The organism is Streptomyces sp. NPDC006733 (assembly GCF_040636125.1).
Lineage (GTDB): Bacteria > Actinomycetota > Actinomycetes > Streptomycetales > Streptomycetaceae > Actinacidiphila.
In genome coordinates this window covers 1-110,679 of the sequence record NZ_JBEYJD010000012.1, presented here as the reverse complement: position 1 = coordinate 110,679, position 110,679 = coordinate 1, and the positions used below count along the sequence as shown (strand labels likewise).

Annotated in this window: 117 protein-coding genes and 4 tRNA genes (1 of these 121 only partly in view); 93 read left to right on the top strand and 28 right to left on the bottom strand. The window is 69.8% G+C overall.

The features are described from left to right. Window positions 1-758, bottom strand: partial view of an AraC family transcriptional regulator gene (locus ABZ721_RS13420; RefSeq protein ID WP_358788741.1) — the 5' portion only. 37 nt of this gene lie to the left of the window's left edge; the window shows 758 of its 795 coding nt (coding positions 1-758); the start codon lies at window positions 756-758; its stop codon lies beyond the left edge, outside the window. Between the two features lie 76 nt (window positions 759-834). Between ABZ721_RS13420 and ABZ721_RS13415 the strand changes: the two genes are divergently transcribed. Beyond that, window positions 835-1,224 (top strand): cupin domain-containing protein, encoded by a 390-nt coding sequence (locus ABZ721_RS13415; protein WP_358788740.1) that lies wholly within the window; start codon window positions 835-837, stop codon window positions 1,222-1,224. Between the two features lie 5 nt (window positions 1,225-1,229). Here the strand turns inward: ABZ721_RS13415 and ABZ721_RS13410 are convergent, their stop codons facing one another. Both ABZ721_RS13410 and ABZ721_RS13405 read right to left on the bottom strand, forming a co-directional pair. Next, the gene (locus ABZ721_RS13410; RefSeq protein WP_358788739.1) at window positions 1,230-1,733 is read right to left on the bottom strand and encodes a peptidylprolyl isomerase; all 504 of its coding nucleotides are present in this window, start codon (window positions 1,731-1,733) and stop codon (window positions 1,230-1,232) included. 82 nt (window positions 1,734-1,815) lie between these two features. Continuing rightward, the gene (locus ABZ721_RS13405; protein WP_358788738.1) at window positions 1,816-2,217 is read right to left on the bottom strand and encodes an ATP-binding protein; all 402 of its coding nucleotides are present in this window, start codon (window positions 2,215-2,217) and stop codon (window positions 1,816-1,818) included. A 231-nt stretch (window positions 2,218-2,448) separates the two neighbouring features. Between ABZ721_RS13405 and ABZ721_RS13400 the strand changes: the two genes are divergently transcribed. Together ABZ721_RS13400 and ABZ721_RS13395 are read left to right on the top strand one after the other, a co-directional pair. Further along, window positions 2,449-3,339: a helix-turn-helix transcriptional regulator gene (locus tag ABZ721_RS13400; RefSeq protein ID WP_358788737.1), complete on the top strand. Its 891-nt coding sequence runs from the start codon at window positions 2,449-2,451 to the stop codon at window positions 3,337-3,339. Window positions 3,340-3,350: 11 nt separating this feature from the next. Beyond that, window positions 3,351-3,548 carry a DUF397 domain-containing protein gene (locus ABZ721_RS13395; RefSeq protein ID WP_358788736.1) on the top strand — a complete coding sequence of 66 codons (198 nt, stop codon included), beginning with the start codon at window positions 3,351-3,353 and terminating at the stop codon, window positions 3,546-3,548. A gap of 489 nt (window positions 3,549-4,037) precedes the next feature. Here ABZ721_RS13395 and ABZ721_RS13390 read toward each other — a convergent pair whose 3' ends face one another. Beyond that, on the bottom strand, window positions 4,038-4,922 hold the full coding sequence (locus tag ABZ721_RS13390) for a C40 family peptidase (RefSeq protein WP_358788735.1): 885 nt from the start codon (window positions 4,920-4,922) through the stop codon (window positions 4,038-4,040). A 616-nt stretch (window positions 4,923-5,538) separates the two neighbouring features. Here ABZ721_RS13390 and ABZ721_RS13385 point away from each other — a divergent pair. The 15 genes from ABZ721_RS13385 to ABZ721_RS13315 all read left to right on the top strand — a co-directional run bounded on the left by ABZ721_RS13385 (window position 5,539) and on the right by ABZ721_RS13315 (window position 22,772). Then, window positions 5,539-5,898 (top strand): NADH-quinone oxidoreductase subunit A, encoded by a 360-nt coding sequence (locus ABZ721_RS13385; RefSeq protein WP_164296559.1) that lies wholly within the window; start codon window positions 5,539-5,541, stop codon window positions 5,896-5,898. Window positions 5,899-5,916: 18 nt separating this feature from the next. Further along, the gene (locus ABZ721_RS13380) at window positions 5,917-6,471 is read left to right on the top strand and encodes an NADH-quinone oxidoreductase subunit B (RefSeq protein ID WP_138357562.1); all 555 of its coding nucleotides are present in this window, start codon (window positions 5,917-5,919) and stop codon (window positions 6,469-6,471) included. Beyond that, complete coding sequence (locus ABZ721_RS13375; RefSeq protein WP_358788734.1) at window positions 6,468-7,202, top strand: NADH-quinone oxidoreductase subunit C; 735 nt, start codon at window positions 6,468-6,470, stop codon at window positions 7,200-7,202. Before ABZ721_RS13380 ends, ABZ721_RS13375 begins: the two co-directional genes overlap by 4 nt. After that, window positions 7,202-8,536, top strand: coding sequence for an NADH-quinone oxidoreductase subunit D (locus ABZ721_RS13370; RefSeq protein WP_358788733.1), 1,335 nt, complete (start codon window positions 7,202-7,204; stop codon window positions 8,534-8,536). The genes ABZ721_RS13375 and ABZ721_RS13370 overlap by 1 nt, the downstream gene beginning before the upstream one ends. A 17-nt stretch (window positions 8,537-8,553) precedes the next feature. Then, on the top strand, window positions 8,554-9,399 hold the full coding sequence (nuoE, locus tag ABZ721_RS13365) for an NADH-quinone oxidoreductase subunit NuoE (protein WP_358788803.1): 846 nt from the start codon (window positions 8,554-8,556) through the stop codon (window positions 9,397-9,399). Next, the gene (gene nuoF / locus ABZ721_RS13360) at window positions 9,399-10,739 is read left to right on the top strand and encodes an NADH-quinone oxidoreductase subunit NuoF (RefSeq protein WP_358788802.1); all 1,341 of its coding nucleotides are present in this window, start codon (window positions 9,399-9,401) and stop codon (window positions 10,737-10,739) included. The genes nuoE and nuoF overlap by 1 nt, the downstream gene beginning before the upstream one ends. Next, window positions 10,736-13,225: an NADH-quinone oxidoreductase subunit G gene (locus tag ABZ721_RS13355; RefSeq protein WP_358788732.1), complete on the top strand. Its 2,490-nt coding sequence runs from the start codon at window positions 10,736-10,738 to the stop codon at window positions 13,223-13,225. Before nuoF ends, ABZ721_RS13355 begins: the two co-directional genes overlap by 4 nt. Window positions 13,226-13,251: 26 nt before the next feature. Beyond that, window positions 13,252-14,592: an NADH-quinone oxidoreductase subunit NuoH gene (gene nuoH, locus ABZ721_RS13350; protein WP_358788801.1), complete on the top strand. Its 1,341-nt coding sequence runs from the start codon at window positions 13,252-13,254 to the stop codon at window positions 14,590-14,592. Beyond that, complete coding sequence (nuoI, locus tag ABZ721_RS13345) at window positions 14,585-15,214, top strand: NADH-quinone oxidoreductase subunit NuoI (protein ID WP_358788731.1); 630 nt, start codon at window positions 14,585-14,587, stop codon at window positions 15,212-15,214. The genes nuoH (ABZ721_RS13350) and nuoI overlap by 8 nt, the downstream gene beginning before the upstream one ends. Beyond that, a complete protein-coding gene (locus tag ABZ721_RS13340) occupies window positions 15,214-16,041 on the top strand; it encodes an NADH-quinone oxidoreductase subunit J (protein ID WP_358788800.1) in 828 nt (275 codons plus the stop codon). The genes nuoI and ABZ721_RS13340 overlap by 1 nt, the downstream gene beginning before the upstream one ends. Continuing rightward, complete coding sequence (gene nuoK, locus ABZ721_RS13335) at window positions 16,038-16,337, top strand: NADH-quinone oxidoreductase subunit NuoK (protein WP_138357554.1); 300 nt, start codon at window positions 16,038-16,040, stop codon at window positions 16,335-16,337. Before ABZ721_RS13340 ends, nuoK (ABZ721_RS13335) begins: the two co-directional genes overlap by 4 nt. Window positions 16,338-16,349: 12 nt before the next feature. After that, window positions 16,350-18,245, top strand: coding sequence for an NADH-quinone oxidoreductase subunit L (nuoL, locus tag ABZ721_RS13330; RefSeq protein WP_358788730.1), 1,896 nt, complete (start codon window positions 16,350-16,352; stop codon window positions 18,243-18,245). Window positions 18,246-18,251: 6 nt separating this feature from the next. After that, window positions 18,252-19,847: an NADH-quinone oxidoreductase subunit M gene (locus tag ABZ721_RS13325; protein ID WP_358788729.1), complete on the top strand. Its 1,596-nt coding sequence runs from the start codon at window positions 18,252-18,254 to the stop codon at window positions 19,845-19,847. Continuing rightward, complete coding sequence (gene nuoN, locus ABZ721_RS13320; protein WP_358788728.1) at window positions 19,844-21,490, top strand: NADH-quinone oxidoreductase subunit NuoN; 1,647 nt, start codon at window positions 19,844-19,846, stop codon at window positions 21,488-21,490. Before ABZ721_RS13325 ends, nuoN begins: the two co-directional genes overlap by 4 nt. Before the next feature lie 262 nt (window positions 21,491-21,752). Next, complete coding sequence (locus ABZ721_RS13315; RefSeq protein WP_358788727.1) at window positions 21,753-22,772, top strand: polyprenyl synthetase family protein; 1,020 nt, start codon at window positions 21,753-21,755, stop codon at window positions 22,770-22,772. A 64-nt stretch (window positions 22,773-22,836) separates the two neighbouring features. Here the strand turns inward: ABZ721_RS13315 and ABZ721_RS13310 are convergent, their stop codons facing one another. Beyond that, on the bottom strand, window positions 22,837-23,601 hold the full coding sequence (locus ABZ721_RS13310; protein WP_358788726.1) for a zf-HC2 domain-containing protein: 765 nt from the start codon (window positions 23,599-23,601) through the stop codon (window positions 22,837-22,839). Then, window positions 23,598-24,116, bottom strand: coding sequence for a sigma-70 family RNA polymerase sigma factor (locus ABZ721_RS13305; RefSeq protein ID WP_358788725.1), 519 nt, complete (start codon window positions 24,114-24,116; stop codon window positions 23,598-23,600). The genes ABZ721_RS13310 and ABZ721_RS13305 overlap by 4 nt, the downstream gene beginning before the upstream one ends. Before the next feature lie 325 nt (window positions 24,117-24,441). On the opposite strand from ABZ721_RS13305, the gene ABZ721_RS13300 reads away from it, so the two are divergent. The 4 genes from ABZ721_RS13300 to ABZ721_RS13285 all read left to right on the top strand — a co-directional run bounded on the left by ABZ721_RS13300 (window position 24,442) and on the right by ABZ721_RS13285 (window position 29,156). Beyond that, window positions 24,442-25,491 carry a CHRD domain-containing protein gene (locus tag ABZ721_RS13300; protein ID WP_358788724.1) on the top strand — a complete coding sequence of 350 codons (1,050 nt, stop codon included), beginning with the start codon at window positions 24,442-24,444 and terminating at the stop codon, window positions 25,489-25,491. A gap of 463 nt (window positions 25,492-25,954) precedes the next feature. Beyond that, complete coding sequence (locus ABZ721_RS13295) at window positions 25,955-27,157, top strand: DUF2092 domain-containing protein (RefSeq protein ID WP_358788799.1); 1,203 nt, start codon at window positions 25,955-25,957, stop codon at window positions 27,155-27,157. 111 nt (window positions 27,158-27,268) lie between these two features. Next, complete coding sequence (locus ABZ721_RS13290) at window positions 27,269-28,276, top strand: ABC transporter ATP-binding protein (protein ID WP_358788723.1); 1,008 nt, start codon at window positions 27,269-27,271, stop codon at window positions 28,274-28,276. Next, complete coding sequence (locus tag ABZ721_RS13285; RefSeq protein ID WP_358788722.1) at window positions 28,263-29,156, top strand: ABC transporter permease; 894 nt, start codon at window positions 28,263-28,265, stop codon at window positions 29,154-29,156. The genes ABZ721_RS13290 and ABZ721_RS13285 overlap by 14 nt, the downstream gene beginning before the upstream one ends. A gap of 57 nt (window positions 29,157-29,213) precedes the next feature. On the opposite strand, the gene ABZ721_RS13280 is transcribed toward ABZ721_RS13285, so the two are convergent. The 8 genes from ABZ721_RS13280 to ABZ721_RS13245 form a co-directional block, all read right to left on the bottom strand. Beyond that, entirely contained in the window at window positions 29,214-29,771 is a 558-nt protein-coding gene (locus ABZ721_RS13280; protein WP_358788721.1) for an NAD(P)H-dependent oxidoreductase, read from the bottom strand. Between the two features lie 375 nt (window positions 29,772-30,146). Further along, on the bottom strand, window positions 30,147-31,190 hold the full coding sequence (locus ABZ721_RS13275; protein ID WP_358788720.1) for a serine hydrolase domain-containing protein: 1,044 nt from the start codon (window positions 31,188-31,190) through the stop codon (window positions 30,147-30,149). Next, entirely contained in the window at window positions 31,187-32,215 is a 1,029-nt protein-coding gene (locus tag ABZ721_RS13270) for a hypothetical protein (protein ID WP_358788719.1), read from the bottom strand. Before ABZ721_RS13270 ends, ABZ721_RS13275 begins: the two co-directional genes overlap by 4 nt. Beyond that, window positions 32,212-33,009, bottom strand: coding sequence for a hypothetical protein (locus tag ABZ721_RS13265; RefSeq protein WP_358788718.1), 798 nt, complete (start codon window positions 33,007-33,009; stop codon window positions 32,212-32,214). Before ABZ721_RS13265 ends, ABZ721_RS13270 begins: the two co-directional genes overlap by 4 nt. Further along, window positions 33,006-33,194: a hypothetical protein gene (locus ABZ721_RS13260; protein ID WP_358788717.1), complete on the bottom strand. Its 189-nt coding sequence runs from the start codon at window positions 33,192-33,194 to the stop codon at window positions 33,006-33,008. The genes ABZ721_RS13265 and ABZ721_RS13260 overlap by 4 nt, the downstream gene beginning before the upstream one ends. Window positions 33,195-33,357: 163 nt before the next feature. Further along, window positions 33,358-34,113, bottom strand: a complete 756-nt coding sequence (locus ABZ721_RS13255) for a class I SAM-dependent methyltransferase (RefSeq protein WP_358788716.1) — start codon at window positions 34,111-34,113, stop codon at window positions 33,358-33,360. A 61-nt stretch (window positions 34,114-34,174) separates the two neighbouring features. Further along, window positions 34,175-35,137, bottom strand: a complete 963-nt coding sequence (gene rarD, locus ABZ721_RS13250; RefSeq protein WP_358788715.1) for an EamA family transporter RarD — start codon at window positions 35,135-35,137, stop codon at window positions 34,175-34,177. A 119-nt stretch (window positions 35,138-35,256) separates the two neighbouring features. After that, complete coding sequence (locus ABZ721_RS13245; protein ID WP_358788714.1) at window positions 35,257-36,114, bottom strand: SDR family oxidoreductase; 858 nt, start codon at window positions 36,112-36,114, stop codon at window positions 35,257-35,259. Between the two features lie 110 nt (window positions 36,115-36,224). Between ABZ721_RS13245 and ABZ721_RS13240 the strand changes: the two genes are divergently transcribed. Beyond that, window positions 36,225-36,659, top strand: coding sequence for a helix-turn-helix domain-containing protein (locus tag ABZ721_RS13240; RefSeq protein WP_358788713.1), 435 nt, complete (start codon window positions 36,225-36,227; stop codon window positions 36,657-36,659). An 89-nt stretch (window positions 36,660-36,748) separates the two neighbouring features. Here ABZ721_RS13240 and ABZ721_RS13235 read toward each other — a convergent pair whose 3' ends face one another. From ABZ721_RS13235 to ABZ721_RS13215, 5 genes are all read right to left on the bottom strand, one after another. After that, entirely contained in the window at window positions 36,749-37,849 is a 1,101-nt protein-coding gene (locus ABZ721_RS13235) for a 2-oxoacid:ferredoxin oxidoreductase subunit beta (protein WP_358788712.1), read from the bottom strand. Continuing rightward, entirely contained in the window at window positions 37,842-39,779 is a 1,938-nt protein-coding gene (locus ABZ721_RS13230) for a 2-oxoacid:acceptor oxidoreductase subunit alpha (protein WP_358788711.1), read from the bottom strand. The genes ABZ721_RS13235 and ABZ721_RS13230 overlap by 8 nt, the downstream gene beginning before the upstream one ends. Window positions 39,780-40,146: 367 nt before the next feature. Further along, a complete protein-coding gene (locus ABZ721_RS13225) occupies window positions 40,147-40,806 on the bottom strand; it encodes a response regulator transcription factor (protein ID WP_358788798.1) in 660 nt (219 codons plus the stop codon). Window positions 40,807-41,036: 230 nt separating this feature from the next. After that, window positions 41,037-42,350, bottom strand: a complete 1,314-nt coding sequence (locus tag ABZ721_RS13220) for a sensor domain-containing protein (RefSeq protein WP_358788710.1) — start codon at window positions 42,348-42,350, stop codon at window positions 41,037-41,039. A 267-nt stretch (window positions 42,351-42,617) separates the two neighbouring features. Then, on the bottom strand, window positions 42,618-43,838 hold the full coding sequence (locus ABZ721_RS13215) for a sensor domain-containing protein (RefSeq protein ID WP_358788709.1): 1,221 nt from the start codon (window positions 43,836-43,838) through the stop codon (window positions 42,618-42,620). 190 nt (window positions 43,839-44,028) lie between these two features. On the opposite strand from ABZ721_RS13215, the gene ABZ721_RS13210 reads away from it, so the two are divergent. The 12 genes from ABZ721_RS13210 to ABZ721_RS13155 all read left to right on the top strand — a co-directional run bounded on the left by ABZ721_RS13210 (window position 44,029) and on the right by ABZ721_RS13155 (window position 55,195). Continuing rightward, the gene (locus ABZ721_RS13210; protein ID WP_269273398.1) at window positions 44,029-44,397 is read left to right on the top strand and encodes an NADH-quinone oxidoreductase subunit A; all 369 of its coding nucleotides are present in this window, start codon (window positions 44,029-44,031) and stop codon (window positions 44,395-44,397) included. Beyond that, window positions 44,388-45,035: an NADH-quinone oxidoreductase subunit B family protein gene (locus ABZ721_RS13205; protein ID WP_358788708.1), complete on the top strand. Its 648-nt coding sequence runs from the start codon at window positions 44,388-44,390 to the stop codon at window positions 45,033-45,035. Before ABZ721_RS13210 ends, ABZ721_RS13205 begins: the two co-directional genes overlap by 10 nt. Continuing rightward, on the top strand, window positions 45,032-46,060 hold the full coding sequence (locus tag ABZ721_RS13200) for an NADH-quinone oxidoreductase subunit C (protein WP_358788707.1): 1,029 nt from the start codon (window positions 45,032-45,034) through the stop codon (window positions 46,058-46,060). The genes ABZ721_RS13205 and ABZ721_RS13200 overlap by 4 nt, the downstream gene beginning before the upstream one ends. Next, window positions 46,057-47,019 carry an NADH-quinone oxidoreductase subunit NuoH gene (gene nuoH, locus ABZ721_RS13195; protein WP_358788706.1) on the top strand — a complete coding sequence of 321 codons (963 nt, stop codon included), beginning with the start codon at window positions 46,057-46,059 and terminating at the stop codon, window positions 47,017-47,019. The genes ABZ721_RS13200 and nuoH (ABZ721_RS13195) overlap by 4 nt, the downstream gene beginning before the upstream one ends. A gap of 108 nt (window positions 47,020-47,127) precedes the next feature. After that, window positions 47,128-47,640 (top strand): 4Fe-4S binding protein, encoded by a 513-nt coding sequence (locus ABZ721_RS13190; RefSeq protein WP_358788797.1) that lies wholly within the window; start codon window positions 47,128-47,130, stop codon window positions 47,638-47,640. Further along, window positions 47,640-48,266: an NADH-quinone oxidoreductase subunit J gene (locus ABZ721_RS13185; protein ID WP_358788796.1), complete on the top strand. Its 627-nt coding sequence runs from the start codon at window positions 47,640-47,642 to the stop codon at window positions 48,264-48,266. Before ABZ721_RS13190 ends, ABZ721_RS13185 begins: the two co-directional genes overlap by 1 nt. Continuing rightward, on the top strand, window positions 48,266-48,643 hold the full coding sequence (gene nuoK / locus ABZ721_RS13180) for an NADH-quinone oxidoreductase subunit NuoK (RefSeq protein WP_358788705.1): 378 nt from the start codon (window positions 48,266-48,268) through the stop codon (window positions 48,641-48,643). The genes ABZ721_RS13185 and nuoK (ABZ721_RS13180) overlap by 1 nt, the downstream gene beginning before the upstream one ends. Beyond that, window positions 48,640-50,637, top strand: a complete 1,998-nt coding sequence (locus ABZ721_RS13175) for an NADH-quinone oxidoreductase subunit L (protein ID WP_358788704.1) — start codon at window positions 48,640-48,642, stop codon at window positions 50,635-50,637. Before nuoK (ABZ721_RS13180) ends, ABZ721_RS13175 begins: the two co-directional genes overlap by 4 nt. 3 nt (window positions 50,638-50,640) lie before the next feature. Further along, entirely contained in the window at window positions 50,641-52,209 is a 1,569-nt protein-coding gene (locus ABZ721_RS13170; RefSeq protein WP_358788703.1) for an NADH-quinone oxidoreductase subunit M, read from the top strand. Then, window positions 52,209-53,828 (top strand): NADH-quinone oxidoreductase subunit N, encoded by a 1,620-nt coding sequence (locus ABZ721_RS13165; RefSeq protein ID WP_358788702.1) that lies wholly within the window; start codon window positions 52,209-52,211, stop codon window positions 53,826-53,828. The genes ABZ721_RS13170 and ABZ721_RS13165 overlap by 1 nt, the downstream gene beginning before the upstream one ends. Window positions 53,829-53,945: 117 nt before the next feature. Beyond that, window positions 53,946-54,806 (top strand): zinc metalloprotease HtpX, encoded by an 861-nt coding sequence (htpX, locus tag ABZ721_RS13160; RefSeq protein WP_358788701.1) that lies wholly within the window; start codon window positions 53,946-53,948, stop codon window positions 54,804-54,806. Beyond that, window positions 54,803-55,195 carry a YccF domain-containing protein gene (locus tag ABZ721_RS13155; protein WP_358788700.1) on the top strand — a complete coding sequence of 131 codons (393 nt, stop codon included), beginning with the start codon at window positions 54,803-54,805 and terminating at the stop codon, window positions 55,193-55,195. The genes htpX and ABZ721_RS13155 overlap by 4 nt, the downstream gene beginning before the upstream one ends. Window positions 55,196-55,207: 12 nt before the next feature. On the opposite strand, the gene ABZ721_RS13150 is transcribed toward ABZ721_RS13155, so the two are convergent. Together ABZ721_RS13150 and ABZ721_RS13145 are read right to left on the bottom strand one after the other, a co-directional pair. Then, complete coding sequence (locus ABZ721_RS13150; RefSeq protein ID WP_358788699.1) at window positions 55,208-55,513, bottom strand: hypothetical protein; 306 nt, start codon at window positions 55,511-55,513, stop codon at window positions 55,208-55,210. Next, entirely contained in the window at window positions 55,510-56,340 is an 831-nt protein-coding gene (locus ABZ721_RS13145) for a phytanoyl-CoA dioxygenase family protein (protein ID WP_358788698.1), read from the bottom strand. Before ABZ721_RS13145 ends, ABZ721_RS13150 begins: the two co-directional genes overlap by 4 nt. 70 nt (window positions 56,341-56,410) lie before the next feature. Here ABZ721_RS13145 and ABZ721_RS13140 point away from each other — a divergent pair, with 70 nt between their 5' ends. Continuing rightward, window positions 56,411-57,187 carry an AraC family transcriptional regulator gene (locus tag ABZ721_RS13140; RefSeq protein ID WP_358788697.1) on the top strand — a complete coding sequence of 259 codons (777 nt, stop codon included), beginning with the start codon at window positions 56,411-56,413 and terminating at the stop codon, window positions 57,185-57,187. Window positions 57,188-57,244: 57 nt separating this feature from the next. On the opposite strand, the gene ABZ721_RS13135 is transcribed toward ABZ721_RS13140, so the two are convergent. Then, window positions 57,245-57,733 carry a YajQ family cyclic di-GMP-binding protein gene (locus ABZ721_RS13135; RefSeq protein ID WP_358788696.1) on the bottom strand — a complete coding sequence of 163 codons (489 nt, stop codon included), beginning with the start codon at window positions 57,731-57,733 and terminating at the stop codon, window positions 57,245-57,247. A gap of 185 nt (window positions 57,734-57,918) precedes the next feature. Between ABZ721_RS13135 and ABZ721_RS13130 the strand changes: the two genes are divergently transcribed. Next, a tRNA-Tyr gene (locus ABZ721_RS13130) sits at window positions 57,919-58,000 on the top strand. 64 nt (window positions 58,001-58,064) lie between these two features. Here ABZ721_RS13130 and ABZ721_RS13125 read toward each other — a convergent pair. Next, window positions 58,065-58,727 carry an NAD(P)H-binding protein gene (locus ABZ721_RS13125; protein ID WP_358788695.1) on the bottom strand — a complete coding sequence of 221 codons (663 nt, stop codon included), beginning with the start codon at window positions 58,725-58,727 and terminating at the stop codon, window positions 58,065-58,067. A gap of 111 nt (window positions 58,728-58,838) precedes the next feature. Further along, window positions 58,839-60,110, bottom strand: a complete 1,272-nt coding sequence (locus tag ABZ721_RS13120; protein WP_358788694.1) for an amidohydrolase family protein — start codon at window positions 60,108-60,110, stop codon at window positions 58,839-58,841. A gap of 305 nt (window positions 60,111-60,415) precedes the next feature. Here ABZ721_RS13120 and ABZ721_RS13115 point away from each other — a divergent pair. The 8 genes from ABZ721_RS13115 (at window position 60,416) to ABZ721_RS13080 (ending at window position 65,447) form a co-directional block, all read left to right on the top strand. Then, window positions 60,416-60,488 (top strand) — tRNA-Thr (locus tag ABZ721_RS13115). Window positions 60,489-60,533: 45 nt separating this feature from the next. Next, window positions 60,534-60,606: transfer RNA gene (locus ABZ721_RS13110), tRNA-Met, on the top strand. A gap of 93 nt (window positions 60,607-60,699) precedes the next feature. Beyond that, the gene (gene rpmG / locus ABZ721_RS13105) at window positions 60,700-60,864 is read left to right on the top strand and encodes a 50S ribosomal protein L33 (RefSeq protein WP_004571794.1); all 165 of its coding nucleotides are present in this window, start codon (window positions 60,700-60,702) and stop codon (window positions 60,862-60,864) included. Between the two features lie 266 nt (window positions 60,865-61,130). Beyond that, entirely contained in the window at window positions 61,131-61,583 is a 453-nt protein-coding gene (locus ABZ721_RS13100) for a MaoC family dehydratase N-terminal domain-containing protein (protein WP_138352873.1), read from the top strand. Between the two features lie 5 nt (window positions 61,584-61,588). Next, on the top strand, window positions 61,589-62,023 hold the full coding sequence (locus tag ABZ721_RS13095; RefSeq protein ID WP_358788795.1) for a MaoC family dehydratase: 435 nt from the start codon (window positions 61,589-61,591) through the stop codon (window positions 62,021-62,023). A gap of 99 nt (window positions 62,024-62,122) precedes the next feature. Then, a complete protein-coding gene (locus tag ABZ721_RS13090) occupies window positions 62,123-62,737 on the top strand; it encodes a TetR/AcrR family transcriptional regulator (RefSeq protein ID WP_358788693.1) in 615 nt (204 codons plus the stop codon). Window positions 62,738-62,863: 126 nt separating this feature from the next. Further along, window positions 62,864-64,318: an MFS transporter gene (locus ABZ721_RS13085; protein ID WP_358788692.1), complete on the top strand. Its 1,455-nt coding sequence runs from the start codon at window positions 62,864-62,866 to the stop codon at window positions 64,316-64,318. Window positions 64,319-64,391: 73 nt separating this feature from the next. After that, window positions 64,392-65,447 carry a UDP-N-acetylmuramate dehydrogenase gene (locus tag ABZ721_RS13080; RefSeq protein ID WP_358788691.1) on the top strand — a complete coding sequence of 352 codons (1,056 nt, stop codon included), beginning with the start codon at window positions 64,392-64,394 and terminating at the stop codon, window positions 65,445-65,447. A gap of 109 nt (window positions 65,448-65,556) precedes the next feature. On the opposite strand, the gene ABZ721_RS13075 is transcribed toward ABZ721_RS13080, so the two are convergent. Next, window positions 65,557-66,576 carry an adenosine deaminase gene (locus ABZ721_RS13075; RefSeq protein WP_358788690.1) on the bottom strand — a complete coding sequence of 340 codons (1,020 nt, stop codon included), beginning with the start codon at window positions 66,574-66,576 and terminating at the stop codon, window positions 65,557-65,559. Between the two features lie 116 nt (window positions 66,577-66,692). Beyond that, window positions 66,693-67,931, bottom strand: coding sequence for a pyridoxal phosphate-dependent aminotransferase (locus ABZ721_RS13070; RefSeq protein WP_358788689.1), 1,239 nt, complete (start codon window positions 67,929-67,931; stop codon window positions 66,693-66,695). Between the two features lie 192 nt (window positions 67,932-68,123). On the opposite strand from ABZ721_RS13070, the gene ABZ721_RS13065 reads away from it, so the two are divergent. The 14 genes from ABZ721_RS13065 to tuf all read left to right on the top strand — a co-directional run bounded on the left by ABZ721_RS13065 (window position 68,124) and on the right by tuf (window position 85,770). Continuing rightward, a tRNA-Trp gene (locus tag ABZ721_RS13065) sits at window positions 68,124-68,196 on the top strand. A 97-nt stretch (window positions 68,197-68,293) separates the two neighbouring features. Then, the gene (gene secE, locus ABZ721_RS13060) at window positions 68,294-68,572 is read left to right on the top strand and encodes a preprotein translocase subunit SecE (protein WP_277439618.1); all 279 of its coding nucleotides are present in this window, start codon (window positions 68,294-68,296) and stop codon (window positions 68,570-68,572) included. Between the two features lie 71 nt (window positions 68,573-68,643). Next, window positions 68,644-69,552 carry a transcription termination/antitermination protein NusG gene (gene nusG / locus ABZ721_RS13055; RefSeq protein ID WP_358788688.1) on the top strand — a complete coding sequence of 303 codons (909 nt, stop codon included), beginning with the start codon at window positions 68,644-68,646 and terminating at the stop codon, window positions 69,550-69,552. Window positions 69,553-69,697: 145 nt separating this feature from the next. Further along, window positions 69,698-70,132 carry a 50S ribosomal protein L11 gene (rplK, locus tag ABZ721_RS13050; RefSeq protein ID WP_250977262.1) on the top strand — a complete coding sequence of 145 codons (435 nt, stop codon included), beginning with the start codon at window positions 69,698-69,700 and terminating at the stop codon, window positions 70,130-70,132. 77 nt (window positions 70,133-70,209) lie between these two features. Beyond that, the gene (gene rplA / locus ABZ721_RS13045) at window positions 70,210-70,932 is read left to right on the top strand and encodes a 50S ribosomal protein L1 (protein WP_277439621.1); all 723 of its coding nucleotides are present in this window, start codon (window positions 70,210-70,212) and stop codon (window positions 70,930-70,932) included. A 374-nt stretch (window positions 70,933-71,306) separates the two neighbouring features. Further along, window positions 71,307-71,867 (top strand): 50S ribosomal protein L10, encoded by a 561-nt coding sequence (gene rplJ / locus ABZ721_RS13040; protein ID WP_277439622.1) that lies wholly within the window; start codon window positions 71,307-71,309, stop codon window positions 71,865-71,867. An 85-nt stretch (window positions 71,868-71,952) separates the two neighbouring features. Next, window positions 71,953-72,333 carry a 50S ribosomal protein L7/L12 gene (gene rplL / locus ABZ721_RS13035; RefSeq protein ID WP_358788687.1) on the top strand — a complete coding sequence of 127 codons (381 nt, stop codon included), beginning with the start codon at window positions 71,953-71,955 and terminating at the stop codon, window positions 72,331-72,333. A 535-nt stretch (window positions 72,334-72,868) separates the two neighbouring features. After that, window positions 72,869-76,354: a DNA-directed RNA polymerase subunit beta gene (gene rpoB / locus ABZ721_RS13030; protein WP_358788686.1), complete on the top strand. Its 3,486-nt coding sequence runs from the start codon at window positions 72,869-72,871 to the stop codon at window positions 76,352-76,354. A gap of 157 nt (window positions 76,355-76,511) precedes the next feature. Further along, the gene (locus ABZ721_RS13025) at window positions 76,512-80,411 is read left to right on the top strand and encodes a DNA-directed RNA polymerase subunit beta' (RefSeq protein ID WP_277439624.1); all 3,900 of its coding nucleotides are present in this window, start codon (window positions 76,512-76,514) and stop codon (window positions 80,409-80,411) included. A 197-nt stretch (window positions 80,412-80,608) separates the two neighbouring features. Beyond that, on the top strand, window positions 80,609-81,088 hold the full coding sequence (locus ABZ721_RS13020) for a DUF1707 and DUF4190 domain-containing protein (RefSeq protein WP_358788794.1): 480 nt from the start codon (window positions 80,609-80,611) through the stop codon (window positions 81,086-81,088). Between the two features lie 288 nt (window positions 81,089-81,376). Continuing rightward, window positions 81,377-81,748: a 30S ribosomal protein S12 gene (gene rpsL, locus ABZ721_RS13015; RefSeq protein ID WP_138352888.1), complete on the top strand. Its 372-nt coding sequence runs from the start codon at window positions 81,377-81,379 to the stop codon at window positions 81,746-81,748. Between the two features lie 2 nt (window positions 81,749-81,750). Beyond that, window positions 81,751-82,221, top strand: coding sequence for a 30S ribosomal protein S7 (rpsG, locus tag ABZ721_RS13010; RefSeq protein ID WP_138352889.1), 471 nt, complete (start codon window positions 81,751-81,753; stop codon window positions 82,219-82,221). A 38-nt stretch (window positions 82,222-82,259) separates the two neighbouring features. Beyond that, on the top strand, window positions 82,260-84,395 hold the full coding sequence (gene fusA / locus ABZ721_RS13005) for an elongation factor G (RefSeq protein ID WP_358788685.1): 2,136 nt from the start codon (window positions 82,260-82,262) through the stop codon (window positions 84,393-84,395). A gap of 181 nt (window positions 84,396-84,576) precedes the next feature. Next, a complete protein-coding gene (gene tuf, locus ABZ721_RS13000) occupies window positions 84,577-85,770 on the top strand; it encodes an elongation factor Tu (RefSeq protein ID WP_277439626.1) in 1,194 nt (397 codons plus the stop codon). A gap of 108 nt (window positions 85,771-85,878) precedes the next feature. Here tuf and ABZ721_RS12995 read toward each other — a convergent pair whose 3' ends face one another. Continuing rightward, entirely contained in the window at window positions 85,879-87,930 is a 2,052-nt protein-coding gene (locus ABZ721_RS12995; RefSeq protein ID WP_358788684.1) for a PIG-L family deacetylase, read from the bottom strand. Between the two features lie 162 nt (window positions 87,931-88,092). Between ABZ721_RS12995 and ABZ721_RS12990 the strand changes: the two genes are divergently transcribed. Together ABZ721_RS12990 and ABZ721_RS12985 are read left to right on the top strand one after the other, a co-directional pair. Beyond that, window positions 88,093-89,394 (top strand): MFS transporter, encoded by a 1,302-nt coding sequence (locus ABZ721_RS12990; protein WP_358788683.1) that lies wholly within the window; start codon window positions 88,093-88,095, stop codon window positions 89,392-89,394. After that, window positions 89,391-90,410, top strand: a complete 1,020-nt coding sequence (locus ABZ721_RS12985; protein WP_358788682.1) for a hypothetical protein — start codon at window positions 89,391-89,393, stop codon at window positions 90,408-90,410. Before ABZ721_RS12990 ends, ABZ721_RS12985 begins: the two co-directional genes overlap by 4 nt. 25 nt (window positions 90,411-90,435) lie before the next feature. Here the strand turns inward: ABZ721_RS12985 and ABZ721_RS12980 are convergent, their stop codons facing one another. Next, window positions 90,436-92,019 (bottom strand): N,N-dimethylformamidase beta subunit family domain-containing protein, encoded by a 1,584-nt coding sequence (locus tag ABZ721_RS12980; protein ID WP_358788681.1) that lies wholly within the window; start codon window positions 92,017-92,019, stop codon window positions 90,436-90,438. A gap of 487 nt (window positions 92,020-92,506) precedes the next feature. Between ABZ721_RS12980 and rpsJ the strand changes: the two genes are divergently transcribed. The 32 genes from rpsJ to truA all read left to right on the top strand — a co-directional run bounded on the left by rpsJ (window position 92,507) and on the right by truA (window position 110,536). Continuing rightward, complete coding sequence (rpsJ, locus tag ABZ721_RS12975) at window positions 92,507-92,815, top strand: 30S ribosomal protein S10 (RefSeq protein ID WP_138352895.1); 309 nt, start codon at window positions 92,507-92,509, stop codon at window positions 92,813-92,815. Between the two features lie 13 nt (window positions 92,816-92,828). Then, window positions 92,829-93,473 (top strand): 50S ribosomal protein L3, encoded by a 645-nt coding sequence (rplC, locus tag ABZ721_RS12970; protein ID WP_138352896.1) that lies wholly within the window; start codon window positions 92,829-92,831, stop codon window positions 93,471-93,473. A 4-nt stretch (window positions 93,474-93,477) separates the two neighbouring features. Continuing rightward, window positions 93,478-94,155 carry a 50S ribosomal protein L4 gene (gene rplD / locus ABZ721_RS12965; protein ID WP_277439632.1) on the top strand — a complete coding sequence of 226 codons (678 nt, stop codon included), beginning with the start codon at window positions 93,478-93,480 and terminating at the stop codon, window positions 94,153-94,155. After that, window positions 94,155-94,490 (top strand): 50S ribosomal protein L23, encoded by a 336-nt coding sequence (rplW, locus tag ABZ721_RS12960; protein WP_138352898.1) that lies wholly within the window; start codon window positions 94,155-94,157, stop codon window positions 94,488-94,490. Before rplD ends, rplW begins: the two co-directional genes overlap by 1 nt. 39 nt (window positions 94,491-94,529) lie before the next feature. Next, a complete protein-coding gene (rplB, locus tag ABZ721_RS12955) occupies window positions 94,530-95,366 on the top strand; it encodes a 50S ribosomal protein L2 (RefSeq protein WP_138352899.1) in 837 nt (278 codons plus the stop codon). A gap of 12 nt (window positions 95,367-95,378) precedes the next feature. After that, complete coding sequence (gene rpsS / locus ABZ721_RS12950; RefSeq protein WP_138352900.1) at window positions 95,379-95,660, top strand: 30S ribosomal protein S19; 282 nt, start codon at window positions 95,379-95,381, stop codon at window positions 95,658-95,660. Between the two features lie 43 nt (window positions 95,661-95,703). After that, window positions 95,704-96,051, top strand: coding sequence for a 50S ribosomal protein L22 (gene rplV / locus ABZ721_RS12945; RefSeq protein ID WP_138352992.1), 348 nt, complete (start codon window positions 95,704-95,706; stop codon window positions 96,049-96,051). Then, a complete protein-coding gene (gene rpsC / locus ABZ721_RS12940) occupies window positions 96,051-96,890 on the top strand; it encodes a 30S ribosomal protein S3 (RefSeq protein ID WP_358788680.1) in 840 nt (279 codons plus the stop codon). Before rplV ends, rpsC begins: the two co-directional genes overlap by 1 nt. A 4-nt stretch (window positions 96,891-96,894) precedes the next feature. Then, a complete protein-coding gene (rplP, locus tag ABZ721_RS12935; RefSeq protein WP_138352902.1) occupies window positions 96,895-97,314 on the top strand; it encodes a 50S ribosomal protein L16 in 420 nt (139 codons plus the stop codon). Then, on the top strand, window positions 97,314-97,541 hold the full coding sequence (gene rpmC, locus ABZ721_RS12930) for a 50S ribosomal protein L29 (RefSeq protein ID WP_138352903.1): 228 nt from the start codon (window positions 97,314-97,316) through the stop codon (window positions 97,539-97,541). Before rplP ends, rpmC begins: the two co-directional genes overlap by 1 nt. Further along, window positions 97,541-97,825: a 30S ribosomal protein S17 gene (rpsQ, locus tag ABZ721_RS12925; RefSeq protein ID WP_138352904.1), complete on the top strand. Its 285-nt coding sequence runs from the start codon at window positions 97,541-97,543 to the stop codon at window positions 97,823-97,825. The genes rpmC and rpsQ overlap by 1 nt, the downstream gene beginning before the upstream one ends. 97 nt (window positions 97,826-97,922) lie before the next feature. After that, a complete protein-coding gene (rplN, locus tag ABZ721_RS12920; protein WP_269276314.1) occupies window positions 97,923-98,291 on the top strand; it encodes a 50S ribosomal protein L14 in 369 nt (122 codons plus the stop codon). 3 nt (window positions 98,292-98,294) lie between these two features. Continuing rightward, window positions 98,295-98,618 carry a 50S ribosomal protein L24 gene (rplX, locus tag ABZ721_RS12915; protein ID WP_138352905.1) on the top strand — a complete coding sequence of 108 codons (324 nt, stop codon included), beginning with the start codon at window positions 98,295-98,297 and terminating at the stop codon, window positions 98,616-98,618. Further along, a complete protein-coding gene (gene rplE, locus ABZ721_RS12910) occupies window positions 98,618-99,175 on the top strand; it encodes a 50S ribosomal protein L5 (protein ID WP_138352906.1) in 558 nt (185 codons plus the stop codon). The genes rplX and rplE overlap by 1 nt, the downstream gene beginning before the upstream one ends. A gap of 2 nt (window positions 99,176-99,177) precedes the next feature. After that, window positions 99,178-99,363: a type Z 30S ribosomal protein S14 gene (locus ABZ721_RS12905; protein WP_073492416.1), complete on the top strand. Its 186-nt coding sequence runs from the start codon at window positions 99,178-99,180 to the stop codon at window positions 99,361-99,363. A 219-nt stretch (window positions 99,364-99,582) separates the two neighbouring features. Further along, window positions 99,583-99,981, top strand: coding sequence for a 30S ribosomal protein S8 (gene rpsH / locus ABZ721_RS12900; RefSeq protein ID WP_138352907.1), 399 nt, complete (start codon window positions 99,583-99,585; stop codon window positions 99,979-99,981). A gap of 21 nt (window positions 99,982-100,002) precedes the next feature. Continuing rightward, a complete protein-coding gene (gene rplF, locus ABZ721_RS12895; protein ID WP_277439634.1) occupies window positions 100,003-100,542 on the top strand; it encodes a 50S ribosomal protein L6 in 540 nt (179 codons plus the stop codon). 2 nt (window positions 100,543-100,544) lie between these two features. Then, window positions 100,545-100,928, top strand: coding sequence for a 50S ribosomal protein L18 (gene rplR, locus ABZ721_RS12890; protein ID WP_138352909.1), 384 nt, complete (start codon window positions 100,545-100,547; stop codon window positions 100,926-100,928). Between the two features lie 43 nt (window positions 100,929-100,971). Continuing rightward, window positions 100,972-101,574 carry a 30S ribosomal protein S5 gene (gene rpsE / locus ABZ721_RS12885; protein WP_138352910.1) on the top strand — a complete coding sequence of 201 codons (603 nt, stop codon included), beginning with the start codon at window positions 100,972-100,974 and terminating at the stop codon, window positions 101,572-101,574. Next, window positions 101,574-101,756, top strand: coding sequence for a 50S ribosomal protein L30 (rpmD, locus tag ABZ721_RS12880; protein ID WP_138352911.1), 183 nt, complete (start codon window positions 101,574-101,576; stop codon window positions 101,754-101,756). Before rpsE ends, rpmD begins: the two co-directional genes overlap by 1 nt. Before the next feature lies 1 nt (window position 101,757). Beyond that, on the top strand, window positions 101,758-102,222 hold the full coding sequence (rplO, locus tag ABZ721_RS12875) for a 50S ribosomal protein L15 (protein WP_358788679.1): 465 nt from the start codon (window positions 101,758-101,760) through the stop codon (window positions 102,220-102,222). Window positions 102,223-102,539: 317 nt separating this feature from the next. Beyond that, on the top strand, window positions 102,540-103,853 hold the full coding sequence (gene secY, locus ABZ721_RS12870) for a preprotein translocase subunit SecY (protein WP_358788678.1): 1,314 nt from the start codon (window positions 102,540-102,542) through the stop codon (window positions 103,851-103,853). After that, window positions 103,853-104,512 carry an adenylate kinase gene (locus ABZ721_RS12865; RefSeq protein ID WP_358788677.1) on the top strand — a complete coding sequence of 220 codons (660 nt, stop codon included), beginning with the start codon at window positions 103,853-103,855 and terminating at the stop codon, window positions 104,510-104,512. The genes secY and ABZ721_RS12865 overlap by 1 nt, the downstream gene beginning before the upstream one ends. Before the next feature lie 91 nt (window positions 104,513-104,603). Continuing rightward, window positions 104,604-105,440: a type I methionyl aminopeptidase gene (map, locus tag ABZ721_RS12860; RefSeq protein ID WP_358788676.1), complete on the top strand. Its 837-nt coding sequence runs from the start codon at window positions 104,604-104,606 to the stop codon at window positions 105,438-105,440. A 171-nt stretch (window positions 105,441-105,611) separates the two neighbouring features. Continuing rightward, window positions 105,612-105,833, top strand: a complete 222-nt coding sequence (infA, locus tag ABZ721_RS12855; protein WP_014047798.1) for a translation initiation factor IF-1 — start codon at window positions 105,612-105,614, stop codon at window positions 105,831-105,833. A 59-nt stretch (window positions 105,834-105,892) separates the two neighbouring features. After that, window positions 105,893-106,006 (top strand): 50S ribosomal protein L36, encoded by a 114-nt coding sequence (gene rpmJ / locus ABZ721_RS12850; RefSeq protein ID WP_003956441.1) that lies wholly within the window; start codon window positions 105,893-105,895, stop codon window positions 106,004-106,006. A gap of 172 nt (window positions 106,007-106,178) precedes the next feature. Further along, window positions 106,179-106,559 (top strand): 30S ribosomal protein S13, encoded by a 381-nt coding sequence (gene rpsM, locus ABZ721_RS12845; RefSeq protein ID WP_269276299.1) that lies wholly within the window; start codon window positions 106,179-106,181, stop codon window positions 106,557-106,559. 96 nt (window positions 106,560-106,655) lie between these two features. Then, window positions 106,656-107,060: a 30S ribosomal protein S11 gene (gene rpsK / locus ABZ721_RS12840; protein ID WP_138352917.1), complete on the top strand. Its 405-nt coding sequence runs from the start codon at window positions 106,656-106,658 to the stop codon at window positions 107,058-107,060. Window positions 107,061-107,086: 26 nt separating this feature from the next. Beyond that, window positions 107,087-107,713: a 30S ribosomal protein S4 gene (gene rpsD / locus ABZ721_RS12835; protein WP_138352918.1), complete on the top strand. Its 627-nt coding sequence runs from the start codon at window positions 107,087-107,089 to the stop codon at window positions 107,711-107,713. 161 nt (window positions 107,714-107,874) lie between these two features. Then, window positions 107,875-108,897, top strand: a complete 1,023-nt coding sequence (locus tag ABZ721_RS12830; protein ID WP_358788675.1) for a DNA-directed RNA polymerase subunit alpha — start codon at window positions 107,875-107,877, stop codon at window positions 108,895-108,897. Window positions 108,898-109,049: 152 nt separating this feature from the next. After that, window positions 109,050-109,565, top strand: a complete 516-nt coding sequence (rplQ, locus tag ABZ721_RS12825; protein ID WP_358788674.1) for a 50S ribosomal protein L17 — start codon at window positions 109,050-109,052, stop codon at window positions 109,563-109,565. Window positions 109,566-109,690: 125 nt separating this feature from the next. Beyond that, window positions 109,691-110,536 (top strand): tRNA pseudouridine(38-40) synthase TruA, encoded by an 846-nt coding sequence (gene truA, locus ABZ721_RS12820; RefSeq protein ID WP_358788673.1) that lies wholly within the window; start codon window positions 109,691-109,693, stop codon window positions 110,534-110,536. Window positions 110,537-110,679: the final 143 nt, after the last annotated feature.

Here is a 110,679-nt window from a genome sequence, read left to right as displayed (position 1 = left end):
GTGCCCACGTGGCGCCGGAAGTGCCGGTTCAGGTGCGCCTGGTCGTAGAACCCCACCTCGGTGGCGACGTCGGCCGGGCGCCCGCCCGCGAGCAGCAACCGGCGCGCGCGGTCGATGCGCAGCCCGGTCAGGTAGACGTGCGGCGGCAGGCCGTACGTCTGCTTGAAGCAGCGGATCAGGTGCGTGGGGTGCGAGCGCAGCACCGCGCTCGCCTCGTGCAGGGTGACGCCCTCCGTGACCCGGGCGTCGAGCAGTTCGCGCAGCGCCACCGCGAGCCGAGCCGCCTCCGGGCCGGGCCGGCGGGTCCGGCCGGCGGCGAGGTGGACGCTGAGCCGCTCCCGGACGAAGGCCAGCCGCGATGCGCCCTCGAAGGCGTCCCCCACGTGCCCGAGGGAGTCGTGCAGCTGGCCGATGCGCCGGCGCAGCAGCCCGTCGACGAGGACGGGACGGTCGACGGCGGTCCCGATCAGGGACTCGGGCAGCACGCTCCGGTCGAGGTACAGCACCCGTTTGCGGAAACCGGCGGGCGTCGCCGTCCGGCCGTCGTGGAAGACGTCGGGCGGCAGCAGCGCCACCGAGTCGGTCCCCCAGGCGCCGTGCCGGTGCCGGTCGAGGCCGAAGTCCACCGACCCGTCGTCGACGATCATCAGCGTCCAGGTGCCATGGGTGTGCGCCGGATAGGCGTGGTCGGTGAAGTGGGCGTGGAAGATCTCGCTGATGCCCCGGACCGCGGGCCGCCAGGCGGTGATGTCACCCATGCGAGGAACGTACAAGACCGCGCGGGGCGGGGGGCGGGAAGCTCGGGGGGCCACCTACGCAGAGAGGCTCCACCCCATGACCGTCTCCGAGACCGCCGTACCGCCCGTCGTGAACATCGCCGACGCGCTGGGCCGCTTCACCGAGCAGTGGGCGCAGCGCCGCATCGGCGGCGTCAACGACTACGACGTCAAGGTCGCCAAGGTGCAGGGCGAGTTCGTCTGGCACACCCACGACGACACCGACGAGCTGCTGCTCGTCATCAGCGGCCGGCTCACCGTCCGCTTCAGGGCGGGGGACGTCGAGCTCGCCCCGGGCGAGTTCGTGGTCGTGCCGCGCGGCGTGGAGCACTGCACGGCCGCGGAGGAGGAGACGTCCATCCTCCTGCTGGAGCCGACCGGGGTCGTCAACACCGGCAACGCGGGCGGCCCGATGACGAAGGCCGCCCGCGCGCTGGAATCCAGCTGAAACGATCAGGCGTCGACGGCGCCGGAGGCGGCGATGGTGACCTTGGCGGAGGTGCGGCCGCTCTGCGAGCCGTAGCCCTCGATCTTCGTCACCAGGTCCATGCTGGCCTGGTCGGCGACCTCGCCGAAGACGACGTGCTTGCCGTCGAGGTGGGGCGTCGGCACGGTGGTGATGAAGAACTGCGAGCCGTTGGTGTTCGGCCCGGCGTTCGCCATCGAGAGCAGACCCGGCTTGGAGTGCTTGGCCTTGAAGTTCTCGTCGGCGAACTTCTCGCCGTAGATGCTCTTGCCGCCCGTGCCGTTGCCGCGGGTGAAGTCGCCGCCCTGGAGCATGAAGCCCGGGATGACCCGGTGGAACGAGGACCCCGCGTAACCGAAGCCCTTCTCGCCGGTGGCGAGGGCGCGGAAGTTCTCCACGGTCTTGGGCGCCACGTCGTCGTACAGGTTGAAGGTGATGCGCCCGGCGGGGGCGTCGTCGATGGTGATGTCGAAGTACACGCTGATGGTCATGCCCCCCATCCTGACACCCCGACCCCCCAGCAGCCGATTCCCGGCCCCCCGGCACGCCCCTCGACCCCTCTGACCTGCACTTCTACAGCGTGAACCAAACCGACTTCCCAGGCCCCGCATCCGTGGCCCGCACCCCCCAGTCGGTGGCGCAGTCCCCGATGAGCGCCAGCCCCCGCCCCGACTCGTCACCCCCCTCGGCGGCCCGCCCGGCGGGCAGCCCGGGCGCGGAGTCGTGCACGAGGACGCGCAGCGTCTCGGCGGCGTCGGCCCGGTGCCACTCGGCGGACAGCGTGACCGGTATCGAGCACCCGCTCCGGTGACACGCGTTGACCGCGTTCGTCACGGCCTCGGACGTCAGCAGCAACGCGGTATCGGTGAGATCGTCCCGCCGCGCACTCCGCAACAGCGCACGAACAGCCTCACGAGCGGACCGCACCCAGACGGGGTCGGGCGGGAAGACGAGAGAAAAGTCGGGTCCTGGCATGACGCGATGCCTCCGGGTGTCCGGTTGCCCTCAATGTAGGGACACGGGGTCAACTCGCCCTGGAGTAGCGGTGTGGCTGCTCCGGCTGCTCCGCAAGGGGAGGGCGAGACATTCTTGACGTTAGGGAGCGATGTGTAGCGATTGCAACCGAATCTCCAGATGTGCTCCGAACGAGTGGACCGCGCCCCCGACCGGCGGGCAGACTGCCCGTGATCCGTCGAGGAGGTACTGATGGGCCTGAGGTCCAACCCGTCGCAGCGGCAGCGCCGCTTGGGTGCGGAACTACGCAGGCTTCGCGAGCTGAGCGGTATGTCCGCCACCGACGCAGGGGCCCTCGCTGGGCTGGGGCGGGCGCACATGAGCCACATCGAAATGGGACGTACCGCCATCCCGGAAGAGAAACTCCGCGTGCTGGCGCACGCCTACGGTTGCAACAGTCGGACCTTGATCGAGGCGCTGGTCGCGATGGGGCGTGCGACGGGCAAGGGTTGGTGGACGCCGTATCAGGATTCGCGCTCTGCTTCGGTGCTCGATCTGGCCGAATTGGAGGCGAGCAGCACCGCGCTCCGGAGCTTTGAGTGGGTGTACGTGCATGGCCTGCTGCAGACACCCGAGTACATGCGTGCGCTGTTCGAGATCGGCAACCTCGACGCCAGTCCCGACGAGCTGGACCGTGCCGTCGAGTTCCGGCTCCGGCGCCAGCAGATCCTCGAAGGGGACACACCACTGGCCCTGCACCTGGTGATCCACGAAGCCGCGCTGCACATGCAGTTCGTCGGCGCCGAGATCATGCGCCGCCAGATCGAGCATCTCGTGGAGCTGTCGCGGCTGCCGCATATCGTCATCCAGATCCTGCCCTTCACCGCCCAGACCTTCCCGGCGGGCTTCGGCACCCCCTTCGCCCTGTTCGATTCATCCGCTCCCGAGTTGGGCACCGTGCATGTGGAGCACCCCGTGAACCCGCTCTTTCTCGGCGAGCCGTCCCATCTGACCCGGTTCACGGAGGCGTTCGAACAACTGAGTACGGTGGCCCTGCCCCCGCTCGACCCCGAACCCGAGTCCCAGTTCCACGCACGGAAGGACTCCCTGGGGCTGGTGCAGCACCTGCTCTACCGCATGTGAAAGGGAGAACGATGACGGATCGGATATGGCAGAAGTCGAGCTTCAGCGGCACCGGGATGTCCGACAGCTGTCTCGAAGTAGCGCTCGCCCCCGCCGGCCGCGTCCTCTTCCGCGAGGGCGACCGCCCCGGCGAGGTTCTCGCCACCACCCCCGCCCACTGGGCGGCGTTCCTCCGCGCGATAAAGGCCGACGAGGCCGGCCGGTCGTAGCCCGCGGCGGTGCGGTGGCTGAGGCCAGAGCAGCACGGAGTGCTCTTCTGCGGCGCTGCGCGCCTTGACCGCGCGGAGGGGGAGGGCCCCGGCGCTGCGCGCCTGGCAGTGTCTCCGGCCCGCTGCGCGGTCCGGCGGCGCAGCGAGCGCGGTCCGCTGCGCTTCCCTTCGCCGGGCGGGCGTTGGTTTGCCGTCTTTGCGACGAAGTGGGGCTTGTGTAACAGGGGACGGTCTGCGGGTCTCAGGGGGCGGCTTTGCGTCGGGTGGGGATCACTGAGGACGCTCTCAGGTCCGTTGGGCGACGCTCCGGGCGTCCGAGCTGATCGTTCGGGCGGGAACCGGCCGCGTTTGCGCGGGCCCGTGGCGCCCGCGTCCCCCCGCGTCCCCCTCCGGTGAACGCCTCCGGCGCTGTGCGCCTCCCCCGCCCGTGCGAAAGGGCCGTCACCCCGAGCGGTGGGGTGACGGCCCTTTCGGGGGGTGGGGGATCCGTCAGGCGACGCGGGTGGCGAAGTCCGGGGTGGACCAGCTCATGTCGTGGACGCCGATGCCCGTCTCCGGGTTGGCGGCGTCGAGGTACTGGTCGCCGCCGATGTAGACGCCGACGTGGTAGGCGCTGCCCTGGCCGCCCCAGAAGACCAGGTCGCCGACCTGGAGGGAGCCGATGGACACCGGGGTGCCGGTGTTCGACTGCTCCTGGGAGGTGCGCGGGAGGTCCACACCGATCGTCCTGAACGCCGCCTGGGTCAGGCCCGAGCAGTCGTACGAGGACGGGCCGGTGCCGCCCATGACGTACGCCTTGCCGACCTGCGCCCGCAGGAAGCTGATGACGCTCGCGATGCTGCCGCTCGCCGTGGAGGCGGTGGTGGACGCCTTCGTGGAGGACGAGGACGACGAGGCGCCGGAGGACGTCACCGAGAGCTTGGTGCGCTCCGAGGAGCGCGACGCGGCCTGGGTGGCGGCCTGGCGCTCGGCAGCGGCCTCGGCGGCGGCTTCCTCGGCGTCGGCGGCCTTCTTCAGCTCGGCCTTCTTGGTCGCGGCAGCGGCCTTCTTCGCCTCGGCGGTCGCGGTCACCTCGGCGGCCTGCAGCTTCAGCTGGACGACCGTCTGGTCGAGCGCGGCCGCGGCCTGCGCCGCGGAGGCGCTGGTGCTGAGGGCGGGGGTCTGCTCGGCGGTCGTCGTGGTGTCGGCCGGCGCGGGCGGGGTGCTGCGGTGTTCGGCCATGGCCGGAGCGGCCGCGCCACTGAGCGCGAGCGCACTGACGACGCCGCCGACGATCCCGGCCCGGCGGACCCAGTTCGGGTTACCGGGAGCGGCGTGCCGTCGGCGGCGTATATGCGATGCGGACGTGGTCGTCCGGTTCAGGTTTGGGGACATGTGGTCCTGGCTATCAGGATGCGCCGGTTCCGTTCAACAAAGGTGGGATGCGACACAGTTGTCGTGTGCACGGCCTATTGTCCTTATTTGGATCTTGCTCACCGGAACCATATGTCCGACTCGTTCCCCCGGCCCCACCCCGGCCGGGCCGCGCGCTCGTGAGTCGGTTCACGTACGTCAGCGGGACCTTCGTCCCGTTCACCCTCCGGGGGGCGACCGGCGCTATCACGCCATTCGGTCCAGGGCGAATTTGCGTCGCGCGAGGGGCCCTTGATAATGCGCGCGCCGCCGTGACCAGGGGTAACGCGAGTGAATGTAACGTCAAGTGATTGTTTGTGCCGCATGCGGTGCAAGGTCACCGCTCATCAGCCTTCATGATCATTCGTCAGGTGGTGGAGATCACAAAGCCGTTGGGCGACCCCGTGTCGCAGATCACAGGACGCCGGGCATAAGATGCAGGCGGCTTGGGCTTGTGAACTGCCTCACATAGGCGCGATCTTCAGATGAACGTCGTCTGGGAGCGATCTTCGTGAGCCGGACGCGACCCGGGCCGACGGTCCCTCCCCGGCGGGGGGACTCCCACGCAGTCATTGGCGACTGGAAGGAGCGGGGGACGGTGAACGCCTACGCGCCCATCCTCGTGTTGGGCGGCCTCGGGGCCGGCTTCGCGATCTTCTCCGTGATCACGGCCTCGATCGTCGGACCAAAACGGTACAACCGGGCCAAACTGGAAGCCTATGAGTGCGGCATCGAGCCCACTCCGCAGCCGATCGGCGGCGGGCGCTTCCCCATCAAGTACTACCTGACGGCGATGCTCTTCATCGTCTTCGACATCGAGATCGTCTTCCTCTATCCCTGGGCCGTCACGTTCGACTCCCTGGGGATTTTCGGGCTCGTGGAGATGCTCCTCTTCGTGCTCACCGTCTTCGTCGCCTACGCATACGTGTGGCGGCGCGGCGGCCTGGAATGGGACTAGGGGACAAGGGGCCAACGCATGGGTATCGAAGAAAAACTGCCGAGTGGATTCCTGCTGACCACGGTGGAGTCCGCCGCGGGCTGGGTGCGTAAGGCGTCGGTCTTCCCGGCCACCTTCGGCCTCGCCTGCTGTGCCATCGAGATGATGACCACCGGGGCCGGGCGCTACGACCTGGCCCGTTTCGGTATGGAGGTCTTCCGCGGCTCACCGCGGCAGGCGGACCTGATGATCGTGGCCGGCCGGGTCAGCCAGAAGATGGCGCCGGTGCTGCGGCAGGTCTACGACCAGATGCCGAACCCCAAGTGGGTCATCTCCATGGGGGTTTGTGCCTCTTCGGGGGGGATGTTCAACAATTACGCCATTGTGCAGGGTGTTGACCACATTGTCCCCGTTGATATCTATCTGCCCGGCTGCCCGCCCCGGCCCGAGATGCTCATGGACGCCATCCTCAAGCTCCACCAGAAGATCCAGGGCGAGAAGCTCGGCGTGAACCGTGAGGAGGCGGCCCGCGAAGCGGAGTCCGCCGCCCTCAACGCGCTCCCGCTGATCGAGATGAAGGGGCTGCTGCGGTGACAGACGCCAACGGCACCAACCCCGAGCGCGACTTGCAGGCCGACAACCTCCCCGGCCAGCGCGGTGCGGGCGGCGAGGTCATCGGCCACCGGAAGGGCATGTTCGGCGCCAACAACGGCGGCGACACCTCCGGCTACGGCGGCCTCGTCAGGACCGTCCGGCTGCCCGGCCCGGCCCACCGCCCCTACGGCGGCTGGTTCGACGAGGTGGCCGACGAGCTGGAGGGCGCGCTGGAGGAGCAGGGACTGCTCCCCGCCAACGCCATCGACCGCACGGTCATCGACCGCGACGAGCTGACGTTCCACATCGCCCGCGAGCACCTCGTGCAGGTCGCGCGGACCTGCCGCGACGATCCGGCGCTGCGCTTCGAGCTCTGTACGGGCGTGAGCGGGGTGAACTACCCCGAGGACAAGGGCCGCGAGCTGCACGCCGTCTACCACCTGCGCTCGATCACCCACAACCGGCTGATCCGGCTGGAGGTGAGCGCCCCCGACAGCGACCCGCACATCCCGTCGATCGTCGCGGTGTACCCGACGAACGACTGGCACGAGCGTGAGGCGTACGACTTCTTCGGCATCGTCTTCGACGGCCACCCCGCCCTCACGCGGATCATGATGCCGGACGACTGGCCCGGCCACCCGCAGCGCAAGGACTACCCGCTCGGCGGCATCCCCGTCGAGTACAAGGGCGCCCAGATCCCGGCTCCCGACCAGCGGAGGTCGTACTCCTGATGAGCACCCACCACGCACCCGCCCAGGCGGAGGAACGCGACACCACCGAGGGCCGGGTCTTCACGGTCACCGGCGGCGACTGGGACGAGCTGGCCGAGACCGTCGGGGCGTCCGACGACGAGCGCATCATCGTCAACATGGGGCCGCAGCACCCGTCCACCCACGGAGTGCTCCGGCTGATCCTGGAGATCGACGGCGAGACGGTCACCGAGGCCCGGTCGGGCATCGGCTACCTGCACACCGGCATCGAGAAGAACATGGAGTACCGGACGTGGACCCAGGGGTCCACGTTCGTGACGCGCATGGACTACCTCACGCCGTTCTTCAACGAGACGGCGTACTGCCTCGCGGTGGAGAAGCTGCTCGGCGTCACCGAGCAGGTGCCGGACCGCGCCAGCGTCATCCGCGTGCTGCTGATGGAGCTGAACCGGCTCTCCTCGCACCTGGTCTGCATCGCCACCGGCGGCATGGAGCTCGGCGCCACGACGATCATGATCTACGGGTTCCGCGACCGTGAACTGATCCTGGACGTCTTCGAGCTCATCACCGGGCTGCGGATGAACCACGCGTACATCCGCCCCGGCGGCCTCGCGCAGGACCTGCCGCCGGGCGCCGTGGACCAGATCCGCGAGCTCGTGAAGAAGATGCGCAAGAACCTTCCCGAGTACGACAAGCTCGCCACCGGCAACCCGATCTTCAAGGCCCGGATGGAAGAGGTCGGCTACCTGGACCTGGCCGGCTGCATGGCGCTCGGCGCCACCGGGCCGATCCTGCGCGCCGCGGGCCTGCCGCACGACCTGCGCAAGTCGCAGCCGTACTGCGGCTACGAGGGGTACGACTTCGAGGTCCCGACGGCCGACACCGCCGACTCCTACGGCCGCTTCCTGGTCCGCCTGGAGGAGATGCGGCAGTCGCTGCGCATCGTCGAGCAGGCGCTGGACAAGCTGGCGCCGGGACCGGTGATGGTCGAGGACAAGAAGATCGCCTGGCCCGCGCAGCTCGCGCTGGGCCCGGACGGCCTCGGCAACTCGCTCGACCACATCAAGAAGATCATGGGCACCTCGATGGAGTCCCTGATCCACCACTTCAAGCTGGTGACCGAGGGCTTCCGGGTCCCGGCGGGCCAGGCCTACACCGCGGTGGAGTCGCCCAAGGGCGAGCTGGGCGTGCACGTCGTCAGCGACGGCGGCACCCGCCCCTTCCGGGTCCACTTCCGGGACCCGTCGTTCACCAACCTGCAGTCCATGGCGGCGATGTGCGAGGGCGGCCAGGTCGCCGACGTCATCGTGGCCGTGGCGTCCATCGACCCCGTGATGGGAGGCGTCGACCGATGACCGACGTCAGTTTGGGGATGCCACAGCTTCCCGCCGCCGACTACCCGGCCGACGTGCGCGCCAGGCTGGAGGCGGACGCGAAGGAGATCATCGCCCGCTACCCCGGCAGCCGCAGCGCGCTGCTGCCGCTGCTGCACCTGACGCAGTCCGTGGACGGGTACGTGACCCGCACCGGCGTCCGGTTCTGCGCGGAGCAGCTGGAGCTGACCACCGCCGAGGTCACCGCCGTCGCGACGTTCTACTCGATGTACCGCCGCAAGCCCAGCGGTGACTACCAGGTCGGGGTCTGCACCAACACGCTCTGCGCGGTGATGGGCGGCGACGCCATCTTCGACGAGCTCAAGGAGCACCTCGGGGTCGGCAACAACGAGACCACCGACGACGGCAAGGTCACGCTGGAGCACATCGAGTGCAACGCGGCCTGCGACTTCGCGCCGGTGGTGATGGTGAACTGGGAGTTCTTCGACAACCAGACGCCGGACTCGGCCAAGCAGCTCGTCGACGACCTCATCGCCGGCCGCGAGGTGCGGCCGACCCGGGGCGCGCCGCTGTGCACGTACAAGGAGACCGCCCGCATCCTCGCCGGCTTCCCCGACCAGCGCCCCGGCGCCGTCGAGGCCACCGGCGGAGCCGGGCCCGCCTCCCTCGCGGGGCTGCGGCTGTCGCGCGGCGAGGCACTGGCCGGCGCGGGCAGCGGGCAGCCGGCCCGCCGCCCGTCGGTACCCCAGCAGGGCGAGACGCCGGTCGCGCCGTCGGGCACCCCCGGCCCCGCCGAGCACGCCAGCTCGCACGACGCACCGCAGGAGACCGCCGTGTCGGACCCCGCCAACCCGGCAGGACCTGAGAGCGAGGAGGGCAAATGATGACGGTGGACTCGCCCGAGAAGCTGCTCACCCCCGTCCTGTCGGCGTTCTGGGACGACGCGCAGTCGTGGACGCTCGACACCTACCGCCGCCACGAGGGCTACGAGGGCCTGCGCAAGGCCCTCGCCATGCCGCCGGACGACGTCATCGCGTACGTGAAGGACGCGGGGCTGCGCGGCCGCGGCGGCGCCGGCTTCCCGACCGGCATGAAGTGGCAGTTCATCCCGCAGGGTGACGGCAAGCCGCACTACCTCGTCGTCAACGCGGACGAGTCGGAGCCGGGCACCTGCAAGGACATCCCGCTGCTCTTCGCCAACCCGCACTCGCTGATCGAGGGCATGGTCATCGCCTGCCACGCGATCCGCTCCAACCACGCCTTCATCTACCTGCGCGGCGAGGTCGTCCCGGTGCTGCGCCGGCTGCACGAGGCGGTGCGCGAGGCGTACGAGGCCGGCTACCTCGGCAAGAACATCCAGGGCAGCGGCTTCGACCTGGAGCTGACCGTGCACGCCGGGGCCGGCGCGTACATCTGCGGCGAGGAGACGGCGCTGCTGGACTCGCTCGAAGGCCGCCGCGGCCAGCCCCGGCTGCGCCCGCCGTTCCCGGCGGTCGAGGGCCTGTACGCCTGCCCGACCGTCGTCAACAACGTCGAGTCCATCGCCTCGGTGCCCGCGATCATGCAGCGCGGCAAGGAGTGGTTCAAGTCGATGGGCAGCGAGAAGTCCCCGGGCTTCACGCTGTACTCGCTGTCCGGGCACGTCGTCAGCCCCGGCCAGTACGAGGCGCCGCTCGGCATCACGCTGCGCCAGCTGCTCGACATGAGCGGCGGCATCCGGCCGGGCCACCGGCTGAAGTTCTGGACGCCGGGCGGCTCGTCGACCCCGATGTTCACCGACGAGCACCTGGACGTGCCGCTCGACTACGAGGGCGTGGGCGCCGCCGGCTCCATGCTCGGCACCAAGGCGCTGCAGTGCTTCGACGAGACGACGTGCGTGGTGCGGGCGGTGACGCGCTGGACGGAGTTCTACGCGCACGAGTCCTGCGGCAAGTGCACGCCGTGCCGTGAGGGCACGTACTGGCTCGTCCAGTTGCTGCGCGACATCGAGGCCGGCAAGGGGAAGCTCTCCGACCTCGACAAGCTCAACGACATCGCCGACAACATCAACGGCAAGTCCTTCTGCGCGCTCGGCGACGGCGCCGCCAGCCCGATCTTCTCCTCCCTCAAGTACTTCCGCGAGGAGTACGAGGAGCACATCGAGCGCAAGGGCTGCCCCTTCGACCCGGCCGCCTCGACCGTATGGGCCGACGCCGGAACGTCTCACCTGGAGGTGAACGCATGACAGTCACCACGTCTGCCCCCTCCGGAGGGGGAGAGGCGGCGGTTCCGCCGGAGGACCTCGTCGCCGTCACGATCGACGGCGTCGCGCTCTCGGTCCCCAAGGGGACCCTGGTGATCCGTGCGGCGGAGCTGCTGGGCATCGAGATCCCGCGCTTCTGCGACCACCCGCTCCTCGACCCGGCCGGCGCCTGCCGGCAGTGCATCGTCGAGGTCGAGGGCCAGCGCAAGCCGATGGCGTCCTGCACGATCACGTGCACCGACGGCATGGTCGTCAAGACGCACCTCACGTCGCCGGTCGCCGAGAAGGCGCAGCGCGGGGTGATGGAGCTGCTGCTCATCAACCACCCGCTGGACTGCCCGGTCTGCGACAAGGGCGGCGAGTGCCCGCTGCAGAACCAGGCGATGAGCACCGGCCAGGCGGACACCCGCTTCGAGGGCCGCAAGCGCACGTACGAGAAGCCGATGCCGATCTCCACGCAGGTGCTGCTGGACCGGGAGCGCTGCGTGCTGTGCGCGCGCTGCACCCGGTTCTCGGAGCAGATCGCGGGCGACCCGTTCATCGAGCTGATCGAGCGCGGCGCGCTCCAGCAGGTCGGGATCGGCGACGGCGACCCGTTCGCCTCGTACTTCTCGGGCAACACCATCCAGATCTGCCCGGTGGGCGCGCTGACCTCGGCGGCGTACCGCTTCCGGTCGCGGCCGTTCGACCTGGTGTCGTCGCCGTCGGTCTGCGAGCACTGCGCGGGCGGCTGCGCGACGCGCACCGACCACCGGCGCGGCAAGGTCATGCGGCGGCTGGCCGCCGAGGACCCGGAGGTCAACGAGGAGTGGGTGTGCGACAAGGGCCGCTTCGGCTTCCGCTACGCCCAGCGCCCCGACCGCCTCAAGCACCCGCTGCTCCGTAACAAGGAGACCGGCGAGCTGGAGCCGGCGAGCTGGCCCGAGGCACTGGCGGCCGCGGCCGCCGGGATCGCGGCGGCCGGCGGCCGTACCGCGGTGCTGGCCGGCGGCCGGCTGACCGTCGAGGACGCCTACGCGTACGCCAAGTTCGCGCGGGTCGCCCTCGACACCAACGACGTCGACTTCCGGGCCCGCGTGCACAGCGCCGAGGAGGCCGACTTCCTGGCCTCGCAGGTGGCCGGGCGCGGCCGGGACCTGGACGGCGAAGGCATCACGTACACGACGCTGGAGAAGGCGCCGGCCGTCCTGCTCGTCGGGCTCGAAGCCGAGGAGGAGGCGCCGGGGATCTTCCTCCGGCTGCGGAAGGCGAACCAGAAGCGGCGCCAGCGGACCTTCGCACTGGCGCCGTTCGCGACCCGCGGCCTGACCAAGGCGGGCGGCACGCTGCTGCCCGCCGCCCCCGGCACCGAGCCGGAGTGGCTGGACGCGCTCGCCGGCGGTGTCGGTCTCGACGAGGCGGGCGAGAAGGCGGCCGAGGCGCTGCGCGCCGAGGGTGCGGTGATCCTGGTCGGCGAGCGGCTGGCCGCCGTGCCCGGCGCGCTGACCGCGGCGATCCGGCTCGCCACGGCGAGCGGTGCGAAGCTCGCCTGGATCCCGCGCCGCGCCGGTGAGCGCGGGGCGGTCGAGGCGGGCGCGCTGCCCGGGCTGCTGCCCGGCGGCCGGCCGGTCACCGACCCGCGGGCCCGCGACGAGGTCGCCCGGGTCTGGGGCCTGGCCGAACTCCCGCACCGCTTCGGGCGCGACGCCGGACAGATCGTCGACGCGGCCCTCAGCGGCGAGCTGGCGGCCCTGGTCGTCGGCGGCGTCGAGGTCGCGGACCTGCCGGACCCGGCCCGCGCCCGGCTCGCGCTGGACGCGGTCGGCTTCGTCGTCAGCCTGGAGCTGCGGCCCTCCGAGGTCACCGACCGGGCCGACGTGGTCCTGCCGGTGGCCGCGGTCGCCGAGAAGGCCGGCACCTTCCTCAACTGGGAGGGACGGGCGCGGATGTTCGAGGCGGCCATCAAGCCGGACCAGGCCGTCACCCGGCACCAGCTGCCGGACGCCCGGGTCCTGACGATGCTCGCCGACGCGCTCGACGTGAGCCTCGGCCTCAGCGACGTACGCGCCGCCCGCGCCGAGCTCAACCGGCTCGCCCCCTGGGACGGGCCGCACGCCTCGCAGCCGCTGGAGACGTCGCGGACGCTGCCGGTGCCCGGCACCGGCGAGGCGGTCCTCGCGGGCCACCGGCTGCTGCTCGACCAGGGCAAGCTGCAGGAGGGCGACGACGCGCTGGCCGGCACGAGGCACGAGGCGGTGGTGCGGCTGTCGGCCGCGACCGCGGCCGAGTCCGGCCTCACCGACGGCGCCCTCGCCGAGGTCTCCGGGCCCACCGGGTCCGTACGGCTGCCGCTGCGGGTCACGCCGATGCCCGACCGGGTGGTGTGGCTGCCGCTGAACTCCACGGGCGGGGGCGTCGCCGGCGATACCGGCGCGCTCCCCGGCCAGGTCGTCACGATCGGCGCCGCTGCCACGGAGGTGGCCCAGTGAACAACCTCTCCGCCGAAGATCTGTCGATGTTCGGCACCGATCCGTGGTGGCTGATTCTCCTCAAGGCGGTCTTCTGCTTCGCCTTCGCCATGCTGACCGTGCTCTTCTCGATCGTCTGGGAGCGCAAGGTCGTGGCGTGGATGCAGCTGCGCATCGGCCCCAACCGGCACGGCCCGTGGGGCATGCTCCAGTCGCTCGCCGACGGCATCAAGCTGATGCTGAAGGAAGACATCATCGTCAAGCGCGCGGACAAGGTGGTGTACATCCTCGCGCCGATCGTCGCGGCGATCCCCGCCTTCATGTCCTTCGCGGTGATCCCCTTCGGCCCGGCCGACAACGAGGTGTCCATCTTCGGCACCCGCACCGCGCTGCAGCTCACCGACCTTCCGATCGGCGTGCTGTACATCCTGGCCACCGCGTCCGTCGGCATCTACGGCATCGTGCTCGCGGGCTGGTCCTCCGGCTCGACGTACCCGCTGCTCGGCGGGTTGCGCGCGTCGGCCCAGATGATCTCGTACGAGATCGCGATGGGGCTGTCGTTCGCGGCGGTCTTCCTCTACTCCGGGTCGATGTCCACCTCGGCGATCGTCGAGGCGCAGCACGACCGCTGGTTCGCGGTGCTGCTGCCGGTCTCGCTGCTGATCTACATCGTGGCGATGGTCGGTGAGACCAACCGCGCCCCGTTCGACATGCCGGAGTCCGAGGGCGACCTCGTCGGCGGCTTCAACACCGAGTACTCGTCGATCAAGTTCGCGCTCTTCATGCTCGCCGAGTACGTGAACATGGTGACGGTCTCGGCGGTGGCGACCACCCTCTTCCTGGGCGGCTGGCGGGCCCCGTGGCCGATCAGCACCTTCTGGGAGGGCGCGAACCACGGCTGGTGGCCGATGCTCTGGTTCACGGTCAAGGTCCAGCTGCTGCTGTTCTTCTTCATCTGGCTGCGCGGCACTCTCCCGCGCGTGCGCTACGACCAGTTCATGAAGCTGGGCTGGAAGGTCCTCATCCCCGTCTCCATGGTCTGGCTGATGCTGGTCGCGACCGTGCGGGCGATGCGGAACGAGAACTACGGCCTGCGCGACATCGTGCTGTACGTCGGCGGCGCCGTGGTCGGCCTGCTGCTGATCTCCCTCGTGGTCGACGTGTTCCGCGACCGCGGGCGGAAGAAGGAGGAGGCGGCGGCAGCCGCGGCACCTCCCGAAGAGTTCGATCCGATGGCGGGCGGCTTCCCCGTGCCGCCGTTGCCGGGGCAGACGCTGCCACCGGTGCCGCGCCGTCGCAGCCGCAGCCACGGCGAGCCGCAGCTCGTCGGCGCCCAGGCACACGCCCCGGACGCCGTGGACACTGACAAGGAGGCCGACGATGCCTGAGTTCCTGGGCCCGGTCGCGGGCTTCGGCGTGACCTTCAAGGCCATGTTCAAGAAGCGGCTGACCGAGCAGTACCCCGAGGAGAAGAAGCCGACCGCGCCGCGCTTCCACGGCCGGCACCAGCTCAACCGGCACCCGGACGGGCTGGAGAAGTGCGTCGGCTGCGAACTGTGCGCGTGGGCCTGCCCGGCCGACGCGATCTACGTGGAGGGCGCGGACAACACCGACGAGGAGCGCTACTCCCCGGGTGAGCGCTACGGCCGCGTCTACCAGATCAACTACGCCCGCTGCATCCTGTGCGGCCTGTGCATCGAGGCGTGCCCCACCCGGGCGCTGACGATGACCAACGAGTACGAACTCGCCGACAGCAGCCGCGAGTCGCTGATCTTCACCAAGGAGCAGCTGCTCGCCGGGCTGGACGAGGGCATGGTCGAGGCGCCGCACTCGATCTTCGAGGGGATGAACGAGGGCGACTACTACCGCGGCGCCGTCACGGAGGCCGCGCCCGGCACGGAGCGCCAGGTGGCGGTCTCCAAGGGCGAGCGGCCGGCGGCCGAAGCGGAGCCGCCGGTGACCGTGCCGGCCTCCGGCACCAGGCCCGCGGGAACGGGGGCGGAGGCATGATGTCGACCCTCGCCGCCGCGTCCAGCACCTCGACGGGTGAGGCGTTCCAGTTCTGGGTCCTCGCCGTCGTCGCCGTGGTGGGCGCGCTGGGCACGGTACTGAGCAAGAAGACGGTGCACAGCGCGCTCTGTCTGGCCGGGACCATGATCATCCTGGCGGTCTTCTACATGGCCCAGGGCGCGTACTTCCTCGGGATCGTCCAGATCGTCGTCTACACCGGCGCGATCATGATGCTCTTCCTCTTCGTCGTCATGCTGGTCGGCATCACCGCCGCCGACTCGATGAAGGAGACGCTCAAGGGCCAGCGCTGGCTGGCCGCCGCCTGCGGCCTCGGCTTCGGGATCCTGCTGATCGCGGGCATCGGCAACGCCTCGCTCGACACCTTCGCCGGCCTCGGCCAGGCGAACGCGGGCGGCAACGTCGAGGGCCTGGCGCGGCTGATCTTCACCAAGTACGTGTGGGCCTTCGAGATCACCGGCGCGCTGCTGATCACGGCGGCCGTCGGGGCGATGGTCCTGACGCACCGCGAGCGGACCGAGGCGCGCAGCACCCAGCGCGAGCTGTCCGAGCAGCGCGTACGCGAGGGCAAGCAGGTGCCGCCGCTGCCCGCCCCCGGCGTCTACGCCCGGCACAACGCGGTGGACGTCCCCGGCCTGCTGCCGGACGGCACCACCTCGGACCTGTCGGTCAGCGCCACGCTCCGCGAGCGCGGTCAGATCCGCGACGTGTCCGACGAGGCCCTGGCCGATCTCGCCGAGCTGGAACAGCGCTCGGAGAACTGGCTGGAGCGGTCCGCTCCCGCGACGCCGAAGGAGGCGAGCAAGTGAATCCGGTCAACTACCTGTACCTGGCCGCGCTGCTGTTCACCATCGGCGCCGCCGGGGTGCTGATCCGGCGCAACGCGATCATCGTCTTCATGTGCGTCGAGCTGATGCTGAACGCCTGCAACCTGGCGTTCGTCACCTTCTCCCGGATGCACGGCAACCTCGACGGCCAGATCATCGCCTTCTTCACGATGGTGGTCGCCGCGGCCGAGGTCGTGGTCGGGCTCGCGATCATCGTGACGATGTTCCGCTCCCGGCACTCGGCCTCGGTCGACGACGCCAATCTGATGAAGCTGTAAGGGGTAGCGACAGTGGAGAACCTCATCGGATTGCTCGTCGCGGCACCACTGCTGGGCGCGGCGATCCTGCTGACCGGCGGCCGCCGGCTGGACCGTGTCGGCCACTGGCTCGGCACGCTCTTCGCGGCGGTGTCCTTCGGTATCGGCGCCGTGCTCTTCTTCGACATGCTCGGCAGGAGCGGCGAGCACCGCGCCATCTCCTCGCACCTGTTCAGCTGGGTGCCGGTCGGCGGCTTCCAGGCCGACATCGGCTTCCAGCTCGACCAGCTGTCGATGACCTTCGTGCTGCTGATCAGCGGTGTGGGCACGTTGATCCACATCTACTCGATCGGGTACATGGAGCACGACGAGCGGCGCCGCCGCTTCTTCGGCTACCTGAACCTGTTCGTGGCGGCGATGCTGCTGCTGGTCATCGCCGACAACTACTTCCTGCTGTACGTCGGCTGGGAGGGCGTCGGCCTCGCCTCGTACCTGCTGATCGGCTTCTGGCAGCACAAGCCGAGCGCGGCCACGGCGGCGAAGAAGGCGTTCCTCGTCAACCGCGTCGGCGATGTCGGCCTGTCCGTCGCGATCATGCTGATGTTCACGACGTTCGGCACGTTCAGCTTCGGTCCGGTGCTGGAGCACGCGGGCGACGCGAGCGAGGGCAAGCTGACGGCGATCGGCCTGATGCTGCTGCTGGCCGCGTGCGGCAAGTCCGCCCAGGTGCCGCTGCAGTCCTGGCTCGGCGACGCGATGGAGGGCCCGACCCCGGTCTCGGCCCTGATCCACGCGGCGACGATGGTGACGGCGGGCGTGTACCTGATCACCCGGTCCGGCGCGATCTTCAACGGGGCCCCGGACGCGCAGCTGGCGGTGGTCACGGTCGGCGCGGTCACGCTGCTGTTCGGTGCGATCGTCGGTTGCGCGAAGGACGACATCAAGAAGGCCCTGGCGGGCTCGACGATGTCGCAGATCGGCTACATGATCATGGCGGCCGGGCTCGGCCCGATCGGCTACGTCTTCGCGATCATGCACCTGGTCACCCACGGCTTCTTCAAGGCCGGACTCTTCCTCGGCGCCGGGTCGGTCATGCACGGCATGAACGACGAGGTCGACATGCGGAAGTACGGGGGCCTGCGCAAGTACATGCCGGTCACGTTCCTGACGTTCGGCCTCGGCTACCTGGCCATCATCGGCTTCCCGGGCCTGTCCGGCTTCTTCTCCAAGGACAAGATCATCGAGGCGGCCTTCGCCAAGGGCGGCACCGAGGGCTGGATCCTCGGCGGCGCGGCCCTGCTGGGCGCCGCGATCACCGCGTTCTACATGACGCGCGTGATGCTGATGACCTTCTTCGGCGAGAAGCGCTGGGAGGCCGACGCGGACGGCCACGAGCCGCACCCGCACGAGTCGCCCACGTCGATGACCGTTCCCATGGTCGTCCTCGCCTTCGGGTCCGTCTTCGCCGGCGGCCTGTTCAGCTTCAACAGCGCGTTCCTCAAGTGGCTGGAACCCGTCACCGGGCACGAGGAGGGGCACTCGCCCCTCAGCGCCCTGACGGTGACGATCGGCACGATGGTCGTGCTGGTCATCGGGGTCGCGCTGGCCTGGCTGATGTACGGCCGCAAGGCCGTACCGGCCGTCGCCCCGCGCGGCTCGCTGCTGACCCGCGCCGCCCGGCGCGATCTGCTGCAGGACGACCTCAACCACGTCGTGCTGGTGCGCGGCGGCGAACACCTCACCCGCAGCCTGGTCTACCTGGACCACACCCTGGTGGACGGCGCCGTCAACGGCACCGCCGCCGGGATCGGCGGCCTGTCCGGACGCATGCGCAAGCTGCAGAACGGCTACGTCCGCTCGTACGCGGTGTCGATGCTGGGTGGCACGGCGGTCCTGGTCGCCGCGACTCTCCTGATGAGGGCGGTCTGATAACTCATGTCCTTTCCCCTCCTTACCGTCACGGCCGCCCTCCCGGCGGTCGGCGCGATCGTCACCGCCGCCGTACCGGCCGCGAAGCGCAACCTGGCCAAGTGGTCGGCGCTGGGCTTCTCGCTCGGCACGCTCGTGCTGGCCGCGATCGTCCTCATCCGGTTCGAACCGGGCGGTGAGCGCTACCAGCTCACCGAGTCCCACGCGTGGATCAAGAACTTCGGGGTCCGCTACGAGCTCGGCGTGGACGGCATCGGCGTCTCGCTGGTCGCGCTGACCGCGCTGCTGGTCCCGTTCGTCATCGCGGCCGGCTGGCACGACGCCGACCCGCTGGAGGACAAGAACCCCAACCGCCGCTGGCGCCCCACCCAGGGCTTCTTCGCCCTGATCCTGGCCGTCGAGGCGATGGTGGTGGTCTCGTTCGAGGCCACCGACGTCTTCCTCTTCTACATCTTCTTCGAAGCCATGCTCATCCCGATGTACTTCCTCATCGGCGGCTTCGGGGACCAGGCGCACGAGCACGGCGACGACGAGGCGGCCAAACAGCGCTCGTACGCGGCCGTGAAGTTCCTGCTCTACAACCTGGTCGGCGGACTGGTCATGCTGGCCGCCGTCATCGGGCTGTACGCGGCCGGCGCCGACCAGCTCGGCCACGGCACGTTCTCGCTCCAGGAGATCCTGCGGGCCCGCGCCGACGGCAAGTTCGACCTGGCGTCCTCCACCGAGCGGTGGCTCTTCCTCGGCTTCTTCTTCGCCTTCGCGGTGAAGGCGCCGCTGTGGCCGCTGCACACCTGGCTGCCGAACGCGATGGGCGAGTCCACCGCGCCGGTCGCCGTCCTGATCACCGCGGTCGTCGACAAGGTCGGCACCTTCGCCATGCTGCGCTACTGCCTCCAGCTCTTCCCGGAGGCCAGCAAGTGGGCGACGCCGGTGATCCTGGTGCTGGCGGTGATCAGCATCATCTACGGTGCCCTGCTCGCCGTCGGCCAGCGCGACATCAAGCGGTTGATCGCCTACGCGTCCATCTCGCACTTCGGCTTCATCATCATGGGCATCTTCGCGATGACCACGCAGGGGCAGAGCGGTGCCGCCCTCTACATGGTCAACCACGGGATCTCGACCGCCGCGCTGCTGCTGGTGGCCGGGTTCCTGATCAGCCGGCGCGGCTCGCGGCTCATCGCCGACTTCGGCGGGGTGCAGAAGGTGGCGCCGGTGCTCGCCGGCACCTTCCTGATCGGCGGACTGGCGACGCTGTCGCTGCCGGGGCTCGCCCCGTTCGTCTCCGAGTTCCTGGTGCTCGTTGGCACCTTCAGCCGCTACCCGGCGCTCGGCATCATCGCGACCGTCGGCATCGTGCTCGCCGCGCTCTACGTCCTCGTCCTGTACCAGCGGACGATGACCGGACCGGTGAAGGCGGGCGTCGAGGGGATGGCGGACCTCAAGGTCCGCGAGATCGCCGTGGTGGCCCCGCTGATCGCGCTGCTGCTCTTCCTCGGCGTGTACCCGAAGCCGCTCACGGACATCGTCAACCCGGCGGTCGGCCAGACGCTCTCCGACGTGCACAAGACCGACCCCAAGCCCGCGCTGGAGGCGACCAAGTGAGCGGAACAGCCGTCCACAGCCTGTGGACAATGGCGGCCCCCGCCGCAGACAAGATCCCCGCCCCGAAGATCGAGTACGCCCAGCTGTCGCCGGTCCTGATCGTCTTCGGGGCCGCGATCGTCGGGATCCTCGTCGAGGCGTTCCTGCCGCGCAGGTCCCGCTACCTGGGGCAGATCGCGGTCAGCGTCGTCGGCCTCGCCGCCGCCTTCGCCGCCGTCGTGGCCCTGGCGGCCAGGGGCTACGGCACCACCAAGGCGCACGTCGCCGCGATGGGAGCGGTGGCCGTCGACGGCCCCGCGCTGTTCCTGCAGGGCACGATCCTGCTGGTCGGGCTGGTCGCGGTCTTCACCTTCGCCGAGCGCCGGCTCGACCCGACGGCGCACGGCCGCAAGGTCGACTCCTTCGCCGCCCAGGGCTCCGCGGTCCCCGGCGGCGACGCCGAGAAGGCCGCGATCAAGGCCGGATTCACCACCACCGAGGTCTTCCCGCTGCTGCTCTTCGCGGTCGGCGGCATGCTGATCTTCCCGGCCGCGTCCGACCTGCTGACGCTCTTCGTCGCGCTGGAGGTCTTCTCGCTGCCGCTGTACCTGCTCTGCGCGCTGGCCCGCCGCCGGCGCTTCATGTCGCAGGAAGCCGCGATGAAGTACTTCCTGCTGGGAGCCTTCTCGTCGGCCTTCCTGCTGTTCGGCATCGCGCTGCTCTACGGCTACGCGGGCACCGTCTCGTACTCCGGCATCGCCGCCGTCGTCGACGGCACCGCCAAGATGACCCCGGCGCTCGCCGCCACCACCGGCAACGACGCGCTGCTGCTCATCGGCACCGCGATGGTCGCCATGGGGCTGCTGTTCAAGGTCGGCGCCGTGCCGTTCCACATGTGGACCCCGGACGTCTACCAGGGCGCCCCGACCCCGGTGACCGGCTTCATGGCCGCCGCCACCAAGGTCGCCGCCTTCGGCGCGCTGCTGCGGCTGCTGTACGTGGTCCTGCCGGGCATGCGCTGGGACTGGCGCCCGGTGATGTGGGGCGTCGCGATCCTGACGATGCTGGTCGGCGCGATCGTCGCCGTCACCCAGACCGACGTGAAGCGGCTGCTGGCGTACTCGTCCATCGCGCACGCCGGCTTCATCCTCGCCGGTGTCATCGCCACCACGCCGGACGGCGTGTCGTCGGTGCTCTTCTACCTCGGCGCGTACTCCTTCGTGACGCTCGGTGCCTTCGCCGTCGTCACCCTGGTGCGCGACGCGGGCGGCGAGGCCACCCACCTGTCGCACTGGGCCGGCCTCGGCCGGCGGTCGCCGCTGGTCGCGGCGGTCTTCGCGGTCTTCCTGCTGGCCTTCGCGGGCATCCCGCTGACCTCCGGCTTCGCCGGGAAGTTCGCGGTGTTCAAGGCGGCGGCCCAGGGCGGCGCGATGCCGCTGGTCATCGTGGGTGTGCTCTCCTCGGCCATCGCCGCGTTCTTCTACATCCGCGTCATCGTGCTGATGTTCTTCAGCGAACCGAAGGCCGACGGCCCCACCGTCGCCGTCCCGAGCGCCTGGACCTCCACGGCGATCGGCATCGGCGTGGCGGTGACGCTCGCGCTGGGCGTCATGCCGCAGTACTTCCTGGACCTCGCCGACAAGGCGGGCGTGTTCGTCCGCTGAGCCCCGCGGCAGCGGGAGACGGCCGCCGGACGCACCCCGCGTCCGGCGGCCGTTTCGCGCCGTCCTGAGGGGCCCGCCGGCGCCGTGCGGCACCCTCGGGGAGCAGGATCCGGACGTCTTCGACGCAGGTCGACCAGGGTGAGTGACCGGTCCAGGCCGGATAGGGGCGATGCCCCGGCAAAGATCGAGAGGGGACCGGCTACGCTGCCGTTGTAAGCAGTGCCACCCCCAAGACGCCATCTCAGCGAATGGAGTACCCCTCGTGAACGTCGTCGGGCCGTTCGGGTTGAGTGTGCGGGACGAGGCTCTCGAAGCCGACGTCCGGGCCGGGCTGTTCGCCGTGGAGGAGGGCCTCCTGGAGGCCACCAAGAGCGACGTCCCCTTCATCACCGGCGCGGCGCGCCACCTCGCGCGCGCGGGCGGCAAGCGGTTCCGTCCCCTGCTGGTCATGCTCGGCGCCCAGTTCGGCGACCCGCACGCGCCGGGCATCGTGCCGGCCGCGGTGGTCGTGGAGCTCACCCACCTCGCGACGCTGTACCACGACGACGTGATGGACGAGGCGGACGTGCGCCGCGGCGTCCCCAGCGCCAACTCCCGCTGGGACAACTCGGTGGCCGTCCTGACCGGGGACTTCCTGTTCGCCCGCGCCTCGCACATCCTGGCCGACCTCGGCCCCGAGGCCGTCCGCGTGCAGTCCGAGGCCTTCGAGCGGCTGGTGACCGGCCAGATCCTGGAGACCGCGGGCCCGGCCGACGGCCGGGACCCCGTCGACCACTACCTCGACGTCATCAGCGGCAAGAGCGGCTCGCTCATCGCCGTCTCCTGCCGCTTCGGGGGCATGATGGCGGGCGCCGACGAGTCCGTCGTCGACATCCTCACCCAGTACGGCGAGCGCATCGGCACCGCTTTCCAGCTCGCCGACGACATCCTCGACATCGCCAGCGACAGCCACGAGTCGGGCAAGACCCCCGGCACGGACCTGCGCGAGGGCATCCCCACCCTCCCCGTACTCCACCTGCGCACCCGGGTCGCCGCGGCCAACGGCTCGGCCACGGCCGCCGACCGCCACCTGTGCGACCTGCTGGCGAGCGACCTCACCGACGACCGGCGGCACGCCGAGGCGCTGCGGCTGCTGCGCGCCCACCCGGCGCTGGAGCAGGCCCGCCGCGACACCGTCCGCTACGCCGACGAGGCGCGCGCCACCCTCGCGCCCCTCCCGGACTGCGCCGCGAAGCAGGCCCTGGAGGGCCTGTGCGACGCGGTCGTGTACCGCGCGGGCTGACGCCCGGCCCCTCTCCACCCGCCCCTGACGCCCGGCCCCTACGCCCGGCCTCTACGCCCGCCCTTTACGCGCGGACGTCCACCAGCGGCCTGCCGTCCAGCGTGCGCACCTCGTAGTGGTCGATCTCGGCCGGCTGCAGGGCGGCACCGCCGTCCAGGTAGAGCGGCGCGCGGGCCGACTGGTGCGGGCTGTCCGGGATGCCGTACCCCCAGGGGCCGACCGCCCACGTGGACACGGTCTGCCGCTCCCCGTTCCGCCCGACGGCGACGAGGCTGCAGCGCAGCGGCCCCCGCACCTGGCCCAGTTCCAGGACGACGCGGCTGCCCCAGGCCTTCTTCTCCACCCCGATGGTGGCGGAGACGTGGGTGGCGGGGTCGGTGCCGGAGACCTTGGCGGCGGCCGGGATCAGCCGGAAGGCGGCCTCCGCGTTCCCGTTGTACTCCTCCTCCGCGACCGTCCGGCCCCGGTCGTCGGACGCCATCTGGACGGCGAGGAACGGCCCGCCGACGATCAGGACGGCGGCGGCCGCGACCAGCACCATCCTGCGCCGCCGCGCCCTGGCGCGGGCCCCGGCGACCTCGTCCAGCAGCCTGCCGAGCAGCGCGTCGCCGGGAGCGCCCCGGTCCTGGGCGGACAGCAGGGCGTCGGGGTCCGGGTTGGCCGCCGCGTACTGCGCGAGCAGCGGTTCGATCCCCACGAGCGCGTCGAGCTCCGCCATGCAGGACTCGCACCCCGCCAGATGCGCCTCGAACCGGTCGGCGTCCGCGTCGCCGAGCAGGCCGAGGGCGTACGCCCCGATGTCCGCGTGCTGCCCCTGCGGCGACGTCATGACGTGGTCACCCCCCGCTCCTCGAGCGCGAGCTTGAGCGAGCGCAGCGCGTAGAAGATCCGCGACCGCACCGTCCCCGCCGGTACGCCGAGCACGGCGGCGGCGTCCTCGACCGAACGCCCGCGCAGGTAGGTCTCGGCGAGCACCTGCCGGTGGGCGTCCGAGAGGTCGGTCATCGCATCGGTGATGGTCATCAGCCGGAGCACGTTGTCCAGCTCGTCCTGGGCGGGCAGCAGGTCCAGGGGAGCGGGGTCGACCTCCTGGGGGCGGGCCTGCCGGCTGCGGTGGCCGTCGATGACCAGCCGGCGCGCCACCGTCACGAGCCAGGGGCGGACGGATCCGGCGGCGCGCTCCAACTGGTCGCTGTTGCGCCAGGCGCGCAGCAGCGTTTCCTGTACGACATCCTCGGCCCGGTGCCGGTCGCCGGCGACCAGCCGCAGTACGTAGGCGAGCAGGGGTCCCGCATGCTCGTTGTAGAGCGCCCGCATCAGCTCTTCGCTCGGTTCCGTGGCCACGGCCGCATCCTTCCGCACGGAATCCTTCAGGTCGAGACCGTCCCGGGAATGATCAACAGCGGAGCAACAGCAGCTCAACTGCCGTGTGAGGAGGTAGCGTTCGCCGTCCCGCCCACTGACCCGCGACAGAATCTTGTGATGTTCGCTCAACGAGCATCCTCCGTGCGGCCATTGTGCGATATACGCAACTCGGGTACCCCCGACTCACCGTTCGGGCCGTGATTCTCACCGCATTCGCCCGTTGAGCGGCGACCCCCCGAGGCCGCGTATGAACCCCTGAGACGCCGGGGCGTGGGGCCCCGGTGCCAGGGGGAGGACCCGTTTCATGAACCGCATCAGGAGCCGCCGCACCGCCGTCGCACTCGCCGTGACCGCGGCCGCGGCCGCGGGCGGCCTCGCGTTGACCGTGCTGCCGGCGTCCGCCGACGGGAAGGCGCCCGGGAACGCGCACGAGCACGCGTCTGAGCACGCGTCCGAGCACGCGTCGTCCGGCGGGGGCACGTCCGCGGACGTGCACACGACTGCCGGCCGGAACGCGACCGACGGCGGCGGGAAGGCCGTCTACTTCGCGGCGAGCCTGAACGGCGCCAACGAGGTGCCGGTGCCGGGCGGCCCGGCGGTGGGCGACCGGGACGGCAGGGCCGTGGAGTTCCTGAAGGTCGAGGGCGACCGGGTCTCGTTCGCGATGCGCTGGAAGGGCATCGCCCCGCCCACCGCCGCGCACATCCACCAGGGCCCGGCCGGCGGCAACGGCGGTGTGCGGATCCCGTTCTTCGCCGAGAAGCTGCCCGGCAGCGTCTACTCCGTCACCGGCACGGTCAGGGTCGACGACCCGGAGCTCCTCGCCGACCTGCGGTCCGACCCGGGCGGCTTCTACGCCAACCTGCACACCGCCGAGTTCCCGGGCGGTGCGGTCCGCGGCCAACTCCACCGGCTCAGCTCGTCGATCGACTTCGCGAAGGCGCTCGCCAACCCGCTGGCGTCCGTCCTCAAGGGGCAGCAGATCTACGCGTGCACCCGGCAGCCGGACGGCGGGTTCGCGTTCACCCAGGACAACGTCGCGGCGCACCTGGAGAAGGGCATCGAGCACTCCTTCGTGCGGCCCGCGGCCGGGCCCCCGCAGTGGGTCGCGCCCGACGGGAGCGCCGTCACCGGCACGGTCGTCACGAAGACGCCGAACGGTGCGGGCAACATCGCGGAGCTGGACCTGCGGGCCACCCGATCCGGCGGCCCGGAGGGCCTGCTCGCCGACACCCGGGAGATCCTGCGGCTCAACACCGTCGGCGGCGTCGCCCCGGCCGGCTCCTGCGACCCGTACAAGACGCCGAGGATCGGCGTGAAGTACCGGGCGGACTACCTCTTCATCGGCAAGTGACGGCCGCGGGGACGGATGGCCGCGGGGAGGGACGGCTGCGGGGACGGTTGAGGGGCCGTCCCTGAGGCGGGCCCGGTGGGGCGGCCCTGAGGGGGAGGGCCGCCCGAAGACGGGCCAATACGGTGCGAACGGTCAGGAAAGGTGACTCCTGCGCCCTCCTGGCCCCGCACCGACCCGTGTACGCCCTCGGGGTTCGTCATCCCGGGGGCGTACGCGGGGTTGCTCCCGGCGGCTGATGTGCCGGGCCTCCCCATTTGGTGGGATTGGTATCACCACCTCAGGGGCGGATCGGGTGACAATGAACCCGAGAGGTGGACGAGTGCACGGCATCGTGGCCGCCGCTGACGACGGAGGTAGGAACGCAATGGCACGGATCCAACCGACGCAGGTCCCCCCAGTGGGAGACGCCGGAAACACCGGAGACGCCGGGGGAGAGGGCAGCAGGCCGGGTCGCCGCAAGGCGATGCGGTACGCCGTCCCCGTCGCGGTGGCGGGGGTGGCGGCGGCGACCATCAGCCTCGTCCCGGCGCTCGCCGACTCCGGCAACCCCGATCTGCCGAAGATCACGGCAGAGCAGTTGCTGACGAAGATAGCCGCCTCCGACACCCAGACGATCTCGGGTTCGGTCAAGATCACCACCAATCTCGGACTGCCGTCCTTCCTCGGCGGCGCCACCGGGGGCGGCAGCCCCTTCGGCGGCGCGGGCGGGGACGACAGCGGCAAGGGCCGCAAGGGCAGCGGCTCCGCCGCCGACCCCAAGGCGCAGCTCACCCAACTGCTGGCCGGCAGCCACACGCTGCACGTGGCGGCGGACGGGCCGGACAAGCAGCGCGTCTCCATCGTGGAGAAGGCCGCCGAGTACAGCCTCATCCACAACGGCGACCAGGTGTGGGCGTACGACAGCGCGTCCAACCAGGCCTACCACTCGACCGTGCCGAGGTCCGGCACGGCGGGCACCGACCGCAAGCAGCTGCCGAAGGACTTCCCGAGCACCCCGCAGGCCGCGGCCCAGCAGGCGCTGAAGGCGGCGGGCCCCAACACGTCCGTCTCCGTGGACGGCACGGCGAAGGTCGCCGGGCGCAACGCCTACCAGCTCCTCGTCCAGCCCAAGGGCGGGGATTCCACGGTCGGCGCGATCCGGGTCGCGGTGGACGCGTCGACCGGGGTGCCGCTGAAGTTCACGCTGACGCCCAGGACGGGCGGCAAGGCCGCGATCGACATCGGCTTCACGAAGGTCGACTTCGGCAAGCCCGCCGAGAGCACCTTCCGCTTCACCCCGCCCAAGGGCGCCAAGGTGACGGAGGACACGGCGGACGGGTCCGCGCGGGACGACCGGGCGGCCGAGGCCGGGAAGTCCGGCCTCGAAGGGCTCGACGGCCTGAACATCCTGGGTGCGGAGTGGAACTCGATCGCCGAGATCAAGGTGCCCAAGGGCGCCCTGCCCGGTTCGGACTCCGGTGAGCAGTCCGGGCGGCACGGCCGGAACGACAAGGCGGTGCAGGGGCTGATCGACAGCTTCGGCAAGGACGTCACCGGCAAGTTCGGTTCCGGGAAGATCTTCTCCACCCGCCTCGTCAACGCCCTGATCACCGACAACGGCACCGTGTACGTCGGCGCCGTCAACCAGGACGCGCTGGTCAGGGCCGCCGACGCGGCCGCCGGGTAGGCGCGCTCGACCCCACTGTCCGCCCGGCCGTGTCACCGGCCGGGCGGGCTCTTGCTTCATGTGCGTTCACCTCATAGGCGTTCACGTGCGTTCAGGTGCGGAGGAAGTGCGATGGAAGAGCCGTCCGCCGCGGCCGGGTCCGAGGCCGTGATCGAGACCCGCGGTCTGACGAAGCAGTACCGGGGGACACTCGCCGTGGACGGCCTGGACCTGCGGGTGCCGCGCGGCAGCGTCTTCGGCTTCCTCGGGCCCAACGGCTCCGGGAAGACGACCACCATCCGCATGCTGATGGGCCTGATCGAGCCGACCGCCGGGACGGCCCGGGTGCTGGGCCGCCCCATGCCGCGCGCGGGCCGCACCGTGCTGCCGCGGGTCGGCGCGCTCATCGAGGGCCCGGCGCTCTACGGGTTCCTGTCCGGGCGGGAGAACCTGGTGCGGTACGACTCCGCCGATCCCACGGCGGACCCCCGCACCCGCGCCGCCCGCGTCGGGGACGCGCTCGACCGGGTCGGCCTGGCCGCCGCCGCGGGCAAGAAGGCGCGGGCGTACTCGCTCGGGATGAAGCAGCGGCTCGGCCTCGCCTCCGCGCTGCTCCAGCCGCGCGAGCTGCTGGTGCTGGACGAGCCGACCAACGGCCTGGACCCGCAGGGCATGCGGGAGATCCGCTCCCTGGTACGGGAGTTGGCGGCCGACGGCACGACCGTCTTCCTCTCCTCGCACCTGCTCGACGAGATCGAGCAGGTGTGCTCGCACGTCGCCGTGATGGCGCGCGGCCGTCTCATCACCCAGGGGACCGTCGCGGAACTCGCGGCCGGCACCCGCGGCCGGCTCGCGGTGACCACCCCGGACGCGGTGGACGCCGTACGGATTCTCAAGGAGCACGGCGTGACGGACCTGACCGTCCTGGACGACAAGGTCACCGGCGAACTGCCGGCCGACCCGCCCGACCCGCCCGACTCGGCGGAACCCGTCGTACCCGTCGAACCGGTGGACCTCGCCGACCTCAACGCGGCGCTGGTCGCCGCCGGGGTCCGGGTACGCGGCTTCGGGGTCGAACGGGCCTCGCTGGAGGACGCCTTCGTGGCGCTGACCGGGGAGGGGTTCGATGTCGCGGGTTGAGACCGGAGCGGTCGCCGTCGGCCGCCCGCGCGGCAGCGCGCTCTGGACGCTGGGGCTCTTCCGCAGCGAACTGACCATCGTCTTCCGCCGCTGGCGGACCGCGGCGCTGCTGGCGGTGCTCGCGGCGGTGCCGCTGCTGGTCGGCATCGCGGTGAAGATCGAGACACGCAACGGCGGTTCGGCGGGCGCCGGCGGCGGGGGAGAGGGCGGCCCCGCGTTCATCTCGCAGGTCAGCAACAACGGCCTGTTCCTGAGCTTCGCCTCGCTCGCCGCGACGTTGCCGGTCTTCCTTCCGATGGCGGTCGGGGTGGTGGCCGGCGACTCGATCGCGGGCGAGGCGAACTCCGGCACGCTGCGCTACCTGCTGGTGGCCCCCGCGGGCCGGACGCGGCTACTGCTCGCCAAGTTCACGGCGGTGGCGGCCTTCTGCGCGGTGGCGACCCTGGTCGTGGCGGGCACGGCCCTCGCGGTCGGCGCGGCGCTCTTCCCGCTGGGGGACGTGACGCTGCTGTCGGGCACGACCATCTCGTTCTCGGACGGCCTGGTGCGCGCCCTGATGATCGCGGTGCTGGTGTCGGCGTCGCTGGTGGGCGTCGCCGCGATCGGCCTGTTCATCTCGACGCTCACCAACAGCGGCATCGGCGCGATGGCGGCGACGGTGGGCCTGGTGATCACCGTGCAGATCGTGGACACGATCCCGCAGTTGCACGTGGTCCAGCCGTATCTCTTCCCGCACTACTGGCTGAGCTTCGCGGACGTCCTGCGGACCCCGGTCTACTGGGACGACATCCTCAGCAACCTCGGCCTGCAGGCGCTGTACGCGGCGGTGTTCGGGTCGGCGGCCTGGGCGCGGTTCACGTCGCGGGACATCAGCGCGTGAGGCGGACCGGGGTGTGAGGGCGGCCGGCGCGTGAGGCGGGGCAGGGCGTAGGGCGGGTCAGCCCGTGAAGAACTCCTTCGCCCGGCTGAGCGCGGCGGTGTCGTCGAGGACGTCACCGGGCCGGGTGCCGTTGCCCGTCAACACGCCGCCCCACTCCATCTTCATATAGTTCGCCGTCTTGCGGAGGGTGCCCACCAGGGCATCGGCGTCGGCGACATCGCGCCCCGACAGGGCCGTGACGCCCCACAGCGTCCGTCCCGCCATCCGGGGCCTGAAGTCCACGCCGGGGGCGCGCATCCACCCGGACCAGTGGTCGAGATAGCGCTTGGTGGCGGTGGAGACGCTGTACCAGTAGAGCGGCGAGGCGATCACGAGATCGGTCGCGCCGAGGGTGGCGTCGAGCAGGGTCTCGGCGTGGCCGGTGGGCGCGGGGTAGCTGCCGTCCCCCTCGTGGCGCAGGTCCTCGAAGTCCGGCAGCGGCAGCTCCGCCAGCCGCAGCCACCGCTGTTCGGCGCCGGCGGGCAGCTGCTCCGCGGCCTGCCGGGCCAGGAGTTCGGTGTTGCCGCCCGTGCGCGGGCTGCCGAGGAGGAAGAGGAACGACCGATGAGTGTGCATACGCATTTATTGCATGCGCATGTAATTCTCGTCAAGGGTGCTGGTATGACTGCTCGCAGGAGTGTTCGCGTGGGGGCGGCGGGAGGGCGCGGGTGAGGCCGCGGCCCGCAGATGCTGTCATCTGCGGGCCGCTGAACGTGACCCTGCCGCGGTAGGTGCGGTGGTCTTCGTGACGGCCCGGAGTCGGCGGACTGGACAGGTTGTGATCAATCGCCCGGGGGGCGCATGCGTTCCTTCACATGCTAGAGGGATGTACCAGACATTTGTAACCAATCGCCATGTCGCAGACGACGGTATCGGGTTGATGGCCACTCGGTCGGCGCAGCACGCCGTGGGTGTCGGAATTCAGCTGAGCGGAGTTGGCCGATCATCGGTTCAGCGGCTCCGCAGGACCGCCAGCGAGCGCAGCGCGTCATAGGCGCGCTGGATGAACGTGCTGCTCATGGATGGCGCGGTGTTGGTCAGCGCGACGAGCCCCACGCCCGCCTGCGGGCTGAAGCCGGCGAAGGAGAGGAACCCGCGGGTGCCGCCGGAGTGGTGGAACAGGTCGTGGCCGGGGCGCGGCTGGATGTTCCAGACGAGTCCGAGCCGCCGGGTGTCGCGCGGCAGGACGAGCCGGGGCCGGACGGCGTCGGCGAGCCCGGCCCGCAGCGACGGATCGGCCGCCGCCGTAGGGTCGATCAGCGCGTCCAGCAGCCGGAGCAGGTCCCGGCCGCTGGAGCGCGCCGCGCCCGCCGCGGGCAGTCCGGGGATCCGCCAGGCGGGCCGCGCGCGGCCGTGCCGGTAGCCGGTGGCCTGCGGGAGGTCGGCGGCGCAGTCGGTCCGTGTCATGCCGAGCGGCTGCAACACCCGTGCGGCGAGCAGGTGTTCGTAGCCGCCGTCCTCGGGGGTTCCGGCGGCGCGTGCCAGCACGTGCCCGAGCAGGCCCACACCGAAGTTGGAGTACCGCACCCGGGTGCCGGGTGCGGAACGCGGCCGGGTGCGCCGGACGGCTCGCAGCAGATCGTCGGTCGAGAAGGCGGCGTACGGATTGCTCAGCCAGTGCCCGCGGCCGGAGGCCACCAGGCCGGGTGGCAGCCGCGGCAGTCCTGACGTGTGGGTGGCCAGGTGCAGCAGCGTCATGGGCGCGCCCCGGGTGCGCGGACCGGCGCCGGGTGGCAGGAGGCGGGATACGGGGTCGGTGTGGGCGACTTCACCGCGGGCCGCCTGCTCGGCGAGGAGCAGGGCCGTCAAGACCTTGGTGAGCGAACCGATTTCGAACCGGGTGTCGGCGTCGACCGGGTCACCGCCGCCGTGTGCGGTTCGCCCTTCGGCGAGGAACGCCCGCTCGTCGCCGTACCGCAGGGCGACGACCGTGCCGCTGGCCCCGGCGAGGTCGGTGAGCAGCGGGGCGGCCGCCTCCGCCGCCCACCGCGTCACGGCCGGACCGAGGAGCCGTTGGGGCTGTCGCCGGGGCTGTCGCGGGGATGGTCGCCGTTGTCCGCTCCAGGGGAGCCGGCCCCGGATGCGCCGCCGCCGGTGCCGTCGGTCCGGTCGAGGGCGCGGGAGACGGCCAGGGTGCCGGCGATCGCCGCGACGACCGCCGTGTGCTGCTGGTCCGCGAACCGGTAGTCGAGGTCGTCGGAGACGGGCGCCGTGTCCCGCGGCACCAGACCGTCGTCGTGCTGGACCGAGGCCAGCAGCTCCCACGCCGCCGGATCGATGTACGGCTCCTTCAGGCAGCTGCCGACGATCATCAACTCGCCCAGCAGGTCCCACTCCCCGACCTCGGCCCAGATGTCGATCCAGACCGGCAGCCAGGCGGCGACGTACGCGCCGATGTCGTCGGGCAGGTCCTCCGGCACGCGGCCCCAGTCGGTCACGTGGAAGACCGTGTGCGTCATGTTGTAGCCGGTGATCCAGTCGACGAGCCACGGCTCGGGCGCGTTCCCGAGCCACGTCGCGCCGATCAACTCCGTCCAGTCGCCCGCCCGTCCGGTGCCGTCGAGGCCCGCCACGCGGGTCGCGTTGGCGACGGCCAGGGCGCGGTTGGGGAGGTGTTCGGCGCCGCGCACCGAGCGCAGCCCGGAGACCTGCGCGAGCAACTGCCGCATCGGCTCGTGGCGGTGGCCGCCGCGGACGAAGTGCGCGTACGTCTCCAGCGAGTCCGTCATCAGCGGGAAGCGCAGCAGGCGCGCGTAGAGCAGGTCGCCCTCGCCGAGCTGCCCCCAGGCGTGCTCCAGCAGGTCGTGGGACCTGCGCAGCCCGTCGGCGCCGGCCACGGACTCGCGCAGCACCAGCGAGGACGCGAGCGCCATCTCGCCGAGCGCCTTGTAGGCGCCGGGAGGATCGCTGATGTCGGTGCCGATGTCCTCCGGCAGGGAGCCGCGCCGGTGGTGTTCGTGCAGCCAGCCCAGGGCCTTCTCGCTCACCTGGTGGGCCGTTGCTGTCACCGACGCCGTCATACGGACTCCACTGCGAGTAGTTTGCCGGCGATCGCGGTGTCGAGGGCGAGCCGGGATCCGCTGCCGATCATCCGCAGATGGCCGACCAGGGGGACGGGGTCGAGCGGCAGGTCCACGCCCTCGTGCTGGAGCAGCGCCAGCCAGCGGGCGATCCGCGCCGCCGTGGGGTAGTCGCGCCGCATCAGCGACCGGGTCGCACCCCGGGAGAGCGCCAACGGCGCCCGGCGGGCTGCCGCGTGCACCGGCCCGTCGAGCCCGGGAAGGGCGAGCGAGGACAACTGCCCCATCCGCACCGACCATTCGGCCCAGCCGAGGTCGCGCGCGGGCCCGGGGGACGGCTCCTCGGCCGGGCGCAGCCCCACCCGCCGTGCGAGCAGCGGTGCTTCGGCCGGCCGTGCGGCGTACAGCGACACCACCTCGGCCGCCTCGCCCTCCGCGGCGAAGCGCTCCAGCATCGACGCGGTGGCCCAGTCGCGCCACGCCATCACCCACGGCTCGGCGGGCCCGGCGGGCGGCGACTGCGGAACGCCCTGCGGGGGCGGGAAGACGGTGAAGGAACGCGCCACGGCTGCCGCGTCCAGGGGGTGCAGGGCGGTACCGGCGAGCAGGTGCGGGGCGAAGGCGTCCGCTCCGACGACCCGGACGGCGGCGAGCGCCGCCGCGTCGTCCTCCGCCCCTTCGACGTGCGCGGCGACCATGGCCGTGCCCCCGACGCCCCGAAGGGCGTCGAGGGCACTCCGAGCCAGGTCGGCCGCCGAGTCGGCGTACGCCGTCCGCGACCGATCGGAGCTCACTTGTCCTTCGGCTCCTTCGGCAGCGAAGGCGAAAGCAGCAGCCCGAGGAGAAGCAGCCCGGCGCCGCCCGCCTGGGGCGAGTAGACCGGGGCGTCGCTCACGGCCGTCTCGGGTTCCACCATCGCGAAGCCGAGGGCGACGGGGTCCGGAGCCTTGATGGATGAGTGCAAGGTCTGAGCAAGCATGGAAGCCTCCTCAATAGACGTCACCACCGTTTCCGGTGATGCTCAACACCCTTACCGTACGAGGAGAATGGGACGAATGCACCATTTGGCACGTATGACGCAGTGAGGGCCGCCGTGGGATGCGTGATGCGCGGCGAGGGTGTAACGCGCGGCTTCGGGGCGATTATGTTTTACGCGCTTCAACCAGGTAACGAGTGGTATGGGCGACAAAAGAACCTTCTGACCGGATCTGCTCGTCCAGGGCCTTCAGCTCGGTCCGGTACTGCGCGACGGTGAACCCCGGGACCATCCAGATGACCTTCCGGAGGAAATACACCACGGCCCCGATGTCGTGGAACTCGGTGCGCAGCGTCTCCATCCGCAGATCCAGCACCTCCAGCCCGGCGGCCTCGGCCGCCACCCGCGCGTCGTCCGGGTGCCGCCCCCGCCGCACCTCCGCCGGCAGCGGGCCGAGGAAGTACTCGACGAGCTCGAAGACGCTCGCCGGCCCCACCTGCTGCGAGAAGTACGTGCCGCCGGGTGCCAGCACCCGCGCGATCTCGTCCCACCAGGTGGTCACCGGGTGGCGACTGACGACCAGGTCGAACGCGTTGTCGCCGAACGGCAGCGGCGGCTCGTCCTCGTCGGCGACGACGACCGCCCCGAGCGGGTGCAGCAGCGCGGTGGCCTTGGCGACGTTCGGCGGCCAGGACTCGGTCGCGACCGCGAGCGGCGGCAGCCGCGGCACCCCCGCGAGCACCTCCCCGCCCCCGGTCTGGATGTCCAGCGCGGCCCGCGCCCGCCCCATCCGCTCACCCATGGCGCGCGCGTACCCCCAGGAGGGCCGCTCCTCGCTGGCCCGCCCGTCGAGCCAGGAGAAGTCCCACCCGTCCACCGAGACGGCTTCCGCCTCGCCCACCAGCACCTCGAAACTCCGCATCCCCCAACCCTGACACCACCCCCGCCCCCGGGCCAACGCATTACCGGCAGCGGTGGGCGGGTTACGCCGGGGTGGTGGTTCTGGGGGGCTCGGCGGCGGCTGCCGCCGCTGTGGCGGCGGTGCGGGTGGCCGTGCGGGTGCGGTGGGCGGAGTGCAGGGCGTCCCAGGTGAGGAGGGCGAGGGCGGCCCAGACGAGGCCGAAGCCGACCCAGCGCTCGGGGGGCATGGCCTCGTGGAAGTACACCAGTCCGAGGAGGAACTGGAAGACCGGCGCGAGGTACTGCAGGAGGCCGATCGTGCTCAGCGGGAGGCGGATGGCCGCGGCGCCGAAGGCGATGAGGGGGCCGGCGGTGACCAGGCCGCACGTCATGAGGAGGGCCGCGTGGCCGGGGCCCTCGGTGGTGAAGGTGGCGTTGCCCTGGGTGCCGAGGAAGACCAGGTAGCCGACGGCGGGCAGGAACTGCACGGACGTCTCGGCGGCCAGCGACTCCAGCCCGCCCATGCCGACCTTCTTCTTGATGAAGCCGTACGTGGCGAACGAGAACGCGAGCGTCAGGGCGATCCACGGCAGCCGCCCGTAGCCGATGGCCAGGACGAGCACGGCCGCGACGCCGATGCCGACCGCGGTCCACTGCAGCGGCCGCAGCCGCTCGCGCAGGACCAGGACGCCGATGGCGATGGTGACCAGCGGGTTGATGAAGTAGCCGAGGGACGTCTCGACGACATGGCCGGCGTTGACGCCCCAGATGTACAGGCCCCAGTTGACGGAGACCACGGTCGCGGCGACCGCCAGCAGGCCGAGCCGCTTCGGCTGCCGCAGCAGCTCCGGTATCCAGGCCCAGCGCCGCATGACCAGCAGGATCACCGCGACGACGGCGAGTGACCAGACCATCCGGTGGGCGAGGATCTCCAGCGCTCCGGCGGGTTCGAGGAGCGGCCAGAAGAGGGGGAAGGTGCCCCAGAGGCCGTAGGCGGCGAATCCGTAGGCCAGACCCGCGCGGTGTTCGTTCACTGGCAGCGACAACGGGTGCTCCTCCGGCAGATGGCCATGGGTCGAAGGTAGCGCCGTCGAGCCCCGCGTGTCATGGCCGTATCACTTGACGGTCATGACAGGCGGGGCTCAGTGAACGGTGACGCGCGGGGTCAGGCCTTCAGCGCCTCGGCGACCGTCTCCGCGAACGGGGTGGTCGGGCGGCCGATCAGCCGGGAGAGGTCGCCGGTGGTGACGGCGAGCCGGCCGCGGGAGATCGCGTCGTCCACGTCGGCGAAGATCTCGGCGAAGTCCGCGGGCATGCCCGAGCCGGTCAGCAGGGCGCGGAAGTCCTCGGCGGGCAGATCCTTGTAGGCGACCTCCCGGCCGGTCTGCCGCGCCACCTCGGCCGCGTACTCGGGCAGCGACCACGCGACGTCGCCGCTCAGCTCGTAGGCGGTGTTCGTGTGGCCCTCCCCGGCCAGCACGGCCGCGGCCGCGGCGGCGTAGTCGCGGCGGGCGGCGGAGGCGACCCGGCCCTCGCGGGCGCTGCCGACGACGGCGCCGTGCTCCAGCACCGTGGGGAGCTGGCCCGTGTAGTTCTCGGTGTACCAGCCGTTGCGCAGGAAGGTGTACGGCAGGCCGGACGCGAGCATCAGCTCCTCCGTCTCGCGGTGGGCGGCGGCGAGCAGGAAGTCCGCGTCCGGGCCTCCGAGGATGCCGGTGTAGGCGAGCCGCGCCACCCCGGCCTCCTTGGCGGCGTCGATCACCGCGGTGTGCTGCGCCACCCGGCCGTGCAGATCGTTGCTGGAGATCAGCAGCACGGTGTCGCCGGGGTGGAAGGCGGCCTTGAGCGTCTGCGGGCTGTTGTAGTCGGCGACGCGCAGCTCGACACCGCGGGCGGCGAGGTCCGCGGCCTTGTCCGCGTCGCGGACCACGGCGGCGACGCGCTCGGCGGGGACCCGCTCCAGCAGCTCGTCGATGACGAGGCGGCCGAGCTGGCCGGTGGCTCCGGTGACAACGATGCTCATGGTGGGTGCTCCTGTGATAACGGGTGACAGCGGGCTGCGGTGGCTTGTGCACTCACTCTAAGAGCTGCACTAACCTTTCGTAAGTACCCACTTTGAGGTAAGGTACTGGCATGAGCGTAAGTGTCGAACCCGGCGCCCTCGAGCAGCTGGTCACCAGTGAGGCCGCGCGGTCCGCGGGGTCCGCGGGCCCGGTCCCGGACGTCTTCTCGGCGGAGTGCCCCTCGCGCCTCGTGCTGGAGCACGTCACCAGCCGCTGGGGCGTGCTCGTCCTCGCCGCGCTGATCGACGGAACGCACCGGTTCAGCGAGCTGCGCCGGCAGGTGGGCGGCGTGAGCGAGAAGATGCTCGCCCAGACACTGCAGGCGCTGGAGCGGGACGGCTTCGTGCACCGCGAGGCCTACCCCGTCATCCCGCCGCGCGTGGAGTACTCCCTCACCCCGCTCGGCGAGGGCGCGGCGCGCCGCGTCTGGGAGCTGGCCCGCTGGATCGGCGGCTCGCTGCCGGACGTCTTCGAGGCGCGCGAGGCGTACGACGCCGCACGCTGAGCGGGCGGCGGAACGCACGGTGCGGCGGAACGCCGATGCCCGCCCGGGGAGCTCCCCGTGCGGGCATCGGCGTTCGGGACGTACGGCTGTCAGCCGACGACCGTCCAGGTGTCCTGGCCGGCGAGGAGGGTGGCGAGGTCGCCCTTGCCCTTCTCCTCCACGGCCCGCTCCAGCTGGTCGGACATGTCGGCGTCGTAGACCGGGCGTTCGACGCTGCGCAGCACCCCGATGGGGGTGTGGTGCAGCGTGTCGGCGTCGGCGAGGCGGGACAGGGCGAATGCGGTGGTGGGCGACGCGGCGTGGGAGTCGTGGACGAGCACCCCTGCCGTCCCTTCCACGGTCACGTCGATCACCTTGAGTTCACCGGTGGCCGCATCCCTGACGACGCCCTTGGAGCCCAGTCCGTCCTCGGCCGGAGCGCCGAACCGGATGGGCTGCCCGTGCTCCAGCCGGATCAGCGCGTCCTGCGCCGTCTGCTGGTCCTTGAGCACGTCGAAGGCGCCGTCGTTGAAGATGTTGCAGTTCTGGTAGATCTCCACGAGGGCGGTGCCCGGGTGGGCGGCGGCCTCGCGCAGCACCGACTGCAGGTGCTTGCGGTCGGAGTCGATGGTGCGCGCCACGAAGCTCGCCTCGGCGCCGATGGCGAGCGAGACGGGGTTGAACGGCGCGTCCAGGGAGCCCATCGGGGTCGACTTGGTGATCTTGCCGACCTCGGAGGTGGGCGAGTACTGGCCCTTCGTCAGACCGTAGATCCGGTTGTTGAACAGCAGGATCTTGAGGTTGACGTTGCGGCGCAGCGCGTGGATGAGGTGGTTGCCGCCGATGGACAGCGCGTCCCCGTCGCCGGTGACCACCCATACGCTCAAGTCCCGCCGGGAGGAGGCCAGTCCGGTGGCGATGGCCGGGGCGCGGCCGTGGATGGAGTGCATCCCGTAGGTGTTCATGTAGTACGGGAAGCGCGACGAGCAGCCGATGCCCGACACGAACACCACGTTCTCGCGCGCGATGCCGAGCTCCGGCATGAAGGACTGGACGGCGGCGAGGACCGCGTAGTCACCGCAGCCGGGGCACCAGCGCACCTCCTGGTCCGTCTTGAAGTCCTTCATCGACTGCTTGGTCTCGGACTTGGGGACCAGCGACAGCGCCGGAAGCCCCGGCGTGGGGTGGTCGGCGATGGTTGCCTCAGACATCTGCGCCCTCCTCCATGATGGCGTGAGCGAGTTGTTCGGCCTTGAACGGCAGGCCGGTGACCTGGTTGTACGAGCGGGCGTCCACCAGGTACTTCGCCCGCAGCAGGTGGGCGAGCTGCCCGAGGTTCATCTCGGGGACCACCACCTTGTCGTAACGCCGCAGAACCTCTCCGAGATTCCTCGGGAACGGGTTGAGGTGGCGCAGATGGGCCTGCGCGACCTGGCCGCCGCCGGCCCGGATCCGCCGTACCGCGGCGGCGATCGGGCCGTACGTGGAGCCCCAGCCGATCACCAGCGTGCGGGCGTGCGGCTGTCCGTCGACGACGCTCGGGTCGTCGACCTCCAGGTCCGGTACGTCGATGCCGTCGATCTTGGCCTGGCGGGTGCGGACCATGAGGTCGTGGTTGGCCGGGTCGTAGGAGATGTTGCCCGTGCCGTCCTGCTTCTCGATGCCGCCGATCCGGTGCTCCAGGCCCGGGGTGCCGGGCACCGCCCATGGGCGGGCCAGCGTCTGCGGGTCGCGCTTGTACGGCCAGAACGCTTCCTCGCCGTTCTCCAGCGTGTGGTTCGGCCCGGTCGCGAACTGCACCCGCAGGTCGGGGAGTTCGTCCAGCTCCGGGATCCGCCACGGCTCGCTGCCGTTGGCCAGGTAGCCGTCGGACAGCAGGAACACCGGAGTGCGGTACGCCAGCGCGATCCGGGCCGCCTCGATGGCGGCGTCGAAGCAGTCGGCGGCGGTGGACGGCGCCACGATCGGCACCGGCGCCTCGCCGTTGCGCCCGTACATCGCCTGCAGCAGGTCCGCCTGCTCGGTCTTGGTCGGCAGGCCGGTCGACGGCCCGCCGCGCTGGATCGCCACCACCAGCAGCGGCAGCTCCAGCGACACCGCCAGGCCGATGGTCTCCGACTTCAGCGCCACCCCCGGCCCCGAGGTCGTCGTCACCGCCAGCGCCCCGCCGAAGGCGGCGCCGAGCGCGGCCCCGATGGCCGCGATCTCGTCCTCGGCCTGGAAGGTGCGCACCCCGAAGTTCTTGTGCTTCGACAGCTCGTGCAGGATGTCGGAGGCCGGGGTGATCGGGTACGAGCCCAGGTACAGCGGCAGGTCGGCCTGCCGGCTCGCGGCGACCAGGCCGTACGACAGCGCCAGGTTCCCCGAGATGTTGCGGTAGGTCCCGGCCCGGAACGCGGCCGACGCCGGGGCGATCTCGTAGGAGACCGCGAAGTCCTCGGTGGTCTCGCCGAAGTTCCACCCCGCCCGGAACGCCGCGACGTTCGCCTCGGCGATGTCGGGCTTCTTCGCGAACTTCTTGCGCAGGAACTTCTCGGTGCCCTCGGTCGGCCGGTGGTACATCCACGACAGCAGGCCCAGCGCGAACATGTTCTTCGCGCGCTCGGCGTCCTTGCGCGCCAGCCCCGAGTCCTTCAGGGCCTCCACCGTCAGGCTCGTCAGCGGCACCGGGTGGATGGAGTACGCCTCCAGCGAGCCGTCCTCCAGCGGGCTGACGGCGTATCCGACCTTGGCCATCGCCCGCTTGGTGAACTCGTCGGTGTTGACGATGATCTCCGCGCCGCGCGGCAGGTCGGCGATGTTCGCCTTCAGCGCGGCCGGGTTCATCGCGACGAGCACGTTGGGCGCGTCACCGGGGGTGAGGATGTCGTGGTCGGCGAAGTGGAGCTGGAAACTCGACACCCCCGGCAGGGTCCCCGCGGGCGCCCGGATCTCGGCGGGGAAGTTCGGCAGCGTGGAGAGGTCGTTGCCGAACGACGCCGTCTCCGACGTGAAGCGGTCGCCCGTGAGCTGCATTCCGTCACCCGAGTCCCCGGCGAACCGGATGATGACCCGGTCCAGCCGCTGGACTTCCTTGGCCGGTCTGCGCTGTTCACCGAGCAGCGGTTGTCCTAGGGCTGGGCTGCTGACCTGGCTGGTCACTGAACTGGACCTCCTTCGAGGCGGCGGCTCACGGACACGGTCATGACCGTTGATCCCACGTACATCGTACGGTGGTAAGGGTCACCTTCCTGGGGTTTGACCGCATCCCGAACGTCGCGCTGAGCTTCCTGTTTGCCGTGTTTCGTCACGGTTCAATCGCCCCCCGAAGCCCTCACTCGTATGACGCTGTCGTGTGGTACCTCAGTTCTACGACCGCGCGCATGAGTGGGACTCAATGCCAGTGCGTGCTGCTCCGTATCGGTGTGTGGTGCGTCCTGCCGGTGAGTGCTGCGCCATGTCGAGTAGAGGGTGGGTCCCGCGTGGTGCGTGGTGCGACCGCGCAGGCATCTGACACTCTGTCAGATGATCATGAATTCAGATAGGTGAGCACGGCCAGCACCCGACGGTGGTCCCCACCGCTCGGCGCCAGCCCCAGCTTCAGGAAGATGTTGCTGACGTGCTTCTCCACCGCGCCGTCGCTCACCACGAGCTGAGCGGCGACCGCGGAGTTCGTCCGGCCCTCGGCCATCAGGCCCAGCACCTCGCGCTCGCGCGGCGTGAGCCCCGCCAGCACGTCCTGCTTCCGGCTCCGGCCCAGCAGCTGCGCCACGACCTCGGGGTCCAGCGCGGTACCGCCCTGGGCCACCCGGACCACCGCGTCCACGAACTCACGCACTTCGGCTACCCGGTCCTTGAGGAGGTAGCCGACACCGCGGCTGCTGCCCGCCAGCAGTTCCGTCGCGTACTGCTCCTCGACGTACTGCGACAGCACCAGCACACCGACCCCGGGATGCTCCCGGCGCAGCTGGACGGCGGCGCGCACGCCTTCGTCCGTATGGGTGGGCGGCATCCTGACGTCCGCGACCACCACGTCCGGGAGGTTGCCCTCGTCCGCCATCTCCTGGACGACCTTGATCAGCGCCACCGCGTCACCCACTCCCGCGACGACGTCGTGACCCCGGTCGGTCAGCAACCGGGTCAGGCCCTCCCGAAGCAGTACCGAATCCTCGGCGATGACGACCCGCACCCTGTCTCCCACGTTTTCCAGCCCCCCACGTTCGATGTGACCACCCCAGCATTCCAGTATCGGGACCCGGGATGGGGGGCCTGCCGCCCCTAATCGCCGGACGGACCCTTTTTTCGGGGCGGTCCGGCGATGAGGGGCGTGGGGTGGGGGAGCCGCCGGCACGGGAGCGGCCGGCCGGGTTCGGGGGTGGGTGCGGGGTGGCGGCCGCCCGGTCGGCAGACCCGTCGGGGTCACACCCGCCAGGGCAGCTCCGCGCTGATCCGGGTCGGGCCGCCGACCGGGGAGTCGACGGCCAGCACGCCGTCGACCGCGTCGAGCCGCTCCATGAGCCCCGCCAGCCCGGAGCCGGCCGAGGTGTCGACCCCGCCGACGCCGTTGTCGGAGACGAACAGCATCATCCGGTCGGCGGAGCGCCAGATGTCGACCTGGGCCTTCGAGGCGCCGCTGTGCTTGCTGATGTTCTGCAGCAGCTCGGAGACGGTGAAGTACGCGATGCCCTCGATCGCGGGCACCGGGCGGGCCGGCAGGTCCACGGTCACGCTCACCGGCACCGTGCAGCGCGCGGCGACCGCCGACAGGGCCGGGCCGAGCCCGCGGTCGGTGAGGATCGCGGGGTGGATGCCGCGGGCCAGGTCGCGCAGCTCCTGCAGCGCGATCTTCACCTCGCCGTGCGCCTCGTCGACCATGACGGCCGCGGCCCGCGGGTCCTCCAGCAGCTTCTCCTTGGCGAGGCCGAGGTCCATCGCCAGGGCGACGAGCCGGGCCTGGGCGCCGTCGTGCAGGTCGCGTTCGATGCGCCGCAGGTCGGCCGCCGCGTGGTCGACCACCACCCCGCGGTCCGACTCCAGCTCGGTGACCCGGGTGGCCAGCTTCGACGGGCCGAGCAGCCCCGACACCAGCACCCGGTCGACGTGCGCCATGCCGCGGATCATCCACGGGGTGATGACGACGAAGACCAGGCCGACGCCGGAGGAGAGCACCATGTCGCCCGCGGTGTGCAGGTACCAGCCGCCGCCGTGGTCGTCTCCGTACAGCTGCAGTCCCGACTGGCCGATGTAGGCGGGGAAGATCCAGCGCCACAGCGGGTAGGTCAGAAAGCCCCAGCCGTAGAAGAAGAACGTCAGCGAGACGCAGAAGCTGAAGACGGCCCAGGGGAAGTGCAGGAAGCAGTAGAGGACGTGCCGCCAGGCGACGCCGCTCTTGAGCTGCGCTCCCAGCCACCCCATGAAACCGCCCTTGGCGGCCCGGACGGGGCCCGGCTCCGGCACGTCGTGACGGAGCAGCGCGCGGGCCCGTGCCCGCTCGATCACGCCGATGCCCCGGCAGCCCGCCAGGCCCGCCGCGAGCACCGGCAGGCCCAGGAAGGTGATGAGGAGGCCGGCGCCCAGCGACAGCATGGTCACCACGTAGGTGAAGGCGAGGATGCCCATCGGCAGGTTCAGCAGCAGGTAGCCGAACTCACGCCAGGTCCTCGCTTCGAACGGCGCACGCAGCACCGCTGGAAAACGGTGTTCGCGCGCTGCCGGCGAAAATTCGTGGGCCATGATTCCGTCCGTCCTCTGGATTCCGCTCCCTTATGACATACAGCCTGGTCGAACAGCGCTTTCCCGCCCATGGTGCGGATCGGCGTGTTCGGGAGGGGGATATCCCTACCTCGCGAGGTGGTTCTGGCGCGACAGGCGGCTCCCACAACGCGCGGGGCCGCTGCACCGACGCGCGAGGCGGCTCCCACAACGCGCGAGGTGGCCGCACCGACGCGCGAGGCGGCTCCCACAACGCGCGGGGCGGCCGCACCGACGCGCGGGGCGGCCCTACCGCGACAGGTGGCCCTGCCGCGCTGGGCCGGTCCCCGGCCGCGCCTGCTCGCGGTCGCGCCAGGGGAGTTCGGCGGTGATGGTCGTCGGGCCGCCCACGGGGGAGTCGACGACCAGCAGGCCGTCCACGGAGTCCAGCCGCTCGGTGAGCCCGGCCAGGCCCGTGCCGCCGGACGTGCCGGCGCCGCCGTTCCCGTCGTCCCTGACCTGGATCATCAGCCGCTCCTGCGAGCGCCACAGGTCGACGCTGGCGGTGCGCGCGCCGCTGTGCTTGCTGATGTTCTGCAGCAGCTCGGAGACGGTGAAGTACGCGATGCCCTCGATCGCCGCCGCGGGCCGGGCCGTGAGGTCGACACCGACCTGGACCGGCACCGTGCAGCGCGCGGCCACCGACGAGAGCGCCGCGTTCAGGCCGCGGTCGGTGAGGATCGCGGGGTGGATGCCGCGGGCCAGGTCGCGCAGCTCCTGCAGCGCGATCTTCACCTCGCCGTGCGCCTCGCCCACCATCCGGGCCGCCGCCTCCGGGTCCTCCAGCAGCTTCTCCTTGGCGAGGCCGAGGTCCATCGCCAGGGCGACGAGCCGGGCCTGGGCGCCGTCGTGCAGGTCGCGTTCGATGCGCCGCAGGTCGGCCGCCGCGTGGTCCACGACCACCCCGCGGTCCGACTCCAGCTCGGCGATCCGCCGCTCCAGCTCGTCCGACGGCTGCAGCAGCCCCCGCACCATCAGCCGGTCCACGGTGGTGAGTCCGCGCGCGATGTAGCCCAGCGCGGGCCAGGCGACGAAGAGCGCGACGAGGGTGACGGTGAAGGTGAGGATGCCCCAGGGCAGCCGGATGGCGAAGTACAGCGCGTGCCGCCAGGCGACCGGGTCCTTCAGCGTCGCCCACAGCCACGGCAGGAAGCCGAAGGTGCTCGGCCGCATCGGACGGGGATCGTCGATCACCACGTCCAGCAGCTGCCGGGCCCGCGCCCGCTCCAGGATGCCGAGCAGCCGGCAGCCGATGAGGCCGCCCGCGAGCAGCGGCAGCCCGACCACGGTGACCGACAGCCCGAGGCCGATCGCCAGCATCGTGACGACGAAGACGAAGCCGATGATCACGATCGGCAGGTTCAGCAGCAGGAACCCGATTTCCTTCCAGGTCACAGCGCCGAACGCGAGCCGCGGTGGCGGCAGCGGGGCGGGTTCGGTGGAGGTCGGGGCGGCAGGGCTCGGGCTCATGCTCCCAGCCTGCCGGTAGGGGCGGCCGGAGCGCCATGGGGTTCGTCGGGCGGGACAAGGTGGGGTTAACCCCCCTGACGAGTGCACGCCCGCTTCCCAGGCTCAAGCCAGGGCCTAGACTCCCTCCGTATAGATCGTCTAAAGATCCACTGGGATCGCTGGACAACGAGGGAACGAGGGGCGGACGGACGTGGACTACTTCCACGGCTACTCGGTCGTCGGCCTGGTCGCGGTGGTCGGGGTGCTCTTCGTGGCCGTGGCCTTCGGCGCCGGGCGGCTTCTGCGGCCGGTTGTGCCGACGCAGGAAAAAATGCTCACGTACGAATGCGGGGTCGACCCCGTCGGCGAGGGCTGGGCGCACACCCAGATCCGTTACTACGTGTACTCGTTCCTCTATGTGATCTTCGCGGTGGACGCGATCTTCCTGTTCCCCTGGGCGACCGTCTTCGCCGCTCCGGGGTTCGGCGCCGCCACGCTGGTCGAGATGTTCGTCTTCATCGGCTTCCTGGCCGTCGGCCTGCTCTACGCCTGGAAGAAGGGCGTCCTCGAATGGACGTGACCCCTGCGGTGCCCGCCGCGGACGCTCCGGATGCCTCCGGTCCTGACGGGAGCGAGGTCCAGTACCTGCCGGAACCGCGCCGGCTGGGCACCCTCGCCCGGCTCGCGCCGGAACCGATGAAGGTGATCCTGAACTGGGGCCGCCGCTACAGCCTGTGGGTCTTCAACTTCGGGCTCGCCTGCTGCGCGATCGAGTTCATCGCCGCGTCGATGGCCCGGCACGACTTCATCCGGCTCGGCGTCATCCCGTTCGCCCCCGGCCCCCGGCAGGCGGACCTGATGATCGTCTCCGGCACCGTCACGGACAAGATGGCCCCGGCCGTCCGGCGGCTCTACGAGCAGATGCCGGAGCCGAAGTACGTCATCTCCTTCGGCGCCTGCTCCAACTGCGGCGGCCCGTACTGGGACTCGTACTCCGTCACCAAGGGCGTCGACCAGATCATCCCGGTCGACGTCTACGTGCCCGGCTGCCCGCCGCGGCCCGAGGCGCTGCTCCAGGGGATCCTCAAGCTCCAGGAGAAGATCGCCCGCGAGTCGCTCGCCGACCGGTACGCGGCCGACCCGGCGGCCCGCCCGTCGGCCGCCGCTCTGAGCAGCAAGCTGATCGCCGCGCCGCCGGCGCCGGGGGAGGACCGATGACGACTCCTGACGAGGGCGCGGGCGCGACCGGGGACGGCGGCGCGGAGCCGGGTACGGGTGCGGAGCCGGGCCCCGGGGCCGAGCCGGGCGGCGGGCCCGCCGCTGCCGAGCCGGCTGCCGCGGCGCCGGTCGTCGCCGAGCCGGCCGTCGGGTGGCTGCCGGGTGCCGCGGCCGAGATCTTCGGGGCGGAGGCCACGGCGGCGGAGGCGTTCGGCCTGCTGACCGTGGACGTTCCGGTCGGCTCGTGGATCGCCGCGCTGGAGATCGCCCGGGACAAGCTCGGCTGCACCTACTTCGACTGGCTGAGCGCCGTCGACGAGGCCGCCGCGGGCTTCCGGGTGTGCGCGCACCTGGTGTCGCTGCCGGGCACCGCGGCCGACGGCCGCATGGTGCGGCGGCTGCTGGTCCGCACCACCGTCCCGCACTCGGCCGCCGCGCTGCCCACCGCCGTCGACGTCTTCGCGGGCGCGGGCTGGCACGAGCGCGAGACCCACGAGATGTTCGGCATCGACTTCACCGGCCACCCGCACCTGGTGCCGCTGCTGCTGCCCGACGAGTTCGAGGGCCATCCACTGCGCAAGGACTTCGTCCTCGCCGCCCGCGTCGCCAAGGCGTGGCCCGGCGCCAAGGAGCCGGGCGAGTCGGAGCACGGCGGCCCCAAGCGCCGCACGATGCTCCCGCCGGGCGTTCCCGACCCGAACGAGTGGGGCCCGCTGAAGGGCCAGCTCCCGCCCGCCCCGGTCCGCGCGGCCCGGACCCCGCGGGCGGCGGCCGGTGCCGGTGCGGCCGCGGCGGGTGCCGAGCGGCCCGCCCGCCGCCCCCGCCCGGCAGCCGCTCAGCCCGACGCCCCCTGGCAGCAGCCCGAAGCGACGGCGGCGCCGGCGGCGCCGGCCGCCCCGGCAGCGGAGTCGCCGCCGGCGCCGGAGAAACCCGCGCGACCGGCACCGGCGAAACCCGCTGAACCCGCTCCGGAACCGACCGGGACGCCCGAGACGCCCGACCCCGAGGGAGGCCAGACCCCGTGAACGACATCCTCGATGTCGCCCTGCGGCTCGTCGCCGTTCTCGTCGTCTTCCTCACCTTTCCGCTGATCGTCGGGCAGACCGAGCACAAGGTGATGGCCCACATGCAGGGCCGCCTCGGCCCGATGTACGCGGGCGGCTTCCACGGCTGGGCCCAGCTCGTGGCGGACGGGGTGAAGTTCGCGCAGAAGGAGGACATCGTCCCGGCCGACGCCGACCGGCGGATCTTCCAGCTGGCGCCGGCCGTCGCGCTGCTCCCGTACCTGCTGGTGCTGATCGCCATCCCGGTCGGCCCGAACGGCTTCGTGGGGCAGGTCGTCGACGCGGGCCTGTTCTTCGTGCTCGCCGTGATGGGCGTCGGGGTGCTGGGCTCGCTGATGGCCGGCTGGGCGTCGGCCAACAAGTTCTCGCTGCTCGGCGGGTTGCGCACCGCCGCTCAGCTGATGGCCTACGAGCTGCCGATGCTGCTCGCCGCCGCCTCGGTGGCGATGGCGGCGGGCACGCTCTCGCTGCCCGGGATCCTCGACGCGTACCAGTGGTGGTGGACGCCGTGGCAGATCGTCGGCGCCCTCGTCTTCTTCATCGCGGGCCTGGCCGAGCTGCAGCGCCCGCCGTTCGACATGCCGGTCGCCGACTCCGAGATCATCTTCGGTGCGTACACCGAGTACACGGGCCTGCGCTTCGCGCTGTTCCTGCTCGCGGAGTACGCCGGCATCGTCGTCCTGTGCGGGCTGACCACCGTGCTCTTCCTCGGCGGCTGGCACGGCCCCTGGGCCGACAGCGTCGGCTGGGTCTGGACGCTGCTCAAGACGGCGGTGCTCGCCTTCGTCGTCATCTGGCTCCGGGTCACCTACCCGCGCCTGCGCGAGGACCAGCTGCAGAAGCTCGCCTGGACCGTTCTCATTCCGCTCGCCCTGGCGCAGATCGCGCTCACCGGCGTCGTCAAGGTGGTGATCTCGTAAATGGACCACCCGTCTCCCACCCCCGCCCTTCCGACGCCTCCCTCCGGGAGCGCCTCCCGATTTCCCGGCCACGGCCTGGCCAAGGGCCTCGCCGTCACCCTCAAGGCGATGACGCGGCGATCGGTCACCGCGCAGTACCCCGACGTGCAGCCCGACCTGCCGCCGCGCAGCCGCGGCGTCATCGCGCTGTTCGAGGAGAACTGCACGGTCTGCATGCTGTGCGCGCGTGAGTGCCCCGACTGGTGCATCTACATCGACTCCCACAAGGAGACGACGCCCGCCGCCACCCCCGGCGGGCGCGAGCGCAGCCGCAACGTGCTCGACCGCTTCGCTATCGACTTCTCGCTCTGCATGTACTGCGGGATCTGCATCGAGGTGTGCCCCTTCGACGCGCTCTTCTGGACGCCGGAGTTCGAGTACGCCGAGACCGACATCCTCGAACTGACCCACGAGCGCGACAAGCTCCGCGACTGGATGTGGACGGTGCCGGCCCCGCCCGCGCTCGACCCCGGTGCCGAGGAGCCCAAGGAGATCGCCGCCGCCCGCAAGGCGGCCGACAAGCTCATCGCCGCACAGCAGGCCCAAGAGGCCCAGCAGGCCCAGCAGGAGGGCGGCGCGTGATGCTCGCAGCCGCCGGCGCGGCCCCCTCCGGGTTCCTCTCCCCGACCGGGGTCGAGATCGCCTTCGTCCTCGTCGGGATCGCCACCCTCGGCGCCGCCCTCGTCTCCGTCACCACCAAGCAGCTGGTGCACGCCGCGCTGTGGCTGGTGGTCGCGCTCGGCGGGATCGCCGTCGAGTACCTGCTGCTGACGGCGGAGTTCATCGCCTGGGTGCAGGTGCTGATCTACGTCGGCTCCGTCGTGGTCCTGATCCTGTTCGGGCTGATGCTGACCCGCGCCCCCATCGGCCGCTCCCCGGACGCGGACTCCGACAACCGCTGGATCGCCGTCACCGTGGCGACCGCCTCCGCGATCACCCTGGTCTGGGTGGTCGTCGACGCGTTCCGCACCACGTGGATCGATCTGGACGGTCCGGTCCAGGGCTCCACCAAGGCCACCGGGCAGTCCCTCTTCCAGCACTGGGTGCTGCCGTTCGAGGCGCTGTCGGTGCTGCTGCTCGCCGCCCTGGTCGGTGCCATCGTGCTGTCGCGCAAGAACCAGGACCAGGACCAGGACCGCGATCAGAGCCAGGGCCGGGGCCGGCTCCAGGGCCTCACGCCGGATCCGGAGAAGGGCAAGGAGAGCTGATGCACCTCGCTTATCCCGCCGTGCTCGCCGTCCTCCTCTTCTCCGTCGGGCTCTACGGCGTGCTCGGTCGCCGCAACGCGATCCTCGTCCTGATGTCCGTCGAGCTGATGCTCAACGCGGTCAACCTCAACCTCGTCGCGTTCGACGTCTGGCTCCGCGACACCCTGCACGCGGGCCAGGCGCTGACGCTCTTCACGATCACCATCGCCGCCGCCGAGATCGGCATCGGTCTGGCGATCGTGCTGCTCGTCTACCGCAACCGCGGCAGTTCCGACGTCGACCGGCTCACCGACCTCGCCGAGACCGGCCCCGCCGTCCCCGGCGCGGGCGGCACGCCGGACGCGGCCGCAGACGAGAAGGCAGAGGCCACCGCGTGACCCTCACGACCCTTGCCGCGCTGGTCCCGCTGCTGCCGTTCCTCGGCGCCGCCGCCGGGCTGCTGCTCGGCCGGAGCGCCCCCGGGTTCGTCCGGCCGCTCGCCGTCCTGCCGACCGCGGCGGCCTTCGTGCTGGCCGCCGTCGTCGCGGTGCGGCAGGGCAGCGGAGCGCCCACCGACGCCGCGACCCGGCTCACCCCGACCGGCTCGGTCCCCATCGACCTCGCCCTGCACCTGGACGGCTTCGCCGTCCTGATCGCGGTGCTCGTCGGCCTCGTCGCGACCTGCGTCCAGCTCTACTCGACGGCCTACCTGCGGGACGACCCCCGCTACCCCTCCTACGCCGCCCTGGTCTCCCTCTTCACCGCCGCCATGTTCCTGGTCGTCTACTCCGGCGACCTGATGGTGCTGCTGGTGGGCTGGGAGATCATGGGCATCTGCTCGTACTTCCTGGTCGGCCACTACTGGGAGACCGAGGTCGCCCGCGCCGCGTCCATGAAGGCGTTCCTCGTCACCAAGCTCGGCGACGTCCCCTTCATCATCGGCGTCTTCGCGCTCGCCACCGACGCGGGCACCTTCCGGATCAACGGGATCCTCACCGCCGCCACCCACGGCCAGCTGCAGCACCCGACGCTCGTCGCGCTGCTGCTGCTCGCCGGCGTCGCGGGGAAGTCCGCCCAGTTCCCGCTGCACACCTGGCTGCCCGACGCGATGGCCGGCCCGACGCCGGTCTCCGCGCTGATCCACGCCGCGACCATGGTCGCGGCCGGCATCTACCTCGTCGCCCGGCTGCTGCCCGTCTTCGCCGCCAGCGCGGCAGCCCTCACGGTCCTCGCCGTCATGGCCGCCGTGACCATGATCGGCTCGGGTCTCGCGGCCCTCGCGCAGGACGACATCAAACGGGTGCTGGCCTACTCGACGATCGGCCAGCTCGGCTACATGGCCGGCGCGCTCGCCGTGGGCGACCGCAGCGCCGCCGTCTTCCACCTCCTGTCGCACGGCGCCTTCAAGGCGCTGCTCTTCCTCGGTGCGGGCGTGGTCATCCACGCCGCCGGCACCAACTCGCTGTCGGCGATGTCCCGCATGGGCGACCTGGGCAAGCGCGCCCCCGACGCCATGTGGACGATGGGCATCGCGCTGGCGGCCCTCGCCGCCCTGCCCCCCTTCTCCGGCTTCTTCTCCAAGGAGTCGGTGCTGCGCGCCGCCGAGCACGCCTCCGGCGGCCACGCCGACGGCGTCCCGTCGGCGGTCGGCTGGACCGTGCTGGTCGCCGGGCTGGCCACCGCCGTGCTCACCGCCGGCTACGCCACCCGGCTCTTCCTGCTCGCCTTCCGGGGCCGCGGCCCCCGCGCCGCCGACCACGGCCGCGAGCCCGTGATCATGAACGCCGTCCTGTGGGTGCTCGCGATCCCCTCCGTCGCGTTCGGCATGGTCTCCCTCGTGCCGACGGTCTTCGACCTCCCGCAGTGGCTCGACGGCAACGAGCTCAAACCGACCCTCCTCACCTCCGTCCTCGGCATCGGCCTCGCCCTCGTCGGCGTCCTCGTCACGTACGGCGCCTGGACGGCCGGGGCTACCCGCCGGTCCGCCGCGCCGCTCGGCGCGGTCGGCGCCGACGCGGACGCGGAGCCGGCCGAGGCCGAGGCGACCGCCATCGCCGCCCACACCGCCGTCTACGGCGACATCGCCTCGTCCGACGACCCGGCCGACCCCGGACGGCTGCTCCTCGGCCGCCTGCACCGCCACGCCGCGAGCGGCTTCCACCTCGACGCCGTCTACACAGCGCTCTTCGTCCGGCCGGTGCTGGCCGCGGCGAACCTGGTCCGCTTCCTCGACCGCGAGGTCGTCGAGACCTACGTGCGGGGAGCGGGCGCCGTGCCGCGCCTGCTCGGCGCCGCCGTCCGGCGGGCCCAGACCGGAAATGTCCAGACCTATCTCAGCGCGCTGCTGGCCGGTGCCGTCGTACTCGCCGTCCTCGTCGCCGTCGGAGCGTGAGCCGTGAACGACACCGCCCTCCAGTACGTGCTCGCAGGCATCGTCGTCCTGCCCCTGCTCGGAGCCGTCGGGGCCCTGCTGCCCGCGCCGCCCGGCCTCAAGGGGCGCGACCCCGACCAGGCCGTGCTCCGCCACGGCGTCACGGTCACCGGCGCCGTGCTGATCCTCGCGATCGTCCTCGCGGCCGGCTTCGACCACGACCACCCGGCGAGGATGCAGGCCGGCACCGACATCACGTGGATCCCCGCGCTCGACATCCACCTCCACCTCGGCGTCGACGGCATCTCGCTCCCCCTCCTCGTCCTGACCGCGCTGCTGACCTTCCTCTGCGCGCTCTACAGCTACTTCAAGATGCCCGCGGGCCCGTCCCCCAAGGCCTTCGTCGGTCTCCTCCTCGTCCTCGAAGCGGGCACCCTCGGCACCTTCGCCGTGCTGGACCTGATGCTCTTCTTCCTGGCGTTCGAGACCGTGCTCATCCCGATGTACTTCCTCATCGCCCGCTGGGGCGGCGCCGGCCGCGAGGCGGCCTCGCTGCGCTTCATCCTGTACACCCTCCTCGGGTCCGTGATCATGCTGCTGGGCCTGCTGCTCATCGGGGTGAAAGCGGGCACGTTCGACATGGTGGCACTCGCCACTGACAACGGGTCATCGCTCAGTCACTCCACGCAGTTGCTCGCGGTCCTCGCCATCGGCATCGGCTTCGCGATCAAGGCCCCGATGTGGCCGCTGCACAGCTGGCTCCCGGACGCCCACACCGCCGCCCCCACCGTCGGCTCGGTGCTGCTGGCCGGCGTCATGCTCAAGATGGGCACCTACGGGTTCGTCCGCATCGCGCTGCCCGCCGCCCCCGACGGCATGCACACCTTCGCGCCGTACCTGGCCGCGTTCGCCGTCGTCGGCATCGTCTACGGATCGCTGGCCTGCCTCGCGCTGGCCCGCAGGGGAGCGGGCGGCGACCTGAAGCGGATCATCGCCTACTCCTCCGTCGGCCACATGGGCTTCGTGCTGCTCGGCATCGCGTCGCTCACCCCCACCGGCGTGAACGGCGCGCTCTTCGCCAACGTCGCCCACGGCCTCATCACCGGCCTGCTCTTCTTCCTGGTCGGCGCCATCAAGGACCGCTACGGGACGAGCGACCTCGACCGCCTCACCGGGGAGAGCGGCGCCGCCCTGTACGGCAGGGCGCCCCGCCTCGGCGGGCTGCTCGCCTTCGCCGCCGTCGCCTCCCTCGGCCTGCCGGGGCTGGCCGGCTTCTGGGGCGAGATGCTCGCCATGTTCGGCGCCTTCAAGCCCGCCGACGGGCTCAGCCGCCCCGCCTACCTGGTGTTCACGGCGGTCGCCGCGTTCGGCACCCTGCTCACGGCCGCGTACCTGCTGGCCGTCGTGCGCCGCGTCTGCATGGGGGACAAGGACACCGCGGAGTCCGGACAGCCGGTCCTGTCCGACGTGCACGGCTATGAGTTCGCCGCCTGGACCCCGCTCGCCGCCCTCACCGTCCTCGCCGGCCTGTGGCCCGCGGCCCTCCTCGGCCTCACCGACCCGGCCGTGCGCTCGCTCCTCGGAGGCAGCTGATGAGCATCCCCGTCACCGGCGCACCCCCCGCCACCGGAGCGCACCCCCTCAGCGGCCTCGCGGCCGACTCCGTCGCCTCCCTCGTGCAGTCCGTGGACTGGGTCGCCATCGCCCCGGCGGTGATCCCCGCGGTCGTCGCGCTGGTCGTCCTGGTCGCCGACCTCTTCCTCCCCAGGGAGCGGAAGGCCCTGCTGGGCTGGGCCGCCGTCGGCGGCCTCGCCCTGGCCGCGCTCGCGCTCGGCCCGCTGCGGGCCGGGCACCGCAAGACGTTCTGCCTGACCGTCGACGCCGGTGAGTGCTCCTACGTGGCCGACCACTTCACGGTCGTCGTCCAGCTCCTCGTCATCGGCGGCGCGCTGCTGACGGCGCTGCTCTCGCTGCACGACATGGAGAAGTACCCGCCCGGCGAGTACTGGTTCCTGCTGCTGTCCTCGGCCGCCGGAGCGGCCCTGCTGCCCGCCTCCCGGGACCTGGCGACGCTGATCGTCGCCCTGGAGGTCACGACGCTGCCCGCCTTCGCGCTCGTCGGGATCAAGCGCGGCGACCGGCTCTCGTCCGAGGCCGCGCTGAAGTTCTTCCTCTCCTCCGTTGCCGCGACCGCCGTCACCCTGCTCGGCGTCAGCTTCGTGTACGCCGCCACCGGAACCCTCCACCTGGCGGCGATCGCGGACGGCCTGGGCGACGTGCAGCCGCAGCTCGCGACGCTCGCCAAGGTGGGCGCGGTCCTCACCCTCGTGGGCTTCGCCTTCAAGCTCGCCGCCGCGCCCTTCCACTTCTGGGTTCCCGACACCTACGTGGGCGCGCCGCTGCCGATCGCCGCGTACCTGTCCGTCGTCGGAAAGGCCGCGGGCTTCTCCGGCCTCATCCTCGTCACCGTGATCGCGTTCGAGCCGTACGCAGACGTCTGGGGCCCGGTCGTCGCCGTGCTGGCCGCCCTGACGATGACGGTCGGCAACGTCGCCGCGCTGCGCCAGAGGGCCGGGTACGCGCACAGCGCGGTCCGGCTGCTGGCCTGGTCCTCCATCGGCCAGGCGGGCTACCTGCTGGTGCCGATCGCGGCCGCCGCGTACTCCGACGACCCGGAGCACCAGATCGGCACCACCGTCGCCTACGCCCTGATGTACACGGCCGTGAACCTCGGCGCCTTCGCCGTGGCCGCCCTGGTCGCCAGGACGGCCCCCGCCAACCGCCTGACCGACTACCGGGGGCTGTACGCGACCCGCCCCCTGGCGGCCCTGGCGCTGGCGTTCTTCCTGCTCTGCCTGGCCGGGCTGCCGCCCGGCGTCATCGGACTCTTCGCCAAGGTCGCCGTCTTCTCGTCGATCGTGGGCACGGGTCCGGCCTGGCTGGCCGTCGTCATGGCCGTCAACGTCGTCATCGCCCTCGTGTACTACCTGCGGTGGACCGCGATCCTGTTCGCGAAGCCGGCCGGGGAGCCGGCCGAGGAGCCTGCCGGGTCGGGCGCTGCGGAGGGCCTCGCGGGGGGCCGCACGGCGGTGCCCGCCACCCGGACGCCCGTCCCGCTCACGGCCGCCATCGCCCTGACCGCGGCCCTCGCCATCGTGCTCTCCGGCGTGCCCCAGCTGGTCCTGCGCTACGCCTCGGGGGCGCTGCTCTGACCCCGCCCGGGGCTTGTGCACAAGGGAACCAGCGGCCCTCCGGTGGCGTTGACCAGTACAGGAGGTTCTCCTAAGAGGGGAGAGGGTTCCCCTGCCGCAGACCTTGGAGGGCGCACCGTGCACCGCCGGCACAATGGGCTGAAGACCGCCGTACTCCTCGGCGGTCTGTCCGCACTCATCCTCGTCATCGGCAGTTTCTTCGGCCGTACGGGGCTCATCGTCGCGCTCGTCATCGCGATCGGCACCAACGCCTACGCGTACTGGAACAGCGACAAGCTGGCTCTACGCGCGATGCGCGCCCGCCCCGTGAGCGAGTTCGAGGCGCCCGCGCTGTACCGCATGGTCCGCGAGCTCTCGACGGCCGCGCGCCAGCCCATGCCGCGGCTGTACATCTCGCCCACCGAAGCGCCCAACGCCTTCGCCACCGGGCGCAACCCGCGCAACGCGGCGGTCTGCTGCACCGACGGCATCCTGCGGATCCTCGACGAACGCGAGCTGCGCGGCGTGATCGGCCACGAGCTGAGCCATGTCTACAACCGCGACATCCTCATCTCGTCCGTGGCCGGCGCGCTCGCCTCCGTCGTCATGTTCCTCGTCAACTTCGCCTGGCTGATCCCGGTCGGCCGGTCCAACGACGACGAGGGCCCCGGCATCATCGGCATGCTGCTGCTGATGATCCTGGGCCCGCTGGCCGCCTCCGTCATCCAGCTCGCCGTCAGCCGCTCCCGCGAGTACGAGGCGGACGCGTCCGGCGCCCGCCTCACCGGCGACCCGCTCGCCCTCGCGAGCGCCCTGCGCAAGCTGGACGCGGGCACCAAGCAGCTGCCGCTGCCGCCCGAACCGCGCATCGAGACCGCCAGCCATATGATGATCGCGAACCCGTTCCGGCCCGGCACCGCGTCGAAACTGTTCTCCACCCACCCCCCGATGGCCGAGCGCATCGCGCGCCTCGAACAGATGGCAGGACACCGCCCATGAAGACGATCCTGAACATCATCTGGCTGGTGCTCTGCGGCGTCTGGATGGCGCTCGGCTACGCCGTCGCGGGACTGGTCTGCTGCATCCTGATCATCACGATCCCGTGGGGCCTGGCGTCCTTCCGCATCGCCAACTACGCCCTGTGGCCCTTCGGCCGGACGACGGTGGAGCGGCGCGACGCGGGAGCCGGCTCGCTCCTCGGCAACATCGTCTGGATCGTGTTCGCCGGCTGGTGGCTGGCGCTGGGCCACATCGTGACCGGGATCGCGCTGTGCCTGACGATCATCGGCATCCCGTTCGGCATCGCGAACTTCAAGATGATCCCGCTCTCGCTGCTGCCGCTCGGCCGGGAGATCGTCCCGACCGACCGGCCGTTCGCGACGCGCTGAGGTATCGCTGCACTAGCTCGCGGTGTCGACGAGTTGCTCGAAGAGGAACTCGTGCTGCAGGAACGAGGTGTCGTACTCGTGTCCCGGGTACGGCGGGATCAGCTGCGCCGCCTGGATCAGCCGCCAGCCGTCGCGGAGCGCGGCCACCCCCGTCGCGTACGGCGGCTCGTCGCTGTCCCCGGTGGTCGGCGACGTGGCCCCCGTCCCGTCGTAGGACGACCACCCGACGACGCGGGAGTCCAGCGCCGAGGTGGCCAGGTACAGCACGAGTACGCGCTGCCGCAGGGTGCTGGTGGTGCTGGTGCCGGTGGTGGTCATGCGTGGCTCCTGTGGGCGGGGACGACGCGCTGCGGCCGGTTGGCGACCCGCGTCATCCAGTGGTCCATGTCGTACGTGCTGTCGCCGGTCAGCGCCCGCCACAGCTTGACGCGGTTGTGGAACTCCAGTCGCCCGGCGCCCGCTTCGTACCAGGGGAAGCGCGTGCCGAGCTCGGCGGCGACCGCCGGGTCGGCGAGGTCGCCGGTGTCCCACAGCCGCAGCTGCCGCACCGTCGGGTTGAACCGGATCTTGAACATGTAGCGCGCGACGTCGCTGTCGTTGCGCCGTCCGCCGTGCCAGATGCCGTGGTGCAGGAGGACCACCGTCCCGGCCGGGCAGACCAGCCGCGTCTGCCCGAGCAGGTTCTGGTAGCGGCCGGTGTCGCTCTCGTTCGTGCGCCGCAGATGGCTGCCGGGCACGCTCAGCGTGCCGCCCATCTCCAGCGTCACGGCCTGCGGGTAGTACATGAGCTGCACGTCGAACGCGTCCGGGCGGACGTCGATGATCGCGTCCGCGTGCAGCGGCTGCGCGTGCCCGTCCCTCGGCTGCCGGATGTGCACCGCGTGATGGTCGACGGCCGGCCCCGGGCCCACGAGGCTGCGCAACGCGCCGGCCACCGCGGGGAGTTCGACGAGGTCGCGGGCGAAGGACCCGCGCTCGTACGCCTCCTCCAGCGGCGTCCCGTACGGCACGTCCGGTATCCCGGCGGCCAGGACGTCCATCGCGCGCTCGTTCATCGCCTCCGGCACCACCGCGTCCATGCGCAGCGAGCCGTGCGCGACGAAGTGCGCCAGCTGGACGGAATTCAGAAGGTTGCTGGTTCCCATGCGCCAACGGTAGGGAGAGAGGCCCAGCTCGCGCGTGGGCCAGGTTCACCACTACTGGTACGTTTTCACCATGGACGCCGTGGCCCTGCACCTCGACGAGCCGCCCCGGGTGGTCAACCTCGGGGTCGGTGTCCACGGCCCCGCCGGCCACACCGACGTCTTCCGGCTCCCCGACCTGTGGCAGCTGCACCTCTACCGGTACACGGCCGACCTCACCGTCGACGGCACCCCGCACGCCATCCGCCCCGGCCGCGTCAGCCTGGTGCCGCCCGGCGCGACCGTCAGGTACCGCTACCGCGGCCGCTCGGAACACCTCTACGCCCACCTGCGCATCCCGCGGGCGGGCGAGCCGCGCAGCGTCCCCGTCGTCCAGGACGCGGGCGCGCAACTGCCCATGCTCTCCGCACTGATGCTGCAGGCCGTGGCGGCCCAGCCGGGTACGCCCGCGAGGACGGCGGCCGAGATCTGGGCCGTCCTGTGGCGGGTCGCCCACCTCACCGCGCCGACCGCGGCCGACGGCCCGCACCCGGCCGTGGCCGCCGCCATCGCCCACATCGAGTCGCACCTCGCGGACCCGCTGACCGTCCCGGGCATCGCCCGCGCGGCCGGCGTCTCGCACAACCACCTCACGCGGCTCTTCCGCGCCGCGACCGGGGACACCGTCGTCACGTACGTCCGGCGCCGCCGCCTGGAGCGCGCCCGCCACCTGCTCGTCGAGTCGACGCTCTCCATCGCGGCCGTCGCCGCCTCGGTCGGTATCGCGGACCTCCAGGCCTTCAACAAGGCCTGCCGCCGCGAACTGGGCGCCTCCCCCCGCGCCGTCCGGCAGCGCCCCCGAACGCGGTGAGGGCGGCAACCGGGGTTCCCCCCGGCAGCCGCCCTCGTCCCCGCTTCCCCCGACGGGTCAGCGGTAGTTCACGTACTGCAGCGCGAAGTCGAAGTCCTTCTCCTTGAGCAGCGCCTGAACGGCCTGCAGGTCGTCCCGGCTCTTCGAGCTGACGCGCAGCTCGTCGCCCTGGACCTGCGCCTTGACGCCCTTCGGGCCCTCATCGCGGATGATCTTCGCGACCTTCTTCGCGTTGTCCTGCGAGATCCCCTCCTCGATCGAGGCGAAGATCTTGTACTCCTTGCCGGAGAGCTGCGGCTCCCCGGCGTCCAGCGACTTGAGCGAGATCCCGCGCTTGACCAGTTTGGTCTCGAAAACGTCGAGGATCGCCTTGACGCGCTCCTCCGAGTTCGCCTGCATCAGGATCTTCTCGCCCGACCAGTCGATCGACGCTCCGACGTTCTTGAAGTCGTAGCGCTGCGTGATTTCCTTCGCGGCCTGGTTGAGGGCGTTGTCGACCTCCTGCCGCTCGACCTTCGAGACGATGTCGAAACTGGAGTCGGCCATCTTGAGTTGGCTCCTTGGCTGTGATCCGTCAGTACCGCGACCCGTCCCCGGACCGCCCTCCCAGCCTAGCCACCGCGCCCGCCCCGAACACTGATCAATGAGGTGGCGAACCACCCCCGCACATCAGGTATCGTTTACGTCGTTGCCACAGACCACCATCAAAAGTGACCTGCGGCGGCTTCCCTGGCGGTGTGCCCGAGTGGCCAAAGGGAGCAGACTGTAAATCTGCCGGCTCAGCCTACCCAGGTTCGAACCCTGGCGCCGCCACGGTATTACGGAACGGCCCCTGATCTGCGGAAACGCGGATCAGGGGCCGTTTGCGTTGTACGGGTCAGTTGCCGGCGACGTCTTTTACCGCGACCTGGATCGGGGTGGGGCCCGTGATGGCTTCCAGGGTGAGGCCGGCGGTGGACGGGGTGTCCAGGAGTTCGGCCAGGAGGGCTGCCACGTCGTCGCGGGGGATGGAGCCGCGGCCCGTCTTCACCGACAACTGGACGCGGCCGGTGCCGGGGTCGTCGGTGAGGCTGCCCGGGCGCAGGATCGTCCAGTCGAGGTTCTCGCGGGCGCTCACGTCGGCGTCCGCCGCCGTCTTGGCGCGCAGGTACTCGGCGAAGACGGGGTCGGTGCCGGGGGGCGGCTCGGCTCCCGCGCCCATCGACGAGACGATGACGTAGCGGCGGCACCCGGCCCGTTCGGCCGCGTCCGCGAAGAGGACGGCGGCGGCGTGGTCGACGGAGTTCTTGCGCTCCGGGCCGCTGCCCGGGCCCGCGCCCGCGGCGAAGACGGCCGCGTCCGCGCCGCGCAGGGCCGCCGCGACCTCGTCGACGGTGGCCGACTCCAGGTCGCAGACGATCGGCTCGGCGCCGGCGGCCCGCAGGTCGTCCGCCTGCTCGGGTTTGCGGATGATGCCCGCCACGTCGTCTCCGCGCGCGGCGAGCAGTCGCTCCAGCCGCAACGCGATCTTCCCATGTCCACCAGCGATCACAATGCGCATGGTCCCGACGCTACGCCCGCCGGGCGTCCCGCGCGCGGGCACGGCGTGAACGGCTCACCATCGGGTGACGTATCGGCCGATCGCCCGCAGCGGACGCGCCGTCAGGACGGCTCAGGCGAGGCCGTCGTCGGTGCGCGACTGGCGGGGCAGGTCGAGGGCGGCGGTGGTCGCCGAGTCGCAGTACTCGCGGACGGCGCTGGTGCGGGAGACCACCCGGCCGCGGTGGATGACGATGCGGCTGTAGGCGAGGGAGAGCACCCCCTCGATGCGTTCGCCGCGCACGGCGAGCAGTTCGGCGGGGAAGCCCGCCTCCACCCGGACCTCGGGCAGCCCCAGGACCGCCCGCGCCTGCCCGCTGACCGCGTCGTACGCGTCCGCCGCGCCGCACTCGCCGTACGAGGCCAGGAGGAACGCGGCCTCCAGGGGGTCGCCGCGGCCGACGGGGTTGGCCAGGTCGCGCAGCGCGCCGCTGCCCGCCGCGACGCGCACGCCGGCCGCGCGCAGTTCGCGTACCGGGGTGAGCAGGCCCACCGCGCCGCGCCGGGAGGTCTCCAGCGCGCCGCAGCCGCCCTGCGGCAGGCAGACGACGGAGACGCCGGCCGCGGCGAGCTGGCCGGCGGCGCGGGCGGCGGCGGGACGGGGGAGGCCGGCCAGGCCGTTGCAGGGGCCGATGACGACGCCGGGGCGCAGCCCGCCGGCCATGGCGGTGAGCCGGGCCAGCCGGGCCGGGTCGTCACCCTGCGTGTGCAGGTCCACGGGGAGGCCGAACTCGGCGGCGACGGTGAGGACGGCCTCGGCGTAGCCGCTGGGGTCCGGGTCCAGGTCGGGGCAGCCGCCGACGACACCGGCGCCCATCTTGAGCGCGTCGCGCAGCGCGGAGAGCCCGTCGGCGCCGGCCGCGCCGGTGAGCAGCCGGGGGACGGCGACGGCGTGCAGGTCGACGAGTCCGCGCAGCGCGCGGCGGGCCTGGAGCACGGCGGCGAGGGTGCCGAGCCCCTGGATGTCGCCGATCCTGACGTGCGTTCTGATGGCCGTCGCGCCGTGCCCGAGCTGCAGCAGCGCGGCCTCGGTGACGCGCCGCTGCACGTCCTCGGGCTCGTACGAGGGCGGCCCGGAGGTGACGCTCGCGTCGGCGGTCAGCGCGGCGTCGAGGTGCGCGTGCGGTTCGGCGGGCGCGGGCAGCAGGAGGTAGCCGCGCAGGTCGATACGGGTCCCGTCGGCGTCCTTGAGGCCGGGGTCGGCGGTGAGGCTGCCCGCCGTGCCGACGGCCTCGATCCGGGCGCCGCTGAGCCGCACGTCGACCGTGCGGCCGTCGGTGAGATGGGCACCGCACAGCAGCAGCGTGGTGGTCTCGGCGGCGGTGCCGCGCTGGTTCTCGGTCATCGCGCTCCTCCGGTACTGCGGCGCTCGGGCGGGAGGCAAGATCACGCAGGGACGCACCGAGCCTATGGCGCAGCTCACGCGGGGTCCGGGAGGAGGCGGCCGGAGGTCAATAGTCGTACTGGCGTGGTCGATCGGGGGTGCGGGGAGGGGAGCCGGCGGGACGCCCGGTCCGCTCCCGGGAGGCACGTGAGGGGCGGCTGAGGGGCGGCCGGCGGACCTCCGGAACAGCGACGGAAGAGCCCGAAGTGTGTCGTGAGATATGGATTTCACCTTCGGCTGCGGACCGTGTAATGTCTTCCTCGCTCGCCCCAATAGCTCAGTCGGTAGAGCGTCTCCATGGTAAGGAGAAGGTCTGCGGTTCGATTCCGCATTGGGGCTCTGATGGATCGATCATCCACCGTCAGGTGGTGGTCAGTTCATCGCAGCGGTGTAGCTCAGTTGGTAGAGCAAGCGGCTCATAATCGCTGTGTCACCGGTTCAAGTCCGGTCACCGCTACCCTGCGTAGTCGTAGTCGATTGTGGGTTTAGACCTTCAATCGGCTACTCTCGTTGTGTTCATATACCCATCCGTTCGTCAAGGAGCACTCACGTGGCCGCCACCGACGTCCGCCCGAAGATCACGCTGGCCTGCGTGGAGTGCAAGGAGCGGAACTACATCACCAAGAAGAACCGGCGTAACGACCCGGACCGTCTTGAGATGAAGAAGCACTGCCCGCGCTGCAACGCGCACACCGCGCACCGCGAAACGCGCTGACAACAGGCCGTAACACACCACGAGGCCGTCCCCATTCTTGGGGGCGGCCTCGCGGCGTTGATCCGTCCGCTCGCGGGATCCGCGAGCGGCGTGATCAAATCGAACGTCTTCCCATGGCGTCACCCTGACGTGAGCCGCACCGCCGACGTGCGCCGCATCCGGACGTGAGCCTCACCCCGAGCGTCGGCGTCATCACGGTGACCGGCATCATGAGGACCATCGCGATGACCACCGTCCTGATCAGCATCCCGTAGCCGGAGGTATCGATGGCACTGGACCAGTCCTTCGTCGGGCGGAGCTATCCGCCCACCGCCCCCTATGAGGTGGGCCGGGAGAAGATCCGCGAGTTCGCCGAAGCGGTGGGCGATCTCAATCCCGCGTACACCGATCCCGACGCCGCCAGGGCGCTCGGGCATCCGGATGTGATCGCGCCGCCGACGTTCGCGTTCTCGATCACGTTCAAGGCGGCCGGTCTGGTCGTGCAGGACCCGGAGTTGGGCCTGGACTACAGCCGGGTCGTCCACGGCGACCAGCGCTTCGTCCACTCGCGCCCGGTGCGCGCTGGGGACCGGCTCACGGTCGTCTCGCACATCGACTCGATCAAGTCACTCGCGGGGAACGACGTCCTGTCGGTCCGCGGCGAGGTGCACGACGAGAACGGTGAGCACGTGGTGACGGCGTACACGATGCTCGTGGCCCGCGCGCAGGAAGGGGTGTGACCGGGATGACTTCCAAGGTCTCCTACGACGAGGTCGAGGTCGGCACCGAGCTCCCCGCGCAGACGTTCCCTGTGAGTCGCGCCACGCTCGTGCGCTACGCGGGTGCGTCCGGTGACTTCAACCCGATCCACTGGAACGAGCGGTTCGCGAAGGAGGTCGGGCTCCCCGACGTCATCGCGCACGGCATGTTCACGATGGCCTCCGCGATCCGCGTGGTCACCGACTGGGTCGGCGACCCGGGTGCGGTCGCCGAGTACGGCGTGCGGTTCACGAAGCCCGTCGTCGTCCCGGACGACGACAAGGGCGCGCTGATCGAGGTCACGGCCAAGGTCGGGGCGAAGCTCGACGACGAGGCGCGCACGGTCCGGGTGGACCTGGTGGCCACGGCGGCCGGCCAGAAGGTGCTGGGCCTGTCCCGTGCCGTGGTCCGGCTGGCCTGAGCCGACGCCTGAACGGAAGAGGGGAGGACTTCTCGGAAGTCCTTCCCTCTTTGCGTTTTCCGGTTGACGAAGTTAGTTAGTGGTCACTACCTTAAGGGCATGGCGAAGACGAGCATGCGGATGAGTGCGGAGGACCGGCGCGAGAGCGTCATCCGTGCCGCGATGACCGAGTTCGCCAAGGGCGGTTACTTCGGTACGTCGACGGACGCGATCGCCCGCCGCGTCGGCGTCTCGCAGCCGTACCTGTTCCGGCTCTTCCCCACCAAGGTGGACCTGTTCAAGGCCGCCGCGAACCGCTGCCTCGACCGCACCATCGCCACCTTCATGCAGGCCGCGGAGGGCCTGGAGGGGGAGGACGCGCTCGAGGCCATGGGCCAGGCCTACGGCGAGATGATCGAGGAGGACCGCGATGTCCTGCTCATGCAGATGCAGCTCTACGTCGCCGCCGCGGCGTCGGGCGACGGCGAGGTGGCCGAGCTGGCCCGCCGGCGCTGGCTCGCGATGTGGGACGCGGTGCGGGTGCGCACCGGCCTCGACGACGAGTGGATGAACAAGTTCTTCTCGACCGGGATGCTGATCAACACGCTGGTCTCGCTGGGGATCCCCTCGGACGACCGCTGCTGGCTGGGCTTCTCGTTCGACGAGCAGGGCAAAGGGCCGGCCGGGCAGGGCAAAGGGCCGGCCGGAGAGGCCGTCCAGGACCCGGCTCCCTGACCGGCGGCGGGAGCGGGGCCCGAGGGGCCCGTCCCGCACCGGCGCCCGATCGGCACGCAGCAAACGGCAAGTGCGTTCGTGTACCCGCAGAAGTTAGTGACTGATTACTAATCCCCGGGAGGGGTCATGCAGGAGCACCAGCAAGAGGCAGGGCCGGAGAAGGGCGTCCGGCGCGGCACTGCCGTCTGGGCCATGGTCATCACCAGCCTCGCCGGCTTCATGGCGAGCCTGGACAACCTCGTCGTCACCACCGCGCTGCCCTCCATCCGCAAGGACCTCGGGGGAGCGCTGGAGGACCTCGAATGGACGGTGAGCGCCTACACCCTCACCTTCGCGGTCCTCCTGATGTTCGGCGCCGCCCTCGGCGACCGGTTCGGCCGCCGCCGGCTCTTCACCGTCGGCCTCGGGCTGTTCACCGCGGCCTCCGCCGCCGCCGCGCTCGCCCCCGGCATGGGCGAGCTGATCGCCGCCCGCGCCGCCCAGGGCGTCGGCGCGGCGATCATGATGCCGCTGACCCTCACCCTGCTCTCCGCCACCGTCGCGCCGGAGCGCCGCGGCATGGCGTTCGGGATCTGGAGCGCGGTCAACGGCCTCGCCGTCGCCACCGGACCGCTGATCGGCGGCACCCTCACCGAGCACTTCTCCTGGCAGTGGATCTTCTGGCTGAACGTGCCGATCGGGCTGCTCCTGCTGCCCCTCGCCCGGCTCCGCCTGAACGAGAGCCACGGCCCGAACTCCCGGCTGGACGTCCCCGGCACCGCGCTCGCCAGCGCCGGCCTCTTCGGCATCGTCTACGCCCTCATCCGCGGCAACGCCGACGGCTGGACCAGCCCGGTCGTGCTCACCGGCCTGATCGGCGGAGCGGCGCTCATAGCGGCCTTCGTCGCCTACGAGACCCGGGCCGCGCACCCCATCCTGCCGATGCGGCTCTTCCGCAACCGCGCCTTCAGCGCGGTGAACGCGGCCAGCCTGCTGATGTTCCTCGGCATGTTCGGCTCGATCTTCCTGCTCAGCCAGTTCCTGCAGAACGTCTCCGGCTACTCGCCCATGGAGGCCGGCGTCCGGATGCTCCCCTGGACGGCGATGCCGATGGTCGTCTCGCCCATCGCGGGCATGCTCTCCGACCGCATCGGCGGCCGTCCGATCATCGCCACCGGCCTCGCCCTGCAGGCCGTGGGCCTCGCGCTCTTCGCCCTCGTCGTCACGACCGACGTCTCCTACGCGGCGCAGCTGCCCGCGCTGATCGTCAGCGGCATCGGGATGGCGATGTACTTCGGCCCCACCGCCAACGTCGTGATGTCCAGCGTCCGCCCGGAGGAACAGGGCATCGCCTCCGGCGCCAACAACGCGCTGCGGGAGCTGGGCGGCGCCCTCGGCGTCGCGATCCTCGCCTCCGTCTTCTCCGCCCAGGGCGGCTACGAGTCCGCCACCCGCTACGTGGACGGCCTGGTGCCCGCGCTGTGGGTCGGCGCGGTCGCCGTCGGCCTCGCGGCGGTCGCCGCGGTGCTCATCCCGCGGCGGCGCAAGGCGGCGGCTGCGGCCGACGCCGAGCCGCGGCGGGTTCTGGAGCCGGTCGCCTGACCGGCGACGTGCGGGCACCGGCAGGGGGACCGGAGATCCGGTCCCCCTTCGGCGTCCCCGTAGGGTGGACGGCGTGCACGTAACCCACGACACCCCCCTCGCCCCCCTGACGACCTTCCGGCTCGGCGGGCCCGCCGCCCGCCTCGTGACGGCCACCACCGACGCTGAGGTCGTCGAGGCGGTCCGCGAGGCGGACCGCGCCGGCACGCCGCTCCTGGTGATCGGCGGCGGCAGCAACCTCGTCATCGGCGACGCCGGATTCGACGGCACCGCGCTGCGGATCGCCACCACCGGCTTCGCCCTCGACGGGACCGCGCTGGAGCTGGCGGCCGGCGAGGTGTGGAGCGACGCCGTCGCCCGGACCGTCGAGGCGGGCCTGGCCGGCATCGAGTGCCTGGCGGGCATTCCCGGCTCCGCCGGGGCGACGCCGATCCAGAACGTCGGGGCGTACGGGCAGGACGTGTCGGCGACGGTCACCGAGGTCGTCGCGTACGACCGCCGCGCGGACGAGACGGTGACCATCCCCGCCGCCGACTGCGGCTTCGCCTACCGCGACAGCCGCTTCAAGGCCGATCCGGAGCGGTACGTCGTGCTGCGCGTGCGGTTCGGCCTGGAGGACGCGGGCGGGATGTCGGCGCCGGTGAAGTACGCGGAGGTGGCCCGCGCCCTGGGCGTGGAGGCGGGCGACCGGGTGCCGGTGGCCACCGCCAGGACGACGGTGCTCGGGCTGCGCGCCGGCAAGGGCATGGTGCTGGACGCGGCCGACCACGACACCTGGTCGGCGGGCTCGTTCTTCACCAACCCGATCCTGACGGAAGCCGAGTTCGCGGATTTCGTGAGCCGGGTGCACGAACGGCTCGGCGCCGGCACCGAACCGCCCGCCTATCCGGCGGGGGACGGGCTGCGGAAGACGTCGGCGGCCTGGCTGATCGACCGCGCCGGGTTCGCCAAGGGGTACGGCGACGGCCCGGCCCGCATCTCCGGGAAGCACACCCTGGCGCTGACCAACCGCGGCCAGGCCAAGACGGACGACCTGCTGGCCCTCGCCCGCGAGGTCCGCGACGGGGTGCGCGCCGCGTTCGGCGTCACGCTCGTCAACGAACCGGTCATGGTGGGCGCCCGGCTCTGACGCCGCCCGGCCCCCTGCTGACGCCGCCGCCCGGCCCCTGCCGGCGGGCGCGCGGCCCCCGCCCACGCGCGAGCGGCCCCTGATCACCGGGGCCCGGCGCGCCCGCCCGTCAGGCCGGCAGGGCCAGCCAGTCCTCGATGCCGGACAGCAGCCGCTCGCGCACGTCCGGGGGGGCCGCCGAGCCGCGGACCGACTGCCGGGCCAGCTCCGCCAGCTCCTCGTCGGTGAAGGCGTGCGAGTCCCGGGCGATCTCGTACTGCGCGGCGAGCCGGGAGCCGAAGAGCAGCGGGTCGTCGGCGCCCAGCGCCATCGGTACGCCGGCCTCGAAGAGCGTGCGCAGCGGTACGTCCTCGGGCTTCTCGTAGACGCCCAGCGCCACGTTGGAGGCCGGGCAGACCTCGCAGGTGATCTGCCGCTCGGCGAGCTTCCGCAGCAGCCGCGGGTCCTCCGCGGCCCGGACGCCGTGCCCCACCCGGCCCGCGTGCAGGTCGTCCAGGCAGTCGCGGACGCTGCTGGGGCCCGCGAGCTCACCGCCGTGCGGTGCGGCGAGCAGGCCGCCCTCGCGGGCGATGGCGAAGGCCCGGTCGAAGTCGCGGGCGAGCCCGCGGCGCTCGTCGTTGGACAGGCCGAAGCCGACGACGCCCTGGTCGGCGTAGCGCACCGCGAGCCGGGCCAGGGTGCGGGCGTCGAGCGGGTGCTTCATGCGGTTGGCGGCGACGATGACGGCGATCCCGACGCCGGTGTCCCGGGAGGCGGTGTGCACCGCGTCCAGGATGATCTCCATGGTCGGGATGAGGCCGCCGAGCCGCGGCGCGTACGACGTGGGATCGACCTGGATCTCCAGCCATCCGGAGCCGTCCCTGGCGTCCTCCTCGGCGGCCTCGTGGACCAGCCGGCGGATGTCGTCGGCGGTGCGCAGGCACGAGCGTGCGCTGTCGTAGAGCCGCTGGAAGCGGAACCAGCCCCGCTCGTCGGTGGCCCGCAGTTTCGGCGGCTCACCCGAGGTGAGCGCGTCGGGGAGGTGCACACCGTGCAGGTCCGCGAGTTCCAGCAGGGTCTCGGACCGCATGGAGCCGGTGAAGTGCAGATGGAGATGGGCCTTGGGGAGCAGACGGACATCACGTGCCATCCCAAGATCCTGCCGTACGGGTGACGGTGTCCGGTACCGCTTTCACCGAACGGGGGTTTGCCCGAAAACAGGAACGGGCCCCCGGCGGCTGCCGGGGGCCCGTCGCAGGTGGGCGGTCAGTCGCGGGCCTCGCCCAGCAGCTTCTGCAGCCGGGAGACGCCCTCGACCAGGTCCTCGTCGCCGAGCGCGTAGGAAAGCCGCAGGTAGCCGGGGGTGCCGAAGGCCTCACCGGGCACGACGGCGACCTCGACCTCGTCCAGGATCAGCGCCGCCAGCTCGACCGAGGACGCCGGGCGCTTGCCGCGGATCTCCTTGCCGAGCAGCTGCTTCACCGACGGGTAGACGTAGAACGCGCCCTCCGGAGTGGGGCACACCACACCGTCGATCTCGTTGAGCATCCGCACGATGGTCTGCCGCCGCCGGTCGAAGGCGGTGCGCATCTCGGCGACCGCGTCCAGGTCGCCGGAGACCGCGGCCAGCGCGGCCGCCTGGGCGACGTTGCTGACGTTGGAGGTGGCGTGCGACTGCAGGTTCGTCGCGGCCTTGATGACGTCCTTGGGGCCGATCATCCACCCGACGCGCCAGCCGGTCATGGCGTACGTCTTGGCCACGCCGTTGACGACGACGCACTTGTCGCGCAGCTCGGGCAGGATCGCCGGCAGCGAGGTGAAGGACGCGTCCCCGTAGACGAGGTGCTCATAGATCTCGTCGGTGAGGACCCACAGGCCGTGCTCGACGGCCCAGCGGCCGATCGCCTCGGCGTCGGCCTCGTTGTAGACGGCGCCGGTCGGGTTGGACGGCGAGACGAAGAGGACGACCTTGGTGCGCGGGGTGCGGGCCGCCTCCAGCTGCTCGACCGTGACGCGGTAGCCGGTCGTCTCGTCCGCGACGACGTCGACGGGCACGCCGCCCGCGAGCCGGATCGACTCCGGGTACGTGGTCCAGTACGGCGCCGGGACGATGACCTCGTCGCCCGGGTCGAGGATCGCGGCGAAGGCCTCGTAGATGGCCTGCTTGCCGCCGTTGGTCACCAGCACCTGGGAGGCGTCGACCTCGTAGCCGGAGTCGCGCAGTGTCTTGGCGGCGATGGCGGCCTTGAGCTCGGGGAGCCCGCCCGCGGGGGTGTAGCGGTGGAACTTGGGGTTGCGGCACGCCTCCACCGCGGCCTCGACGATGTAGTCGGGGGTCGGGAAGTCCGGCTCGCCGGCACCGAAGCCGATCACCGGACGCCCGGCGGCCTTGAGGGCCTTCGCCTTGGCGTCCACGGCGAGGGTCGCGGACTCGGAGATCGACCCGATGCGGGCCGACACCCGTCGGTCGGAGGGGGACTGTACGGGGGGAGTGGCAGCGGTCATGACTGCATGGTCCCAGACGGCGTACCGCCCCGGCACCGTGGTTTGCGGAGTGGACACCCCGGTGTTCGCGCAGTGGACGGAGGGGTTGCGGCGGGGCCGTGGCGGAGCCGTTCGACGCCCGGCCTGTGAACACGTACACTCATCCGTCGATGGCCCTCTCGCGAACTGCGGTACGTTGAGGGGCGTCTTCAAAGGGTCGTAGCTCAATTGGTAGAGCACTGGTCTCCAAAACCAGCGGTTGGGGGTTCAAGTCCCTCCGGCCCTGCTACACGCGTCCTCACCAGGATGCGGGCAGGTAATTGCACTCGCCGTACCGCGCGACGGGCGCGGTATGGCCACGACCCGGAGTCAGGTGAAGACGAGTGACTGAAATCACGGACTCCATCGAGGTCCCTGAGCCTGACGCATCCCAGGACAAGAAGGCCCGCCGCGGCGGTAAGCGCGGAAAGAAGGGCCCCCTGGCCCGTCTCGGCCTCTTCTACCGGCAGATCGTCGCCGAGCTCCGCAAGGTCGTCTGGCCTTCGCGTGGAGACCTCACGACGTACACGAGCGTCGTAATTGTCTTCGTTGTCGTCGTCATCGGGCTGGTGTCCGTGATTGACTTTGGCTTCGCGAAGCTCGTCTCGTACGTCTTCGGATGATCCTGCGGAGGACGCCCCTCGGGCGCCTTTCCGCATGTTCCACCCCTTGAAGTCAGGAAGAAGCAGTCACCGTGTCTGACCCGAACGTGTACGACGCCGACGAGTCCGTCGAGGGCGACGACACTGCGCTCGACATCGTCGAGGCAGCCGACGGCGACATCGACCAGGCCGAAGCTGCCGATGAAGCCGCAGGCGAAGCCGCCGAGCAGGCCGCCGTCCACGCCATCGACGAGACCGACGACGATGACGCTGTCGCCGAGGACGAGTCGGAAGCCGCCGTCGCCGATGACGACGAGGCCGACGCCGTGCTCGACGAGGCCGACGCGGAGCTGGCCGAGGACGGCGAGCCCGTCGAGGAGCCCGAGCCGGTCGACCCGATCGCGGCCTTCCGCGAGGAGCTCCGCACCCTGCCGGGCGAGTGGTACGTCATCCACACCTACGCCGGCTACGAGAACCGCGTGAAGTCCAACCTGGAGCAGCGCGCCGTCTCGCTCAACGTCGAGGACTACATCTACCAGGCAGAAGTGCCGCAGGAAGAAGTAGCCCAGATCAAGAACGGCGAGCGCAAGACGGTGAAGCAGAACAAGCTTCCCGGCTACGTGCTCGTCCGCATGGACCTGACGAACGAGTCGTGGGGTGTCGTCCGCAACACGCCCGGCGTCACCGGCTTCGTGGGCAACGCGTACGACCCGTACCCGCTGACGCTGGACGAGATCCTCAAGATGCTCGCTCCCGAGGTCGAGGCGGCCGCCGAGGCCGCCGCGGCGGCGGACGGCACGGGTCCGGCCCGCAAGATCGAGGTCCAGGTGCTGGACTTCGAGGTCGGCGACTCGGTCACCGTCACCGACGGCCCGTTCGCGACGCTGCAGGCGACGATCAACGAGATCAACCCGGACTCCAAGAAGATCAAGGGCCTCGTCGAGATCTTCGGCCGCGAGACCCCGGTCGAGCTCAGCTTCGACCAGATCCAGAAGAACTGACTTTTTTACACGTCCGACCAGGTCAGACCGGCTTTTTCAGCTGGTCTGGCCTGTTTGGTTCCAGGCCACGCCTCGATACCCGTTATCGTGGTGCGGTATGCCTGTTAGCAGGCGAAACAACTCTCACTAGGACCCGGAGAGAGCAATGCCTCCCAAGAAGAAGAAGATCACGGGGCTTATCAAGCTCCAGATCAACGCGGGCGCGGCCAACCCCGCGCCGCCCGTCGGCCCCGCACTGGGCCAGCACGGCGTCAACATCATGGAGTTCTGCAAGGCCTACAACGCCGCGACCGAGTCGCAGCGTGGCATGGTCGTGCCGGTGGAGATCACGGTCTACGACGACCGCTCCTTCACCTTCATCACCAAGACTCCGCCGGCCGCGAAGCTGATCCTCAAGGCCGCGGGCGTGGAGAAGGGCTCCGGCGAGCCCCACGTCAAGAAGGTCGCGAAGCTCACCGCCGCCCAGGTGCGTGACATCGCCACCCTCAAGATGCCGGACCTGAACGCCAACGACCTGGACGCCGCGTCGAAGATCATCGCCGGCACCGCCCGTTCCATGGGCATCACGGTCGAGGGCTGACGCCCACCCCGAAGCACGTCTGTGGAAGGACCGCGCGCGGTCCGTACCACGACTCCACTCATCATTGAGGAGCAGCAGTGAAGCGCAGCAAGACTCTCCGCGCTGCGGACGCGAAGATCGACCGGGAGAAGCTCTACGCCCCGCTCGAGGCCGTCCGTCTCGCCAAGGACACCGCAGCGACGAAGTTCGACTCGACCGTCGAGGTCGCCATGCGTCTGGGTGTCGACCCGCGCAAGGCCGACCAGATGGTCCGCGGCACCGTCAACCTTCCGCACGGCACCGGCAAGACCGCCCGGGTCCTGGTCTTCGCGACCGGTGACCGTGCAGCGGCCGCGGAAGCCGCGGGCGCCGACATCGTCGGCTCCGACGAACTCATCGAAGAGGTGGCCAAGGGCCGCCTGGACTTCGACGCCGTCGTCGCCACGCCGGACCTCATGGGCAAGGTCGGCCGCCTGGGCCGCGTGCTCGGTCCCCGTGGCCTGATGCCGAACCCGAAGACCGGCACCGTGACCCCGGACGTGGCCAAGGCCGTGACCGAGATCAAGGGCGGCAAGATCGAGTTCCGCGTCGACAAGCACTCGAACCTGCACTTCATCATCGGCAAGGTGTCGTTCGACGACGCGCAGCTGGTGGAGAACTACGGCGCGGCCCTGGACGAGATCCTTCGTCTGAAGCCGTCGGCCGCCAAGGGCCGGTACATCCGGAAGGCCGCCATCAGCACGACGATGGGCCCGGGCATCCTGGTGGACCAGAACCGCACCCGCAACCTCCTCGTCGAGGAGGACCCGGCCGCCGTCTGATCCGCCTCGGATCGCACGGAGCCGCGTACGCGACTCGGGCCGGGCCCCGCTCCCTCTGGGAGCGGGGCCCGGCCTGGTTCCGTCGGCCGGGCCTCCACAGGCCGCTGAGCGGCCCGTTGAGGCGATTTGCCGGATCGCGACACGTTCGCGTACGCTACCGAAGAAGCCAAAGACCGCTGGTCGCTGCTGTGCCCTCGTTGAGGAGCGCGGCGGCCGAAGGATCCGCTAGCTGCGGACGTCCCGCTCAGGTTGCTGTGGAAGAACTCCTGGAATTCATTCTGGTTGAGTAACGCCCCGTGCGCCTGCGCCGGGGCGTTCGTGTTGCCCAGCCCCTTCCGTGCGGTCCTGAATCACCCGGAAGGAGGCCGAGACTCATGGCGAGGCCCGATAAGGCTGCTGCGGTTGCCGAGCTGACGGACAAGTTCCGCAGCTCCAATGCCGCAATGCTGACCGAGTACCGCGGTCTCACCGTGGCGCAGCTCAAGACGCTGCGTCGTTCGCTCGGTGAGAACGCCCAGTACGCCGTGGTGAAGAACACGCTGACCAAGATCGCGGCCAACGAGGCCGGGATCAGCACGCTGGACGACCTGTTCGCAGGTCCGACGGCGGTTGCCTTCGTCACCGGTGACCCGGTGGAGTCGGCGAAGAGTCTGCGTGACTTCGCCAAGGACAACCCCAACCTCATCATCAAGGGCGGTGTCCTTGACGGTAAGGCGCTGTCCGCCGATGAGATCAAGAAGCTCGCGGACCTCGAGTCCCGCGAGGTTCTGCTCGCCAAGGTGGCCGGTGGCATCAAGGCGTCGATGGCCAAGGCCGCGGCGACTTTCCAGGCCCCGCTCACGGAGTTCGTCCGCACTGCGGACGCGCTTCGCGCCAAGGTCGAGCAGGGCGGTGCCGGTACGCCGGCTCCCGCCGAGGCCGAGGTGGCGGAGTAACCCTCCGCCCCCCTGGTCGCAGCGGGCGCCTCACGCCCGCCTTCATGTACACCCGGCACCTGCCGAATAGTGGAAGGACGCCATCATGGCGAAGCTGTCCCAGGACGAGCTGCTCGCGCAGTTCGAGACCCTGACCCTCATCGAGCTCTCCGAGTTCGTCAAGGCGTTCGAAGAGAAGTTCGACGTCAAGGCTGCCGCCCCGGTCGCCATCGCCGGCGGCCCGGTTGGCCCCGCCGTCGAGGCCGCTGAGGAGCAGGACGAGTTCGACGTCGTCCTCACCGGCGCCGGCGAGAAGAAGATCCAGGTCATCAAGGTTGTGCGTGAGCTCACCTCGCTGGGTCTGAAGGAGGCCAAGGACCTCGTCGACGGCGCTCCGAAGCCGGTCCTCGAGAAGGTCGCCAAGGAGGCCGCCGAGAAGGCTGCCGAGTCCCTCAAGGCCGCTGGCGCGTCCGTCGAGGTCAAGTAGTTCCCAGCCCCTCCACGAGGGGCTGAACAGCCGCAGGGCGGCCACCCGAAAGGGTGGCCGCCCTCGGTCGTTCCCGGGGTCCTCCAGGGGCCCTGTAGGCGCTCGGGGGTAAGGTGATCATCCCCGTCGGGCGGGGGGCGCCGTACGGATCTCCGGGGGGCTGAGGCCTTGACGAACCGCACGCGGCGCGCAATTCTCAGGACGCGTCGTAAGTTCGATCCGGGGTCCGAGGCATGGATCGAGCGCGATGCGGGAATGCCTAGCGTCAAGCACAGATCCGGTGCCGAGACCGGGTCGACAACAGTGGCGAGGGGGCAATGATTCGGTACTCCGAATCTCTGCCTGGACATCAGTGTGCCGAGTGGCTACACTGACCCTTTGCGCTGCCTGTTAGCTGTAGCCTGGCCCGTCACCAGGGACAGCCCCAAGCCTGAGCACCGAACGAAGAGATGTCCTGTCTGAGGACGTCCCTGTGTGCTCGGGGGCGGACACCGGTATGCGCGTAGTGAGTCCGAGCCCTCGGAAGGACCCCCTCTTGGCCGCCTCGCGCAACGCCTCGACTGCCAATACGAACAACGGTGCCAGCACCTCACCGCTGCGCATCTCTTTTGCGAAGATCAAGGAACCCCTCGAGGTACCGAACCTCCTCGCGCTGCAGACCGAGAGCTTTGACTGGCTGCTCGGCAACGCCGCGTGGAAGGCTCGTGTCGAGGCGGCTCTGGAAAGTGGCCAGGACGTCCCCAGGAAGTCGGGTCTGGAAGAGATCTTCGAGGAGATCTCTCCGATCGAAGACTTCTCCGGGTCGATGTCGCTCACCTTCCGCGACCACCGTTTTGAGCCTCCGAAGAACTCGATCGACGAGTGCAAGGAGCGCGACTTCACGTACGGCGCTCCGCTCTTCGTCACCGCCGAGTTCACCAACAACGAGACCGGCGAGATCAAGTCGCAGACGGTCTTCATGGGCGACTTCCCGCTCATGACCAACAAGGGCACCTTCTGCATCAACGGCACCGAGCGTGTCGTCGTGTCGCAGCTGGTCCGCTCGCCCGGCGTCTACTTCGACTCCTCGATCGACAAGACGTCCGACAAGGACATCTTCTCGGCGAAGGTCATCCCGTCCCGCGGTGCCTGGCTCGAGCTCGAGATCGACAAGCGCGACATGGTCGGTGTCCGCATCGACCGCAAGCGCAAGCAGTCGGTCACCGTGCTCCTCAAGGCCCTCGGTTGGACGACCGAGCAGATCCTCGAGGAGTTCGGCGAGTACGAGTCCATGCGCGCCACCCTGGAGAAGGACCACACCCAGGGCCAGGACGACGCGCTGCTCGACATCTACCGCAAGCTGCGTCCGGGCGAACCGCCGACCCGCGAGGCCGCGCAGACGCTGCTCGAGAACCTCTACTTCAACCCGAAGCGCTACGACCTCGCGAAGGTCGGCCGCTACAAGGTGAACAAGAAGCTCGGCAGCGACAAGCCGCTCGACGCCGGCGTGCTGACCACGGCCGACGTTCTCGCGACCATCAAGTACCTGGTCAAGCTGCACGCCGGTGAGACCGAGACCGTGGGCGAGGACGGCCGCAACATCGTCGTCGAGACCGACGACATCGACCACTTCGGCAACCGTCGCCTGCGCAACGTCGGCGAGCTCATCCAGAACCAGGTCCGTACCGGCCTGGCTCGTATGGAGCGCGTCGTCCGCGAGCGGATGACCACCCAGGACGTCGAGGCGATCACGCCGCAGACCCTGATCAACATCCGGCCGGTCGTCGCCTCCATCAAGGAGTTCTTCGGCACCAGCCAGCTGTCCCAGTTCATGGACCAGACGAACCCGCTGTCGGGCCTGACCCACAAGCGCCGTCTGTCCGCGCTGGGCCCGGGTGGTCTGTCCCGTGAGCGCGCCGGCTTCGAAGTCCGTGACGTGCACCCGTCGCACTACGGCCGCATGTGTCCGATCGAGACCCCCGAAGGCCCGAACATCGGCCTGATCGGCTCGCTCGCCTCCTACGGCCGGGTCAACGCCTTCGGCTTCGTCGAGACCCCGTACCGCAAGGTCGTCGAGGGCATCGTCACCGATGACGTCGACTACCTGACGGCCGACGAGGAGGACCGCTTCGTCATCGCGCAGGCCAACGCGCCGCTGACGGACGACAACCACTTCGAAGAGGCCCGTGTCCTGGTCCGCCGCCGTGGCGGGGAGATCGACTACATCCCCGGCGCCGACGTCGACTACATGGACGTCTCGCCGCGCCAGATGGTGTCGGTCGCGACCGCGATGATCCCGTTCCTCGAGCACGACGACGCCAACCGCGCGCTCATGGGATCGAACATGATGCGCCAGGCGGTGCCGCTCATCAAGAGCGAGGCCCCGCTGGTCGGCACCGGCATGGAGTACCGCTGCGCGGTCGACGCCGGTGACGTCATCAAGGCCGAGAAGGACGGTGTGGTCCAGGAGGTCTCCGCGGACTACGTCACGGTCGCCAACGACGACGGCACGTACACCACGTACCGGGTCGCGAAGTTCTCCCGCTCGAACCAGGGCACGTCCTTCAACCAGAAGGTCGTCGTCGACGAGGGCGCTCGCGTCGTCGCCAACCAGGTCCTGGCCGACGGCCCCTCCACCGACGAGGGCGAGATGGCCCTCGGCAAGAACCTCCTCGTGGCATTCATGCCGTGGGAGGGCCACAACTACGAAGACGCGATCATCCTCAGCCAGCGGCTGGTCCAGGACGACGTCCTCTCCTCGATCCACATCGAGGAGCACGAGGTCGACGCCCGTGACACCAAGCTCGGCCCCGAGGAGATCACCCGGGACATCCCGAACGTCTCCGAGGAGGTCCTCGCGGACCTCGACGAGCGCGGGATCATCCGCATCGGTGCCGACGTCGTCGCCGGCGACATCCTGGTCGGGAAGGTCACGCCCAAGGGCGAGACCGAGCTGACCCCGGAGGAGCGCCTGCTCCGCGCGATCTTCGGCGAGAAGGCGCGCGAAGTGCGCGACACCTCGCTGAAGGTGCCGCACGGCGAGACCGGCAAGGTCATCGGCGTCCGCGTCTTCGACCGCGAAGAGGGCGACGAGCTGCCGCCGGGCGTGAACCAGCTGGTCCGCGTCTACGTCGCGCAGAAGCGCAAGATCAACAACGGTGACAAGCTCGCCGGCCGTCACGGCAACAAGGGCGTCATCTCGAAGATCCTGCCGGTCGAGGACATGCCGTTCCTGGAGGACGGCACCCCGGTCGACATCATCCTCAACCCGCTGGGTGTCCCGTCCCGCATGAACCCGGGCCAGGTCCTGGAGATCCACCTCGGCTGGCTCGCGAAGCAGGGCTGGGACGTCTCCGGTATCGGTGCCGAGTGGGCCCGCCGCCTGGAGGTCATCGGCGCCGACAAGGTGCCGCCCGGCTCCAACGTCGCCACCCCGGTGTTCGACGGTGCGCGCGAGGACGAGATCACCGGCCTCTTCGAGGCCACGATCCCGAACCGCGACGGCGACCGGATGGTGCTGCCCTCGGGCAAGGCCCGGATGTTCGACGGCCGCTCCGGCGAGCCGTTCCCGGACCCGATCTCAGTCGGCTACATGTACATCCTGAAGCTCCACCACCTGGTGGACGACAAGCTCCACGCCCGCTCCACCGGTCCGTACTCCATGATCACGCAGCAGCCGCTGGGTGGTAAGGCGCAGTTCGGTGGTCAGCGATTCGGTGAGATGGAGGTGTGGGCCCTTGAGGCATACGGTGCCGCCTACGCCCTCCAGGAGCTGCTGACGATCAAGTCCGACGACGTGCTCGGCCGCGTGAAGGTCTACGAGGCCATCGTCAAGGGCGAGAACATCCCCGAACCCGGCATTCCCGAGTCCTTCAAGGTGCTCATCAAGGAAATGCAGTCGCTGTGCCTCAACGTGGAGGTGCTGTCCTCGGACGGCATGTCCATCGAGATGCGCGACACGGACGAGGACGTCTTCCGTGCCGCGGAAGAGCTCGGAATCGACCTGTCCCGGCGTGAGCCGAGCAGCGTCGAAGAGGTCTGACGGGCCGGCCGGGAAGTCGCACTCGCGGCTTCCCGGCCGCTCCGGGCGCCCGTAACACGGCCCCGGAGTGACCCCACGGACTGTTCAGACCATGTTTGACACTCGACCCCGGCAGTGTCACTAGTCGGGTAAAACCCGAAGGCGGGATTGACGACAAGTGCTCGACGTCAACTTCTTCGACGAGCTGCGGATCGGCCTTGCCACCGCGGACGACATTCGTACCTGGTCGCACGGCGAAGTGAAGAAGCCGGAGACCATCAACTACCGCACCCTCAAGCCGGAAAAGGACGGGCTCTTCTGCGAGAAGATCTTCGGCCCGACCCGGGACTGGGAGTGCTACTGCGGTAAGTACAAGCGTGTCCGCTTCAAGGGCATCATCTGCGAGCGCTGCGGCGTCGAGGTAACTCGCGCCAAGGTGCGTCGTGAGCGGATGGGCCACATCGAGCTGGCCGCTCCCGTGACCCACATCTGGTACTTCAAGGGCGTTCCGTCGCGGCTGGGCTACCTGCTCGACCTCGCCCCGAAGGACCTCGAGAAGGTCATCTACTTCGCCGCCTACATGATCACGTGGGTCGACGACGAGCGCCGGACGCGTGATCTGCCCTCCCTCGAGGCGCAGGTCTCCGTCGAGCGCCAGCAGGTCGAGAACCGTCGGGACTCCGATGTCGAGAACCGGCAGAAGAAGCTCGAAGCGGACCTCGGCGAGCTGGAGGCCGAGGGCGCCAAGGCCGACGTGCGCCGCAAGGTGCGCGAAGGTGCCGAGCGTGAGATGAAGCAGCTCCGTGACCGCGCCCAGCGCGAGATCGACCGCCTCGACGAGGTGTGGGCCCGCTTCAAGAACCTCAAGGTCCAGGACCTCGAGGGCGACGAGCTGCTCTACCGCGAGCTGCGCGAGCGCTTCGGCACGTACTTCTCGGGCTCGATGGGTGCCGCGGCGCTGCAGAAGCGCCTGGAGACCTTCGACCTCGAAGAAGAGGCCGAGCGTCTGCGCGAGATCATCCGTACCGGCAAGGGCCAGAAGAAGACCCGTGCGCTCAAGCGCCTCAAGGTCGTCTCGGCGTTCCTGCAGACCACCAACAAGCCCAACGGCATGGTGCTGGACTGCGTCCCGGTCATCCCGCCGGACCTGCGTCCGATGGTGCAGCTGGACGGTGGCCGCTTCGCGACCTCCGACCTGAACGACCTGTACCGCCGCGTGATCAACCGCAACAACCGCCTCAAGCGTCTCCTTGACCTCGGTGCCCCCGAGATCATCGTGAACAACGAGAAGCGGATGCTGCAGGAGGCCGTCGACGCGCTGTTCGACAACGGCCGCCGCGGTCGCCCGGTCACCGGTCCCGGCAACCGCCCGCTGAAGTCCCTGAGCGACATGCTCAAGGGCAAGCAGGGTCGTTTCCGTCAGAACCTCCTCGGCAAGCGAGTCGACTACTCGGCCCGTTCGGTCATCGTCGTCGGCCCGCAGCTCAAGCTGCACCAGTGCGGTCTGCCGAAGGCCATGGCGCTGGAGCTCTTCAAGCCGTTCGTGATGAAGCGCCTGGTGGACCTGAACCACGCGCAGAACATCAAGTCGGCCAAGCGCATGGTCGAGCGCGGCCGCACCGTGGTCTACGACGTCCTCGAAGAGGTCATCGCGGAGCACCCGGTGCTGCTGAACCGTGCGCCCACCCTGCACCGCCTCGGCATCCAGGCCTTCGAGCCCCAGCTGGTCGAGGGCAAGGCCATCCAGATCCACCCGCTCGTCTGCACCGCGTTCAACGCGGACTTCGACGGTGACCAGATGGCCGTGCACCTGCCGCTGTCGGCAGAGGCGCAGGCCGAGGCCCGCATCCTGATGCTGTCCTCGAACAACATCCTGAAGCCGGCCGACGGTCGTCCCGTCACCATGCCGACCCAGGACATGGTGCTGGGCCTGTTCTTCCTGACCACCGAGCCGGAAGAGCGCGTGCTCATCGGCGAGGGCCGGGCGTTCGGCTCCACCGCCGAAGCGATCATGGCGTTCGACAACCGCGAGCTCTCGCTGCAGTCGAAGGTCGACATCCGCTTCCCGGTCGGCACCGTCCCGCCGCGCGGCTGGACCCCGCCCGCCGAGGAAGAGGGCGAGCAGGGCTACCAGGTCGGCGACACGTTCCGGCTGCGGACCTCCCTGGGCCGCGCGCTCTTCAACGAGCTGCTGCCCGAGGACTACCCGTTCGTCGACTACGCGGTCGGCAAGAAGCAGCTCTCCGAGATCGTCAACGACCTCGCCGAGCGGTACCCGAAGGTCATCGTGGCGGCGACGCTCGACAACCTGAAGGCGGCCGGCTTCCACTGGGCCACCCGTTCCGGCGTCACCGTCGCCGTCACGGACATCGTCGTCCCCGAGGCCAAGAAGGCCATCGTCAAGGGGTACGAGGACCAGGACGAGAAGGTCCAGAAGCAGTACGAGCGCGGCCTGATCACCAAGGACGAGCGCACGCAGGAGCTCATCGCGATCTGGACCAAGGCGACCAACGAGGTTGCCGAGGCGATGAACGCGAACTTCCCCAAGACGAACCCCATCTTCATGATGGTCGACTCGGGTGCCCGAGGAAACATGATGCAGATGCGTCAGATCGCCGGTATGCGTGGTCTGGTGTCGAACGCGAAGAACGAGACCATCCCGCGTCCCATCAAGGCCTCGTTCCGTGAGGGCCTGTCCGTGCTGGAGTACTTCATCTCCACCCACGGTGCCCGTAAGGGCCTCGCGGACACCGCCCTGCGTACCGCCGACTCGGGTTACCTCACCCGTCGTCTGGTGGACGTCTCGCAGGACGTCATCATCCGCGAGGAGGACTGCGGTACCGAGCGCGGCCTCAAGCTGCAGATCGGTGCGCGCGGTGAGGACGGCGTCCTTCGCAAGACGGACGACGTCGAGACCAGCGTCTACGCCCGCATGCTCGCCGAGGACGTCGTCATCGACGGCAAGGTGATCGCGCCGGCCAACGTGGACCTCGGCGACGTGCTCATCGACCAGCTGATCCAGCACGGTGTCGAGCAGGTCAAGACCCGCTCGATCCTCACCTGCGAGTCCACGGTCGGCACCTGTGCCTTCTGCTACGGACGCTCGCTGGCCACCGGCAAGCTGGTGGACATCGGCGAGGCCGTCGGTATCATCGCGGCCCAGTCGATCGGTGAGCCCGGTACCCAGCTGACGATGCGTACCTTCCACACCGGTGGTGTGGCGGGTGACGACATCACGCAGGGTCTGCCGCGTGTCGTCGAGCTCTTCGAGGCCCGTGTCCCCAAGGGTGTCGCCCCGATCTCCGAGGCTGTCGGTCGGGTCCGCATCGAGGAGACCGAGAAGACGAAGAAGCTCGTCGTCACCCCGGACGACGGCAGCGAGGAGATCGCCTACCCGATCTCCAAGCGGTCCCGTCTGCTGGTGGGCGAGGGCGACCACGTCGAGGTCGGCCAGAAGCTGACCGTGGGTGCCACCAACCCGCACGACGTGCTGCGCATCCTCGGCCAGCGCCAGGTTCAGATCCACCTGGTGGCCGAAGTGCAGAAGGTCTACAACAACCAGGGCGTGTCGATCCACGACAAGCACATCGAGATCATCATCCGGCAGATGCTCCGCCGCGTGACGATCATCGAGTCGGGCGACGCCGAGCTGCTTCCGGGCGAGCTCGTGGAGCGCGGCCGCTTCGAGACCGAGAACCGTCGTGTGGTCTCCGAGGGCGGTCACCCCGCCTCCGGCCGTCCGCAGCTGATGGGTATCACCAAGGCCTCGCTGGCGACCGAGTCCTGGCTGTCGGCCGCCTCCTTCCAGGAGACGACCCGAGTGCTGACCGACGCGGCGATCCACGCCAAGTCGGACTCGCTGCTCGGCCTCAAGGAGAACGTCATCATCGGTAAGCTCATCCCGGCCGGTACGGGCCTCGCCCGTTACCGCAACATCCGGGTCGAGCCCACCGAAGAGGCGAAGGCAGCGATGTACTCGGCCGTCGGTTACGACGACATCGACTACTCGCCCTTCGGCACCGGCTCCGGCCAGGCCGTTCCCCTGGAGGACTACGACTACGGGCCCTACAACGGCTGAGTCCCGTCCCGCAGAGTCCGATCCGCAAGGCGGCCGTCCCTTCCCGGGATGGCCGCCTTGCGGCTTTTCGCGGAACTTCGCACGGTCGCCGTGCGTCCGTCAGTATGGAGAGACCATTCGGAGGCGGGGAGGTGTCGCGCGTGTCGCTCGATCCGTGGGGCAACGGGCGGCTGCCGCAGTCCGGCCAGGTGCCGGGCATGCTGGCGGCGGACGCCGACCGGGAGCGTACGGTCGACGTGCTGAAGGCCGCCTTCGCCGAGGGCCGTCTGCAGCAGCCGGAGTACGAGCAGCGGATGTCCACCGCCTACCAGGCGCGCACCTACGGCGAGTTGCAGATGCTGGTGCGCGACCTCCCGCAGGGTCCCTCGCCGATGATGTCCATGCAGCCGTCGCAGCCGATGGGGTACGTGCCGCGGACGTTCCTGCCGCCCCCGCCGCGCACCAACACCTCCGCCGTCGCGTCGTTCGTCTGCGGGATCGCCGGCACCTTCACGCTGGTGACGGCGATCCCGGCGGTCATCCTCGGCCACAAGGCCCGCAGGGAGATCCGCAGGACGGGTGAGGCGGGCGACGGCTTCGCGGTCGCCGGCCTGGTGCTGGGCTGGATCGTGTCCGGCTTCTTCGGGCTGATCATGTTCTTCGTGATGTTCGCCGCGGTGGCCGGATCCGGCGGATAGCGGGTCCTGAGCGGGCGGCGTGTCCCGCGCTGATGCATTTGTTTTGACCGGAGCCGATGCGATAGGTACGATCTGACCTTGTGCCTGGGGTGTGCCCGGGTCCTTGCGCGTGCCCCCAGTCTCGACTGGGAGGTTACCGATATCGCACAGGGACACCGTGGCCGCGGCACCCGACATCGCACGTTCTCTGCTCCACGGGGACGTGCGGGGTCCGCGACACACCCGACCGCGTGGGTCGGTGCCCCAGGTTAGTTTTATCGAGATCGGCACACAGAAACCGGAGAAACGGTGCCTACGATCCAGCAGCTGGTCCGGAACGGCCGGCAGGACAAGGTCAAGAAGAATATGACACCCGCGCTGAAGGGTTCCCCTCAGCGTCGCGGTGTTTGCACGCGTGTGTACACGACCACCCCGAAGAAGCCGAACTCGGCGCTTCGCAAGGTGGCCCGTGTGCGTCTGACCAGTGGGATTGAGGTCACCGCCTACATTCCGGGCGAGGGCCACAACCTCCAGGAGCACTCCATCGTGCTCGTGCGTGGCGGTCGTGTGAAGGACCTGCCGGGTGTTCGCTACAAGATCATCCGCGGCTCCCTGGACACCCAGGGCGTCAAGAACCGCAAGCAGGCCCGCAGCCGCTACGGCGCCAAGAAGGAGAAGTAAGCATGCCTCGTAAGGGTCCTGCCCCGAAGCGCCCGGTCATCATCGACCCGGTCTACGGATCTCCTCTGGTGACCTCGCTGGTCAACAAGATCCTCCTGCACGGCAAGCGTTCCACCGCCGAGCGGATCGTTTACGGCGCCCTCGAGGGCCTCAAGGAGAAGACCGGTACCGACCCGGTCATCACCCTGAAGCGCGCTCTTGAGAACATCAAGCCGACTCTGGAGGTCAAGTCCCGCCGCGTCGGCGGTGCGACCTACCAGGTGCCGGTCGAGGTTCGCCCCGCCCGTGCCTCCACGCTCGCGCTGCGCTGGCTCGTGGGTTACTCCCGCGCCCGCCGCGAGAAGACCATGACCGAGCGCCTGATGAACGAGCTGCTGGACGCCAGCAACGGTCTCGGCGCCTCTGTCAAGCGTCGCGAGGACACGCACAAGATGGCCGAGTCGAACAAGGCCTTCGCGCACTACCGCTGGTAGTCACTACCCACATCGAAACCGAGAGAAGACTGAGCCTAATGGCCACCACTTCGCTTGACCTGGCCAAGGTCCGCAACATTGGGATCATGGCCCACATCGACGCGGGCAAGACGACGACCACCGAGCGGATCCTGTTCTACACCGGCGTCTCGTACAAGATCGGTGAAGTCCACGATGGCGCAGCCACCATGGACTGGATGGAGCAGGAGCAGGAGCGCGGCATCACGATCACGTCGGCCGCGACGACCTGCCACTGGCCGCTGAACGATGTCGATCACACGATCAACATCATCGACACCCCGGGGCACGTCGACTTCACGGTCGAGGTGGAGCGTTCGCTCCGCGTCCTCGACGGTGCCGTCACGGTGTTCGACGGTGTTGCCGGTGTTGAGCCGCAGTCCGAGACCGTTTGGCGTCAGGCGGACCGCTACGGCGTGCCGCGCATCTGCTTCGTCAACAAGCTCGACCGGACCGGTGCCGAGTTCCACCGCTGCGTCGACATGATCGTGGACCGCCTCGGTGCGGTTCCGCTGGTCATGCAGCTGCCCATCGGTACCGAGATGGACTTCAAGGGTGTCGTCGACCTCGTCGCCATGAAGGCCCTCGTGTGGTCCGCCGAGGCCACCAAGGGCGAGATGTACGACACCGTCGACATCCCGGCCACTCACGTCGAAGCCGCCCAGGAATGGCGCGGCAAGCTCCTCGAGACCATCGCGGAGCACGACGACGAGATGATGGAGCTGTTCCTCGAGGGCGAAGAGCCTTCGGAAGAGGCACTGATGGCCGCGATCCGTCGCGCCACCATCGCCTCGACCGACTCCGAGCACCAGGGCAAGCCCACCTTCACGCCCGTGTTCTGTGGTTCCGCGTTCAAGAACAAGGGCGTTCAGCCCCTGCTCGACGCCGTGGTCCGCTACCTGCCGTCGCCCCTGGACATCGAGGCCATCGAAGGCCACGACGTCAAGGACCCGTCGGTGGTCGTGAAGCGCCGCCCGTCCGAGGACGAGCCGTTCTCCGGTCTTGCGTTCAAGATCATGAGCGACCCGCACCTCGGCAAGCTCACCTTCGTCCGGGTCTACTCGGGCCGCCTCGAGACCGGCACCTCGGTGCTGAACTCGGTGAAGGGCAAGAAGGAGCGCATCGGCAAGATCTACCGTATGCACGCGAACAAGCGTGAGGAGATCGCGGCGGTGGGCGCCGGCGACATCATCGCCGTCATGGGCCTGAAGCAGACCACCACCGGTGAGACGCTGTGCGACGAGAAGAACCCGGTCATCCTGGAGTCCATGGACTTCCCGGCCCCGGTCATTCAGGTCGCGATCGAGCCCAAGTCCAAGGGTGACCAGGAGCGTCTGGGCGTCGCCATTCAGCGTCTCGCTGAAGAGGACCCCTCGTTCCAGGTCCACTCCGACGAGGAGACCGGCCAGACCATCATCGGTGGTATGGGCGAGCTTCACCTCGAGGTGCTGGTCGACCGCATGAAGCGCGAGTTCCGCGTCGAGGCGAACGTCGGCAAGCCCCAGGTCGCATACCGCGAGACGATCCGCAAGACTGTCGACCGGATCGACTACACGCACAAGAAGCAGACTGGTGGTACCGGCCAGTTCGCGAAGGTACAGATCTCGATGGAGCCCATCGAGGGCGGCGACGCCTCGTACGAGTTCGTGAACAAGGTCACCGGTGGCCGCATCCCCCGTGAGTACATCCCCTCGGTGGACGCCGGCGCCCAGGAAGCCATGAAGTTCGGCATCCTGGCCGGTTACGAGATGGTGGGTGTTCGCATCACCCTTCTCGACGGTGGTTACCACGAGGTTGACTCCTCCGAGCTCGCCTTCAAGATCGCCGGTTCGCAGGCGTTCAAGGAGGGTGCCCGTAGGGCGAGCCCCGTACTGCTCGAGCCGATGATGGCCGTTGAGGTCACCACGCCCGAGGACTACATGGGCGACGTCATCGGCGACCTGAACTCCCGCCGTGGCCAGATCCAGGCCATGGAGGAGCGCAGCGGCGCCCGTGTCGTCAAGGGTCTCGTGCCCCTGTCGGAGATGTTCGGCTACGTCGGAGACCTCCGCAGCAAGACCTCGGGTCGCGCAAGCTACTCGATGCAGTTCGACTCCTACGCCGAGGTTCCGCGGAACGTCGCTGAGGAGATCATCGCGAAGGCCAAGGGCGAGTAGCGCTCAATTCGCAGTGTTGCTCAACCCGTAGGCTTGACAGCAGGCATCGGGGCATTCGACACAATCCGCAGGGGCTTCGGCCCTGAGAAGCGTGGCGGATGCCCCGGCAGCCCGCATTCCAGCAAAGATCACCTGGCGCCGATGAAGCAAGGCGTACAGAACCACTCCCAGGAGGACCCCAGTGGCGAAGGCGAAGTTCGAGCGGACTAAGCCGCACGTCAACATCGGCACCATCGGTCACATCGACCACGGTAAGACGACGCTGACCGCGGCGATTACCAAGGTGCTGCATGACGCGTACCCGGACCTGAACGAGGCCTCGGCCTTCGACCAGATCGACAAGGCTCCTGAGGAGCGCCAGCGCGGTATCACGATCTCGATCGCGCACGTCGAGTACCAGACGGAGTCGCGTCACTACGCGCACGTCGACTGCCCGGGTCACGCGGACTACATCAAGAACATGATCACGGGTGCGGCGCAGATGGACGGCGCCATCCTCGTTGTCGCCGCGACCGACGGCCCGATGCCGCAGACCAAGGAGCACGTGCTCCTGGCCCGCCAGGTCGGCGTTCCGTACATCGTCGTCGCCCTGAACAAGGCCGACATGGTGGACGACGAGGAGATCCTGGAGCTCGTCGAGCTCGAGGTCCGTGAGCTCCTCTCCGAGTACGAGTTCCCGGGCGACGACCTTCCGGTCGTGCGCGTCTCGGCGCTCAAGGCTCTCGAGGGCGACAAGGAGTGGGGCGAGAAGCTCCTCGGCCTCATGGAGGCCGTGGACACCGCGATCCCGACTCCGGCTCGTGACGTCGAGAAGCCGTTCCTGATGCCGATCGAGGACGTCTTCACGATCACCGGTCGTGGCACCGTCGTCACCGGTCGTATCGAGCGCGGTGTGCTCAAGGTCAACGAGACTGTCGACATCATCGGCATCAAGGAGACCAAGACCACCACCACGGTCACCGGCATCGAGATGTTCCGCAAGCTGCTCGACGAGGGCCAGGCGGGCGAGAACGTCGGTCTGCTCCTCCGTGGCATCAAGCGCGAGGACGTCGAGCGCGGCCAGGTCATCATCAAGCCGGGCACGGTCACGCCGCACACCGAGTTCGAGGCCCAGGCCTACATCCTGTCGAAGGACGAGGGTGGCCGTCACACCCCCTTCTTCAACAACTACCGTCCGCAGTTCTACTTCCGGACGACCGACGTGACCGGCGTTGTGACCCTCCCCGAGGGCACCGAGATGGTCATGCCGGGCGACAACACCGCCATGACGGTCGCGCTGATCCAGCCGATCGCCATGGAAGAGGGCCTGAAGTTCGCCATCCGCGAGGGTGGCCGTACCGTGGGCGCCGGCCAGGTCGTCAAGATCACCAAGTGATCTGACGCCAAGGGCCCTACCGGGCCTGGCAAGCAACACACCGAGGGCCCTGCCCCCGCCGTTCGCGGTGGGGGCAGGGCCCTCGGCCTTTTCCGGCGCTTCCGGCCGCTACGCCGTCGACCGGGTCTCCGGGCGCCAGACCCAGGGGGTCGCGGCGAAGTCCAGGCCGAGCACGTAGGCCTTGCCGTCGGGGCCGTGCAGCAGGGCGGGGGTGCCGACCGGGAGGGCGAAGGGCGGGCGGGCGAGCGGGCGGTCCGGGTGCGCCGCGTCGACGAGCCGGACGGTGCCGTCCAGCTCCTTGCCGAGCAGCAGCGGCCCGCCGCGGCCCGGCGCGTACCCCACCGCGACGTCGGCGTAGCCGCCGTAGCCGCTCAGCTGCGCGGGCGTGAGCACGCCGTCGCGCGACGCGGTGCCGTCGACCGTGCGCAGGACCAGCTCTCCGGTGACCGGCCGCCGGTAGGCCACCGTGAGGGTGCCGTCGGGGGCGAGCGCCGCGGACGGCGGTTCGCCGGGCTGCGGCATGCCGCCCAGGGCCTGGAAGGCCATCGGCTGCCCGGGGGCGGGCTGCGCCCAGTGGTGCACGGTGTCGCGGCCGGCCGCGAGGACGTGGACGCGCGCGCGGCCGTCCAGGACCACCGCCAGGCCGTCCTGCACCTCCTCGCCGCCGAGGTCCCGCCACTCGCCCCACGTCCCGCCGGGCTCCCTGACCCTGGTCCAGACGCCCTTGGCCGCGCTCCGCACGAAGAGGTGGACCCGTCCGTCGGGGGTGGGGACCGCGACCGGGCAGCCGATCCGGCGGCCCTGGTCCTCGGTGCGCTCCGGGTTGCCGAGGCCCGTCCAGGCGCGGAACGGGCCGTCGGGGGAGCTCTGCTCCCGCAGGACGATCTCGCGCGCGTTGTGCCCGCCCTGGCCCTGCAGGGAGGCGAACCGCAGGGCGAACAGCAGCCGGCGGCCCGTGGAGTCCTTGACGGCGGCCAGCGCGGGGGCCAGCGGCCCGCCGCCGAGGTCCTGCGGATCGCTCCACTGGCCGCTGCCGGGCGCGCTCTCCTGCCAGCGCACGGCACGGGTGCCGAGCACGCTGAACGCCTCCAGCCGCCCGTCCGGGCCGGCGAACGTCGCGGGCCGGGCGCCCGGGTAGCGGTAGTGCGTGGAGCGGACCCAGCCCTTGGGGTTGGTCAGCGGGGTGTTCTGGCCGACCCCGTAGTCCCCGCAGCCGGCGGCGTTGCCGCAGTCCCACTCCGGGTCCCCGCCGTACGGCAGCAGGTACGCGTTCTTCTCGCGGACCACGGACTGCGGGAGATTGCGGGGCCAGCGCTGGTTGTAGTAGCCGCGGTACGCGGTGGTCACGAACCGCGGCACGTCGCCGTCCGCCTTCGCGTCGGCGGCGACCCACTGGGCGAGCGCCTTCCAGGCGAAGAGCGCGGCCGGCGTGTGGTCGCGGTGGTCGGAGTAGCCGTCCTGGTCGCTGTTCTGGTGATGGGCCGCGTCGTGCACCTGGATGTCGGGGTCCGGGTCCAGGGTCTGCACCAGCGTGGGCCGGTAGCGCGCCAGCAGCGCGGCCAGCGAGTCCACCAGGGTCCGGTGGCTGACCTTGCTGGACCTCCTGACGGGCGAGCCGGTGGCCACCACGGTGTCCAGGGTGATGCCGGGGACCGCCCACAGGTGGGGGAGTCCCATGAGGTTCCGGTTCCCCTCGCCCATCGACAGGTTGACGAAGACCAGGTCGGCCCGGCGTTCGCCGTTGGCCAGCTGGTCCAGCTCGACGGTGAGCCCGCCGGTCAGCCGCAGCGCGGAGTGGCGCCACGGGGTGAACTTGTCGAGGCCCAGCATGGTCGCGTACGCCTGGCGCAGCCCCTGGTGGCGGGCGGAGGAGTACGCCTGCCGGTCGGGCTTGGGCTTGGGGGTGCGCGGCGCGTGGTTCACGCCCACGGACTCGCCGGCCGTCACGTAGACCGAGACCACCGGTACACCGCTGCGCACCGCGTGCAGCGTGTCGGGGTTCATGAAGTACAGGTCGTCGTCCGGGTGGGCGAGGACCTGCAGCAGCAGCGGCTTCGTACCGGGGCGGTACGCCTGGACCGCGCTCGGATCGGGCTCCGCGACCGGTTTCGTGTCCGACGGCGTGCCGGTGCAGCCGACGGCGACGGCCGTCGTGGACATGGCTGTGGCGACAAGGAGTTCCCTGCGGGACAACCTTCGCCTCGTAGAGACGCTCACAACAGGTAGGAGCGAGAAGTCGGCCCCGAGGTTGCGTGCGTCAACCTGCACAGCGACTGACCTAGGGTGGTCCGTCGGGTAACCAGGGCGTTAAGGGAGCGATGCGTGTATCTGTCGGAGACCCGGGCCGGTGACAAGGCCCGGTCCGAGGGCGAACAGCCGGCCGGCCGTCGCCGGAACTGGCGCGGCCTGGTGTCGGCGAACGTGTTCGCGCTGGGAATGACGAGCCTGATCACCGACATCTCCTCGGAGATGGTCACCGCGGTCCTCCCGGTCTACCTGGTCACCGGACTCGGCCTGAGCATGCTGCAGTTCGGCTTCCTGGACGGCGTGTACTCGGGGTCGACGGCCCTGCTGCGGATCGTGGGCGGCTACCTCGCCGACAAGTTCACCGCGCGCAAGGCCGTGGCGGGCTCCGGCTACCTCATGTCGGCGGTGACGAAGCTGGGATTCCCCCTGGTGGGCGCGTCGGTGCCGGGCATCGGGGTGATGATGGCCGTCGACCGCGCGGGCAAGGGGATCAGGACCGCCCCGCGCGACGCGCTGATCTCGCTCTCCACCCCGCCGGAGTCGCAGGGCCGGGCGTTCGGCGTGCACCGGGCGATGGACACCGTCGGCGCCTTCATCGGCCCGGTCATCGCCTTCGCCCTGATGTCGATGATGAGCACCCAGCTGGGCACCGCGTACGACGCGGTGTTCGTGGTGAGCTTCTGCATCGGCGCGGTCGGCGTGGTGGCCCTCGCGCTCTTCGTGCGGGACCCGTTCACCCGCAAGAAGACGGCCAGGGTCGCGGTCTCGCTCCGCGCGGGCCTGGGGATGCTCGGCAACGCGGCGTTCCGGCGGGCGTGCGTGGGGGCCTGCCTGCTGGGCCTGGCGACGGTGTCCGACGCCTTCGTCTACCTGGCGCTGCAGGATCGCACCGACCTGGCGATCTCCTGGTTCCCGCTGCTGCCGCTCGGCACCACCGGCGTGTACCTGCTGGCGGCGGTGCCGCTGGGCGGTCTCGCCGACCGGATCGGCCGCTGGAAGATCTTCCTGGCCGGGCACGCCTGCCTGATCGGCGCCTACCTGCTGGTCGGCGGCGTCCTCGACCTGCGCGGCACGGCCCTGATCCTCGTCGTCCTTGCCCTGCACGGGCTGTTCTACGCGGCGACCGACGGCGTCCTGATGGCGCACGCCGGGCCGCTGATCCCCGAGGAGCTGCGCACCAGCGGGCTGTCGGTGCTGCAGACCACCCAGACCCTGGGCCGTTCCGTCTCCTCGGTGGCGTTCGGCGCCGCCTGGATGCGCTGGGGCCCCGAACACACCATCCAAGGATTCACCGTCGCTCTGACGGCCGCCGTGCTGCTCTGCATGGTGATGCTGCGGCCGGGTGCCGCCCACGGTCCCGAGGTGGCCGGCGTATGAAGAACCGGATCATAGTCTTCGCGGTGTGCGTGGCCCTGCTGGCCTCGGTGGCCGTCGGGTACACGGTGTACGCGCTGCAGCGCGACAAGGCCCGCGTCGCGGGCGGCGAGGGCGTGCGCCCGGTCGCCGGCGCGGTCGACCTCGCCCCGGGCGGCTCCGCCCGGCTGGTCTTCCGCGACACCGCCAAGGGCCCCGGCTTCGGGCGGCTGGCGCAGGTGGCGGTGGGCAGCCCGCAGAGCGGCCGGAAGGTCGACACGCAGGCCTGCGAGCGCAGTTACGCGGCGGCCGGCCGGCTGCTCTGCCTGGCCGGCGAGAACGGCCTGGTCGTGCACCACTACGCGGAGCTGCGCGACAGCCGGATGAAGCTCCTCAAGCGCATCCAGCTGCCGGGCCTGCCCAGCCGCGCCCGGCTCTCCGCCGACGGCCGGATGGCGGCCTGGACGGCGTTCGTCTACGGGGACTCGTACACCTCGGCCGGGTTCTCCACCCGCACCGGGATCTACGACTCGCGCACCGGCACGTTGGTGCCGAGCCTGGAGGCGTTCACGGTGACGCGGGACGGCAAGGGCTTCACGCCGCCGGACCGCAACTTCTGGGGGGTGTCGTTCCTCAAGGACGACAACACCTTCTACGCGACGCTGGGCAGCGCCTCCAACGGCGGCACGTTCCTGGTCCGCGGCGACTTCGCGGCCCGCACGATGACGGTGCTGCGGCAGAACGTGGAGTGCCCGTCGCTGTCGCCGGACGGCACCCGGCTGGTCTTCAAGAAGAAGATCTCCGACGACCCGTCGAAGCCCTGGCGGCTGTACGTGCTGGACCTGGCCACCATGCGGGAGACGGCGCTCGCCGAGACCCGCAGCGTGGACGACCAGGGCGACTGGCTGGACAACCGCACCATCGCCTACTCCCTGCCGACCGGCAGCAGCGCCTTCGACGTGTGGCGCCAGCCCGCGGACGGCTCGGGCAGGCCGCAGCTGATGGTGGCGGGCGCGTACGGCCCCAGCGTGATCCGCTGACGGCCGGCGCCCGGGGTGACACGACCTAGTGGGCGAAGGACATCCTGCTCGGCGGGGAGACGTAGCGGGCGTAGTTGTCCTGGGCCGGGTAGGTGCGGCCGGCCGGTCCCGCGGTGAAGACCCGCAGGATGTTCTCGGAGACCTGGCGGGCGAACTCGCCGGACGCCTCCGGCACCCGCTGCCCGCCGGACCGCTCCCGGCAGCCGGTGTTGCCGTAGACGCTGCAGGCCCAGCTCATGGTGCCGGTGGCGAAGACCCCGGCGCCCGAAGGCACCGTGTAGTAGGCCGCGTTGGCCCGCGTCTTCGCGCCGCGGCAGGTCAGCGGGGAGTCCCCGACGACCTGGATCGGGCGCGGCACCGGGACGCCGGCCATCAGCCGGTCCGACTCCACGCCGACCAGCCCGATGTACTTGCTGCCGGCCTTGGCGCCGGTGCCGCGGAACATCCACGCGTCCGGGTCGGTGACGACGAACGGCGCGTAGACCGGGTTGCACTCGTACAGCACGCCGGTCAGGACGCTCTCCGGGCGCGGGTCGGGCGGCAGCCGCCACTGCTGGGTGGCCTGGCTCGGGTCCTTGAGGATCATCGGGTCCTCGGCGGGGTCCTTGTAGACCACCACCACGCGGTCCTTCCCCAGCTCGCTGGGCTCCAGCCGGATGTGCCGATAGGCGGCGTTTGAGGAGAAGAAGGCGATGTTCACGCCCGCGTCGCGGATGGCGAGGGTGTTGTCGCGCATGCCGGCCGACCAGTACTCGTCGTGCCCGGAGAAGATCACCGAGCGGGCGCCGCGGAACAGCTCGGCCGAGTTGTCGAGGTCGGTGTCGGTCGCGTAGGCGAGCGGGATGCCCATCCGCTCCGCGACGCTGAGCATCGGCAGCTCGTACCAGTTGAAGGGCGAGCCCTTGCCGTCGTACGGCCGGTCGAAGCTCGCCTTGCGCGAGCGCTTGGTGTAGCCGGGGCCCGTGGTGCCGCGCGAGTCGCCGTAGACGTTGGTGCCGCCGCCCCACTTGTTGTAGGCGGCCCAGGTGGTGACCGCGTTCACGAAGACCGTGCGGCCGACGGTGGAGGTGGAGCGGACCGTCAGCGTCACCCAGCGGTCGTGGCCCGCGCTGGAGACCAGCTTGAGCAGGTAGCTGCCCTGCGGCCAGTTCCTGGTGCTCACCGTCAGGGACGGCTTCCACGGCGCGGTGACCAGGTATATGCCGGGGACGACCTTCGGGGCGGCCTGCCGCTCGCCGTGCTGGGCAGCCGACGACCAGACCTTGCGGCCCTGCTTCCCCTGGTACCAGCCCATCCGGAACGCCTCGACGTGGAAGCTCCTGGCGGTGGTGGAGACGAAGAGGCGAAACGATTCTCCTGAGGTGACGCTGACATGGTCGGCGTAGCCCTCGATCGCGTCGGAGGGGCCGGGGTCGCGCAGCCGCCAGGCGGTGCTGCCGGGCCGCTCGTTCTCGTCCGCCACCGACCACGTGTCCATGTTGAGCGGAGGCGCGGCCTTGGGGGTCCTGGCGGGCGGCGCCACCGGCCCGCCGCTTCCGGGGGTGCCGCAGGCGCCGGCGAACAGCGCGAGGACGGCCGTGAGCAGGATCAGACGGGGCAGTCTCTTCAACGCGCACTCTCTCTCGACCGACGTCCCCGCCAGGTCAGGGAGCTCCGCAGAAGAGGACGGACGAGTGAGGCCTTTGGTTGCTCCGACGGCCCCAGCTGGTCCCAGGTGGTACTGTCACCGGCTCGATTGGCGTCGAGTGTGCCCCATATGGCACACTAGCCAAGTTGCTCGGTCGAGCGCCGATGCTGCGCGCCTCCCGTCGGGAGGACCGGAAGCGAGTCCCACAGTACTCGTCGTCATGATCCACCTCGGTGGCATGGCGGACGTACGGGAATCTTCCGGGAAGCGTTAGTGCGGTTCCGGCCAGGCACCCGGTGGGAGTCTTCCCCACATCCTGCGGTGAGAGCGCCGCGCTTCCTTCTCCGAGGGATTTCCGCTTGCGGAAATTTATGAGAAGGGGTGCGACACGCCCGACCGCGTGGGTCGGCGAAGAGTCACTACCGACCGGGTTCCAGAGCGTTACGAGACAAAGGACTACGGAGTAGCCATGGCGGGACAGAAGATCCGCATCCGGCTCAAGGCGTACGACCACGAGGTCATCGACTCCTCGGCGAAGAAGATCGTCGAGACGGTGACGCGTACTGGTGCGCACGTCGCAGGCCCGGTGCCGCTGCCCACTGAGAAGAACGTGTACTGCGTCATCAAGTCGCCGCACAAGTACAAGGATGCGCGCGAGCACTTCGAGATGCGCACCCACAAGCGGCTCATCGACATTCTCGACCCCACGCCGAAGACGGTTGACTCGCTGATGCGTCTCGACCTCCCGGCTGGCGTCGACATCGAGATCAAGCTCTGAGGTGACGCGCGAGATGGCTAAGAGCATTAAGGGCGTCCTGGGCGAGAAGCTCGGCATGACGCAGGTCTGGGACGAGAACAACCGCATTGTGCCGGTGACCGTCATCAAGGCCGGCCCGTGTGTCGTGACCCAGGTCCGCACCAACGACGTCGACGGCTACGAGTCGGTTCAGATCGCCTTCGGCGAGATCGACCCGCGCAAGGTGAACAAGCCCCTCAAGGGTCACTTCGCCAAGGCCGACGTAACCCCGCGCCGCCACCTGGTGGAGCTTCGTACCCCTGACGCCGGCGAGTACACGCTGGGCCAGGAGATCACCGCTGCGACCTTCGAGTCCGGTGTCAAGGTCGACGTGACCGGCACCAGCAAGGGCAAGGGTTTCGCCGGTGTCATGAAGCGTCACAACTTCAAGGGTCTCGGCGCCGGTCACGGCGTTCAGCGCAAGCACCGTTCCCCCGGCTCCATCGGTGGCTGCGCCACCCCGGGTCGTGTCTTCAAGGGCATGAAGATGGCCGGCCGGATGGGTGGAGAGCGTGTGACCACACAGAATCTGACCGTCCACGCCGTTGACGCGGAGAAGGGCCTGCTCCTCATCAAGGGAGCGGTTCCTGGTCCGAACGGCGGCCTCATCCTGGTCCGTACCGCGGCCAAGGGGGCTTGAGGATATGAGCACCATTGACATCCTGTCGCCCGCGGGCGACAAGACCGGCAGCCTCGAGCTTCCCGCCGAGATCTTCGACGCCAAGGTCAGCATTCCGCTGATCCACCAGGTCGTCGTGGCGCAGCTCGCTGCCGCCCGCCAGGGCACGCACAAGACCAAGACCCGCGCCGAGGTCCGCGGTGGTGGGCGCAAGCCCTACCGCCAGAAGGGCACCGGCCGCGCCCGTCAGGGTTCGACCCGCGCTCCGCAGTTCGCAGGCGGTGGCGTCGTCCACGGCCCGCAGCCGCGTGACTACTCCCAGCGGACGCCGAAGAAGATGATCCGGGCCGCCCTCCGTGGCGCCCTGACCGACCGGGCGCGTCACGACCGCATTCACGTCGTCTCCGGCGTGATCGACGGCGCGACGCCTTCCACCAAGGCCGCCAAGGCACTGCTGGGCAAGATCAGCGAGCGACGTCACGTGCTCCTGGTCGTCGAGCGCGCCGACGAGGCCGCGTGGCTGTCCGCCCGCAACCTGCCCCAGGTCCACATCCTGGAAGCGGGTCAGCTGAACACCTACGACGTGCTCGTCTCCGACGACGTGGTCTTCACGCAGGACGCCTTCGAGCGTTTCGTGGCGGGTCCCGCCGCGTCCGCCAAGGCCGTTGCCTCCGAGGATGAGCTCGAAGGGAACGACGCCTGATGAGTGAGACCAAGACCGCCGCGGTCGTCACCAGCAAGACCTTCACGGACCCCCGTGACATCCTGGTCAAGCCGGTGGTTTCCGAGAAGAGCTACGCGCTCCTGGACGAGAACAAGTACACGTTCATCGTCGCGCCGGGCAGCAACAAGACCCAGATCAAGCAGGCCGTCGAGGCGGTCTTCTCGGTCAAGGTCACCGGGGTCAACACGATCAACCGGCAGGGTAAGCGCAAGCGCACCAAGACCGGTTTCGGCAAGCGCAAGGACACCAAGCGCGCCATCGTGACCCTCGCTGAGGGCGACCGAATCGACATCTTCGGCGGCCCGGTCTCCTAACGGAGTCCGTGTCGTCCGATATCGGACGAGGACTGAGAAATGGGTATCCGCAAGTACAAGCCGACGACGCCGGGCCGTCGTGGCTCCAGCGTCGCCGACTTCGTCGAGATCACGCGGTCCACGCCGGAGAAGTCGCTGGTCCGCCCCTTGCACAGCAAGGGTGGACGTAACAGCTCGGGTCGCATCACTGTTCGCCACCAGGGTGGCGGTCACAAGCGTGCTTACCGAGTCATCGACTTCCGTCGTCATGACAAGGACGGCGTTCCGGCGAAGGTCGCTCACATCGAGTACGACCCGAACCGCACCGCACGCATCGCGCTGCTGCACTACGCAGACGGCGAGAAGCGCTACATCATTGCCCCGGCCAAGCTGAGCCAGGGCGACCGGGTTGAGAACGGCCCCACGGCCGACATCAAGCCGGGCAACAACCTCCCGCTGCGCAACATCCCGGTGGGTACGACCATCCACGCCATCGAGCTGCGTCCCGGCGGCGGCGCGAAGATCTCCCGTTCCGCGGGTGCTTCGGTCCAGCTGCTGGCGAAGGAGGGCTCCATGGCCACCCTTCGTATGCCCTCCGGTGAGGTCCGCCTGGTCGACGTCCGCTGCCGCGCCACTGTTGGCGAGGTCGGCAACGCCGAGCAGTCGAACATCAACTGGGGCAAGGCCGGCCGTATGCGCTGGAAGGGCGTCCGCCCGACCGTCCGCGGTGTCGCGATGAACCCTGTCGACCACCCGCACGGTGGTGGTGAGGGTAAGACCTCCGGTGGTCGCCACCCGGTCTCCCCGTGGGGTCAGAAGGAGGGTCGTACTCGCTCGCCGAAGAAGGCAAGCAGCAAGTACATCGTCCGCCGCCGCAAGACGAACAAGAAGCGCTAGGAGCAGGTTTAGATGCCGCGCAGTCTCAAGAAGGGGCCCTTCGTCGACGACCACCTCATCAAGAAGGTGGACGTACAGAACGAGGCAGGCACCCACAACGTCATCAAGACCTGGTCCCGCCGCTCCATGATCATTCCGGCGATGCTGGGCCACACGATCGCGGTGCACAACGGCAAGATCCACGTCCCGGTGTTCGTCACCGAGTCCATGGTCGGCCACAAGCTCGGCGAATTCTCGCCGACCCGCACGTTCCGCGGCCACGTCAAGGACGACCGCAAGACGAAGCGTCGCTGATCGGCGGAGTGCGAAGACTATGACTGACACCGAAGGGACAACCATGGAAGCCAGGGCCCAGGCGCGGTACATCCGCGTCACGCCCATGAAGGCCCGCCGCGTGGTGGACCTCATCCGTGGCATGAATGCCACGGAGGCTCAGGCGGTCCTGCGTTTCGCCCCGCAGGCCGCGAGCGTGCCGGTGGGCAAGGTGCTCGACAGCGCCATTGCCAACGCCGCGCACAACTACGACCACTCCGATGCCGAGTCTCTCGTCATCACTGAGGCGTATGTCGACGAAGGCCCGACCCTGAAGCGGTTCCGTCCGCGTGCCCAGGGCCGTGCCTACCGGATCCGCAAGCGGACCAGCCACATCACCGTGGTCGTCAGCAGCAAGGAAGGGACCCGGTAATGGGCCAGAAGGTTAACCCGTACGGGTTCCGGCTCGGAATTACCACGGACTTCAAGTCTCGTTGGTACGCCGACAAGCTGTACAAGGACTACGTCAAGGAAGACGTCGCCATCCGCAAGATGATGACGCAGGGCATGGAGCGCGCCGGCATCTCGAAGGTTGAGATCGAGCGCACCCGTGACCGCGTGCGTGTGGACATCCACACCGCGCGTCCCGGCATCGTCATCGGCCGTCGTGGTGCCGAGGCCGACCGCATCCGCGGCGACCTGGAGAAGCTGACCGGCAAGCAGGTGCAGCTGAACATCCTCGAGGTCAAGAACCCCGAGATGGACGCTCAGCTGGTGGCCCAGGCCGTCGCCGAGCAGCTCTCCTCGCGTGTCTCCTTCCGTCGCGCCATGCGTAAGAGCATGCAGGGCACGATGAAGGCCGGCGCCAAGGGCATCAAGATCCAGTGTGGCGGCCGTCTCGGCGGCGCCGAGATGTCCCGCTCCGAGTTCTACCGCGAAGGCCGTGTGCCGCTGCACACCCTGCGCGCCAATGTGGACTACGGCTTCTTCGAGGCCAAGACCACCTTCGGCCGCATCGGTGTGAAGGTGTGGATCTACAAGGGCAACGTCAAGAACATCGCAGAGGTTCGCGCCGACAACGCCGCGGCCCGTGCGGGCAACCGCCCGTCGCGTGGTCCCGGCGCCGGTGGAACCGACCGTCCGCAGCGCCGCGGTGGCGAGCGCGGCGGCCGTGGCCGTAAGCCTCAGACGGACGGCGGTGCGGCCCCCAAGGCCGAAGCCCCCGCCGCCGTAGAGGCGCCGGCTGCGGACACTCCCGGAACGGAGGCCTGACCCAATGCTGATCCCCCGCAGGGTCAAGCACCGCAAGCAGCACCACCCGAAGCGCTCGGGTATGGCCAAGGGCGGCACCGAACTCGCGTTCGGTGAGTACGGCCTGCAGGCCGTCACCCCGGCCTATGTGACGAACCGGCAGATCGAGTCCGCTCGTATCTCCATCACCCGTCACATCAAGCGCGGCGGCAAGGTCTGGATCAACATCTACCCGGACCGTCCGCTGACCAAGAAGCCTGCCGAGACCCGCATGGGTTCCGGTAAGGGTTCGCCGGAGTGGTGGATCGCGAACGTCAAGCCCGGTCGGGTGATGTTCGAGCTGTCCTTCCCGAACGAGAAGGTTGCCAAGGAGGCGCTCACCCGCGCCGCCCACAAGCTTCCGATGAAGTGCCGCATTGTGCGGCGCGAGGCAGGTGAATCGTGATGGCGGCCGGCACCACTAAGGCCACCGAGCTGCGCACGCTGGGCGACGAGGAACTCCTCGCCAAGCTGAGCGAAGCCAAGGAGGAGCTGTTCAACCTCCGCTTCCAAGCGGCCACGGGACAGCTCGAGAACAACAACCGGCTCAAGGTCGTCCGCAAGGACATCGCCCGGATCTACACCTTGATGCGCGAGCGCGAGCTGGGCATCGAGACGGTGGAGAGCGCCTGATGAGCGAGAAGAATGTGACTGAGACCTCCGAGCAGCGCGGCTTCCGCAAGACCCGTGAGGGCCTTGTGGTCAGCGACAAGATGGACAAGACCGTAGTGGTCGCCGTCGAGGACCGTGTGAAGCACGCCCTGTACGGCAAGGTCATCCGGCGCACCAACAAGCTCAAGGCGCACGACGAGCAGAACGCTGCCGGCATCGGCGACCGTGTCCTCCTCATGGAGACCCGGCCGACCTCTGCCACCAAGCGCTGGCGCGTCGTGGAGATCCTCGAGAAGGCCAAGTAATCCCTGAGGGCTCTCCCTCAGGACCGTTCCGTCAGGCTCGGTGGGGGCGGGGCAACCCGCCCCCACCGGGAACCGACGCGACAAACAGGAGATAGACGTGATCCAGCAGGAGTCGCGACTGCGGATCGCCGACAACACTGGTGCGAAGGAAATCCTTTGCATCCGTGTTCTCGGTGGTTCGGGTCGCCGCTACGCGGGAATCGGTGACGTCATCGTCGCCACCGTCAAGGACGCGATCCCCGGTGGCAACGTGAAGAAGGGCGAGGTCGTCAAGGCGGTCATCGTCCGGACCGTCAAGGAGCGCCGTCGTCCCGACGGCTCGTACATCCGGTTCGACGAGAACGCCGCCGTCATTCTGAAGAACGATGGCGACCCCCGCGGCACCCGTATCTTCGGCCCGGTGGGCCGTGAGCTGCGCGAGAAGAAGTTCATGAAGATCGTTTCTCTCGCGCCGGAGGTGCTGTAACCGATGAAGATCAAGAAGGGCGACCTGGTCCAGGTCATCACCGGCAAGGACCGCGGCAAGCAGGGCAAGGTCATTGTGGCCTACCCCACTGAGAGCCGTGTCCTCGTCGAGGGTGTCAACCGGGTCAAGAAGCACACCAAGGCCGGCCAGTCCGACCGCGGTAGCAAGACCGGCGGGATCATCACGACCGAAGCCCCCATCCACATCAGCAACGTTCAGCTGATCGTGGAGAAGGACGGCAAGAAGGTCGTCACCCGCGTCGGTTACCGCTTCGACGACGAAGGCAACAAGATCCGCGTTGCCAAGCGGACGGGTGAGGACATCTGATGACTGCCACCACCACGCCGCGTCTGAAGACGCGCTACCGCGAGGAAATCTCGGGCAAGCTGCACGAGGAGTTCTCCTTCGAGAACGTCATGCAGATCCCGGGTCTGACCAAGATCGTGGTCAACATGGGTGTGGGCGACGCCGCCCGCGACTCCAAGCTGATCGAGGGCGCGATTCGCGACCTCGCCACGATCACCGGCCAGAAGCCGCAGGTCACCAAGGCCCGCAAGTCCATCGCGCAGTTCAAGCTGCGTGAGGGCCAGCCGATCGGCGCCCACGTCACCCTCCGCGGTGACCGCATGTGGGAGTTCCTGGACCGCGTGCTGTCACTCGCACTGCCGCGTATCCGTGACTTCCGCGGCCTGTCGCCGAAGCAGTTCGACGGCCGGGGCAACTACACCTTCGGTCTCACGGAGCAGGTCATGTTCCACGAGATCGACCAGGACAAGATCGACCGGGTCCGGGGCATGGACATCACCGTGGTTACCACGGCGACCAACGACGACGAGGGTCGTGCCCTGCTTCGTCACCTCGGCTTCCCGTTCAAGGAGATGTGACCGTGGCGAAGAAGGCTCTGATCGCTAAGGCCGCTCGCAAGCCCAAGTTCGCTGTGCGCGGCTACAACCGCTGCCAGCGCTGTGGCCGGCCGCACTCTGTCTACCGCAAGTTCGGCCTGTGCCGCGTGTGCCTTCGTGAGATGGCTCACCGTGGCGAGCTGCCGGGCGTGACCAAGAGCTCCTGGTAGATCCGGTTCCCTTCGGGGAATCCGGTGACCAGGAACTCTCGGTAAGCATCAGGACGTCAGGATGCCCTCCCCGTCTGCCGTAAGGTAGAGGGGTTGGGCGCCTGGCGCCCATGACCGACTTACTACGCCGTAGGTCCCCGCGCCGCACCCGTCCCGACCTCGTTCGGGGAGAAGGATGGCGCAATGGAAACCCCGGCGAGAGAGGCCTAGGGCCAACTCATGACCATGACCGACCCCATCGCAGACATGCTGACCCGTCTGCGTAATGCGAACTCGGCGTATCACGACGACGTCGTGATGCCGTTCAGCAAGATCAAGTCGCACATCGCGGAGATCCTCCAGCAGGAGGGTTACATCACCGGCTGGAAGGTCGAGGACGCCGAGGTTGGCAAGAACCTCATCCTCGAGCTGAAGTTCGGTCCGAGCCGTGAGCGCTCGATCGCCGGCATCAAGCGCATCAGCAAGCCGGGCCTTCGGGTCTACGCAAAGTCCACCAATCTGCCCAAGGTGCTCGGCGGCCTGGGCGTGGCGATCATCTCCACGTCCCACGGTCTCCTCACCGGCCAGCAGGCCAGCAAGAAGGGCGTAGGTGGGGAAGTCCTCGCCTACGTCTGGTAATCGGGAACAGGAGGCATTGCAATGTCGCGCATCGGCAAGCTGCCCATCCCGGTTCCCGCCGGCGTGGACGTCACCATCGACGGCCGTACGGTCTCGGTGAAGGGCCCCAAGGGCTCCCTCACCCACACCGTCGCCGCTCCGATCGATGTCGCCAAGGACGAGACCGGCACGCTCATCGTGTCGCGTCCTAACGACGAGCGTGTTTCGAAGGCCCTGCACGGCCTGTCCCGCACGCTGGTGGCGAACATGATCACTGGCGTGACCGCGGGTTACAGCAAGGCGCTCGAGATCAACGGCGTCGGCTACCGCGTCCAGGCGAAGGGCTCCAATCTGGAGTTCGCCCTGGGCTTCAGCCACCCCGTCGTGATCGAGCCGCCGGAGGGCATCTCGTTCAAGGTGGAGTCACCGACCAAGCTGAGTGTCGAGGGAATCGACAAGCAGAAGGTCGGCGAGGTAGCCGCGAACATCCGCAAGCTGCGGAAGCCCGACCCGTACAAGGGCAAGGGTGTCAAGTACGCGGGCGAAGTCATCCGCCGCAAGGTCGGAAAGGCTGGTAAGTAGCCATGGCATACGGTGTGAAGATCGCCAAGGGCAAGGCTTACAAGGGTGCCGCTCTCAAGCGCCGCCACATCCGCGTCCGCAAGCGGATCTCGGGCACGGAGGCGCGTCCGCGTCTCGTCGTGACCCGGTCCAACCGCGGCATCGTGGCTCAGGTCATCGACGACCTCGCGGGGCACACCCTCGCGTCGGCCTCGACCCTCGACCCGTCCATCCGTGGCGGCGAAGGCGACAAGTCCTCCAAGGCGAAGCAGGTCGGCCAGCTCGTGGCCGAGCGTGCCAAGGCCGCGGGTATTGAGACTGTCGTATTCGACCGTGGCGGCAATCAGTACGCAGGGCGCATTGCCGCCCTCGCGGACGCCGCCCGCGAAGCCGGACTCGAGTTCTGAGTTCGTCCCGCAGCTAGCGGATCAACGAAGAGAGGTAATTCCAATGGCTGGACCCCAGCGCCGCGGCAGCGGTGCCGGTGGCGGCGAGCGGCGTGACCGTAAGTCTGGGCGGGACGGCCAGCAGGCCGAGAAGACCGCCTACGTCGAGCGTGTTGTCGCGATCAACCGTGTCGCCAAGGTAGTCAAGGGTGGTCGTCGCTTCAGCTTCACCGCGCTGGTCGTGGTGGGCGATGGTGACGGCACCGTCGGTGTCGGTTATGGCAAGGCCAAGGAAGTTCCGGCCGCCATCGCCAAGGGTGTCGAGGAAGCGAAGAAGAACTTCTTCAAGGTTCCCCGCATCCAGGGCACCATCCCGCACCCGATCCAGGGCGAGAAGGCCGCGGGCGTCGTTCTGCTCAAGCCTGCTTCCCCCGGTACCGGTGTGATCGCGGGTGGCCCGGTGCGCGCCGTACTCGAGTGCGCCGGCATCCACGACGTGCTGTCCAAGAGCCTCGGCTCGGACAACGCGATCAACATCGTGCACGCCACGGTGGCAGCGCTTCAGGGCCTTCAGCGCCCCGAGGAGATCGCCGCCCGTCGTGGCCTGCCGCTGGAGGACGTCGCGCCCGCAGCCCTGCTGCGTGCACGTGCCGGGGTGGGTGCCTGATGGCTCGCCTCAAGGTCACGCAGATCAAGTCCTACATCGGTAGCAAGCAGAACCACCGTGACACCCTGCGTTCGCTCGGGCTCAAGCGCCTGAACGACGTGGTGGTCAAGGAGGACCGTCCCGAGATTCGCGGAATGGTCCAGACCGTCCGCCACCTCGTCACGGTCGAGGAGGTTGACTGACATGGGTGCTGAGAACCCGCAGAACCCCCTGAAGGTCCACAACCTGCGTCCCGCCCCGGGTGCCAAGACCGCCAAGACCCGTGTGGGTCGTGGCGAGGCGTCCAAGGGTAAGACCGCTGGTCGTGGTACCAAGGGCACGAAGGCCCGTTACCAGGTTCCGGCACGCTTCGAGGGCGGGCAGATGCCCCTCCACATGCGTCTGCCGAAGCTCAAGGGCTTCAAGAACCCGTTCCGCGTCGAGTTCCAGGTCGTGAACCTGGACAAGCTCTCCGACCTCTACCCCGAGGGTGGAGAGGTCACGGTGGCCGATCTGGTCGCCAAGGGCGCGGTGCGCAAGAACCAGCTCGTCAAGGTGCTCGGCACCGGCGAGATCTCCGTGGCAGTGCAGGTTTCGGTTGACGCCGTCTCCGGCTCCGCCAAGGAGAAGATCACCGCTGCCGGCGGCACGGTCAACGAGCTCATCTGAGTCTCGGCGACTGCTGCTGACAGCGACTGAATCGGGCCCGTTCCTCCTCGGAGGGACGGGCCCGATTCGGTAGGTGCACCCCCCAGGACAAAGCACCCAAGTACGCCTCACACGTGCCTCTACCGGGCGGCGATCGCCAACTGGGGGAGACACGCGCTTCATACGGACCGCCACGCGCTGTTAGAGTCCGTTGGGTCGACTGGCGAAACTGCCCGCAGACTGTCCTCGCGCCCCATCCCGGCCGGTGATCCGCCGTCCGTGACAGACCATCTCGACCGACCCTTCCGCCCTGCTGCGCGGAAGGTGCAGGAGGCACCGTGCTCACCGCGTTCGCCCAGGCGTTCAAAACGCCTGACCTGCGCAAGAAGCTGCTGTTCACGCTGGGCATCATGGTGCTGTTCCGGCTCGGGGCGCACGTCCCGGTGCCAGGGGTGGACTACAAGGTCGTCAACGCGTGCATCAAGGACGCCGGCGGCGGGCAGGGCCTCTTCAGCCTCGTCAACCTCTTCAGCGGTGGTGCTCTGCTCCAGCTGACCATCTTCGCGCTCGGGATCATGCCGTACATCACGGCGAGCATCATCCTGCAGCTGCTGACCGTGGTGATCCCACGCCTCGAAGCCCTCAAGAAGGAGGGCCAGGCGGGCACCGCGAAGATCACGCAGTACACCCGGTACCTGACCGTGGCGCTGGCGATCCTCCAGGGCACCGGCCTGGTGGCCACCGCCCGCGGCGGCAGCCTCTTCTCCAGCTGCACCCAGCGCTACGACATCATCGCCAGCAAGTCGATCTTCACCACCGTCACGATGGTGATCACCATGACCGCCGGCACCGTCATGATCATGTGGCTCGGTGAGCTCATCACCGACCGCGGCATCGGCAACGGCATGTCGATCCTGATGTTCGTCTCCATCGCGGCCGGCTTCCCGGGCGCGCTGTGGTCCATCAAGAGCTCCGGCAAGATCATGGGCGGCTGGTTCGAGTTCTTCATCGTCATTCTGATCGGCCTGGTGATGGTGGCCCTGGTGGTCTTCGTCGAACAGGCACAGCGCCGGATCCCGGTGCAGTACGCGAAGCGGATGATCGGCCGGCGCTCCTACGGCGGAACGTCCACGTATATCCCGCTCAAGGTGAACCAGGCGGGTGTGATTCCCGTCATCTTCGCTTCTTCGCTGCTCTACATTCCGGCCCTTGTGGTTCAGTTCAGTGGGTCGACAGCGCCGTGGGCCCAGTGGGTCAGCGTCAACCTGACCAAGGGCGATCACCCCGCCTACCTGGCCGCCTACTTCCTGCTGATCGTGTTCTTCGCCTTCTTCTACGTCGCGATCTCGTTCAACCCCGAGGAAGTCGCCGACAATATGAAGAAGTATGGTGGCTTCATCCCGGGCATCCGGGCCGGTCGACCTACTGCTGAATACCTGAGCTACGTGTTGAACAGGATCACGTGGCCGGGATCGCTGTATCTGGGGCTCATCGCACTCGTTCCCACCGTTGCCATCGCTCTGTTCAACGGCAGCACCAACTTCCCGTTCGGCGGGACCAGCATCCTGATCATCGTGGGTGTCGGCCTGGAGACCGTGAAGCAGATCGAGAGCCAGCTCCAGCAGCGCAACTACGAAGGGTTCCTCCGCTGATGCGAATCGTCCTCGTCGGGCCGCCTGGGGCCGGCAAGGGTACGCAGGCTGCGTTCCTCGCCAAGAACCTGTCGATCCCGCACATCTCGACGGGCGACCTCTTCCGCGCGAACATCAGCCAGGGCACCGCCCTGGGCAAGCAGGCGAAGTCCTACATGGACGCCGGCAACCTGGTGCCCGACGAGGTCACCATCGGGATGGCCAAGGACCGGCTGGACCAGTCGGACACCGAGGGCGGCTTCCTGCTCGACGGCTTCCCGCGCAACGTCCACCAGGCCGAGGCGCTCGACGCCTACCTGGTGGACCGCGGGATCGCGCTCGACGGGGTCCTGGACCTGGAGGTCCCGGAGGACGAGGTCGTCAAGCGCATCGCGGGCCGGCGCACCTGCCGGAACGACACGGCGCACACGTTCCACATCTCGTACAAGAAGCCGAAGACCGAGGGCGTCTGCGACGAGTGCGGCGGCGAGCTCTACCAGCGGGACGACGACTCCGAGGCGACCGTGCGCAACCGCCTCGCGGTCTACCACCGCGAGACCGAGCCGATCATCGACTACTACAAGCAGCAGGACCTGGTGGCGACGATCCAGGCGCTCGGTCCGGTCGCGGAGATCACCCAGCGGGCGATGGACGCACTGAAGAGCAACAAGAGCGCGTAAGCACTCCACGCAACCCAGGTCGGCCGCGGTGCCCTGAGGGCACCGCGGCCGTACTGTTTGAACGACGACTCTTCCAGAGAGGGCCACAGGCATGGTCGAGATCAAGACCCCTGAGCAGATCGCCAAGATGCGCGAGGCGGGGTTGGTCGTCGCGGCCATCCACCGGGCGTGCGGCGAGGCCGCGGTGCCGGGTGTGAGCACCAAGGAGCTCGACGAGATCGCCGCGAAGGTGATCGCCGAGCACGGCGCCAAGCCGAACTTCCTCGGGTACGGCGGGTTCACCGGCAACATCTGCACGTCGGTCAACGATGTCGTGGTGCACGGCATCCCGGACCGGGAGACCGTCCTGAAGGACGGCGATCTCATCTCCATCGACGCGGGCGCCATCGTCGACGGCTGGCACGGTGACGCGGCCTTCACGGCCTTCGTGGGCACCGGTCACGCTCCGGAGCTCATCGAGCTGAGCCGGGTGACCGAGGAGTCCATGTGGGCCGGTATCGCGGCCATGAAGAAGGGCAACCGGCTCTCGGACGTCTCGGCGGCGATCGAGGGGTACATCCGCCGCCAGCCGCGTCCGGCGTCCGGCAAGTACGGGATCGTCGAGGACTACGGCGGCCACGGCATCGGCTCCGAGATGCACATGGACCCGCACCTGCTGAACTACGTCAACAAGAAGCGCGGCCGGGGCATCAAGCTGGTGCCGGGCGTCTGCCTGGCGATCGAGCCCATGGTGACCCTGGGCACCCCGCGCACCCACGTGCTGGAGGACGACTGGACGGTCAAGAGCGACGACGGGTCCTGGTCCAGTCACTGGGAGCACTCGATCGCGCTGACCGAGCAGGGCCCGCTGGTGCTGACCGCCGTCGACGGCGGCAGGGCCAAGCTGGCCGAATACGGGATCACGGCGGCTCCTGACCCGCTCGGGTGAACCGGCCGGCGCCGTGGGACCGGGTGGAGTAACGATCACCCATCGTGGGCATCTACCCCGGATTCGTCATTCCGCGGTGCCTGCCGTAGACTGACACGTCGGCTCATGTATACCCGCATGTCTGCGTGATTTACGCGAGCCGATCAAGGTAGCCGATTCGAAGGGCGAAGCGTGGCCAAGAAGCAAGGTGCCATCGAAATCGAGGGCACCGTGATCGAGTCTCTCCCGAACGCGATGTTCCGGGTGGAGCTCCAGAACGGTCACAAGGTCCTCGCGCACATCAGCGGCAAGATGCGTATGCACTACATCCGCATCCTTCCCGATGACAGGGTCGTTGTGGAGTTGTCTCCCTACGACCTGACGCGCGGACGGATCGTCTACCGCTACAAGTAGATCTCGCTGCTGCCCCGCTCCCGTGGGGCGATGGCACGACCCGGAGAACCTGACATCACATGAAGGTCAAGCCGAGCGTCAAGAAGATCTGCGACAAGTGCAAGGTGATCCGCCGTCACGGTCGGGTCATGGTCATCTGCGACAACCTGCGCCACAAGCAGCGCCAGGGCTGACGCACGACCCGCAACTCGCAGTTCTTCGAGCGACGCACACACGTAATTACGCAGTCACCCGTCCCGGCATGCCGGGACGACACCTTCGGCGGGGGCCGAGGACCCGGAACGTACCTCGTACGGCGGCCGGGAACGGTACTGCGGAAGACCTCCGAATCAACAGGAGCCATGAATGGCACGCCTTTCCGGCGTTGACCTCCCGCGTGAGAAGCGCGTGGAGATCGCCCTCACCTACGTCTTCGGCATCGGTCGCACCCGTGCCCAGGAGACCCTGAAGAACACCGGTGTGAACCCCGACACCCGCGTTCGCGACCTTGCCGAGGAAGACCTCGTCAAGCTCCGCGACTACGTGGATGCCAACTTCAAGACCGAGGGTGACCTCCGTCGCGAGGTGCAGGCCGACATCCGCCGCAAGGTCGAGATCGGCTGCTACCAGGGTCTGCGCCACCGTCGTGGCCTGCCGGTCCACGGCCAGCGCACGCACACCAACGCTCGTACCCGCAAGGGTCCGCGTCGCGCCATCGCCGGTAAGAAGAAGCCGGGCAAGAAGTAGTCCTAGCGGACGCACTGCGGAGTCGCCGGGGTCGACCCGGATCTCCGCAGAAGAAAGCGGTTCGCTCAGGACCGACCACCTCCACGGGAGTAATACATGCCTCCGAAGGGCCGTCAGGGCGCAGTCAAGAAGGTGCGCCGCAAGGAAAAGAAGAACGTCGCTCATGGGCACGCCCACATCAAGAGCACGTTCAACAACACCATCGTCTCGATCACGGACCCCTCGGGCAACGTGATCGCATGGGCCTCCGCCGGCCACGTCGGCTTCAAGGGCTCGCGCAAGTCGACTCCGTTCGCCGCGCAGATGGCCGCCGAGTCGGCTGCCCGTCGCGCGCAGGAGCACGGCATGCGCAAGGTCGACGTCTTCGTGAAGGGTCCCGGCTCCGGCCGTGAGACCGCGATCCGCTCCCTCCAGGCCACTGGCCTCGAGGTCGGCTCGATCCAGGACGTCACCCCCACTCCGCACAACGGATGCCGCCCGCCCAAGCGCCGCCGCGTCTGACCACCTGAAGTAGGAGACAAGACAATATGGCGCGTTACACCGGGGCCGACTGCAAGCGATGCCGTCGGGAGAAGCAGAAGCTGTTCCTCAAGGGCAGCAAGTGCGAGAGCGCAAAGTGCCCGATCGAGATCCGTCCTTACCCCCCGGGTGAGCACGGCCGCGGGCGCACCAAGGACAGCGAGTACCTCCTTCAGCTCCGCGAGAAGCAGAAGTGTGCCCGCATCTACGGTGTACTCGAGAAGCAGTTCGTGAACTACTACAAGGAAGCGAACCAGAAGTCCGGCAAGACCGGTGAGAACCTTCTGCGCATCCTTGAGATCCGTCTCGACAACGTGGTCTACCGGGCCGGCTTCGCCAAGTCCCGCGACCACGCCCGTCAGCTGGTTCGTCACGGACACATCACCGTGAACGGCCGCAAGACCGACATCCCGTCGGCTCGCGTGGCTGTGAACGACATCGTCGAGGTTCGCGAGTCCTCGCGTCAGATGACCCCGTTCGTGGTCGCTGCCGCCGAGGCCGGCGAGAAGACCGTGCCCGCGTGGCTCGAGTCGATCCCGTCGAAGCTCCGGATCCTCGTGCACTCCCTGCCCGAGCGGCCTGTTATCGACACGCAGGTCCAGGAGCAGCTGATCGTGGAGCTCTACTCCAAGTAGTAGTGGCTCAGCGATGCGGGCGGTACGGCCTCGGGGGGACCCCTGGGGCCGTGCCGCCCGTGGGTCTGTGCGCCCGATCCGGGTCGGATGGGGCGCACAGACCCTACCCTTGCAGTACCCCTCGGCATCAAATAGCGGATGCCGATGACTGGAGGAACATCATGCTTATCGCTCAGCGTCCGTCGCTGACCGAAGAGGTCGTCGACGAATTCCGCTCCCGGTTCGTGATCGAGCCGCTGGAGCCGGGCTTCGGCTACACCCTCGGGAACTCCCTTCGCCGCACGCTCCTCTCCTCGATCCCCGGTGCCGCTGTCACCAGCATCCGGGTCGACGGCGTCCTGCACGAGTTCACCACCGTGCCCGGCGTCAAGGAGGACGTGACCGACGTCATCCTCAACATCAAGCAGCTCGTCGTCTCCTCGGAGCACGACGAGCCCGTCGTGATGTACCTGCGCAAGCAGGGCCCGGGTGTCGTCACCGCCGCCGACATCGCGCCCCCGGCCGGTGTCGAGGTCCACAACCCCGAGCTGGTTCTGGCCACCCTGAACGCCAAGGGCAAGCTGGAGATGGAGCTGACCGTCGAGCGCGGTCGCGGCTACGTCTCCGCCGTCCAGAACAAGCAGCAGGGCCAGGAGATCGGCCGCATCCCGGTCGACTCCATCTACAGCCCGGTGCTCAAGGTCACGTACAAGGTCGAGGCGACCCGTGTCGAGCAGCGCACCGACTTCGACAAGCTGATCGTCGACGTCGAGACCAAGCAGGCCATGCGTCCCCGTGACGCCATGGCGTCGGCCGGCAAGACCCTGGTCGAGCTGTTCGGTCTGGCGCGCGAGCTCAACGTCGACGCCGAGGGTATCGACATGGGCCCGTCCCCGACGGACGCCGCTCTGGCCGCCGATCTGGCGCTGCCGATCGAGGAGCTCGAGCTCACCGTTCGCTCGTACAACTGCCTCAAGCGCGAGGGCATCCACTCCGTGGGTGAGCTCGTCGCCCGCTCCGAGGCCGACCTGCTCGACATCCGCAACTTCGGTGCGAAGTCGATCGACGAGGTCAAGGCGAAGCTGGCCGGCATGGGCCTGGCCCTCAAGGACAGCCCGCCCGGGTTCGACCCCACCGCCGCCGCCGACGCCTTCGGCGCCGACGACGACGTGGACGCCGGTTTCGTGGAGACCGAGCAGTACTGATCCGACTCCGTCGCGGAGGCGGCCCGGACCGCGGTTCACACCGCGGGTCCGCGCCTCCGCGCGGTTCGGCAGAGATTTCTGGCAGGCACACGCCCGTCGGACACTGACACCGGTACCTGATCCGGCCGGTGCAGAAAAGAAGGAGAAAGACCATGCCTCAGCCCGCCAAGGGTGCTCGTCTGGGCGGCAGCGCCGCCCACGAGCGTCACCTGCTCGCGAACCTCGCGAAGGCGCTGTTCGAGCACGGCCGCATCACCACCACCGAGGCCAAGGCGCGTCGTCTGCGTCCGGTCGCGGAGCGCCTCATCACCAAGGCGAAGAAGGGCGACATCCACAACCGTCGCCAGGTGCTGGCCACCATCACCGACAAGAGCATCGTGCACACGCTCTTCACGGAGATCGGCCCGCGCTACGAGAACCGCCCCGGTGGTTACACGCGCATCACCAAGATCGGCAACCGTCGTGGCGACAACGCCCCGATGGCGGTCATCGAGCTGGTCGAGGCCCTGACCGTGGCCCAGGCCGCCACCGGTGAGGCCGAGGCTGCGACGAAGCGCGCGGTGAAGGAAGACTCCCTCAAGAAGGACGACGCCCCGGCGAAGTCCGACGAGGTCGTCGAGGACGCCAAGCCGGCCGAGAAGGCCGACGAGGAGTCGAAGGACGCCTGATCCAGGCGTTCGGTGTACGACGGACGGGCCCGCTCCCAGCTGCTGGGGGCGGGCCCGTTCCGCATGATCAGCACGCAGCGGCAACAGCACGAACAGCAGGAACTCAGCAGGGAGAGGACCGCACGGTGAGCGACGAGGTGGAGCCCGGTTTCGTCCGGGTGCGGCTGGACCTGTCGTACGACGGGGCCGAATTCTCCGGCTGGGCGAAGCAGCGGACCCGGCGCACCGTGCAGGGCGACCTGGAGGCGGCGCTGCAGACCGTCATGCGGCTGCGCGAGCCGGTCTCGCTGACGGTGGCCGGCCGGACGGACGCGGGGGTGCACGCGCGCGGCCAGGTCGCGCACCTGGACCTGGCCGAGGACGTGTGGGCCGAGCACGGCGAGAAGCTGCTGCGGCGGCTCGCGGGGAAGCTGCCGCAGGATGTGCGGGTGTGGCGGGTCGCGGTGGCGCCGCGGGCCTTCAACGCCCGGTTCTCGGCGATCTGGCGGCGGTACGCGTACCGGGTCGGCGACCAGCGGGCAGGGGTCGACCCGCTGCTGCGCGGGCACGTGCTGTGGCACGACCGGCCGCTGGACGTGGACCTGATGAACGAGGCGGCGAAGAAGCTGCTCGGGGAGCACGACTTCGCGGCGTACTGCAAGAAGCGCGAGGGCGCGACGACCATCCGCAAGCTGCTCGACCTGCACTGGGAGCGCACGCCCGACGGGGTGGCGGTCGCGACCGTGCGGGCCGACGCGTTCTGCCACAACATGGTGCGGGCCCTGGTCGGCTCCATGCTGCTGGTCGGGGACGGGCACCGGCCGGCCGACTTCCCCGGCGAGGTGCTGGTCGCGGGCGTCCGCAACTCCGCGGTGAACGTGGTGCGGCCGCACGGGCTGACCCTGGAAGAGGTCGGCTACCCGCCGGACGACCAGCTGGCCGCCCGCAACCTGCTGGCCCGCAACCTGCGGACGCTGCCCGGCTGCCTGTGACGGGCCCCCGGTGCCCGCGAGGGCACCGGGTCCCTCCGCGACCCGGTCCGGCCTAGGGAGTGTCTTCACATCGGCGTCGTCCGCCCGGAGGGCGGGGTCGGCGGGGTCTGGTGCGTGCGATCGCAAGGCGGAGGAGGGAGTCC

Coding starts and splice junctions, on each gene's coding strand:
- ABZ721_RS13415 (WP_358788740.1), top strand. CDS start 835: ATGACCGTCTCCGAGACCGCCGTACCGCCCGTCGTGAACATCGCCGAC.
- ABZ721_RS13410 (WP_358788739.1), bottom strand. CDS start 1,733: ATGACCATCAGCGTGTACTTCGACATCACCATCGACGACGCCCCCGCC.
- ABZ721_RS13405 (WP_358788738.1), bottom strand. CDS start 2,217: ATGCCAGGACCCGACTTTTCTCTCGTCTTCCCGCCCGACCCCGTCTGG.
- ABZ721_RS13400 (WP_358788737.1), top strand. CDS start 2,449: ATGGGCCTGAGGTCCAACCCGTCGCAGCGGCAGCGCCGCTTGGGTGCG.
- ABZ721_RS13395 (WP_358788736.1), top strand. CDS start 3,351: ATGACGGATCGGATATGGCAGAAGTCGAGCTTCAGCGGCACCGGGATG.
- ABZ721_RS13390 (WP_358788735.1), bottom strand. CDS start 4,922: ATGTCCCCAAACCTGAACCGGACGACCACGTCCGCATCGCATATACGC.
- ABZ721_RS13380 (WP_138357562.1), top strand. CDS start 5,917: ATGGGTATCGAAGAAAAACTGCCGAGTGGATTCCTGCTGACCACGGTG.
- ABZ721_RS13370 (WP_358788733.1), top strand. CDS start 7,202: ATGAGCACCCACCACGCACCCGCCCAGGCGGAGGAACGCGACACCACC.
- nuoE (WP_358788803.1), top strand. CDS start 8,554: ATGCCACAGCTTCCCGCCGCCGACTACCCGGCCGACGTGCGCGCCAGG.
- nuoF (WP_358788802.1), top strand. CDS start 9,399: ATGACGGTGGACTCGCCCGAGAAGCTGCTCACCCCCGTCCTGTCGGCG.
- ABZ721_RS13355 (WP_358788732.1), top strand. CDS start 10,736: ATGACAGTCACCACGTCTGCCCCCTCCGGAGGGGGAGAGGCGGCGGTT.
- nuoH (WP_358788801.1), top strand. CDS start 13,252: ATGTTCGGCACCGATCCGTGGTGGCTGATTCTCCTCAAGGCGGTCTTC.
- nuoI (WP_358788731.1), top strand. CDS start 14,585: ATGCCTGAGTTCCTGGGCCCGGTCGCGGGCTTCGGCGTGACCTTCAAG.
- ABZ721_RS13340 (WP_358788800.1), top strand. CDS start 15,214: ATGTCGACCCTCGCCGCCGCGTCCAGCACCTCGACGGGTGAGGCGTTC.
- ABZ721_RS13325 (WP_358788729.1), top strand. CDS start 18,252: ATGTCCTTTCCCCTCCTTACCGTCACGGCCGCCCTCCCGGCGGTCGGC.
- ABZ721_RS13310 (WP_358788726.1), bottom strand. CDS start 23,601: ATGACGTCGCCGCAGGGGCAGCACGCGGACATCGGGGCGTACGCCCTC.
- ABZ721_RS13300 (WP_358788724.1), top strand. CDS start 24,442: ATGAACCGCATCAGGAGCCGCCGCACCGCCGTCGCACTCGCCGTGACC.
- ABZ721_RS13295 (WP_358788799.1), top strand. CDS start 25,955: ATGCGGTACGCCGTCCCCGTCGCGGTGGCGGGGGTGGCGGCGGCGACC.
- ABZ721_RS13290 (WP_358788723.1), top strand. CDS start 27,269: ATGGAAGAGCCGTCCGCCGCGGCCGGGTCCGAGGCCGTGATCGAGACC.
- ABZ721_RS13285 (WP_358788722.1), top strand. CDS start 28,263: ATGTCGCGGGTTGAGACCGGAGCGGTCGCCGTCGGCCGCCCGCGCGGC.
- ABZ721_RS13280 (WP_358788721.1), bottom strand. CDS start 29,771: ATGCACACTCATCGGTCGTTCCTCTTCCTCCTCGGCAGCCCGCGCACG.
- ABZ721_RS13270 (WP_358788719.1), bottom strand. CDS start 32,215: ATGACGGCGTCGGTGACAGCAACGGCCCACCAGGTGAGCGAGAAGGCC.
- ABZ721_RS13260 (WP_358788717.1), bottom strand. CDS start 33,194: ATGCTTGCTCAGACCTTGCACTCATCCATCAAGGCTCCGGACCCCGTC.
- ABZ721_RS13255 (WP_358788716.1), bottom strand. CDS start 34,113: ATGCGGAGTTTCGAGGTGCTGGTGGGCGAGGCGGAAGCCGTCTCGGTG.
- ABZ721_RS13245 (WP_358788714.1), bottom strand. CDS start 36,114: ATGAGCATCGTTGTCACCGGAGCCACCGGCCAGCTCGGCCGCCTCGTC.
- ABZ721_RS13240 (WP_358788713.1), top strand. CDS start 36,225: ATGAGCGTAAGTGTCGAACCCGGCGCCCTCGAGCAGCTGGTCACCAGT.
- ABZ721_RS13235 (WP_358788712.1), bottom strand. CDS start 37,849: ATGTCTGAGGCAACCATCGCCGACCACCCCACGCCGGGGCTTCCGGCG.
- ABZ721_RS13220 (WP_358788710.1), bottom strand. CDS start 42,350: ATGGCCCACGAATTTTCGCCGGCAGCGCGCGAACACCGTTTTCCAGCG.
- ABZ721_RS13215 (WP_358788709.1), bottom strand. CDS start 43,838: ATGAGCCCGAGCCCTGCCGCCCCGACCTCCACCGAACCCGCCCCGCTG.
- ABZ721_RS13205 (WP_358788708.1), top strand. CDS start 44,388: ATGGACGTGACCCCTGCGGTGCCCGCCGCGGACGCTCCGGATGCCTCC.
- ABZ721_RS13200 (WP_358788707.1), top strand. CDS start 45,032: ATGACGACTCCTGACGAGGGCGCGGGCGCGACCGGGGACGGCGGCGCG.
- ABZ721_RS13190 (WP_358788797.1), top strand. CDS start 47,128: ATGACGCGGCGATCGGTCACCGCGCAGTACCCCGACGTGCAGCCCGAC.
- ABZ721_RS13185 (WP_358788796.1), top strand. CDS start 47,640: ATGCTCGCAGCCGCCGGCGCGGCCCCCTCCGGGTTCCTCTCCCCGACC.
- nuoK (WP_358788705.1), top strand. CDS start 48,266: ATGCACCTCGCTTATCCCGCCGTGCTCGCCGTCCTCCTCTTCTCCGTC.
- ABZ721_RS13165 (WP_358788702.1), top strand. CDS start 52,209: ATGAGCATCCCCGTCACCGGCGCACCCCCCGCCACCGGAGCGCACCCC.
- ABZ721_RS13155 (WP_358788700.1), top strand. CDS start 54,803: ATGAAGACGATCCTGAACATCATCTGGCTGGTGCTCTGCGGCGTCTGG.
- ABZ721_RS13150 (WP_358788699.1), bottom strand. CDS start 55,513: ATGACCACCACCGGCACCAGCACCACCAGCACCCTGCGGCAGCGCGTA.
- ABZ721_RS13145 (WP_358788698.1), bottom strand. CDS start 56,340: ATGGGAACCAGCAACCTTCTGAATTCCGTCCAGCTGGCGCACTTCGTC.
- ABZ721_RS13140 (WP_358788697.1), top strand. CDS start 56,411: ATGGACGCCGTGGCCCTGCACCTCGACGAGCCGCCCCGGGTGGTCAAC.
- ABZ721_RS13135 (WP_358788696.1), bottom strand. CDS start 57,733: ATGGCCGACTCCAGTTTCGACATCGTCTCGAAGGTCGAGCGGCAGGAG.
- ABZ721_RS13125 (WP_358788695.1), bottom strand. CDS start 58,727: ATGCGCATTGTGATCGCTGGTGGACATGGGAAGATCGCGTTGCGGCTG.
- ABZ721_RS13120 (WP_358788694.1), bottom strand. CDS start 60,110: ATGACCGAGAACCAGCGCGGCACCGCCGCCGAGACCACCACGCTGCTG.
- ABZ721_RS13100 (WP_138352873.1), top strand. CDS start 61,131: ATGGCACTGGACCAGTCCTTCGTCGGGCGGAGCTATCCGCCCACCGCC.
- ABZ721_RS13095 (WP_358788795.1), top strand. CDS start 61,589: ATGACTTCCAAGGTCTCCTACGACGAGGTCGAGGTCGGCACCGAGCTC.
- ABZ721_RS13090 (WP_358788693.1), top strand. CDS start 62,123: ATGGCGAAGACGAGCATGCGGATGAGTGCGGAGGACCGGCGCGAGAGC.
- ABZ721_RS13085 (WP_358788692.1), top strand. CDS start 62,864: ATGCAGGAGCACCAGCAAGAGGCAGGGCCGGAGAAGGGCGTCCGGCGC.
- ABZ721_RS13075 (WP_358788690.1), bottom strand. CDS start 66,576: ATGGCACGTGATGTCCGTCTGCTCCCCAAGGCCCATCTCCATCTGCAC.
- ABZ721_RS13070 (WP_358788689.1), bottom strand. CDS start 67,931: ATGACCGCTGCCACTCCCCCCGTACAGTCCCCCTCCGACCGACGGGTG.
- rplK (WP_250977262.1), top strand. CDS start 69,698: ATGCCTCCCAAGAAGAAGAAGATCACGGGGCTTATCAAGCTCCAGATC.
- rplJ (WP_277439622.1), top strand. CDS start 71,307: ATGGCGAGGCCCGATAAGGCTGCTGCGGTTGCCGAGCTGACGGACAAG.
- rplL (WP_358788687.1), top strand. CDS start 71,953: ATGGCGAAGCTGTCCCAGGACGAGCTGCTCGCGCAGTTCGAGACCCTG.
- ABZ721_RS13020 (WP_358788794.1), top strand. CDS start 80,609: ATGCTGGCGGCGGACGCCGACCGGGAGCGTACGGTCGACGTGCTGAAG.
- rpsG (WP_138352889.1), top strand. CDS start 81,751: ATGCCTCGTAAGGGTCCTGCCCCGAAGCGCCCGGTCATCATCGACCCG.
- fusA (WP_358788685.1), top strand. CDS start 82,260: ATGGCCACCACTTCGCTTGACCTGGCCAAGGTCCGCAACATTGGGATC.
- ABZ721_RS12995 (WP_358788684.1), bottom strand. CDS start 87,930: ATGTCCACGACGGCCGTCGCCGTCGGCTGCACCGGCACGCCGTCGGAC.
- ABZ721_RS12985 (WP_358788682.1), top strand. CDS start 89,391: ATGAAGAACCGGATCATAGTCTTCGCGGTGTGCGTGGCCCTGCTGGCC.
- rpsJ (WP_138352895.1), top strand. CDS start 92,507: ATGGCGGGACAGAAGATCCGCATCCGGCTCAAGGCGTACGACCACGAG.
- rplC (WP_138352896.1), top strand. CDS start 92,829: ATGGCTAAGAGCATTAAGGGCGTCCTGGGCGAGAAGCTCGGCATGACG.
- rplD (WP_277439632.1), top strand. CDS start 93,478: ATGAGCACCATTGACATCCTGTCGCCCGCGGGCGACAAGACCGGCAGC.
- rplW (WP_138352898.1), top strand. CDS start 94,155: ATGAGTGAGACCAAGACCGCCGCGGTCGTCACCAGCAAGACCTTCACG.
- rplB (WP_138352899.1), top strand. CDS start 94,530: ATGGGTATCCGCAAGTACAAGCCGACGACGCCGGGCCGTCGTGGCTCC.
- rpsS (WP_138352900.1), top strand. CDS start 95,379: ATGCCGCGCAGTCTCAAGAAGGGGCCCTTCGTCGACGACCACCTCATC.
- rplV (WP_138352992.1), top strand. CDS start 95,704: ATGGAAGCCAGGGCCCAGGCGCGGTACATCCGCGTCACGCCCATGAAG.
- rpsC (WP_358788680.1), top strand. CDS start 96,051: ATGGGCCAGAAGGTTAACCCGTACGGGTTCCGGCTCGGAATTACCACG.
- rplP (WP_138352902.1), top strand. CDS start 96,895: ATGCTGATCCCCCGCAGGGTCAAGCACCGCAAGCAGCACCACCCGAAG.
- rpmC (WP_138352903.1), top strand. CDS start 97,314: ATGGCGGCCGGCACCACTAAGGCCACCGAGCTGCGCACGCTGGGCGAC.
- rpsQ (WP_138352904.1), top strand. CDS start 97,541: ATGAGCGAGAAGAATGTGACTGAGACCTCCGAGCAGCGCGGCTTCCGC.
- rplX (WP_138352905.1), top strand. CDS start 98,295: ATGAAGATCAAGAAGGGCGACCTGGTCCAGGTCATCACCGGCAAGGAC.
- rplE (WP_138352906.1), top strand. CDS start 98,618: ATGACTGCCACCACCACGCCGCGTCTGAAGACGCGCTACCGCGAGGAA.
- rpsH (WP_138352907.1), top strand. CDS start 99,583: ATGACCATGACCGACCCCATCGCAGACATGCTGACCCGTCTGCGTAAT.
- rplF (WP_277439634.1), top strand. CDS start 100,003: ATGTCGCGCATCGGCAAGCTGCCCATCCCGGTTCCCGCCGGCGTGGAC.
- rplR (WP_138352909.1), top strand. CDS start 100,545: ATGGCATACGGTGTGAAGATCGCCAAGGGCAAGGCTTACAAGGGTGCC.
- rpsE (WP_138352910.1), top strand. CDS start 100,972: ATGGCTGGACCCCAGCGCCGCGGCAGCGGTGCCGGTGGCGGCGAGCGG.
- rpmD (WP_138352911.1), top strand. CDS start 101,574: ATGGCTCGCCTCAAGGTCACGCAGATCAAGTCCTACATCGGTAGCAAG.
- rplO (WP_358788679.1), top strand. CDS start 101,758: ATGGGTGCTGAGAACCCGCAGAACCCCCTGAAGGTCCACAACCTGCGT.
- ABZ721_RS12865 (WP_358788677.1), top strand. CDS start 103,853: ATGCGAATCGTCCTCGTCGGGCCGCCTGGGGCCGGCAAGGGTACGCAG.
- map (WP_358788676.1), top strand. CDS start 104,604: ATGGTCGAGATCAAGACCCCTGAGCAGATCGCCAAGATGCGCGAGGCG.
- rpmJ (WP_003956441.1), top strand. CDS start 105,893: ATGAAGGTCAAGCCGAGCGTCAAGAAGATCTGCGACAAGTGCAAGGTG.
- rpsM (WP_269276299.1), top strand. CDS start 106,179: ATGGCACGCCTTTCCGGCGTTGACCTCCCGCGTGAGAAGCGCGTGGAG.
- rpsK (WP_138352917.1), top strand. CDS start 106,656: ATGCCTCCGAAGGGCCGTCAGGGCGCAGTCAAGAAGGTGCGCCGCAAG.
- rpsD (WP_138352918.1), top strand. CDS start 107,087: ATGGCGCGTTACACCGGGGCCGACTGCAAGCGATGCCGTCGGGAGAAG.
- ABZ721_RS12830 (WP_358788675.1), top strand. CDS start 107,875: ATGCTTATCGCTCAGCGTCCGTCGCTGACCGAAGAGGTCGTCGACGAA.
- rplQ (WP_358788674.1), top strand. CDS start 109,050: ATGCCTCAGCCCGCCAAGGGTGCTCGTCTGGGCGGCAGCGCCGCCCAC.